The organism is Mesorhizobium argentiipisi (SeqCode) (assembly GCF_037179585.1).
Taxonomy (GTDB): Bacteria; Pseudomonadota; Alphaproteobacteria; order Rhizobiales; family Rhizobiaceae; genus Mesorhizobium; species Mesorhizobium argentiipisi.
On record NZ_JAPYKO010000011.1, the window covers coordinates 1 to 106,340 of the forward strand.

General features: G+C 63.6%; 123 protein-coding genes, 2 tRNA genes, 3 pseudogenes and 1 riboswitch. Of the genes and pseudogenes, 72 read left to right on the forward strand and 56 right to left on the reverse strand.

Annotated elements, in window-relative coordinates; all coding sequences use genetic code 11:
* Positions 1-368: 368 nt before the first annotated feature.
* The 12 genes from O7A05_RS16420 (at position 369) to O7A05_RS16475 (ending at position 9,108) form a co-directional block, all read left to right on the forward strand.
* Positions 369-572, forward strand: coding sequence for a hypothetical protein (locus O7A05_RS16420; RefSeq protein WP_337094096.1), 204 nt, complete (start codon positions 369-371; stop codon positions 570-572).
* 424 nt (positions 573-996) lie between these two features.
* Positions 997-1,224 carry a hypothetical protein gene (locus O7A05_RS16425; RefSeq protein ID WP_337094097.1) on the forward strand — a complete coding sequence of 76 codons (228 nt, stop codon included), beginning with the start codon at positions 997-999 and terminating at the stop codon, positions 1,222-1,224.
* Positions 1,225-1,409: 185 nt separating this feature from the next.
* Positions 1,410-1,712, forward strand: a complete 303-nt coding sequence (locus O7A05_RS16430) for a DUF982 domain-containing protein (protein WP_337094098.1) — start codon at positions 1,410-1,412, stop codon at positions 1,710-1,712.
* 23 nt (positions 1,713-1,735) lie between these two features.
* Entirely contained in the window at positions 1,736-2,020 is a 285-nt protein-coding gene (locus O7A05_RS16435; RefSeq protein ID WP_337094099.1) for a DUF982 domain-containing protein, read from the forward strand.
* Positions 2,021-2,183: 163 nt separating this feature from the next.
* Positions 2,184-3,182, forward strand: coding sequence for a L,D-transpeptidase family protein (locus O7A05_RS16440; protein WP_337094100.1), 999 nt, complete (start codon positions 2,184-2,186; stop codon positions 3,180-3,182).
* A gap of 145 nt (positions 3,183-3,327) precedes the next feature.
* Positions 3,328-5,766 carry a GcvT family protein gene (locus O7A05_RS16445; RefSeq protein ID WP_337094101.1) on the forward strand — a complete coding sequence of 813 codons (2,439 nt, stop codon included), beginning with the start codon at positions 3,328-3,330 and terminating at the stop codon, positions 5,764-5,766.
* 5 nt (positions 5,767-5,771) lie between these two features.
* Entirely contained in the window at positions 5,772-6,881 is a 1,110-nt protein-coding gene (locus tag O7A05_RS16450) for a mandelate racemase/muconate lactonizing enzyme family protein (protein WP_337094102.1), read from the forward strand.
* Positions 6,882-6,997: 116 nt separating this feature from the next.
* Positions 6,998-7,321: a DUF2934 domain-containing protein gene (locus O7A05_RS16455; protein ID WP_337094103.1), complete on the forward strand. Its 324-nt coding sequence runs from the start codon at positions 6,998-7,000 to the stop codon at positions 7,319-7,321.
* 139 nt (positions 7,322-7,460) lie between these two features.
* Positions 7,461-7,778: an ArsR/SmtB family transcription factor gene (locus O7A05_RS16460; RefSeq protein ID WP_337094104.1), complete on the forward strand. Its 318-nt coding sequence runs from the start codon at positions 7,461-7,463 to the stop codon at positions 7,776-7,778.
* On the forward strand, positions 7,775-8,260 hold the full coding sequence (locus tag O7A05_RS16465; protein WP_337094105.1) for an SRPBCC family protein: 486 nt from the start codon (positions 7,775-7,777) through the stop codon (positions 8,258-8,260). Before O7A05_RS16460 ends, O7A05_RS16465 begins: the two co-directional genes overlap by 4 nt.
* Positions 8,261-8,328: 68 nt before the next feature.
* The gene (locus tag O7A05_RS16470) at positions 8,329-8,742 is read left to right on the forward strand and encodes an MAPEG family protein (RefSeq protein ID WP_337094106.1); all 414 of its coding nucleotides are present in this window, start codon (positions 8,329-8,331) and stop codon (positions 8,740-8,742) included.
* An 81-nt stretch (positions 8,743-8,823) separates the two neighbouring features.
* The gene (locus O7A05_RS16475) at positions 8,824-9,108 is read left to right on the forward strand and encodes a hypothetical protein (protein ID WP_040980340.1); all 285 of its coding nucleotides are present in this window, start codon (positions 8,824-8,826) and stop codon (positions 9,106-9,108) included.
* A 197-nt stretch (positions 9,109-9,305) separates the two neighbouring features.
* Here the strand turns inward: O7A05_RS16475 and O7A05_RS16480 are convergent, their stop codons facing one another.
* The 5 genes from O7A05_RS16480 to O7A05_RS16500 form a co-directional block, all read right to left on the reverse strand.
* A complete protein-coding gene (locus tag O7A05_RS16480; protein ID WP_337094107.1) occupies positions 9,306-9,527 on the reverse strand; it encodes a hypothetical protein in 222 nt (73 codons plus the stop codon).
* A gap of 162 nt (positions 9,528-9,689) precedes the next feature.
* Positions 9,690-10,877, reverse strand: a complete 1,188-nt coding sequence (locus O7A05_RS16485) for an MFS transporter (protein ID WP_337094108.1) — start codon at positions 10,875-10,877, stop codon at positions 9,690-9,692.
* Positions 10,878-11,291 (reverse strand): arsenate reductase (glutaredoxin), encoded by a 414-nt coding sequence (gene arsC / locus O7A05_RS16490; protein WP_337094109.1) that lies wholly within the window; start codon positions 11,289-11,291, stop codon positions 10,878-10,880.
* Positions 11,288-11,986: an MIP/aquaporin family protein gene (locus tag O7A05_RS16495; protein WP_337094110.1), complete on the reverse strand. Its 699-nt coding sequence runs from the start codon at positions 11,984-11,986 to the stop codon at positions 11,288-11,290. Before O7A05_RS16495 ends, arsC begins: the two co-directional genes overlap by 4 nt.
* Before the next feature lie 34 nt (positions 11,987-12,020).
* A complete protein-coding gene (locus O7A05_RS16500; RefSeq protein WP_337094111.1) occupies positions 12,021-12,371 on the reverse strand; it encodes an ArsR/SmtB family transcription factor in 351 nt (116 codons plus the stop codon).
* Positions 12,372-12,413: 42 nt separating this feature from the next.
* On the opposite strand from O7A05_RS16500, the gene O7A05_RS16505 reads away from it, so the two are divergent.
* The gene (locus O7A05_RS16505; protein WP_337094112.1) at positions 12,414-12,935 is read left to right on the forward strand and encodes a DUF6428 family protein; all 522 of its coding nucleotides are present in this window, start codon (positions 12,414-12,416) and stop codon (positions 12,933-12,935) included.
* A 240-nt stretch (positions 12,936-13,175) separates the two neighbouring features.
* Here O7A05_RS16505 and O7A05_RS16510 read toward each other — a convergent pair whose 3' ends face one another.
* Positions 13,176-13,448, reverse strand: coding sequence for a PilZ domain-containing protein (locus O7A05_RS16510; RefSeq protein ID WP_337094113.1), 273 nt, complete (start codon positions 13,446-13,448; stop codon positions 13,176-13,178).
* A gap of 134 nt (positions 13,449-13,582) precedes the next feature.
* Entirely contained in the window at positions 13,583-14,158 is a 576-nt protein-coding gene (locus tag O7A05_RS16515) for a histidine phosphatase family protein (protein ID WP_337094114.1), read from the reverse strand.
* Between the two features lie 85 nt (positions 14,159-14,243).
* A riboswitch (adenosylcobalamin (AdoCbl) riboswitch) is annotated at positions 14,244-14,387 on the forward strand.
* On the opposite strand from O7A05_RS16515, the gene O7A05_RS16520 reads away from it, so the two are divergent.
* From O7A05_RS16520 to O7A05_RS16540, 5 genes are all read left to right on the forward strand, one after another.
* Positions 14,388-14,597, forward strand: a complete 210-nt coding sequence (locus O7A05_RS16520; protein WP_337094115.1) for a CbtB domain-containing protein — start codon at positions 14,388-14,390, stop codon at positions 14,595-14,597.
* 159 nt (positions 14,598-14,756) lie between these two features.
* Complete coding sequence (locus tag O7A05_RS16525; protein WP_337094116.1) at positions 14,757-15,497, forward strand: CbtA family protein; 741 nt, start codon at positions 14,757-14,759, stop codon at positions 15,495-15,497.
* A gap of 150 nt (positions 15,498-15,647) precedes the next feature.
* Positions 15,648-16,223, forward strand: a complete 576-nt coding sequence (locus tag O7A05_RS16530) for a hypothetical protein (protein ID WP_337094117.1) — start codon at positions 15,648-15,650, stop codon at positions 16,221-16,223.
* A 117-nt stretch (positions 16,224-16,340) separates the two neighbouring features.
* Entirely contained in the window at positions 16,341-17,240 is a 900-nt protein-coding gene (locus tag O7A05_RS16535; protein ID WP_337094118.1) for a DUF1259 domain-containing protein, read from the forward strand.
* A gap of 38 nt (positions 17,241-17,278) precedes the next feature.
* Positions 17,279-18,511: an MFS transporter gene (locus O7A05_RS16540; protein ID WP_415927019.1), complete on the forward strand. Its 1,233-nt coding sequence runs from the start codon at positions 17,279-17,281 to the stop codon at positions 18,509-18,511.
* A 177-nt stretch (positions 18,512-18,688) separates the two neighbouring features.
* Here O7A05_RS16540 and O7A05_RS34430 read toward each other — a convergent pair.
* The 3 genes and pseudogenes from O7A05_RS34430 to ku form a co-directional block, all read right to left on the reverse strand.
* A pseudogene (locus O7A05_RS34430) lies at positions 18,689-20,027 on the reverse strand (cation diffusion facilitator family transporter).
* An 8-nt stretch (positions 20,028-20,035) separates the two neighbouring features.
* Positions 20,036-20,266 (reverse strand): metal-sensing transcriptional repressor, encoded by a 231-nt coding sequence (locus O7A05_RS16555; protein ID WP_337094282.1) that lies wholly within the window; start codon positions 20,264-20,266, stop codon positions 20,036-20,038.
* 6 nt (positions 20,267-20,272) lie between these two features.
* Complete coding sequence (gene ku, locus O7A05_RS16560) at positions 20,273-21,097, reverse strand: non-homologous end joining protein Ku (RefSeq protein WP_337094121.1); 825 nt, start codon at positions 21,095-21,097, stop codon at positions 20,273-20,275.
* Here ku and O7A05_RS16565 point away from each other — a divergent pair.
* Positions 21,096-21,470, forward strand: coding sequence for a hypothetical protein (locus tag O7A05_RS16565; protein ID WP_337094122.1), 375 nt, complete (start codon positions 21,096-21,098; stop codon positions 21,468-21,470). The genes ku and O7A05_RS16565 overlap by 2 nt on opposite strands.
* Positions 21,451-21,786: a hypothetical protein gene (locus O7A05_RS16570; protein ID WP_337094123.1), complete on the forward strand. Its 336-nt coding sequence runs from the start codon at positions 21,451-21,453 to the stop codon at positions 21,784-21,786. The genes O7A05_RS16565 and O7A05_RS16570 overlap by 20 nt, the downstream gene beginning before the upstream one ends.
* A 57-nt stretch (positions 21,787-21,843) precedes the next feature.
* Here the strand turns inward: O7A05_RS16570 and O7A05_RS16575 are convergent, their stop codons facing one another.
* Positions 21,844-21,969, reverse strand: coding sequence for a hypothetical protein (locus tag O7A05_RS16575; protein ID WP_337094124.1), 126 nt, complete (start codon positions 21,967-21,969; stop codon positions 21,844-21,846).
* 245 nt (positions 21,970-22,214) lie between these two features.
* Here O7A05_RS16575 and O7A05_RS16580 point away from each other — a divergent pair, with 245 nt between their 5' ends.
* From O7A05_RS16580 to O7A05_RS16590, 3 genes are all read left to right on the forward strand, one after another.
* A complete protein-coding gene (locus tag O7A05_RS16580; RefSeq protein WP_224513262.1) occupies positions 22,215-22,397 on the forward strand; it encodes a hypothetical protein in 183 nt (60 codons plus the stop codon).
* A 59-nt stretch (positions 22,398-22,456) separates the two neighbouring features.
* Positions 22,457-22,837, forward strand: a complete 381-nt coding sequence (locus O7A05_RS16585) for a YkvA family protein (RefSeq protein WP_337094125.1) — start codon at positions 22,457-22,459, stop codon at positions 22,835-22,837.
* Between the two features lie 88 nt (positions 22,838-22,925).
* Positions 22,926-23,144, forward strand: coding sequence for a hypothetical protein (locus O7A05_RS16590; RefSeq protein ID WP_337094126.1), 219 nt, complete (start codon positions 22,926-22,928; stop codon positions 23,142-23,144).
* A gap of 19 nt (positions 23,145-23,163) precedes the next feature.
* Here O7A05_RS16590 and O7A05_RS16595 read toward each other — a convergent pair whose 3' ends face one another.
* Together O7A05_RS16595 and O7A05_RS16600 are read right to left on the reverse strand one after the other, a co-directional pair.
* Positions 23,164-23,316, reverse strand: a complete 153-nt coding sequence (locus O7A05_RS16595; protein WP_337094127.1) for a hypothetical protein — start codon at positions 23,314-23,316, stop codon at positions 23,164-23,166.
* A gap of 492 nt (positions 23,317-23,808) precedes the next feature.
* Positions 23,809-23,994 carry a hypothetical protein gene (locus tag O7A05_RS16600; protein ID WP_337094128.1) on the reverse strand — a complete coding sequence of 62 codons (186 nt, stop codon included), beginning with the start codon at positions 23,992-23,994 and terminating at the stop codon, positions 23,809-23,811.
* Positions 23,995-24,537: 543 nt separating this feature from the next.
* On the opposite strand from O7A05_RS16600, the gene O7A05_RS16605 reads away from it, so the two are divergent.
* Positions 24,538-25,935 (forward strand): sensor histidine kinase, encoded by a 1,398-nt coding sequence (locus tag O7A05_RS16605; protein ID WP_337094129.1) that lies wholly within the window; start codon positions 24,538-24,540, stop codon positions 25,933-25,935.
* Positions 25,932-26,588: a response regulator transcription factor gene (locus O7A05_RS16610; protein WP_337094130.1), complete on the forward strand. Its 657-nt coding sequence runs from the start codon at positions 25,932-25,934 to the stop codon at positions 26,586-26,588. The genes O7A05_RS16605 and O7A05_RS16610 overlap by 4 nt, the downstream gene beginning before the upstream one ends.
* 143 nt (positions 26,589-26,731) lie before the next feature.
* Here the strand turns inward: O7A05_RS16610 and O7A05_RS16615 are convergent, their stop codons facing one another.
* The 6 genes from O7A05_RS16615 to minC form a co-directional block, all read right to left on the reverse strand.
* Complete coding sequence (locus O7A05_RS16615; protein WP_337094131.1) at positions 26,732-27,253, reverse strand: hypothetical protein; 522 nt, start codon at positions 27,251-27,253, stop codon at positions 26,732-26,734.
* A 371-nt stretch (positions 27,254-27,624) separates the two neighbouring features.
* Positions 27,625-28,212, reverse strand: coding sequence for a hypothetical protein (locus O7A05_RS16620; RefSeq protein ID WP_337094132.1), 588 nt, complete (start codon positions 28,210-28,212; stop codon positions 27,625-27,627).
* Positions 28,213-28,478: 266 nt separating this feature from the next.
* Positions 28,479-29,366: an EamA family transporter gene (locus tag O7A05_RS16625; protein ID WP_337094133.1), complete on the reverse strand. Its 888-nt coding sequence runs from the start codon at positions 29,364-29,366 to the stop codon at positions 28,479-28,481.
* Between the two features lie 211 nt (positions 29,367-29,577).
* Positions 29,578-29,850 (reverse strand): cell division topological specificity factor MinE, encoded by a 273-nt coding sequence (gene minE, locus O7A05_RS16630; RefSeq protein ID WP_042638296.1) that lies wholly within the window; start codon positions 29,848-29,850, stop codon positions 29,578-29,580.
* Entirely contained in the window at positions 29,847-30,662 is an 816-nt protein-coding gene (gene minD, locus O7A05_RS16635; RefSeq protein ID WP_140757287.1) for a septum site-determining protein MinD, read from the reverse strand. Before minD ends, minE begins: the two co-directional genes overlap by 4 nt.
* 164 nt (positions 30,663-30,826) lie before the next feature.
* On the reverse strand, positions 30,827-31,744 hold the full coding sequence (minC, locus tag O7A05_RS16640; protein ID WP_337094134.1) for a septum site-determining protein MinC: 918 nt from the start codon (positions 31,742-31,744) through the stop codon (positions 30,827-30,829).
* A 183-nt stretch (positions 31,745-31,927) separates the two neighbouring features.
* On the opposite strand from minC, the gene O7A05_RS16645 reads away from it, so the two are divergent.
* On the forward strand, positions 31,928-32,356 hold the full coding sequence (locus O7A05_RS16645) for an SgcJ/EcaC family oxidoreductase (protein ID WP_337094135.1): 429 nt from the start codon (positions 31,928-31,930) through the stop codon (positions 32,354-32,356).
* A 153-nt stretch (positions 32,357-32,509) separates the two neighbouring features.
* Here O7A05_RS16645 and O7A05_RS16650 read toward each other — a convergent pair whose 3' ends face one another.
* Positions 32,510-34,090, reverse strand: coding sequence for an FAD-dependent oxidoreductase (locus tag O7A05_RS16650; protein ID WP_415927018.1), 1,581 nt, complete (start codon positions 34,088-34,090; stop codon positions 32,510-32,512).
* A 91-nt stretch (positions 34,091-34,181) separates the two neighbouring features.
* A complete protein-coding gene (locus tag O7A05_RS16655; protein WP_337094283.1) occupies positions 34,182-35,054 on the reverse strand; it encodes a ferritin-like domain-containing protein in 873 nt (290 codons plus the stop codon).
* 200 nt (positions 35,055-35,254) lie between these two features.
* Between O7A05_RS16655 and O7A05_RS16660 the strand changes: the two genes are divergently transcribed.
* Positions 35,255-36,637 (forward strand): FAD-binding oxidoreductase, encoded by a 1,383-nt coding sequence (locus O7A05_RS16660; RefSeq protein ID WP_337094137.1) that lies wholly within the window; start codon positions 35,255-35,257, stop codon positions 36,635-36,637.
* Between the two features lie 94 nt (positions 36,638-36,731).
* Here O7A05_RS16660 and O7A05_RS16665 read toward each other — a convergent pair whose 3' ends face one another.
* Together O7A05_RS16665 and O7A05_RS16670 are read right to left on the reverse strand one after the other, a co-directional pair.
* Positions 36,732-37,592 (reverse strand): BA14K family protein, encoded by an 861-nt coding sequence (locus tag O7A05_RS16665; protein WP_337094138.1) that lies wholly within the window; start codon positions 37,590-37,592, stop codon positions 36,732-36,734.
* Between the two features lie 398 nt (positions 37,593-37,990).
* On the reverse strand, positions 37,991-39,115 hold the full coding sequence (locus tag O7A05_RS16670) for a KamA family radical SAM protein (RefSeq protein WP_337094284.1): 1,125 nt from the start codon (positions 39,113-39,115) through the stop codon (positions 37,991-37,993).
* Positions 39,116-39,392: 277 nt separating this feature from the next.
* Between O7A05_RS16670 and O7A05_RS16675 the strand changes: the two genes are divergently transcribed.
* Together O7A05_RS16675 and O7A05_RS16680 are read left to right on the forward strand one after the other, a co-directional pair.
* Complete coding sequence (locus O7A05_RS16675) at positions 39,393-40,331, forward strand: hypothetical protein (RefSeq protein WP_337094139.1); 939 nt, start codon at positions 39,393-39,395, stop codon at positions 40,329-40,331.
* 43 nt (positions 40,332-40,374) lie between these two features.
* The gene (locus O7A05_RS16680) at positions 40,375-40,917 is read left to right on the forward strand and encodes a hypothetical protein (RefSeq protein ID WP_337094140.1); all 543 of its coding nucleotides are present in this window, start codon (positions 40,375-40,377) and stop codon (positions 40,915-40,917) included.
* 43 nt (positions 40,918-40,960) lie between these two features.
* On the opposite strand, the gene O7A05_RS16685 is transcribed toward O7A05_RS16680, so the two are convergent.
* Both O7A05_RS16685 and O7A05_RS16690 read right to left on the reverse strand, forming a co-directional pair.
* On the reverse strand, positions 40,961-42,514 hold the full coding sequence (locus O7A05_RS16685) for a serine hydrolase (RefSeq protein ID WP_337094141.1): 1,554 nt from the start codon (positions 42,512-42,514) through the stop codon (positions 40,961-40,963).
* A 91-nt stretch (positions 42,515-42,605) separates the two neighbouring features.
* Positions 42,606-43,010 carry a VOC family protein gene (locus O7A05_RS16690; RefSeq protein WP_337094142.1) on the reverse strand — a complete coding sequence of 135 codons (405 nt, stop codon included), beginning with the start codon at positions 43,008-43,010 and terminating at the stop codon, positions 42,606-42,608.
* A 163-nt stretch (positions 43,011-43,173) separates the two neighbouring features.
* Between O7A05_RS16690 and O7A05_RS16695 the strand changes: the two genes are divergently transcribed.
* Complete coding sequence (locus tag O7A05_RS16695) at positions 43,174-43,878, forward strand: helix-turn-helix transcriptional regulator (RefSeq protein ID WP_337094143.1); 705 nt, start codon at positions 43,174-43,176, stop codon at positions 43,876-43,878.
* On the opposite strand, the gene O7A05_RS16700 is transcribed toward O7A05_RS16695, so the two are convergent.
* Positions 43,875-44,264 carry a VOC family protein gene (locus O7A05_RS16700; RefSeq protein WP_337094144.1) on the reverse strand — a complete coding sequence of 130 codons (390 nt, stop codon included), beginning with the start codon at positions 44,262-44,264 and terminating at the stop codon, positions 43,875-43,877. The two genes, O7A05_RS16695 and O7A05_RS16700, sit on opposite strands and share 4 nt — an antisense overlap.
* Before the next feature lie 135 nt (positions 44,265-44,399).
* On the opposite strand from O7A05_RS16700, the gene O7A05_RS16705 reads away from it, so the two are divergent.
* From O7A05_RS16705 to O7A05_RS16715, 3 genes and pseudogenes are all read left to right on the forward strand, one after another.
* The gene (locus O7A05_RS16705; RefSeq protein WP_337094145.1) at positions 44,400-45,206 is read left to right on the forward strand and encodes a helix-turn-helix transcriptional regulator; all 807 of its coding nucleotides are present in this window, start codon (positions 44,400-44,402) and stop codon (positions 45,204-45,206) included.
* A gap of 234 nt (positions 45,207-45,440) precedes the next feature.
* Positions 45,441-47,101 (forward strand): annotated as a pseudogene (locus tag O7A05_RS16710) (acyl-CoA synthetase).
* A 92-nt stretch (positions 47,102-47,193) separates the two neighbouring features.
* A complete protein-coding gene (locus tag O7A05_RS16715; RefSeq protein ID WP_337094146.1) occupies positions 47,194-48,087 on the forward strand; it encodes a hypothetical protein in 894 nt (297 codons plus the stop codon).
* A gap of 40 nt (positions 48,088-48,127) precedes the next feature.
* On the opposite strand, the gene O7A05_RS16720 is transcribed toward O7A05_RS16715, so the two are convergent.
* The 5 genes from O7A05_RS16720 to O7A05_RS16740 all read right to left on the reverse strand — a co-directional run bounded on the left by O7A05_RS16720 (position 48,128) and on the right by O7A05_RS16740 (position 51,945).
* On the reverse strand, positions 48,128-49,555 hold the full coding sequence (locus O7A05_RS16720; protein WP_337094147.1) for a coiled-coil domain-containing protein: 1,428 nt from the start codon (positions 49,553-49,555) through the stop codon (positions 48,128-48,130).
* 433 nt (positions 49,556-49,988) lie between these two features.
* Positions 49,989-50,498 (reverse strand): Hsp20/alpha crystallin family protein, encoded by a 510-nt coding sequence (locus tag O7A05_RS16725; protein ID WP_337094148.1) that lies wholly within the window; start codon positions 50,496-50,498, stop codon positions 49,989-49,991.
* A 91-nt stretch (positions 50,499-50,589) separates the two neighbouring features.
* Positions 50,590-51,066: an Hsp20 family protein gene (locus O7A05_RS16730; RefSeq protein ID WP_337094149.1), complete on the reverse strand. Its 477-nt coding sequence runs from the start codon at positions 51,064-51,066 to the stop codon at positions 50,590-50,592.
* Positions 51,067-51,305: 239 nt separating this feature from the next.
* Positions 51,306-51,584, reverse strand: a complete 279-nt coding sequence (locus O7A05_RS16735; RefSeq protein WP_337094150.1) for an usg protein — start codon at positions 51,582-51,584, stop codon at positions 51,306-51,308.
* 13 nt (positions 51,585-51,597) lie between these two features.
* Positions 51,598-51,945: a hypothetical protein gene (locus tag O7A05_RS16740; protein WP_337094151.1), complete on the reverse strand. Its 348-nt coding sequence runs from the start codon at positions 51,943-51,945 to the stop codon at positions 51,598-51,600.
* 331 nt (positions 51,946-52,276) lie between these two features.
* Between O7A05_RS16740 and groES the strand changes: the two genes are divergently transcribed.
* From groES to O7A05_RS16775, 7 genes are all read left to right on the forward strand, one after another.
* The gene (gene groES / locus O7A05_RS16745) at positions 52,277-52,591 is read left to right on the forward strand and encodes a co-chaperone GroES (RefSeq protein WP_337094152.1); all 315 of its coding nucleotides are present in this window, start codon (positions 52,277-52,279) and stop codon (positions 52,589-52,591) included.
* A 61-nt stretch (positions 52,592-52,652) separates the two neighbouring features.
* Positions 52,653-54,281, forward strand: coding sequence for a chaperonin GroEL (gene groL, locus O7A05_RS16750; protein WP_224513211.1), 1,629 nt, complete (start codon positions 52,653-52,655; stop codon positions 54,279-54,281).
* A 68-nt stretch (positions 54,282-54,349) separates the two neighbouring features.
* Entirely contained in the window at positions 54,350-54,571 is a 222-nt protein-coding gene (locus O7A05_RS16755) for a hypothetical protein (RefSeq protein ID WP_224585424.1), read from the forward strand.
* A 62-nt stretch (positions 54,572-54,633) separates the two neighbouring features.
* On the forward strand, positions 54,634-55,032 hold the full coding sequence (locus O7A05_RS16760; RefSeq protein ID WP_337094153.1) for a helix-turn-helix transcriptional regulator: 399 nt from the start codon (positions 54,634-54,636) through the stop codon (positions 55,030-55,032).
* Positions 55,013-55,315, forward strand: coding sequence for a DUF982 domain-containing protein (locus O7A05_RS16765; protein ID WP_337094154.1), 303 nt, complete (start codon positions 55,013-55,015; stop codon positions 55,313-55,315). The genes O7A05_RS16760 and O7A05_RS16765 overlap by 20 nt, the downstream gene beginning before the upstream one ends.
* Before the next feature lie 61 nt (positions 55,316-55,376).
* A complete protein-coding gene (gene htpG, locus O7A05_RS16770; protein ID WP_337094155.1) occupies positions 55,377-57,269 on the forward strand; it encodes a molecular chaperone HtpG in 1,893 nt (630 codons plus the stop codon).
* Positions 57,270-57,388: 119 nt separating this feature from the next.
* The gene (locus O7A05_RS16775; RefSeq protein ID WP_337094156.1) at positions 57,389-58,003 is read left to right on the forward strand and encodes a glutamine amidotransferase-related protein; all 615 of its coding nucleotides are present in this window, start codon (positions 57,389-57,391) and stop codon (positions 58,001-58,003) included.
* Positions 58,004-58,078: 75 nt separating this feature from the next.
* Here the strand turns inward: O7A05_RS16775 and O7A05_RS16780 are convergent, their stop codons facing one another.
* Complete coding sequence (locus O7A05_RS16780; RefSeq protein ID WP_337094157.1) at positions 58,079-59,701, reverse strand: ABC-F family ATP-binding cassette domain-containing protein; 1,623 nt, start codon at positions 59,699-59,701, stop codon at positions 58,079-58,081.
* Between the two features lie 211 nt (positions 59,702-59,912).
* Between O7A05_RS16780 and O7A05_RS16785 the strand changes: the two genes are divergently transcribed.
* Positions 59,913-60,239, forward strand: a complete 327-nt coding sequence (locus O7A05_RS16785) for a GYD domain-containing protein (protein ID WP_337094158.1) — start codon at positions 59,913-59,915, stop codon at positions 60,237-60,239.
* Between the two features lie 28 nt (positions 60,240-60,267).
* Here the strand turns inward: O7A05_RS16785 and O7A05_RS16790 are convergent, their stop codons facing one another.
* The 3 genes and pseudogenes from O7A05_RS16790 to O7A05_RS16800 all read right to left on the reverse strand — a co-directional run bounded on the left by O7A05_RS16790 (position 60,268) and on the right by O7A05_RS16800 (position 62,087).
* Complete coding sequence (locus O7A05_RS16790; protein ID WP_337094159.1) at positions 60,268-61,011, reverse strand: 2OG-Fe(II) oxygenase; 744 nt, start codon at positions 61,009-61,011, stop codon at positions 60,268-60,270.
* A gap of 123 nt (positions 61,012-61,134) precedes the next feature.
* A pseudogene (locus tag O7A05_RS16795) lies at positions 61,135-61,659 on the reverse strand (carboxymuconolactone decarboxylase family protein).
* A gap of 5 nt (positions 61,660-61,664) precedes the next feature.
* Positions 61,665-62,087: an OsmC family protein gene (locus O7A05_RS16800; RefSeq protein WP_337094160.1), complete on the reverse strand. Its 423-nt coding sequence runs from the start codon at positions 62,085-62,087 to the stop codon at positions 61,665-61,667.
* A 354-nt stretch (positions 62,088-62,441) separates the two neighbouring features.
* Between O7A05_RS16800 and O7A05_RS16805 the strand changes: the two genes are divergently transcribed.
* Positions 62,442-63,686, forward strand: a complete 1,245-nt coding sequence (locus O7A05_RS16805; RefSeq protein WP_337094161.1) for a cytochrome-c peroxidase — start codon at positions 62,442-62,444, stop codon at positions 63,684-63,686.
* 158 nt (positions 63,687-63,844) lie between these two features.
* A complete protein-coding gene (locus O7A05_RS16810) occupies positions 63,845-64,081 on the forward strand; it encodes a hypothetical protein (RefSeq protein WP_337094162.1) in 237 nt (78 codons plus the stop codon).
* Between the two features lie 83 nt (positions 64,082-64,164).
* Here O7A05_RS16810 and O7A05_RS16815 read toward each other — a convergent pair whose 3' ends face one another.
* A complete protein-coding gene (locus tag O7A05_RS16815) occupies positions 64,165-64,752 on the reverse strand; it encodes a dihydrofolate reductase family protein (protein ID WP_337094163.1) in 588 nt (195 codons plus the stop codon).
* 96 nt (positions 64,753-64,848) lie between these two features.
* Between O7A05_RS16815 and O7A05_RS16820 the strand changes: the two genes are divergently transcribed.
* Positions 64,849-65,313: a winged helix-turn-helix transcriptional regulator gene (locus O7A05_RS16820; protein WP_337094164.1), complete on the forward strand. Its 465-nt coding sequence runs from the start codon at positions 64,849-64,851 to the stop codon at positions 65,311-65,313.
* On the opposite strand, the gene O7A05_RS16825 is transcribed toward O7A05_RS16820, so the two are convergent.
* From O7A05_RS16825 to O7A05_RS16835, 3 genes are all read right to left on the reverse strand, one after another.
* Positions 65,310-65,525: a hypothetical protein gene (locus O7A05_RS16825; RefSeq protein WP_337094165.1), complete on the reverse strand. Its 216-nt coding sequence runs from the start codon at positions 65,523-65,525 to the stop codon at positions 65,310-65,312. The two genes, O7A05_RS16820 and O7A05_RS16825, sit on opposite strands and share 4 nt — an antisense overlap.
* 536 nt (positions 65,526-66,061) lie before the next feature.
* Positions 66,062-66,208, reverse strand: coding sequence for a hypothetical protein (locus tag O7A05_RS16830; RefSeq protein WP_337094166.1), 147 nt, complete (start codon positions 66,206-66,208; stop codon positions 66,062-66,064).
* 98 nt (positions 66,209-66,306) lie between these two features.
* Positions 66,307-66,540 carry a hypothetical protein gene (locus tag O7A05_RS16835; protein WP_337094167.1) on the reverse strand — a complete coding sequence of 78 codons (234 nt, stop codon included), beginning with the start codon at positions 66,538-66,540 and terminating at the stop codon, positions 66,307-66,309.
* A 209-nt stretch (positions 66,541-66,749) separates the two neighbouring features.
* Here O7A05_RS16835 and O7A05_RS16840 point away from each other — a divergent pair, with 209 nt between their 5' ends.
* The 5 genes from O7A05_RS16840 to O7A05_RS16860 all read left to right on the forward strand — a co-directional run bounded on the left by O7A05_RS16840 (position 66,750) and on the right by O7A05_RS16860 (position 70,772).
* Positions 66,750-66,908, forward strand: coding sequence for a hypothetical protein (locus O7A05_RS16840; protein ID WP_337094168.1), 159 nt, complete (start codon positions 66,750-66,752; stop codon positions 66,906-66,908).
* A gap of 225 nt (positions 66,909-67,133) precedes the next feature.
* A complete protein-coding gene (locus O7A05_RS16845) occupies positions 67,134-68,201 on the forward strand; it encodes a type III polyketide synthase (RefSeq protein WP_337094169.1) in 1,068 nt (355 codons plus the stop codon).
* On the forward strand, positions 68,198-68,920 hold the full coding sequence (locus O7A05_RS16850) for a methyltransferase domain-containing protein (RefSeq protein WP_337094170.1): 723 nt from the start codon (positions 68,198-68,200) through the stop codon (positions 68,918-68,920). The genes O7A05_RS16845 and O7A05_RS16850 overlap by 4 nt, the downstream gene beginning before the upstream one ends.
* The gene (locus O7A05_RS16855) at positions 68,917-70,152 is read left to right on the forward strand and encodes an NAD(P)/FAD-dependent oxidoreductase (RefSeq protein ID WP_337094171.1); all 1,236 of its coding nucleotides are present in this window, start codon (positions 68,917-68,919) and stop codon (positions 70,150-70,152) included. The genes O7A05_RS16850 and O7A05_RS16855 overlap by 4 nt, the downstream gene beginning before the upstream one ends.
* Before the next feature lie 140 nt (positions 70,153-70,292).
* Complete coding sequence (locus O7A05_RS16860; RefSeq protein ID WP_337094172.1) at positions 70,293-70,772, forward strand: DUF2231 domain-containing protein; 480 nt, start codon at positions 70,293-70,295, stop codon at positions 70,770-70,772.
* A gap of 364 nt (positions 70,773-71,136) precedes the next feature.
* Here O7A05_RS16860 and O7A05_RS16865 read toward each other — a convergent pair whose 3' ends face one another.
* Positions 71,137-71,559 carry a hypothetical protein gene (locus O7A05_RS16865; protein ID WP_337094173.1) on the reverse strand — a complete coding sequence of 141 codons (423 nt, stop codon included), beginning with the start codon at positions 71,557-71,559 and terminating at the stop codon, positions 71,137-71,139.
* A 1,009-nt stretch (positions 71,560-72,568) separates the two neighbouring features.
* Here O7A05_RS16865 and O7A05_RS16870 point away from each other — a divergent pair.
* From O7A05_RS16870 to O7A05_RS16885, 4 genes are all read left to right on the forward strand, one after another.
* Positions 72,569-74,074, forward strand: a complete 1,506-nt coding sequence (locus O7A05_RS16870) for a tlde1 domain-containing protein (RefSeq protein WP_337094174.1) — start codon at positions 72,569-72,571, stop codon at positions 74,072-74,074.
* Between the two features lie 245 nt (positions 74,075-74,319).
* Complete coding sequence (locus O7A05_RS16875; RefSeq protein WP_337094175.1) at positions 74,320-75,555, forward strand: glycosyltransferase; 1,236 nt, start codon at positions 74,320-74,322, stop codon at positions 75,553-75,555.
* 160 nt (positions 75,556-75,715) lie between these two features.
* Complete coding sequence (locus tag O7A05_RS16880; protein ID WP_337094176.1) at positions 75,716-76,501, forward strand: ThuA domain-containing protein; 786 nt, start codon at positions 75,716-75,718, stop codon at positions 76,499-76,501.
* Between the two features lie 99 nt (positions 76,502-76,600).
* On the forward strand, positions 76,601-77,659 hold the full coding sequence (locus O7A05_RS16885; protein WP_337094177.1) for a Gfo/Idh/MocA family protein: 1,059 nt from the start codon (positions 76,601-76,603) through the stop codon (positions 77,657-77,659).
* 139 nt (positions 77,660-77,798) lie between these two features.
* Here the strand turns inward: O7A05_RS16885 and O7A05_RS16890 are convergent, their stop codons facing one another.
* From O7A05_RS16890 to O7A05_RS16900, 3 genes are all read right to left on the reverse strand, one after another.
* Positions 77,799-78,521, reverse strand: coding sequence for a 3-keto-5-aminohexanoate cleavage protein (locus O7A05_RS16890; RefSeq protein ID WP_337094178.1), 723 nt, complete (start codon positions 78,519-78,521; stop codon positions 77,799-77,801).
* 170 nt (positions 78,522-78,691) lie between these two features.
* Complete coding sequence (locus tag O7A05_RS16895) at positions 78,692-79,624, reverse strand: dimethylarginine dimethylaminohydrolase family protein (protein WP_337094179.1); 933 nt, start codon at positions 79,622-79,624, stop codon at positions 78,692-78,694.
* A 36-nt stretch (positions 79,625-79,660) separates the two neighbouring features.
* Positions 79,661-81,256 (reverse strand): zinc-binding metallopeptidase family protein, encoded by a 1,596-nt coding sequence (locus tag O7A05_RS16900; protein ID WP_337094180.1) that lies wholly within the window; start codon positions 81,254-81,256, stop codon positions 79,661-79,663.
* Positions 81,257-81,338: 82 nt separating this feature from the next.
* On the opposite strand from O7A05_RS16900, the gene O7A05_RS16905 reads away from it, so the two are divergent.
* From O7A05_RS16905 to O7A05_RS16925, 5 genes are all read left to right on the forward strand, one after another.
* Positions 81,339-82,235, forward strand: a complete 897-nt coding sequence (locus O7A05_RS16905; RefSeq protein WP_337094181.1) for a LysR substrate-binding domain-containing protein — start codon at positions 81,339-81,341, stop codon at positions 82,233-82,235.
* Positions 82,236-82,531: 296 nt separating this feature from the next.
* Complete coding sequence (locus tag O7A05_RS16910; protein ID WP_337094182.1) at positions 82,532-83,626, forward strand: ABC transporter ATP-binding protein; 1,095 nt, start codon at positions 82,532-82,534, stop codon at positions 83,624-83,626.
* A 72-nt stretch (positions 83,627-83,698) separates the two neighbouring features.
* On the forward strand, positions 83,699-84,811 hold the full coding sequence (locus tag O7A05_RS16915) for an ABC transporter substrate-binding protein (protein ID WP_337094183.1): 1,113 nt from the start codon (positions 83,699-83,701) through the stop codon (positions 84,809-84,811).
* A 22-nt stretch (positions 84,812-84,833) separates the two neighbouring features.
* On the forward strand, positions 84,834-85,667 hold the full coding sequence (locus O7A05_RS16920; RefSeq protein ID WP_337094184.1) for an ABC transporter permease: 834 nt from the start codon (positions 84,834-84,836) through the stop codon (positions 85,665-85,667).
* A gap of 4 nt (positions 85,668-85,671) precedes the next feature.
* Entirely contained in the window at positions 85,672-86,481 is an 810-nt protein-coding gene (locus O7A05_RS16925; protein ID WP_337094185.1) for an ABC transporter permease, read from the forward strand.
* A 569-nt stretch (positions 86,482-87,050) separates the two neighbouring features.
* On the opposite strand, the gene O7A05_RS16930 is transcribed toward O7A05_RS16925, so the two are convergent.
* Positions 87,051-87,410 carry an ArsR/SmtB family transcription factor gene (locus tag O7A05_RS16930; RefSeq protein WP_337094186.1) on the reverse strand — a complete coding sequence of 120 codons (360 nt, stop codon included), beginning with the start codon at positions 87,408-87,410 and terminating at the stop codon, positions 87,051-87,053.
* Positions 87,411-87,839: 429 nt separating this feature from the next.
* On the opposite strand from O7A05_RS16930, the gene O7A05_RS16935 reads away from it, so the two are divergent.
* The 3 genes from O7A05_RS16935 (at position 87,840) to O7A05_RS16945 (ending at position 88,970) form a co-directional block, all read left to right on the forward strand.
* A complete protein-coding gene (locus O7A05_RS16935) occupies positions 87,840-88,034 on the forward strand; it encodes a hypothetical protein (RefSeq protein ID WP_224589130.1) in 195 nt (64 codons plus the stop codon).
* A gap of 105 nt (positions 88,035-88,139) precedes the next feature.
* Positions 88,140-88,385 carry a DUF982 domain-containing protein gene (locus O7A05_RS16940; RefSeq protein WP_337094187.1) on the forward strand — a complete coding sequence of 82 codons (246 nt, stop codon included), beginning with the start codon at positions 88,140-88,142 and terminating at the stop codon, positions 88,383-88,385.
* A gap of 342 nt (positions 88,386-88,727) precedes the next feature.
* On the forward strand, positions 88,728-88,970 hold the full coding sequence (locus O7A05_RS16945; protein WP_224513134.1) for a DUF982 domain-containing protein: 243 nt from the start codon (positions 88,728-88,730) through the stop codon (positions 88,968-88,970).
* 289 nt (positions 88,971-89,259) lie between these two features.
* Here the strand turns inward: O7A05_RS16945 and O7A05_RS16950 are convergent, their stop codons facing one another.
* Positions 89,260-90,219, reverse strand: a complete 960-nt coding sequence (locus tag O7A05_RS16950; protein WP_337094188.1) for a glycosyltransferase family 8 protein — start codon at positions 90,217-90,219, stop codon at positions 89,260-89,262.
* A gap of 14 nt (positions 90,220-90,233) precedes the next feature.
* Positions 90,234-90,815, reverse strand: coding sequence for a CatB-related O-acetyltransferase (locus O7A05_RS16955; protein ID WP_337094189.1), 582 nt, complete (start codon positions 90,813-90,815; stop codon positions 90,234-90,236).
* 193 nt (positions 90,816-91,008) lie between these two features.
* On the opposite strand from O7A05_RS16955, the gene O7A05_RS16960 reads away from it, so the two are divergent.
* Both O7A05_RS16960 and O7A05_RS16965 read left to right on the forward strand, forming a co-directional pair.
* Complete coding sequence (locus O7A05_RS16960; protein ID WP_337094190.1) at positions 91,009-91,794, forward strand: hypothetical protein; 786 nt, start codon at positions 91,009-91,011, stop codon at positions 91,792-91,794.
* Positions 91,795-91,970: 176 nt separating this feature from the next.
* Positions 91,971-92,897 (forward strand): hypothetical protein, encoded by a 927-nt coding sequence (locus O7A05_RS16965; RefSeq protein WP_337094191.1) that lies wholly within the window; start codon positions 91,971-91,973, stop codon positions 92,895-92,897.
* A 46-nt stretch (positions 92,898-92,943) separates the two neighbouring features.
* On the opposite strand, the gene O7A05_RS16970 is transcribed toward O7A05_RS16965, so the two are convergent.
* A complete protein-coding gene (locus tag O7A05_RS16970; RefSeq protein WP_337094192.1) occupies positions 92,944-93,813 on the reverse strand; it encodes an NmrA family NAD(P)-binding protein in 870 nt (289 codons plus the stop codon).
* 156 nt (positions 93,814-93,969) lie between these two features.
* On the opposite strand from O7A05_RS16970, the gene O7A05_RS16975 reads away from it, so the two are divergent.
* On the forward strand, positions 93,970-94,875 hold the full coding sequence (locus O7A05_RS16975; RefSeq protein WP_337094193.1) for a LysR family transcriptional regulator: 906 nt from the start codon (positions 93,970-93,972) through the stop codon (positions 94,873-94,875).
* 39 nt (positions 94,876-94,914) lie between these two features.
* Here the strand turns inward: O7A05_RS16975 and O7A05_RS16980 are convergent.
* Positions 94,915-94,991 (reverse strand) — tRNA-Arg (locus O7A05_RS16980).
* A 54-nt stretch (positions 94,992-95,045) separates the two neighbouring features.
* On the reverse strand, positions 95,046-95,351 hold the full coding sequence (locus tag O7A05_RS16985) for an ETC complex I subunit (protein ID WP_224513119.1): 306 nt from the start codon (positions 95,349-95,351) through the stop codon (positions 95,046-95,048).
* Between the two features lie 251 nt (positions 95,352-95,602).
* Between O7A05_RS16985 and O7A05_RS34605 the strand changes: the two genes are divergently transcribed.
* From O7A05_RS34605 to O7A05_RS17010, 5 genes are all read left to right on the forward strand, one after another.
* Positions 95,603-96,571, forward strand: a complete 969-nt coding sequence (locus O7A05_RS34605) for an NAD(P)H-dependent oxidoreductase (protein WP_337094194.1) — start codon at positions 95,603-95,605, stop codon at positions 96,569-96,571.
* A gap of 136 nt (positions 96,572-96,707) precedes the next feature.
* Positions 96,708-97,889 carry a flavin-containing monooxygenase gene (locus tag O7A05_RS16995; protein ID WP_337094285.1) on the forward strand — a complete coding sequence of 394 codons (1,182 nt, stop codon included), beginning with the start codon at positions 96,708-96,710 and terminating at the stop codon, positions 97,887-97,889.
* A gap of 217 nt (positions 97,890-98,106) precedes the next feature.
* Positions 98,107-98,183: transfer RNA gene (locus tag O7A05_RS17000), tRNA-Pro, on the forward strand.
* A gap of 63 nt (positions 98,184-98,246) precedes the next feature.
* Positions 98,247-98,969, forward strand: coding sequence for an LCP family protein (locus O7A05_RS17005; RefSeq protein WP_337094195.1), 723 nt, complete (start codon positions 98,247-98,249; stop codon positions 98,967-98,969).
* Positions 98,970-99,308: 339 nt separating this feature from the next.
* A complete protein-coding gene (locus O7A05_RS17010; protein ID WP_337094196.1) occupies positions 99,309-99,572 on the forward strand; it encodes a hypothetical protein in 264 nt (87 codons plus the stop codon).
* Positions 99,573-99,593: 21 nt separating this feature from the next.
* On the opposite strand, the gene hdaA is transcribed toward O7A05_RS17010, so the two are convergent.
* From hdaA to O7A05_RS17025, 3 genes are read right to left on the reverse strand one after another with little or no spacing between them, the layout of a single operon-like run.
* Complete coding sequence (gene hdaA, locus O7A05_RS17015) at positions 99,594-100,298, reverse strand: DnaA regulatory inactivator HdaA (protein WP_337094197.1); 705 nt, start codon at positions 100,296-100,298, stop codon at positions 99,594-99,596.
* A 1-nt stretch (position 100,299) separates the two neighbouring features.
* Complete coding sequence (locus O7A05_RS17020) at positions 100,300-101,547, reverse strand: AI-2E family transporter (protein WP_337094198.1); 1,248 nt, start codon at positions 101,545-101,547, stop codon at positions 100,300-100,302.
* Positions 101,459-102,076: a CDP-alcohol phosphatidyltransferase family protein gene (locus O7A05_RS17025; RefSeq protein ID WP_337094199.1), complete on the reverse strand. Its 618-nt coding sequence runs from the start codon at positions 102,074-102,076 to the stop codon at positions 101,459-101,461. The genes O7A05_RS17020 and O7A05_RS17025 overlap by 89 nt, the downstream gene beginning before the upstream one ends.
* Before the next feature lie 382 nt (positions 102,077-102,458).
* On the opposite strand from O7A05_RS17025, the gene purM reads away from it, so the two are divergent.
* The 3 genes from purM (at position 102,459) to O7A05_RS17040 (ending at position 104,950) form a co-directional block, all read left to right on the forward strand.
* The gene (purM, locus tag O7A05_RS17030; protein WP_337094286.1) at positions 102,459-103,538 is read left to right on the forward strand and encodes a phosphoribosylformylglycinamidine cyclo-ligase; all 1,080 of its coding nucleotides are present in this window, start codon (positions 102,459-102,461) and stop codon (positions 103,536-103,538) included.
* Positions 103,535-104,242 carry a phosphoribosylglycinamide formyltransferase gene (purN, locus tag O7A05_RS17035; RefSeq protein WP_337094200.1) on the forward strand — a complete coding sequence of 236 codons (708 nt, stop codon included), beginning with the start codon at positions 103,535-103,537 and terminating at the stop codon, positions 104,240-104,242. Before purM ends, purN begins: the two co-directional genes overlap by 4 nt.
* A gap of 198 nt (positions 104,243-104,440) precedes the next feature.
* Positions 104,441-104,950 carry a SixA phosphatase family protein gene (locus tag O7A05_RS17040; RefSeq protein WP_337094201.1) on the forward strand — a complete coding sequence of 170 codons (510 nt, stop codon included), beginning with the start codon at positions 104,441-104,443 and terminating at the stop codon, positions 104,948-104,950.
* A 70-nt stretch (positions 104,951-105,020) separates the two neighbouring features.
* On the opposite strand, the gene O7A05_RS17045 is transcribed toward O7A05_RS17040, so the two are convergent.
* From O7A05_RS17045 to O7A05_RS17060, 4 genes are all read right to left on the reverse strand, one after another.
* On the reverse strand, positions 105,021-105,269 hold the full coding sequence (locus tag O7A05_RS17045) for a DUF680 domain-containing protein (RefSeq protein ID WP_337094202.1): 249 nt from the start codon (positions 105,267-105,269) through the stop codon (positions 105,021-105,023).
* Positions 105,270-105,550: 281 nt separating this feature from the next.
* A complete protein-coding gene (locus tag O7A05_RS17050; RefSeq protein WP_337094203.1) occupies positions 105,551-105,757 on the reverse strand; it encodes a DUF680 domain-containing protein in 207 nt (68 codons plus the stop codon).
* Between the two features lie 54 nt (positions 105,758-105,811).
* Positions 105,812-106,018 carry a DUF680 domain-containing protein gene (locus O7A05_RS17055; RefSeq protein ID WP_337094204.1) on the reverse strand — a complete coding sequence of 69 codons (207 nt, stop codon included), beginning with the start codon at positions 106,016-106,018 and terminating at the stop codon, positions 105,812-105,814.
* 57 nt (positions 106,019-106,075) lie between these two features.
* A complete protein-coding gene (locus tag O7A05_RS17060) occupies positions 106,076-106,315 on the reverse strand; it encodes a DUF680 domain-containing protein (RefSeq protein WP_337094205.1) in 240 nt (79 codons plus the stop codon).
* Positions 106,316-106,340 lie beyond the last annotated feature (25 nt).

Sequence of the window (106,340 nt, forward strand, 5' to 3'; positions counted from 1 at the left end):
AGCCAGCCTCAATGTCTACGGCAAGGATTTTGCGCAGACGCAAATCGACTTGTTCAACGAGGACTTGAAGCGGTCGAGGCAGATCAGCTTGGCGGAGTGGCAGGCGCGCCCGATGAGCGAGAAGGTTACCGAGTGGCTGGCCAGCAGGCTTCACATGCAGTTATAGCGTATCGTTGGTGGAAGGGGGTGGCGGACGTCTGACAGCTACCTTCCGTCAGCTCGATTCACAAAGGTTAATGCGGATCATCTACAAACATGCAGGATGGCCGCGCCAATGTTGAGATTGGTCAAGCCCGGCCTTCGGTCGCTGTGTCACGAACATGTCCGCTGGCCGAGTTTCCTTTGGGTTTAGGGCGACGGAGGCGGCAATGCCGATCACAAGACTGTCGAAAGGTGCGTTCACGCCCGATGAGGTGAGCTTTCTCGGTCGCGTCCTTGAGCTCAGCGCGGGCGCCAATGAAACCGAGGAGCAGCGCGAACGGCGGGCCTTGCGCATCATCGCCAACTACATGGCGGGAATTACTGACGAGCGGGAGCTGGCCGAGCTTTCGCGAAGACCGCTGGGCAGATAATGCCGCGGAGCGCCTAGCCAAGCAAAACCGAGTTGAAACTTTCGACGGCCCTTCTAGTTCGGTTGGAAGGAGGATCTTTGATATGACTGAACCCGGTGAAGGCAGTTCCCACGGTCGAATTGACGACAAGCAGCTCGTCATTCTGCTGAAAGAGAAAACCGGCATCTCGGAGGCTCAAGCCAGGAGGCTGATAAAGGCCGTCGGGCGCGACCGACCGTCGCTTCTGCGAGAAGCACGGATCATAAGGGCGCGCGTCCAGACGTCCACTTCAAGCCGCGTGTGACCGGCTGAATGCGGCGGATGCCCGCCGGATCTCGTGGCGGCGTTTCGCGACCGGCTGCTTCGAAGATCGAGCCGGCTGAAGCAAAGCTCGTCGGAAATTCCCTGCTTGCGAAGACGCGCTTGTTGCGCGATGCTCCGCAAAATGGCTGGCGAATATCTGGACCACAAACTGGAATGCCCGTTTTGCGGCACCATCCGTCTGCAGATCCCGGCCGATGCCCAGCCCGCAACACCGATCCATTGCGCCGAGTGCGGCGCATATCTCGGCACATGGGACGAGCTTCAAACCGACTTCGAGCAGCAAGGCGGTACGGACGGCGTGTTCCGGCTGGATCAGGGGCGTATCCAGAAGCTCAATTCCAGTCGCTGACAAGGCCGCCGCCGCCGGCTTGGGCCGAGCAGCGGACAGAAGGATTGGACTTGTACAAATTGGACATGACCGCATCCGCCAAGTCCTTGACGGCTCAAATTCGTAAACCCATATCGCATCCAGGCGCGGACCGCTGATCCCCGCCCGTCCCAAACTCAAATTGTTCGTTCGATTTGGAGGATCTTATGAACGATCGGATGTTCGACAGCCCTGTTTTCGTCAAGAGCGGAAACAGCCTCATCCAGGAAATCGCCTGCCTCGAAGACGCCCTGGAATTTCTCTATGAATGGCCCAAGAACCGGCGTGGGCCGATCTATGAAACGGCACTGCGCGCCTGCCAGCGGGCATTCGACAGCGGCTTTCCGCTGACGGCCGCCAGAGAGGCATTTTGCGGTTTTGCGAAGTCCGCCAGAATCCAGGAAGACGTGAGCACCACCTTGCCCTGGATGATCAGCAAAGGCGGCAAGGGCGGCGGGCTGACCGCCTAATCGCGGATCGAGGAGGGTTCGCGATGCTCGCCAAACCGTTCGAAAAGCCAATCCATGTCTGGGTAGGACTGGGATTTCCGCGTCAATTGAACACCGTGGCGGACGCCTATCAATTCGTCATCGACTGGTGCGGCAACAGCCCCGAGCAGAAGGCCGCGATCCGCGCCTGCAGAGCCGCCCTGGCTGGGGATGTGGATGCGGAAACAGCGAGGGGTGTTTTCGTCGCCTTTGCTCGCAAGAAGGATATCCTCATCGAGGATGGTGCCATTCCCCCCATCCCGCGAAGCGCTCAGCCGAAACATGTCTGACGTGTTTGAGGCGGCGGCCAGCGCCGCCTCAATCGTCTTCAGCCGCGATCGCCGGTAGCGAAGCACTTTCGACGATCTTCACTCCGCCCGTCCCCGACAGGAACCAGATCGGGGCTGCCGCGTCATAGAGGCAGGTCCTTGTCGCGGTTCCGGAGTGATGTCGATGATCAGGCTCGTTGTTGTCGTCGCGGTGGCGCTCGCGCTTGCATGCGGCGTCGCGCAGGCAGCGAGGCTGGAGCCCGATGCCGTCAATCAGGCGCAATTCAGCGAGGGCGAACCGAACGGCGTCAGCCCCATGCTGCTCAAGGCGCAGGTGCTTCTGGATCGCGCCCGCTTCTCCCCCGGCCTGATCGACGGCCGCGTTTCGGAGAACTTCACGAAGGCCGTCGCGGCCTTCCAGGCGGCGAACGGGTTGCCCTCCGACGGCAAGCTTACGCGGGAGACCTGGGACAAGCTCGCGGCAACTTTTGCCGGCCCTGTGCTGACAACATACGAAGTCACGGCCAAGGATGTGCGCGGCCCCTTCACCAAGCGCATTCCGGCCCGCATGGAGAGCATGGCGCATCTCAAGCGCCTCGGCTACCGCAACGCACGGGAGAAGCTGGCGGAGCGGTTTCACGTCAGTGAGCAATTGCTGAGGATGCTTAACCTCCGCGCGGGATTCAGCAAGGCCGGCACGACCCTGGCGGTGCCCGATGTCGGCCGAGGCGATCCTCCTTCACAGATTGCCAGCGTCGAGGTCGACAAGGCATCCCGCCAGGTGCGCGCCCTCGATGCGTCGGGCAAGGCGATTGCAGTCTATCCGGCCTCGATCGGCAGCGAGGAAAAGCCGGCGCCGAGCGGCACGGCCGAGGTCAAGCGCGTGGTGCACAATCCGACCTATCGCTACAATCCGAAATTCGCCTTCAAGGGGGTGAAGACCAGGCATCCCTTCACCATCGCCAAGGGGCCCAACAATCCCGTCGGATCGGTGTGGATCGACCTCTCGATCGAAAGCTACGGCATCCACGGCACGCCCGACCCGGGCAAGATCGGCACCACCTTCTCGCATGGCTGCATCCGTATGACCAACTGGGACGCCGAGGACCTCGCCGCCATGGTCAAGCCGGGCACGAAGGTCGACTTCAAGGACGAGGCCGCCCAAGAGGGGCAAACCAGGTGAGTACCGCAGGCCCGAGCCATGCCGCGCATACCTCTGCATAAGCCCAATTTATCATGACCCCTCATTTTTGAAGACGTTACACCGCCAATCACCAACTGTAGCTTTCAGCGGCACTTTGCTCTGAACGGTCGAAATTGGTGATTTGATGCAGACACATGCGCGGGTGGTGGTCGTCGGCGGAGGATGCGTCGGCGCGGGTATTCTTTACGGCCTGGCCAAGCGCGGCTGGACCGATGTCACGCTGCTGGAGCGCACGCAGCTCACGGCCGGCTCGACCTGGCACGCGGCGGGGCTCATCCCCTCCTATGCCCGCAACATCAATGTCGGGCGAATGATCAACAAGACGATCGAGATCTATGAGGGGCTGGAGGCCGAGACCGGGCAGCCGGTGGGCTGGCACAAATGCGGGCAGCTGCGCATCGCCAACTCCAGGGACCGGCTCGACGAATTCAAAAGCTATATGAGCGTCGCCGAGGTGCAGGGCATGCGGGCGCAATTGCTCACACCCGACGAGGCGCACAAGCTCTGGCCGCTGCTCGACAACAAACAGATGCTGGGCGCGCTCTACCATCCCGATGACGGGCATATCGCGCCGGCCGACGTCACGCATGCCATGGCCAAGGGCGCGCGGGATCTCGGCGCCAAGGTCTATCTCAACACCGAGGTCACCGGGTTCAACCGGACGCCCAGCGGCGAGTGGCTCGTCCAGACCAATAACGGTGATATCACCTGCGAGCATGTGATTTGCGCCACCGGCAATTACGCGCGCCAGACCGGGGCGCTGCTCGGCCTCGACATCCCGGCGATCCCGATCCTGCACCAGTACTGGATCACCGAAGCGGTGCCGGAAGTCGTAGAGCGCAAGCGCGCTGGGCGGCCCGAAATGCCGATCCTGCGCGACGAGGGTTTTGAAGGATATCTGCGCGAAGAAGGCGACGGGTTGATGTTCGGGCCTTACGAACGCACCGAAAACCTGAAGCTGTTCGCCGAGGACGGCGTGCCTGCCTGGTTCGGCGCCGATCTGCTGGAAGAGGATTTCGAGGCGGTTTCATGGAACTGGGAACAGGCGCTGCATCTGGTCCCGGCGCTCGGGCGTGTCGGCATCAAGGCCAATGTGCGCGGACCCTTCCAGATGACGGCAGACGAGCTGCCTTTGATGGGACCGGCGTGGGGCCTGCCCAATATATGGCTGGCCGAAGGCGTGCCGGGCGGCATCCTATGGGGCGGCACGATCGGCTATTATCTCTCGGAGCGGATCGTCGAGGGCGGCAACAGCCTCGACATCTCCGATCTCGATCCGCGCCGTTTCGGCGATTACGCCAACAAGGCCTGGACGCGCGAGAAGGTGCGCGAGGCCTGGGGCACGCATGCCGAACAGAAGTATCCGGGACAGGACATGCCCGCCGCCCGGCCGCAGAAGACCGCGCCGTCCTATGACCGGCTGACGGAACTGGGAGCGGTCTGGGGCGTGCTCAATGGCTGGGAGATGCCCAACTGGTTCGCACGCGATGGGGTCGAGGCCAAGGACCAGTATAGCTGGCGCTGGACACCCAAGGGGAACCTCGTCGGCGAGGAAGTGCTGGCGGTGCGCAACGCCGTCGGCCTCGTCGAGATGACGCCGATGACGAAGTTCGAAGTGTCCGGCTCAAATGCGCATGCCTGGCTGGACAGGATCGTCGCCAACCGACTGCCGGCCGTCGGCAAGGTGACGCTGGCGCATCATCTCACCGCCGGTGGTGGCGTGCAGGCGGAATATATGGTGGCGCGGCTTGGCGAGGACCTGTTCTACCTGATCTCGACGCCGCGTGCCGAACGCTGGAATTTCGACGATCTTTCCAGACTGCTTCCCGCCGACGGCAGCGTGAGCCTGAAGAACGTCACCAACGACCGCGGCTGCTTTACGGTCGTCGGACCCAAGGCGCGCGAGGTGCTGCAGCCGCTGACCGAGATCGACCTTTCTAACGAAAGTTTTCCGTGGTTCGGCGTGAAGACCGGCAGCGTCGCCTTGGCAAGCGACGTGCGGCTGCTGCGGGTGAACTATGAAGGCGAGCTCGGCTGGGAGCTCTACCACCCCCTGCCCTACCAGCGGCAATTGCTCGACGCGATCCTCAAGGAAGGCGAGAAGCACGGCATGCGGCTGGTCGGACTGCATGCGCTGGAGTCGCTCAGGCTCGAGAAATCCTATCGCGCCATGTATCGCGACATGAACCCGGAGCTCAACGCGCTGGAGAGCGGGCTGGAGCGCTTCATCCGCCTCGACAAGGGCGACTTCATCGGGCGCGACGCGGTTCTGAAATACAAGGGGCGCAACGACCGGAGGCGATCCGTGACGCTCAGGATCGACACCGATGGCGCAAGCACGCTTGCCAATGAAGGGCTCTATAGCGACGGCGCGCTGGTCGGGCGCATCACGTCGGGCGGCTATGGCTATGCGCTTGGGCATGACGTGGCGCTGGCGCTGCTGCCCGAGCGGTTTTCGAAGCCAGGTACCAAGCTCAACGTCGCGGTCCTGGGCGACTGGAAGATCGCCGAGGTGATCGCGGATTCGCCTTACGATCCGACCTCGGCCAGGGCGCGGATGTAACCGGCATGCGCATCGATCGGATCAACGTCTATTCGGCGCAATTGCCGGTCAAAGGCGGCGTCTACCGGATGGCCAGCGCCGATGTGGAGGCTCTGGACTCGACGCTTGTCGAGATCGTCACCGATGACGGTTTTGCCGGATGGGGCGAGACCTGCCCGATCGGCCCGGTCTACCAGGCGCATCATGCGCTGGGCGCCCGCGCCGCGATCGCCGAGATCGCGCCGGGGCTGATCGGCGCAGAGATTGCCTCGATCAGGGCGCTCGCCAAGCAGATGGACGAGCGCCTCAACGGGCACGGCTACGCCAAGGCTGCTTTCGACACGGCCTTTCTCGACCTGCTCGGCCAAAAACTCGGCGTGCCGGTCTCGACGCTTTTGGGCGGGGCGCTGACGGACCGCGTGCCGGCCTATTATTCGCTGATCGTCGGCGCCCCTGACGAGACGGCGAGGATCGCCGCCGACAAGGTGAAGGCCGGCTATCCGCGACTGCAGGTGAAGATCGGCGGGCGCAATCTCGAAGAAGACGTAGAGGTCGTCCACAAGGTCTGGGAAGCGGTCGGCTACAAGGCGAGCATCGCGGTCGACGGCAACCGGGGCCTGACGGTGGCCGCCGCGATCCATCTCGACCGGCTCTGCCAGCAAATCCCCTTCATCTTCGAGCAGCCCTGCAACACGATGGACGAGATCGCGACGCTGAAAGGCCGCGTCACGCATCCCGTCTATCTCGACGAAAGCACCGAAGACCAGAACGCGGTGCTGAGGGCGATCTCGCTGGGGATTGCCGATGGCTTCGGCTTCAAGGTGACACGTCTGGGTGGCCTGACGAAGATGACGACGGTGCGCGATCTCTGCACCATCCGCTCCCTGCCGCACAGTTGCGACGACGCCTGGGGCGGCGACATCATCGCGGCGGCCTGCGTGCATCTGGCCGCCACAGTCGAGCCGCGCCGCATGGAAGGCACCTGGATCGCCCAGGAATACATCAAAGGCCATTTCGACCAGAAGCACCCGGTCGTCATCAAGCAAGGTCACATCGCCGTGCCGCAGCGGCCGGGGCTCGGCGTGAAACCCGAGCCCGGCATGTTCGGCAAAGCAGTGGCGATATACGGGCCGTAACTCTAGGCACAAGCCTGCGCGGTGAAGGCCCGGAATTGTGCCGGCGATCACTTCGCGAACGACGCGGATCGTTCCGCCCTGTCCCGCGTTCTTGTGACACGCAAGGAGGAACGGCGATGGACGACGATCGGACCGAGAAGATCAGGCAGCGTGCCTATGAAATCTTTCAACGCGAGGGCGGCATCCTCGGCAATCATGAACGGCACTGGCATCAGGCCGAAATGGAGATCGACCGCGAAGCGGCCCTGCCGATGACGGCGAACGACGCGCTGCCCGAAACGCGCGAGATCGACAGCGCGGACGTGCTGACGGTGGAGGCGCTTGCGGTGCGCACCGGCATTTCGGGCGAGGAGGCACAGGAGCTGCTCGACAGGCTGGGCAACGATCGCGCGGCGATCGAGGAGGCGGCACGGAGTCTCAAGGCGAAGCGGCACAGCTGACGAGCCAGCAATCGACCTATCTGCGCTCGGCGGAAGAAGCACGGGCATACCCCAAAGCACGTCCCTCGGCGCCTGCGCTCGGCGTGCGCACTCTCCATCCGGGTTGACAGGAAAGACGCACGACCCTAATTTCGCGTTAGTGGCCACTAACGCGAAATACTGGACAGCGCTCGGCGATCCGACGCGACGCACGATCTTCGAACTGCTGGTCGACCGACCCAGTTCGGTGAGCGGGCTCGCCAATGTGTTGCCGGTCACGAGGCCGGCGGTCTCGCAGCACTTGAAGGTGCTCAAGGATGCCGGGCTGGTGGCCGACACGCGTTCGGGCAAGGAACGCATTTACCGCATCGATCCGGATGGCCTCACGGCCTTTCGGGCTGAGATCGACCAGTTCTGGGTGAAGACGCTTGCCGCCTACGCGCAAATTGTCGAGCAACCGACAGAGGACGAAACATGATCAAGCAACCGGCCCCTGCTCCCGTAAGGCATTCGGTCGTGGTCGCCGCGCCGATCGCGCGCGCCTTCAAGGTGTTCACCGAGGATTTCGGCAATTTCAAACCGCGCGAGCACAATCTGCTCGCCGTGCCGATCGCGGAAACGATCTTCGAGCCGCGGGTCGGCGGCCACGTCTACGATCGCGGCGTCGACGGCTCGGAATGCCGCTTCGCCCGTGTGCTCGCCTACGAGCCGCCGAACCGGCTGCTCTTAAGCTGGGACATCAACCCGCGCTGGCAGATCGAAACTGATCTCGCCCGCACAAGCGAGTGGGAAGTCCGCTTCACGGCCGAGGCGGAAAACCGGACCCGGGTCGAAATCGAGCATCGCCATATCGAACGGCATGGCCAGGGCTGGGAAAGCGTGCGCGGCGGCGTCGAGGGCGATCAGGGCTGGCCGCTTTATCTGCAGCGGTACCAGGAGCTTTTTGCCCGGGCGGCCTGATAGCAGCGCCCCGCATCGGCGGACGGCCGCGGCCGATATGGCCACTGCGATGAGGAGGAGAGCAGACCATGGAACCCTATTGGTTGAGCATTCTGGGCGTGCTTGCGCTCTGTCTCCTGTCGGTGGCGCTGGCGATCTATTCCGGCTCGTCCAAGGGATTTGCGGGCAAGCTTGCGGGTCCGGTCATCCCGGCGGACGACAATAATCCGCTCTACCGGATCGACCGCGTCCACATGAACTCGGTCGAGGCACACGCGCCCTTTGTTGTGCCCGCTGGGTTGGCGATGATGGCCGGTGTCGGACCGGTGACGCTGGCCGTGCTCGTGTGGATCCATCTGGCGATACGCCTCATGCACATGGTGATCTACCTGCGAGGCGGAAAAGCCGCCAAGGGCGGCAGCGTCAGGACAATCCTCTATGTCTCGGGCGCGCTGGTCACGCTTGTCCTCATCCTCGTGACGGGATGGGCGGCGCTTCGCTGAGCAGCGCTCCTTTTCGCTCCGTCGGCGGAACCCTCGCCCCGATCGGAGGTTCATCCCCTGTACAACCACAGGAGATGCGCCATGGACCATACCAGCCACGTAAGACTGACCAATGCCGAGCTCACGCCGGACATCCTCGAAGGCGCGACCATCTACGGCCCCGATGACGAGAAGATCGGCTCGGTCGACCATCTGCACGGCAGCCAGGTCGTCATCGATGTTGGCGGCTTTCTCGGCATCGGCGCGAAGCCGGTGGCCGTCACCGCCAGCCAGCTCGATTTCATGCGCGACGAGGACGGCGACGTGCATGCCGTCACCAGTTGGACGAAGGACCAGCTGAAGGCGATGCCCGAGCATCGCGACTGAAGCGCTTCGAGCAGCTCGCGCTCGGAGGCCTGCATCTGGCCGCCGTGCTCAACGAGACGCCGGCGGTCGACAAATAATAAGAGGCGGTGCCGCCCTGGCCGGCGGTTCGCTCCACGCCGTTTCCCGAAGGCAGTCCCGGCGAAGAAAAAAGCCCGCTCCGGCATGCCGAAGCGGGCGCAAATTTCAGGACAGCAAATTTACTTGCAGTCTTTCAGCATCTTCAGCGCCTTTTCGGCATTGGCCTGGGACGTGTAAGCCTTCGTCCCGGCATCGGTCAGTTTCTTGCCGTCCGGCTTCGTGGAAACCACGGAGCATTTCTTGGTGGTGGCGTCCTTTGCCACCCAATACTGCGTGGCCGCAAATGCCGGCATGCTGAAAAGCGAAACAACCGAAACTGTAACCAGAACTTTGCGAATCATAGCTTTCTCCCAAGTTGAATTCGGCTCGGCCCATTCATCCGGAAGTGCCCATCACGCGGATAGCCGAGCCGAACCGCTGGCGAGCCGTATCGCGAATTAATCGCTGAGGGCAATTTACAAAAATGTAAAGTTCGGCCGGGCCTGCAAGGCCGTGAGACGAAGCTATCGGCGCACCGCCGCTATGAGACAGGCGCAGAGCCCCACATTGACCGTGGCGGCGACCGCGAGCGTGGCCAGGACGAGATTGCCGCCGCCCACGGCAAGAAGCAGCGCTCCTATGGAAGGAGCCGCCGCCTGGACGATGAGGCTGGGCGTCGCGAGCTTGCCCATCAGCGCTGCATATTGCCGCGGGTCGAACAGCACCAGCGGCAGCGCGCCGCGCGCGATCGTGTGGATGCCGTTGCCGGCGCCGTAAAGGATCAAAGCAAGCGCAACGAAGGTCTGGCTCGCCAGGAGCAGCCAGATCCCGGCCGCGAGCAGCGATACGGATGTCAGCATCGTCCAGATCGGATGGTGCCGGTTGCGGCCGATCAGCAGCTCCGCCACCCTCGCGCCGACCTGTGACGGGCCGACCAATGCGCCAAGGCCGACGGCGGCCGCCAGGCCCACGCCGCGCAATTGCAGCAGCGTCAGCAGGTGGACGGAGAGCATGGATGCGATCATCGCGGCCAATGTCAGGATCGACGCCAGCAGAATGAAGCGTGCCCGCATCCTGCCCGTGGCCGACGCCTCCTTCGACCTGTCCTTCACCGGCGCGGGCGCCATGGGCGGCGGTGGCGGGATCACCCAAAGATGGAGCGGCAGACAGATCGCCAGATGGATCGCGGCGTAGCAAAGACAGGCGATGCGCCACCCGCCATGCTCGACAAGGAAGGCGCTGAGCGGCCAGCAGACCGTGCTGGCGAAACCACCGAAGAGCGTCAGGTTGGTGATGGCGCTTCGCGCACCCTGCCCATAGAGGCGGCCGAGCGTGGCGAAACCGGCATCGTAGAGGCCGCTCGACATGCCCAGGCCCATGAGCAGCCAGGCAATCAGGTAAAGGGGATAGGCGGTTGCGGTCGCCAGCAGCGAATGGGCAGCGGCCAACAGCAACGAGCTCGCGGCAAGCACAGGCCGGCCGCCATGGCGCTGGATCAGCCGTCCGGTGACGGGCGAGACCAGCCCGGCAAGCAGCAGCCCGCAGGACAGCCCGGCGACGACCGAGGCGAGCGACCAGCCGGTATCCTCGGCAATCGGCGCGGCAAGCACGGCGGGCAGATAATAGGACGATCCCCAGGCGAGGATCTGCGTGACGCCGAGAGCCGAAACGAGGACGTGGCGATTGCGAGCGATGGGCGCGGCGGCGTCCAATCAGGCTTGCCCCGCCGTGTAAGCGACTTTCTCGCCGTCCTCCTTGACGAACTCGCGCACTGGATTGTCGAGCAGCGGCAGTACCGCTTCCGAGGGCCGGCAGAGTTTTGTTCCTTTGAGCGTCTCGACGATAGGCCGGTTGATCAGGATCGGATGAGCGAGCATGAAATCGATCAGCTCGTCATCGCTCCATTTCGGGTCGGAGAGACCAAGGTCGGCGTAGGGGGTCCCTTTCTCCCGCAACAAATCGCGCGCAGAGATCCCCATTGCCGCGATCAGTTCGAGCAGCCGCTGGCGGCTCGGCGGCGTCCTCAGATATTCGACCACAACCGGCTCCTCGCCGCTGGCGCGGATCATGGCGAGCGTGTTGCGCGAGGTGCCGCAAGCGGGATTGTGATAGATCGTGACCGTCATGGCTCTGCTTTCCGTGGCTGATATTGCTGAACGGTTTCGGGCTTGAGCAGCCAGCCCATCAGCGCCAGCGCGATCAAGGCGCCGAGCAGTTCGGCGACGATGAAGCCCGGCAGATCGACCGGCCTGATGCCGGAGAAGGTGTTGGTAAGCGAGCGCGCCACGGCGACGGCGGGATTGGCGAAAGACGTGGACGCCGTGAACCAATAGGCGGCCGTGATATAGAGCCCGACCAGCCACGGCACGGCCGGCCGTTCGAAACGGAGGCCGGCAAGGATGACGGCGACAAGGCCGAATGTTGCGACCGCTTCCGAGAACCACTGCGCCGGCCCGGCACGCAGCTTCGTCGCAACCTCCAGCATCGGCAGGGCGAACATGAGATGCGCCGCCATCGTGCCGGCAATGCCGCCGGCGACCTGCGCGGCGAGATAGGCAACAAGATCACGGGTTGGCAGCGACCGCTTGAGGCAGAACACCAGCGAAACGGCTGGATTGAAATGCGCGCCGGAGATCGGCCCGAGGATGGTGATCAACACCACTAGCATGGCACCGGTTGCAAGCGTGTTACCAAGCAGCGCCAGCGCGATGTCATACGTCAGCGTCTCGGCCATGATACCGGAGCCGACGACGGTCGCCACCAGCAGACCGGTGCCCAAAGCTTCAGCCGCGAACCGTCGCGGCAAATCGAAAGTGTTCATCGTAAGGTCTCGGGTTCGGCGACGAGCGAAATGGTCATTGCCGGGTCACCTCGCCCGGCTCGCAGCAAGGTGCTGTGAGCGCCGGCACGCAGATTTCGGGGCGGCCCGAGCAGCAATCCTCCATCAGGAAGCGGATCAGCCCGGACAGCGCGTCGTATTCGGCGCTGTAGACGATCGAGCGGGCATCACGCCTCGCGGTCACGAGGCCAGACCGTTCCAATTCCTTGAGATGGAAGCTGACATTGGACGGCGAGACCTCGACTTGTTCGGCGAGCGAACCGGCGGCGATGCCATCCGGCCCGGCAACGACCAGCAACCGTAGCAGGCGCAGGCGTGTTTCCTGCGACAGCGCGCCAAAGGCGATCAGGGCTTGACGTTCATCCACGTTTCAATAATCCTTGAAATATTGAAATGAGGAATAGCCGACATGCTCTCTTCTGACAACCGGAAAAATGTCGTCCCGATCGACCCCTCCGACTTGACCATCGGCGATCTGCTGGGCGCGCTTGCCGATCACAAGGATAGACCGCTGATGTTCCGCTATGACGGGCGACCGGTAAAGCCGGGCTACCACGTCACCGAGGTGAAGGCAGGACAGTTCGCGGCGCTGGATTGCGAAGCAAATCCGGAATCCTGGTCGGAGATATTCGTCCAGCTGTGGGACGTGGACGAAGGCGGCCCCGTCCATATGCCAGCCGGCAAATTCGCCGCGATCATCCGCAAGGTTTCGGACCATGTCGGTCTCGACCAGGCGGCGAAGCTGACCTTCGAGGTCAGCGACGGCGTCCGCCCAATCGAATTGTACCGGGCGGCTCAGCCAAGCGTCGTTGACGGTGTCATCGAGGTCGAGTTGACGCCACGGCCGGCAAGCTGCAAGCCGCGCGACCGCTGGCTAAAGGAACAGAAAGCGGCAAGCCAGCCATGCTGCGGAGCGAGCCGCTGCTGCTGACCTTGCGAATCGTGGCGAGCGGCGCCGCTGCTTTAGAACCGGATTATGCCGTTGGCCTGCAGCAGATAGAGAGCCACGAGAACGATGGCGATCAGCGCCACCCAAACGGCTGTCCTGCCCATGCGCGAATTTCCTGTTGATCGGCAGCGATGAACGGGCTCGCGGCGGTTGCGTTCCATGCGTGCCGGGTTGCACGTGCGGGCCAGGATCAAGTGACGAATTGGTTAGACGTCCGACGCGTCAGTCCTTCGGCGCGTTGCTGTAGAGCGCCACGCCGACGCGGTCGTTGCGCCGCCACCGCACCAAAGCGCGATAGGCCGTGTCGTCGGCTGGAACCTCGAGCAGGAAGCGTTCGGGGATGCCCATATCGGCGGCCACGCGCAATTCCGCACCCTGCTCGTGCTGGTTTCTGACCGAGCAGCGGATCCGGACGCCGTTGGCAATGATCGTGGCTTCCTTGAGCACGAATTCGCGCACATGAAGACGGCGCTCGGTCTCGGGATATTCGGCCATGGGCAGCGGACTCCTCGGGCAAGGCTCTCCTCGCCACGGGGCCGCACCATAGCAGCGAGGCGTTTCCGTTCCGTTAGCGATTGCTGAAACGGCGAGGCTCGCCCGCTCGTCGGCAGGTGAGTGGTTCTCCGGCGTTATATTGCGCCGGCGACCACGCCGCTCGCATGCAACACCCAGCGGCGGCCGTCGCTGCGGAATTCGGTGAGCGACAGCGGCTCGATGTCGATCTTCCAGACCGAGGAGAGCGGCGCGCCCAGCACATGCACGATGGCGGCGCGGATCGGCACGGCGTGGGTGAGCGCGATGGTGTGGCCGCTCTCGGCGGCAAGGCGCTCCAGCAGTGCCGCGCCGCGCCGGGCCACAGCGGTAAGCGACTCGCCGTCATGGGGTGCGGCATCCGGGTCGGAAAGCCATGCCGCCATGCCTTCCGGATCCTCCGCCTGCACCTCCTCGAAACTTTTGCCGGCCCAGCGCCCGAAATCCTGCTCGGCAAGCAGCGGCTCGACCGTCGGATCAAGGCCGAGCACCTCGGCCGTCTGCCGCGCGGCCAGCTCCGGGCTCGTCCAGACGCGGTCGGCACGGCGCAGCGAAATGGCCAGCGCGCCGGCACGCTCGAAGGACCGCGGCTCCAGCGCCTCGTCAGTCGGAAAACGACCCTTGCGCGTGGCCTGCGTCGCGCCGGTTGCGATCATCGTCAGGCGGGCGAGCATCCCAAAACTCCGTGGTCCAGTGAAATTTCGGCCGCGCGAAGCCGTATTGGCCATTACATGTCGTTGACAGGCGAACGAAGTGCTGACAAGTGTTTTAGCGCTATACGGGATTGGAAGCCGGTGCGAGTCCGGCACGGTCGCGCCACTGTGATCGGCACCAGCCGAAAGTCAGGCCTTATTCCGCAGCATTGTTCGATCAACGGGACGCAGTATCCCACGGGAGGTCAATATGTCCGACACCACCTTCGCCCCCAGCTACGGTCCGGTTGCGATACCGGTTCGCGAGCTTCTGCCGTGGGCCATCTTCGCCGGCCTGATGCTGATGATGGCGATCTATTTCGTCGGTGCGGAAGAAGGCGCGACGTCGCTGATCCGTGGCAGCTATGTGCACGAATTCGTGCATGATGGCCGCCACCTGCTCGGCTTCCCCTGCCACTAAAGCGGTTCAGCATCGCTGAACCCTTTCGATTCTGATCTAACGCAATTCCGGACGGAAACCGCTACGCACTTTTCCTGGAATTGCTTGGTTGGCTTAACGCAATTCCGGACGGAAAACCGCTACGCACTTTTCCTGGAATTGCTCAGAAGGATTAGTGACATGGTCGGAAAACTTTTGCTGCGCGGCATGCTTGTCGGGCTGGTTGCGGGGATTCTGGCATTCGCCTTCGCGCGCGTCTATGGCGAGCCGCAGGTCCACAAGGCGATCGCCTTCGAGGACCAGCAGGCCCAGGCCGCCGGGGCGGCGCCGGAGCCCGAGATGGTCAGTCGCACCACGCAGGCCGGCATCGGTCTCGCAACCGGCGTACTGGTCTATGGCGCCGCCCTTGGCGGGCTGTTCTCGCTGGTCTTCGCCTATGCCCATGGCCGTCTGGGCTCGCTCGGTCCGCGCGGCACCTCGGCGCTGATCGCGCTGCTCGGCTTCCTTGCCGCGATCGTTGTTCCGAGCCTCAAATACCCAGCGAATCCGCCGGCGGTAGGCAATGCCGAGACCATCGGCTACCGCACCGAGCTGTTCTTCATCATGATCGTCGTCTCGATCGCGGCGATGGTGGCGGCGGTCGGCCTGGCGCAACGGCTGTGGAACCGGCTCGGCGCCTGGAACGCCTCGATCGTCGCGGGCCTCGCTTTCCTCGTCGTCTTCGCGCTGGTGAAGGCGGCGCTGCCCGACATCAATGAAGTGCCGGAGAACTTCTCGGCGACCGTGCTGTGGCAGTTCCGCATCGCCTCGCTCGGCATCCAGCTGGTGCTGTGGACCGTCGTCGGGCTCGGCTTCGGCGCGGCTGCCGAGCGCGTCGTCGCGGTGCGCGACCAGCGCAGCCCGGCACGCCGCTACGCCTGAAATCCGATGCGTTGGCTGCCACGGTTTCGCGCCCTGGCGGCCAAAGTGGCTCAACGGTCGGTACGACCGCCGAGCCACTTTGGTCCTTTGTTTTCTCGCAATTCCGGACGGAAAACCGCAGCACACTTTTCCTGGAATTGCTCGGTTTCGGTGCTGCTCGCACTTCTGGCCGCCACATCCGCGCAAGCGCATGGCGGCTCGTCGGACCCGCCTCCCCCCGGCATCCAGATCCCCAGCCTCACCCACGGCCAGATGGCGGTGATTGCGCGCTACCGAGGCGATATCCTGGACCTTGCCCAACGCCAGACCGTGACCGACCCGACTTTCCGGCGGCTCTACAATCACGGCAATCTGCAATTCACCTACTGCCTCTGGGGCCTGATGCCGGGAAGTCTTGGCGACGAAGAGAGCCCGTTCAACGAATGCAGCCACGCCTATCTCGCCACCGCCAAAGCGCTGCTCACCTATATGGCCACGATGCCCTCCGCCGAACGCAACGCGAAGGCGCTGATCTCCGACATCGATGCCGACATGGTGCGCAGCGGCGCGTCGTGGATCCTGTGCCAGTATAGCGGCGAGGCCTTCAGCACCGGCGCGGTCGTGAAGCCACGCTGGCGGGACATCTTCTTCCACCTACCGAGCCTCGCGGTGCTGCTTGCCGCGGCCACTGCGCTCACCGCCGCCGCATGGTCGATTATCGGCGCGCCGGGTAGCCGCACGGCCTAGGGGCGTTTCACCGTTTCACCGAAACCGGGCGCGCATCACAATTCCGAGAGCGCGATGTCATCTCGGAACGGCAGACGTTTTCCATTTGGGCACCTGGGCTGAACACAGGAGCAAATCATGCATGGAAAAATCATAGCTGGCCTCGCGTTAGCAGCCTCCCTTGGAATTGCCCAACCCTCCCTTGCCGCACCCGACTGGAAGGCGGTAGCGCAGGCGCTCGGGAAATCCGGCACAGAAGCGCTAGGGGGAGTCTACCGCGTCGGGCTGCCTCGTTCCGATCTGAAAGTCACTCTCGACGGCGTGGAACTCAAACCGGCCTTGGCGCTCGGCTCGTGGCTCGCATTCAAACCCCTGGGCGATCACGATGCCATGGTAATGGGCGATCTCGTGTTGACCGTGCCCGAGATCGACCTGGTGATGATGAAACTGATTGAAAGCGGCATCGAGGTCACGGCCCTCCACAATCACCTGCAGAGGGCCCAGCCGGAGACGATGTATATGCACGTCCTTGGGCACGGCGATCCGGAGAAGCTGGCTGCGGCGCTGCATTTGGCGTTGCAGCAGAGTGGAACGCCGCTTTCGGACGCACCGGCGAGCGCCGCCGCTGCTTCGAAAGCGATCGATCTTGATACGCAAACCATTGACCAGGCGCTTGGACACAAAGGCAAGGTCACCGGCGGTGTCTACCAGGTCAGCATCGCGCGCGCAGAAACCATCAAGGACGATGGCATGGAGGTGCCTGACGCAATGGGCTCCGCGATTGCCATCAACTTCCAGCCGACCGGAAGTGGCAAGGCCGCGATCACCGGCGATTTCGTCCTGATCGCCTCTGAAGTGAATCCGGTGCTACGAGCCCTGCGGGAAAGCGGGATAGAGGTCACCGCTGTGCACAACCACATGCTCGACGATCAACCCCGGCTGTTCTTCATGCATTTTTGGGCAAATGACGATGTCGGGACGTTGGCCAAAGGGCTGAAGCTGGCGCTCGATCAGGTGCACCTTAGGACGGGTAGCTGACTTTGCCGCAGTCCCGGCCAAATTCGGAAGGCGGCGGCATTGGCCCGGCCGGCGCCGAACAGCCGGGCCACCAGCCAGAAGGAGGCCGCGCTGCGGACATCTACGCGGCGCGCGCCCTTCGGGATTTTGGGGACGGCTTAGCCGCAGTGCTCCTACCGGTATATCTAGCGTCGATCGGGCTTGGGCCGCTGGAGATCGGTGTCGTGGCTACCGCCGCACTCCTTGGTTCGGCATTGTTGACGCTCGGCATCGGCTTCCTGGCTGTGCGCGCAGACCGGCGCACCCTGCTTCTGGCTGCGTCCGGCCTGATGATCGCAACCGGGTTGGCCTATACGCAGTCAAGCACCTATGCACTTCTTCTGCTCGTGGCCTTCCTGGGCACCATCAATCCTTCGTCGGGAAGCGTAAGCATCTTCGTTCCGCTGGAGCATGCAGTCCTGTCGCGGCTCGTCGCCGACGCGGACCGCACCAGGGCGTTCGCGCGTTACAGCCTGCTGGGGGCGCTAGCGGCAGCGTTTGGCGCCCTTGCCGCAACCAGCCCGGACTTTCTGGTGACGATCGGGATGTCGCGATTAACGGCGCTGAAGGCGATGTTCGTCCTCTATGCATGTCTCGGCCTGGCGGGAGGCTTGGTATACGCGCGCATTCCAGTCGGTCCCAAAACCTCGCCCAAGGACCGGCCGGCAGCGGCGCTTGGGCCGTCGCGCGGCATTGTTTACAAGTTGGCGGCCCTGTTCAGCATCGATGCGTTCGCCGGCGGGTTTGCGGTGCAGTCGCTCATGGCTTTGTGGTTGTTCAGCAAGTTTGGGCTTTCACTGTCGACTGCCGGGGTGTTCTTTTTCTGGTCGGGTGTTTTATCGGCTGTCTCATTTCCGGTCGCCGCATGGCTGTCGAACCGCATCGGGCTTGTGAACACGATGGTGTTCACTCACATCCCGTCAAGCATCTGCTTGATCCTGGCCGCCCTGGTGCCGAATCTTCATGCCTCCCTGGCATTTCTTCTTGTACGCGCAGCACTGTCCCAGATGGACGTGCCCACCCGCTCCTCATATGTGATGGCAGTCGTCACGCCGCCGGAGCGGCCTGCGGCGGCGAGCGTCACGTCGGTTCCACGCAGTCTCGCGGCAGCGGCGAGCCCGGCCATTGCCGGGGCGCTGTTTGCTGCAGGGTTCGAAGCCTGGCCGCTGGTGATCTGCGGTGTCCTCAAGATCCTCTATGATCTGGCTTTGCTTTGGGCTTTCCGCCACGTCAAGCCGCCTGAGGAGCTATGAGGCTACGCCTCTGCAAGAAGGGCAATCAACCCGATTTCGGCCTGCGCAGCACAGAGTTCAGCCATCTCTGAATTGCAAAAAAACCAGCGATTTCAAGCAACCAAGACCTGGCGCAAAGCCGCGCCGAACAGGAACAACCCAGTGCCGATCTCCAACAGCGTCCAGATGCAGGCGGCATTAGAGCCAAACCGGTCCATTCACGTGCTCATGGTGATGGCCTTCCGGCTCGGCCATGGCGAAGGGGAGATCCTCGCTGTCGGGACCTGCAGCCAGTTGCAGCCTGGCGCTGAACTCGTGCGGCTCGGCCGGGGCGACCAGGCTTGCAGATAATGGTGATCTCCGCCGACCGGAGACAGCGGCAGGCTTTCGACCGCACCGTCCGCCCTTTCGATGGCGACGTTCGCCCGCAGGCCCTCGGCGTGACGCGACAGGCGCAGCCGCATGCGCTCGCCCTGCGGCGTGTCGACGATCTCGAGTAACCCGCTGGCGAGCTTGCCCGAGACCAGGAACGGATCGGGCGCATGATGGTGGCCGCCTTCGGTCCGTGGCTCGGCAAAGCGCACCGTGGCGACGTCGAGCGCGGGAATGTGCGCGAAGAGCTCGGCCTTGAGCAATGCGGCGATGTTGTTCGCGGCGGCAAGCAGCAGCCCGTCATTGACTGCAATCTCCACATCGACATGCAGCTTGTGGCCTAGCCAGCGGGCCTTGGCGTCAACCACCTTTTCGATCCCGACGACATGTTCGGCGGCGTGGTGAATCTCATCAACGAGGCCGGGCCCGACGCCGTCCAGCATGCGCGTCAGCACCGAGCGCGCCGATTGCCAGACGATGCCGAAGATGGCGACCGTGATGAGCAGGCCTATGATCGGATCGGCCAATGGGTAACTAAGCCAGACGCCGACCGCGCCGGCAATGACGGCGAGGCTGGTGAGGCCGTCGGTGCGGGCGTGATAGCCATCGGCGATCAAGGCCGCGCTGTTGATCTGGCGACCGACGCGGATGCGGAAGACCGCCACCGCCTCGTTGCCGAGGAAGCCGATCACGCCGGCCGCGGCGAGCCAGCCCAGGAATAGGACAGGGCGCGGATTGACAAGCGGTTGACAGCTTCATACCCGGCCACGAGCGCGCTCGCCAGGATGATGAGCACGATGATGATGCCGGCCAGGTCCTCGACCCGGCCGAGGCCGTAGGTGAACCTGCGGGTCGGCTTGCGCCGCACCAGCACGAAAGCGATCCACAGCGGTATGGCCGTCGTCGCGTCAGCGATGTTGTGGATGGTATCGGCAAGCAGTGCCACGCTGCCCGAAGCCATGACGACGACGATTTGCAAGGCGGCGGTGATCGCCAGGATCGCGAACGACCACTTGATCGCCCAGATGCCGCGATCGGTGGTGGCGATGGTGGCGTCGATCACGCCATGCGTGTGGCCGTGCGGTCCGTGTTGGCCGTGGCCATGCCCGCCATGATCATCTCCGTGCGCGCCGAAGCCGAACCAGTCCAGAGCTTTTTCCCACATCGAACGTCTCACAGATATTTGGTGAGCTGCTTGAGCTCCTTGAGCGTGCCCCTGGTCGATTCGCCGCCTTCGACGAGACAATGCTCGATATGGTCGTGGATCAGCTCGCGCTTGGCGTTGCCGACGGCGCTTTCGACGGCGTGGAGCTGTTGCGCGAGATCGAGACAGGAGCGCCCCTGCTCGAACATAGCGAGGACGGCGGCGAGATGGCCGTGCGCGCGCCTGAGCCTGGCGATGATATCAGATCAAGCCGACTTGCGGGCAGGCCTCCCCGTCGACGGCGCCTTGATCCCTTCCTTGGCAAGGCTCTTCCTCAGCACCGCAGCCAGATCGATGACGTTTTCCTTCGGCTTGGGCGCCGCCTTCGGCAGCTTCTTGCCCTTGCGCTTGGCATCGATCATCGCAATCAGCGCATCCTCATAAGTGTCTTCGAATTTCGATGGGTCGAACTTGGTCACCTTCTTGTCGATCAGGAGTTCGGCGATCTCCAGGAGATCCTTGTCGTATTTCGGCGACTTCAGACCCTCGAAGACGCTTTTTTCCGATACCATCTCGTTGCGCGTGCGCAGCTCGGTGAGCAGCATGCCCTTGCCGAAGGGCTGGATCACGACCTCGCGGCCACGCTGGTAGAGCACCACGCAGGACCTTGCGGCGACACGCTTCTTCTTCATCGCCTCACGCAATACGCTGAAAGCCTCAAGCGCGGCACCATCGGCGGGGACGAGGTAATAAGGCTTTTCCAGATAGCGCGTGTCGATGTCATCCAGGGCGACGAACTCGTCGACCTCCAGCGTGTGCGCCGAGGTGAGTTTCAGCTTCTTGATCTCGTCCGGCTCGATCTCGATGTAATCGTTCTCTTCCAGTTCGAAGCCCTTGGTCTGATCCTCGGTCTCGACGACATCGCCGGTCTGCTCGTCGACATAGGCGCTTTTCACCGGCAAGCCATCCTTGCGGTTCAGTATCTTGAAATGCACCTTGCCGGCCTCGCTTGTGGCGCCGACCAGCTTGATGCCGCAAGACACAGAGCCGACCTTCAGAAAACCCTTCCAAACCGCGCGTGGCGCAACCATGTGGCATCCCCATTGTCGTTGCGAGCAACAGGAACATCTGTCGACCCGCGGGGTTCCGTTCGCCAAGCTCCAGCAGTCGAGCAGCCAAGACGGCATATGCGACGCGCCGCTCGGCCTTGTGGTCAATCAAAGGCATGCGCATCACCTTCGCGATGCCGTTGATGGCGTCTCCCGTTTATGGCGATTGGACACAGTACCTGCCGCGAAATCCTGGCTTCATGTGATCGGCGGAGGCAGCGCAGAGGCAACCAAACGCTTGTTTTCCCGTTTATTTCAGCAGCTGGCGGCACCGGGCGTGTCGTCAGCCAATTGGCTCCAGGGCGACATTCGCGCGGAGCAGAAGGGAGGCCGCAATGACACGGCCCGTTGTTGAAATAGGGGATAGGGTGGCGGTGCTCGTGACGGTGACCGAGCGCGTCAAAGACCGCGTCATGCTGGCGCTCGACGGCGACAGCCATAATTATTCGATGGTCGAGCCCAACGCCAAGGCCGGCGACAAGCTCAGGCTCGAAGGCGAAGTCGTCCATGTCGACGAGGATCTCGGACGCACGACCGTACAGGTGCTGGGGCGCGTGACCGTCGACACCAAGTCGGTCGAGATGGTGACGCGCCGTTGCGACCTCGACCATATCGGCTCCAACGTGCCTGGCCACCCTCGCCCGCGCACCCCGTCGCGACCACATGGGTGAAGAGCGGATCACGGCCCTTCTTCGCGCGTCCTTGCGCTGAATCAACCGTGAAGCTGCCTAATGGCGCTTGAAATACTGCACTTCGCGTTCGTGCTTTTCGGCGGCTTCCCGCGACTTGAAGGTCCTGGGATCGGTCTTGCGCGAATAGAGCCGGTATTCGCCGGATTTCAGCTTGCGGATCATCGCTGTCTCCTTGTGAACCAAGACTCTAACCCAACTGAGGCCGTCGCGGTTCCAAGCAGGCCATCCCGCCCGCTTGCGGCCCGGCAGCAAAAAAAGTGCTGCTGTCGGTGAACCATTTCACGGACGCAAACGACCCAATGTCGGAATCCACACCGCAACGACACGATTTGGTCGGATTATTTGCATTCAAATGACTTTCGCGACGTTACGGATGTCGCTGAAGTGCCGGATCTGAGGAGGGCGAGATGGTTACGGCGAAGCTTCATGGCGTTGAACTCGTCAGGGGCCAGAAGTGGACGGTCCGCGTCACCGCCTACGGCACCACGCTCGTCTTCCCCTTCGAAGCCGAGCAGCATGCGCGCTCCTATGCCGACGGCCAAGCCTTCCGCCTCGGCGTCGACGTTGTGGAATTGAAGGATTGCGCCTGAGCGACCAAGCCGTCGACCGCCAAATGGCCCGAAGACCCGCGCACCCTTATATAAGCGGCATGTCTATGCTCGATGCGGCAAAGCAGTGGGCGCGCAAGATCAAGCGCGATGTGGTGGCGCTCTGGATTGCCGCCCGTGATCCGCGCGTGCCCTGGTACGCAAAAGCGGCCGCAGGCGCCGTCGCGGCCTATGCGCTGAGCCCTGTCGATCTAATTCCGGACTTCATCCCGATCATCGGCTACCTGGACGACCTGCTGATCGTGCCTGTCGGCATCATGCTCGCCGTGAAGCTGGTTCCGGCCGATCTGATGCGGGAATTCCGCGAAGATGCCATGCGACGCGAGAAGCCGGTGAGCAAGGCCGGTCTCGCCTTCATGATCGCGCTCTGGGCGCTGGCGGCGCTGGGGCTCACCTGGTTGTTCTGGCCGAAGCCGGCCTAAATGCTTCGGCGCGCGTGGCCGCGCATGCAAGAGCATCTCACCCAGCAGGTAAATTAGCTATCACTTGTAATTCATGCAAATCAGGGCCATGCTCTCCAAGCTCGTGAAACGACGGGCGCAATGGGTGGGTCAACAAGGGTCAGGCGTGATGGAGTTCGCAGTGTGCTATGACCACAGCGGGTTCGATCTGGTGCGGTCCGTCTTCCTCGATGCCACGGCATTCTTCGCGCTGATGGTGCCATGGGCGATCGCCCGGCTGGTCGAGATATCGCGCGAAGATGGCGCGGCCCGACTGCAGGCTGCCTGAGCCTGAAAGCCGCAAAGATCTAGTCGTCGCGGACGACCTTTCGGATGGGCAGGTCGCCGAGCAGCGCCGAGCAATCGATCTCCTCCTGGAAGTGCGCCTGCGGATCGAGCACCAGCCACGAAGCGTGGGTGCGAAGGTCCTTCAGCCTGGCGTTCTTTTGTGCGCGCGCCAAGCGCTCGGCCTCGGCAACCGAGGCCTGAAAAGGCCTTTCGACCTTGTGATGATGAGAGATCCTCGACATCGCGGCGGACAACGCACTTGCCCGCTTTTCGTTCCGTCGAACGAGGACGACCGGACGCCTGCCATCCCAGCGCGTCTCCTGTCGCCGTCTCTGGGCGATATGGAACATGGGAGGACGCCGGATCGGCAGTTTGGGTAGCCCGGCTTGCCTTGGCGGCAAAGAGTACGGCTCTTTGACAGGCAAGCCGGGCTAAAGCGCCGACATTGGGTTTCCTTGGGGGGAGCCGGCGCAGGGTCAGAGTGTTCGTTTCCCATTGTGCCCGCAATTGTTGCTGAGGTCCTATGCGCCAGCGCAATGGTCCGACCGTGTGGCGCTGACGAATCACCCATCACCGGAGCGCTTCCCTGACGCAATTCCGGAAGCTATGAAGGCGCTGGGCTCAACCGCTCACATTTCCCTGGCAACGCTTTGCGTCCGAACGCTCTAAGCCCGCGTGACGCGACCGACGTTTTGCAGCGCTCTCTTGACGAACAGCTCGGCGTGCCGCGCCCATTCCGCTTCCGCGACGTCGTTCTCGCGAACAGACTGCCTGAAAGCTTCCCGCAGCGCCTCGAGCTCAAAGATCGACAACGGCTGATTTCTTTTTTGCTTTTTTGTACCGGCGTCCATAACGTGTTGCCAAGAACCGCAAGGTTTTAACCCATTATGCGGTGGTTGTTCGAGCCATCAACAGCTTGGCCCTGACTTCTTTTGGGGGCAATTTGCGGCGACTCCAGCGGCTTATGTCAGCCGGTAGAACGCGGGGCTACGAGCGGGGCCATTCAAGAGCCAGCCGCTATATGTTTTCATCCATAACGAACGGCGGGAGACCGCGAGCGGCTGGCATCGGCCGCCCTGTAGCGCTGTATCCGCCGAAGCATATGTCTTTAGATGTGGACCTCGGGCTCTATTGGTGATTGTCTCGGCAATGCAGAGCCGCAAGAGATGATCCAAATCCAGGTGGCAACCGGCCCGCGTCTTCCCCGTCAATAGGAATGGCGCGGGCTTTTGCCATGGGGAAGCATGAGCAGCCTTCCCTGGCTGCGAATCGGAGGTGGTACGGGCCTGCAAACCGCCTCGCCATTAACCTTCCCGACGGGCACGGACCAAGGTCGGTGTCGCAATTGCCTCCCCTGGCCTATACTCTGGCGAACGGGTGGGTGAGCGGTGCCGATGTTTGGGAGGTATTTGAAACGACCTGCACGAATCTGGAGCGGTCTGTCGCTGGCCTGGCAGTTCGTGATCGCGGGCGGCATCGGCCTTCTGGCGGTGATGCTCGTGGTCGGGCTGTGGGTGACATCGCAGATCCGTGACGGCGTCTTGCACAATTCCGCCGCGACCACCGCGCTCTATGTCGACAGCGTAATCGCGCCGCTGCTGCCCGACATGCGCAAGAGCCAGGAACTCGACGACACGGTCAAGCGGGCGCTGGACGAGACGCTCGGCCAGGGCGCACTCGGCAAAAGGCTGGTGTCGTTCAAGCTTTGGCGGCGCGACGGCACAATCCTCTATTCAAAGGACGCAAGCCTGATCGGGAGGCAGATCAAGCCCAACGCCAACCTCATCGCCGCTTTTGCCGGCAACGTCATGGTCAAATACAACAGGCTCGAGGACGAGGAAGACGACAAGGAGCGGTCGATGGGCGCTCCGCTGCTGGAAATCTACAATCCGGTGCGCGAGCCCTGGTCGGGAGAGGTCGTGGCCGTGACCGAATTCTACGAATTGTCCGGCGACTTCGAGGAATCGCTCCACTCGGCCCTGCTGTGGACATGGCTGGTGGTGGCGGCCGCCACCGCCGCGGCGCTCGCCCTGCTCTCCGGTATCGTTTTCCGTGGCAGCCGCACCATCGTCACCCAACAGGCTGCGCTCGAGGCCAAGGTTTCGGAATTGCAGGCGGCGCTGGCGCAGAATTCGTCGCTGCGCCAGCGCGTGCAGCGCGCCTCGCGCCGCGCCACCGCCATCAATGAACGGTATCTGAGGCGTATCGGCGCCGATCTGCATGACGGGCCGGCGCAACTGGTAGCGCTCGCAGCGCTCAGGATGGACAGCCCGGTGCTGGTCGATCCGACAACATCGAGCACGCTGCGCGAGGCCGAGATCGCCGGCATCCACAAGACGCTCGGCGAAGCGATGCGCGAAATACGCGGCATCTGCAACGGGCTGGTGCTGCCGCAGATCGAGACGCAGGCCATCGCCGACATTTTGCGGCTCGCGGTGGCCGAGCATGAGCGGCGCACCAGCACCAAAGTGTTGCTAACCCTGCCCGATCGCTTGCCGGAACTTGGCACCTCGGAAAAGATCAGCATCTATCGCTTCGTGCAGGAAGGCCTGAACAACGCCTTCCGGCACGGCAAGGGCAAGGGCCAGCAGGTCAGAACCACGACGAAAGGCGGCAAGCTCCTCGTCGAGGTTGTGGACACCGGCCCCGGGTTCGACCCGGCCCGAAGCGAGGGCCTTGGGCTTGCGGGCCTGAGGGAGCGTATCGAAAGCATCGGCGGGCAGTTCGAAACGCTGTCTGGCCCGGGAGGAACAAGACTGGTGATCACCCTGTCTGTCGAGGAGCAACCGTGAGCGCATCCATCCGCATCGCAATAGTCGACGACCATCCCCTGTTTCGCGAGGGCGTGGCGCGCAGCCTCGGCGAAATGGGGGGCTTCGAACTGGTGGGCGAAGGCGCCAGCGCCGAGGACGCCGAAAGGCTGGCGCGCGCCAGCACGCCCGATATCCTCCTGCTCGACATCAGCATGCCGGGCGGCGGCCTCAACGCGCTCGCCGGCATCCTTGCAGCGATGCCCGAGCAGAAGATCGTCATGCTCACCGTGTCGGAGACCAATGCCGATGTCGCCCAGGCGCTGAAGGCAGGCGCACGCGGCTATGTGCTGAAAGGCGTCGGCTCCAAGGCGCTGGCCGAGATCCTGCGCGATGTCGCCAATGGCCAGAGCTACGTATCGCCGAGCCTCTCGGCCAGGCTGCTTTCCGACCTTCTGCAGCCCACAGGCGGCAAGCCCGATCCGCTGAGCCAACTCACCGGCCGCGAGGCCGAGATCCTGAAACTGGTCGCAGAGGGGCTGAGCAACAAGGAGGTCGCCGCCCGGCTGTCGCTGCAGGAGAAGACGGTCAAGCATCACATGACCAGGGTGCTCGCCAAGCTCAACGTGCGCAATCGCACCGAGGCGGCGCTGCTGATGCATGAGGCGAGGGAAAGGCAGCAAGTTAGGCAGTAGGCAGGTAGGCAGTGGCGAAGATGACATTCTACTGCCTACTGCCTACTGCCTACTGCCTACTGCCTAAAAGCAATCACCCCGGCCTCCATGGACAGGGGGTGACATGCGAGGGTGCGGGAGAAGGGATAGCTCTTCCAGAACCCTCACAGGTTCAGCAGGCGCGACAGGTCCTCCTCCGTCGCCTGCCGCTCGATTATGGTGCGGCCTTGCGCGTCCGTCATCTCGAAACGGCCGTTCTGGACTTGCTCCTTCATGCCGTTGCGATGAATGACAGTAACCTTATTGCCGTCGATCGAGAGCGTGTCGCCCGTTGCGGCGTTGGTGTAGCTGTTCTTGCCGCCGGGATTGGTATTGCCCTTGCCGCTGTTGTTACCGGGCCCGGCATTGGGGTTGCCGCCACCGGCATTGCTGTTGCCGTTGTCGCCCTGGCCGTTGCTGTTGCCGTTGTTGCCGCCATTGCCGGAATTCGAGCCGCCGCCGGAACCCGAATTGCCGCCACTGCCATTGCCGCCGTTCCCGCCTCCATTGCCATTGCCGGCATAGGCTGCGGATACGAGCTTGGTCATGTAGCCCGGCTTCACCAGACAGGGCGCGACGACAATCGCCAGCGCGACAACGACGCGCAGCACAAGGTAGGCTGGCCTTTTGCAGGCGGGTTGGTGCATTCCGTCCTTTCCTGCGGGTCCGTCTCGGCATGGCCGAAGTTCCGCTCACGGGACAGGCGCGACGGAACAGTGTCTTGACCCTGCAAGAATCCATATTCCGGCGGTCCGACGAAAGTGGCCCACGACCCATGCCCTGGCCAATCGGACCATTTCCGCCAGCATGACTGACCAATGTCGCAAGCGGCGGACATCGCCGAATTTGAAAAAATTACCCCCGCACGGAGGCGGGGGTAAGGTGAGTAGCCAAGTTCTACCGCAAGACGATCAGGACCGCAGAGACGAAGCAAAAGGTGGCAACCTGGTTTTGCAGCGCTGACCTTCGGTCCCTTAAGATCTAATCCCGATAAAACCTCGCTCTCACAAACTCTGTCTCACAAACTCTTCAGGCGATTGAGATCGGCCATGGTGGCTTTTCGGTCGACGATGGTGCGTCCGTATTTGTCTTCCATCCTGAACCGGCCGTTCTCGATCGTCTCCTTCATTCCGTTGCGGTGCGTGACCTCGATTTTGGTGCGGGTGGCCTCAACCTTGTCGCCCGTCAGGGCGTTCACATGATCGTCGACATCGGCGGTGCTTGCCGCGCCGGCGCTGCTGCTCTTGCCGTTGTTGCCGTTGTCGCTGTTCCCGTTTCCGTTGTTGCCGTTTCCGTTGTTGCTGCCGCCGCTATTACCGTTTCCGCTGTTGCCGCCATTGCCGGAATTCGAGCCGCCAGCCGAACCGGAATTGGAGCCGCCGGCCGAGCCGGAATTGCCGCCATTCCCGTTGCCGTTGTTCCCGCTATTGCCGCCCCCGTTACCGCTTCCACCACCCTTGCCGCCGTTTCCGCCGCCGCCGCCTTTGCCGGCATAGGCTTTGGTCACGACCAAACCATCAACGGAGAGACTGAAAGGCGCGACAACCAGCGCCACCGCAGTCAGCGCTTGCAAGACCAGCCTGCAGACCCTGCGCGATCCGCGCATTCCGCTCTCCCCATGCCAGCCCTTCAGCTTGTCGGCTGAGATACCCCACCGGCAATGTCGCAGCATAAGCATCCCCAATCAGCAGGTCATAAGGAAGTGGCCCACGACCCTTGTCTTGTCCACTCGGACCTAATGTGTTTTGCCGTAGGACCTAAGTCTTATTTCAACCACCGGATGTGGTCGGGCACTATCGTCGTGGGATCAATTTCCAGGCCGAGCAAAGCCGTTAACGAGATTCGCGCTCGCGACATGTTCGCAAGACGCGCTCAGGCCGGCAATGATACCGGCCGCCGCGCCGCAACCGCCGTGCCGAAGGCGGCAGCAATGACGGCGGCAACGCCCACGCATTGCAAAAGATTGAGCTTCTCATGCAAAAACAGGAAGCCGGTCAGCGCGCCGCCAGCCGGCTCCAGGCAGACCAGCATGCCGTAGACCTTGGCCGGCATGCGGGCCAGCACCAGCATTTCCAGATAGAAGGGCAGCGCGCTGGAGAACAGGCCGACCGCCGCCGCGCCCGCCATAATGTGCGGGTCGGTGAGATAGGGTTGAGCAGCGCTGAAGCCGAAAGGCAGCGCCAGCACGGCGGCGATCGCCATGCCATAGGCGGAGGTGCGCACACCGAGCTCGGCGCCGGCCTTCTGGGCGAAGATGATGTAAAGCCCCCAGCAGGCGCCCGCCGCGAGCGCCAGCGCCACGCCCAGCGGATCGAGCCCGCGACTGACACCGGCAAAGGGCGACAGCAGCACGATGCCGACGACAGCCAGCGCCACCCAGACAAGGTCAAGCAGGCGCCTGGAGCCGAGCGTGGCGACGAACAGCGGCCCGGTAAATTCGAGCGCCACGCAGATGCCGAGCGGAATGCGCTGGAGCGCCGCATAGAACAGCATGTTCATGGCGCAGACGGTGATGCCATAGGCGGCAAGCCAGGGCAGGTTTTTCCGCGAGGGCAGTACCTTCCAGGGCCTCAGCACCACCGCCAGCATCAGCGCGCCGATGGCGAGCCTCAGCATGGTCGTGCCTTCCGGCCCCAGCACCGGGAACAGGCCCTTGGCAAAGGCAGCGCCCACCTGCACCGACAGCATTGCGCCAAGCAGGCCAAGCACGGGCATGGCGCCGACGTGCCTCTCTTGGTCAGCGGCCTGTGCTGTGGTCAATCCCGGCTCCATCCCTGGTTCGGGAATGGAGATAGGGCGCGCCGGTTGCGATGTCGTGAGGCAGCGGGCGGGGATGGATGGGACAAGGATTAATTAGGTGGAACGCCCGAAAGGCAGGCAGGACAGCACCCCCTCTGCCCTGCCGGACAGAGGGGTGGTGTGCGGGAACGAGGCCTTGCCCGATGCACGCCCGGCGCCTTCCCGAAATACTTCACCCCGCCATGGCAAGCGGCGCGGCGCTCTTGTTGGGGATCTGGATGTCGATCTCCAGCGTCGACATGGTCGCGCCGCGATCCATCGAGACCTGGAGGTAGTCCTGGTCGATCTGCACGTGTTTGGCGATGACCGCCATGATCTCCTCGCGCAGGATGGAGACGAGATCCGGCTGGCCGCGGCTCTGGCGCTCATAGGCGAGCAGCAGCTGCAGCCGCTCGCGCGCTACCGGCGCGCTGGTGCGCCGTTTGAAGAGATCGAGGATGCTCATGCGGCCCTCCTTCCGAGCAGCCGGTCGAGGAAGCCTTTGCGTTCGAAGGGGACGACCACCGGCAGGTCCTCGCCTTCCAGACGTCTTGCCGCTTCGAGGTAAGCTTTTGCGGCACCATTGAGCGGTTCCGAGAGCGTGACGGGCGAGCCCAGGTTCGAGGCCCGCAGCACATCCTGGCTTTCCGGGATGATGCCCAAGAGCGGCGTCGACAGGATCTCGAGCACGTCGTCGATCGACAGCATCTCGCCGCGCGCGGCGCGCGCCGCGTCGTAGCGCGTGACCAGCACGTGTTTCTGGACCAGCTCGCCCTGCTCCGCCTTCATGGTGCGGGCGTCGAGCAGGCCGATGATGCGGTCGGAGTCGCGCACCGACGACACTTCCGGGTTGGTGACAATGACCGCCTCGTCGGCGAAGCGCATGGCAAGCTGGGCGCCGCGCTCGATGCCGGCCGGGCTGTCGCAGAAGACGTAGTCGAACACCGAACGCAGCCGCGCGATGACTTCAGCCACGCCCTCTTCCGTCAGCGCATCCTTGTCGCGGGTCTGCGAGGCGGGCAGCAGATAGAGCGTCTCCAGCCGCTTGTCGCGGATCAGCGCCTGCGACAGCTTCGCCGAACCCTGGATGACGTTGACGAGGTCGAACACCACGCGACGCTCGGCGCCCATGATGAGGTCGAGGTTCCTGAGGCCCACGTCGAAATCGACCAGAGCCACCTTCTTGCCGGTCTTGGCCACGGCGGCGCCGAGCGCGGCCGTCGAGGTTGTCTTGCCGACACCCCCCTTGCCCGAAGTGACCACGACTACCTTGCCCATATATCCAGCCTCCATTGGCGGTTTTTATTCTCTGGCCGTGCCGGGCACGGCGAACTCGTTCATTTCTTGGTGCATGTCGTTCTCCCAAAACCGCTGGGCACTTTTGGGCGACATGCACTCATAACTCTGGCACGCGAAACCGGTCCGAAGCTTGCGTTGCCGGACTAGCCGAGCGGCACCACGCACAGCGCATCATTATCGAGGAAGGCCTGCACGGCCTTGCCGCGCGAGGTGCCTTCCATCTCCTCGGCCGTGGTGTACCAGCCGTCGACGGCGAGCAGCTCGGCCTCGTTCTTGCGGCAAAAGATGCGCGCCGAAACATTGCCTTCGGAGCCGGCGATCGCGCGCCCGCGCAGCGTGCCATAGACATGGATCGAGCCGCCGGCGACGATTTCCGAGCCGGACGCGACCGAGCCCAGCACGATGACGTCGCCATGCGGATGGAAAACCGACTGTCCCGAGCGGATCGGCGCCTTGATCATCAGCGTGCCGGCGGCGGCCGACATCTCCGCCGCGCCCTGCCCTGCATTCGCAGACCTGGATTGGGCCGCATCGCTCTGCGCCGGCTCGATACGGACCGCTTCGAGTCTTGCCAGCTCGGGATCCACCGGCTCATCGCCGGAGATCTCTATGGAGGAAATTTCTGCCTTTGCGGCCTCGGCGGCCAGATCGGCCACTTGGGTCGCATGGACCCGCTCCCCGGCGGCGGCTTCCAACTCCTCGGCTCGCGCCTTGCGCGCGGCTCGGCCCAGCAATCCCTCGGCCGTCGCCTCCTTGGCGCCGGCGAGCAACGGCGGCAGCTCAGGCCCGAGCTCGGCGCCTTCGAGCTCGATGGCATAGACGCGGATGCCGCGCGAGCCGAGCACACCCACCAGTGCGCCGATCTCCTCCGGTCCCGGCTGCAGGACGTTCAGATCCAGCACCACCGGGCGCCCGTTGAAATAGCCCGGCGAGTTGGCGATCCAGTGATCCAACCCCTCTAGCCAGTCGGCGATCGGCGCTTCCGGCGTCAGCGTGAAAGCGACGAAGGAGCGGGCGCGAAAGCGGATCGATTTGTTGTGCAGAGGGGCGGCGAAGGTCACGTCCGGGCGAATCCTTACTCAATGGTTAAAGGGTGCCGGGCGAATGGTTAACAAAAGGTTAATTTCGGGGATCGGAGCCGTTAACAGCTGACGCGGCTAACTTCTGTGGCCGGGCGGTGACAGGTGCCGCCGATGCCGCTATCGTCTCACCCCCAGCCGGCGGAAAGCAAGGGAGGTCATGTCATGGCGCTGGAAGTCAACAGGCCCGAGGATGCCGCGACTGCCTTTGCCGATGCCTGGAACAGGCATGATATCGATGACTTCGCGGCGCTGTTTTCCGAGGATGCCAATTTCGTCAATGTCGTGGGCATGTGGTGGAAAAACCGTGCCGACATCGAAGCGGCGCACCGCGCGACTCATGAGACCATGTTTCGCGACAGCCGATTGCAGGGTGTCGTCTCGCCAGTCGTCGAGTTATCTCCGGGCGTTGCATCGGTGCACTACAGATGGACCCTCACCGGTGCGTCCGCTCCGGACGGCTCCCCCGCCGGAACGCGGGAAGGCATTCTGCTTCTGGTGGTGAAGAAGGAGCAGTCCGGCTGGCGGATAAAGGTGGCCCAAAACACCGACATTGTTCCAGGGGCGATCGCTCCCCCTTCCAAGACCAGATAGCTGCATCGCGGCAGTTCGCAGTCGATGGCCCGGCGAAGCGAGGCGCACGAGCATCCCTGGCCCGGGACTTTCCTTCGAGAGGGCGGGAAAGCCACACGCTCTGCGCGGCGGCCGCAACTGAGCACCCGAGGCGGTTGCCCTAAACGTGAACCGCTATAAGTTACTCCCCCCGGACGCCACCTTGGACTCCGCGCGAGACCCGCGATCCTCCAACCGGGCCAAGCCGCGGATGGCCGGGCCGTTGAGGACAGCTCCGTCCGGCGCGAACTGCGAGCCGTGGCAGGGGCAATCCCAGCATTGCTCGGTCGAATTCCAGTGCACGATGCAGCCGAGATGCGTGCAACTGGCCGAATGCCGGTGCAACTTGCCGTCGCGGTCGCGGCACACGGCGAACTTGCTCAAGCCGTCCTGAAGGATGCCGCCTTCGCCAGGCTTGAGGTCGCCGGCCGACTTGACCTCACCGGGCAGCAAGTAACCGGCAAGGTTCTTCACGGTTGTAAGGTTCTCATTGAGGTAGTGCGTGAGCGCGGCGGGCGGCTTCCGGTCGGGGGCGTAGACGGCTTCCCACGGGTTCGATCCGTCCACGATCAGATCGCGGATCAGCAGTCCGGCCAATGCACCATGCGTCATGCCCTGGCCCGAATCGCCGGTGGCCATGAAGACGTTGCCGCTGCCGGGGCTTCGGCCGATGAAGCCGCAATAATCAATCGTATCGAGGACCTGACCAGACCAGCGTGCTCTTTCTCCGCCAAGATCGGGCACCAATGCCCTGATCCAGGCTTCGAGCGCGGCAAAGCGTGCCTCGCCGTCATCCGCTTCGCCCGATTTGTGATCACGGCCGCCGGCAATGAGAAAGTCCGTCTTGCCGGGGCCGGGATTGAGGCGGACATAATAATAGGGATCGTCCATGTCCCAGTAGAGCGCATCCGGAAGGGTTCCCCTGGCGATGTCGAAAGCCATCGCATAGGTGCGGTAAGGCGCCATCTTGCTATGGATCTTGACCCATGTGTTGATCGGGGAATTGGTGGCGAACACCGCGTTCGAAGCCGTGACGGTGGAGCCGCCGTCGCATTTCAGGCGAATCTGCTCCCCCTCCTCGATCTCGACGACGGCGCTGTCGGCGAATGCCTTGCCACCTCGCTTCTCGAAATCAGCCAGCAGGGCACGCAAATATTTCAGCGGGTGGAAGGTGGCCTGTTCGGGATAGCGCAGGATGGGTGCAGATTCATGACCCTTGAGCGGCACGCCTTTGCCATGCTCAGCCTCCGCGCCGATCTTTGCCGCAGCCGCATACTCCTTATTGCATTCTCTGGCGGCCTGCTTCTCGTCCATCCATGCGGCCGGGAAAAGGAAGCCGTCCAGCCGTCGGAAATCGCAGTCGATCTCCAGGCTGGCAACGTGCCGTTCGATGCGGTCGACGGCGGCTTGCTGGCTCTCCTGAAATCCGCGCGCCAGAGCCTCGCCGCGCATGTCGATCAGCGCGCTCAAGCCATCGTCGCAGATCGGCGCCAGATGGGCGGTCGTGCGCGATGTCATGCCCCCGAGCAACGGGCCGCGATCCACGAGCACCACCTTGCGCCCTGCTAGCGCCAGTTCATAGGCAATCGAAACCCCGGCGATGCCGGCTCCAACGACGGCCACGTCGCAATGCTCGTCTTGCTCGAGGCGGGGAGCGCCGGGCAAGCTGGCGTCGAGCATCCAAAATGATCTGGTCGCTTCGCTGCTGACGTTCATCGCGCGCCCCGTCGAGACGATATTGGACGGCCAGCGACCAATGCTGCGCAGTGCGGGTTGTAGGTCATCGTGACCGGCTCCATCCTCGCGGCTAGGTGCTCTTGAGCGTTCCGTTCATCCCGTTCGGGTAAAAGCCGCCCTTGCTCACACCCGATTGGTCGGTCAGATAAACAATGCGCAGCACCTCCTGCGGCGTCCTTGTGAAGGCAATCGCATCCGGCGTCGAAGGAACGAAGTTGGCCTTGCCGTCGACGCGAATGCCCTGGTCCTTGTCATCGGGCCCGTCGATCTTGTCGCGTGCGTCGGAAACCGCATTCGCCGCCTTCCAGGCCTTCTCGCCCATCCGATAGAGCGACGACCGCGCCATCCCCATGTGGTATGCCTCGACCGCGAGAATTCCAGCCGCGGCAGCCAGGAATTCCTTGTTCTTCAGGACGGTTGCCGCACCGGCGTAGGCGGTGACACCGACATCCTCGAACAGCATGCCGCCAAGCACGAAGTTCATCTGGTTGCCGAAGGGATCGAAGTCGGCACCGAGCCCGGCCGCCTTGGCGACCGCGGCAAAGCCGGCATCAAAATCGATCGCAGGCCGGTCCACCGCATTCGACGCGAGTGTCTTGCGGTAGAACCTGACATGGGCAAGCTCATTTTCCGCGACTTCCCGCAAAAATTCAGCCAGTGCGGGCGTTTCGAAAGGAACCTTCTTGCCGCCGACGACGTCGCCGGGCTTGGAACCGGCATCTGAATCCTCGATGCCTTTTCCTGTGGTGCCCCGGAGGTAGTATTCTGCCTCCATATATTCCAGGTTCAGCGCGAACCGGAAAATGTCTTCGTCCTTTATGTCATCCTGTGCGAAAGCAGGCGAAACGGGGACGACGCCGGTCGCTGAAGCGAGCGTCGCTCCAAGACCAATTTGCAATGCGCCGCGGCGAGAAACACGAAGTGAAGGCGTGGCAGGGATCATAGCTTCCTCCCGAAGCCCGCCATGAACCGGTGTGGCCTCAAACGAGCGGGCCGTTCCGCCAAACTCCGCTAAATGCGGAATGTTCCTGAACCGAGCCGGTACGGTTGTGGACCCGGGGGAGTCCATTGGCGTGCCGACGTGACTCCCGGGCTGCGGTTCCTCTATAGGACGAGCTTCTTGTCCGCCGCCGGATCCCATTCATGACCCTCCTCCCCGCCTTCCGCACCCTTCTCCCTACCGCCATCATCTGGGACGCCGCCGAGCTCGCCTCGCGCGATCCTGGCTTCGACACCCGCAATTTCGGCGCCTCGGCACTGGTGCGGCCGCGCGATGTCGAGGGTGTCGCGGCGCTGGTGAAATTCTGCGCGGAGCATGGCATCAGCCTTGTCGCGCAGGGTGGGCGCACCGGGCTGGCGGGCGGGGCTGCGACTTCCCAAGGGCAGGTGATTTGCGATCTCGGCGGGCTTACCCAAATTGAGGAGATCGATGCGTTCGCGCGCGTGGCGATTGTCCAGGCGGGCGTGACGCTGGGCGCGCTGCAGGAGGCGGCGGGCGTGCATGGGCTCGATCCGGGCATCGACCTTGCCGCGCGCGGCAGCGCCACGATCGGCGGCATGGTTTCCACCAATGCCGGCGGCATCATGGCCTTTCGCAACGGCACGATGCGCCACCGCGTGCTCGGTCTCGAGGCCGTGCTGCCGGACGGGCGGGTGTTTCGCGACCTCACCCGAGTGCTGAAGACAAGTGCCGGCTACGACCTGAAGCATCTCTTCATCGGCGCGGAAGGCACGCTCGGCATCGTCACCCGCGTGGCGCTGCGGCTCGACCCGGTGGCCGGGGCGAGTGCCACCGCGCTTGTCGGCGTGCCGGATGCAGCCAGCGCCCAGCGCATCGTGCGGCATTTCCTGGCCTCTACCAGCGCCCGGCTCACCGCCGCGGAGATTCTATGGCGCAATTTTGCTTCACTCATGCAACGAGCGCTGAACTATGCGCCCGGGCAATTGCCGCTCGATGCACCGTGCCTGCTGGTGCTGGGGATCGGCGCCGATTCGATCGAGGCAGCGAGAAGCGCGCTGGAGGACGGGCTGGCGGCGATCTGGGAAGAGGCCGGCATCATCGATGGGCTAGTCGCAAGCTCCGACGGTCAGGCCGCGCAGATGTGGCGGCTGCGCGAGGAGACCGTTGAGATCGAGCGCGCGCATCCCATGGCGCCGTCCTTCGATGTGTCCGTGCCGGGCGGCGCACTGGACGCCTATGTGACGCGCATCGAGGCTGGGTTGAAGAAGATCGACGCCTCATACGCGCCCTACGTCTACGGCCATCTCGCCGATGGCAATCTGCACATCTCCATCAATTGCGAAGGGCCGGTCCCACATGAGCGGCATGAGGCGATCGAGGACGTGCTCTATGAGGGGCTGCGCGACGCCGGCGGTTCGTTCTCGGCTGAGCATGGGGTGGGGCTGGAAAAGCGCGAGGCCTATGGGCGGCATGCGGATCCGGTGAAGCGGGATTTGGCGAAGGCGATCAAGGAGTTGATCGATCCGGGTAACGTGATGAATCCGGGAAAAGTGGTGAAGCTCTGAGGCGTAGCGCGGGCCCGCCAGCATCGCAGGCCCGTTTCCGATTCGCGGCCACCTCACCCTCGCCGCTGGCGGGGCGAGGAAAAGCGTCGGCGCGCTACTCGCATTGGCGACGCGGGCCGCCATCGAAGGGCTGGTAGGTGTTGTCCTGCGGATCGTAGGAGCGGTAGCGGCTGAAGCAATCGTCGACATGGGCGGCCGAGAGCTGCCGGCCCTGTGCCCGCACGGCCCCAGCCTCGGGCGAGATCTCTTCCGGCGGGCCGCCATAGGTGGTGACGTAGCCGCCGCCCGACGGGACGTAGCCTTCCATCTCGGCCTGGTCGTCGCTCGTCTGATCATCGGCCGCGGCGGTTTGCCGATCATTCGCTGCGGCTTGACCACCCTGGCCTTGGCGATCGTTCGAGCCGGTCGAGGCGGTGCGGTCGCCCATCGGGTCGTAATAGGGTGAGATGCAGGGGCGGAGCTCGCCACTGTAGGAGCGGTAGCTGTTTTCGGCCGGACGGTAGCTGCGATAGCGGGCGGCGCACCATTGCAGATGGGCCACAGGCAATTGCTGCTCGGCCTGCTGATCGGCCGGAGCCGGCTGGGAAGACTGGGTCGCGTCAGGCTCGGCCGCGGGCTGGTTCGGGCCAGAAACGTCGGGCAATGGCTGTAGTCGCGGCGCAGCTGGCGGCGCCGGCGCGACCACCGCCGCGGTCTGCGTGCCGCTATCGGCCTCGGGCGGTTCGCCGGCTTTGGCAGGTGCCACCGCCGCCTGCTGGGCGGGAATGCGCTGAAGATTCTGCTTCCCCGGATCGACCGGTTGGGCGTCCTTCGTCCAAAGTTCGGAAACGCCGATCGTCGGGGTCGCCTGGCGCACCGGCTTGGCGGCTAGCAGCCAGGTGGCGAAGGCGAGCCCGCTGGCAAACACCGCGAGGGTCAGCACGAAGCCGCCAACGATTCCCAACAAAGCCTTCATGCCGAACTCCTTTAGTCCCCGCTGATAGAATGCGAGGCGCGGAATCCGGTTCCCATAGCAAGAGGGCGATGTTGCGACCCGGCGGCAACAAACGAAGGACCCCGCGTGCTCCGGGGAGGAGCACGCGGGGCTTCGAGGATCGCTAGGTGAACCCAGCTGGGGACTAGGCAGCTAAGGACTTTACGATGATCCAAGAGGATCGATGACAGTGTCGCTCCTTTGTCAGGACGCCGCATCGTGCAAACAGAGGAGTAAACGCAGGTCGTTCACATGGTGCACAACGCCTCGGACCGATGTTTGTCGCAGCTGCGGCCACAAACTCCCGCCGGTCAGGCCGGTAACCGGCAGATTGCCCCCAAACGAGGCGGCCGGGCCGCGCTTGAGCGGCATGCGGGCGCTCAGCAGTCCGCCACAACCTCGCTGTAGCTCCTTGCCTTCCCGTCCTGGCCGCGAATGCGCCAGGTTCCGTCCTCGCGGCCCTCGATATGGCTCGCCGCCAGCGGCACCTTGCCGCCGCCCTCCGGCAGGTCGATGACGTAGGTCGGGTTGCAGATGCCGGAGAGCCGCCGGCGCAACTCGGCCACCAGCGCCTGGCTTTCGGCAATCGTGGTGCGGCGATGCGCCATGCCGCGCGCGAGGTCGCCGTGATGCAGGTAATAGGGTTTTACGCCCAACCGATACATCAGCTCACGGCAAAGCTCTTCCAGCACCTCGATGCGGTCGTTGACGCCTTTCAGCAGAACGCTCTGATTGAGCAGCACGAAACCGGCCTGCCGCATCGCGCTGCAAGCCGCCTCGGCCGCCTGCGTGAGCTCGCGCGGGTGGTTGAAGTGAGTGACCACCGTCACCATCAGCCGGCCCTGCAGCGCCTCGATCATGCCGGACGTTATGCGCAACGGCAGCGCCACCGGCACGCGGGTGTGGATGCGCAGAAGCCTGAGATGCGGGATCGCCTCCAGGCGGCCGCGGATTTCGGCCAGCGCGGCGTCGGGCAGCGACAGCGGATCGCCGCCGGTCAGGATCACCTCGCGGATTTCAGGATGTCCGGCGATATAGGCCAGCGCCGGCTCCAGCGCTTCGCGCGTATAGCCGCGGCCGATCGATGTCAGCGACTCTTTCCTGAAGCAGAAGCGGCAATAGACGGCGCACTGATAGGTGGGGAACAGAAGCACTCGGTCGGCATGGCGGTGCGTCAGCCTAGGCACGGGGCTGAAGGCATGGTCGCCGATCGGATCGCCGAGCTCGCCCTCGACGGCGATCAGCTCGTCCGGCGACGGGATCACCTGGGCGCGGATCGGATCGTTCGGGTCGTTCCAATCGATCAGGTCGAGATAGGGTTTGGGCACGCGCACCTTGTGCGCGGCGGCGGCTTGCTGCGCGGCTTCGCGCTCGGCGGGCGAGAGTGGCAGAGATGCGAGGTCGCGGACATGGCGCACGCCGGCGCGGATATCGGCTTGCCAGGCGGCGTCGGGTGCGGCCAAAAGGACGTTCCGATCATCGGCCGATTTGCAGCTCGCCTCCATCGGTTCGTCGCTCGTCCTGGCGCGATCATTGAAGATCATAGAAGACTCCTTGAACTCGAAGTGCCTGATACAGCATCCGTGCCAAGGCGCAAAAGCCTTCGAACTCCTCCTTCGGGCATCACGCCAATTGCTGCCGTCATAGCGGGATCGACGGCCGGAATTGTGATCGCAGCCAAGTCATTTTGGAGAGAAAATTCAAACTGACTTGGCGTCAAAGCGAATGTGTTGAATCAAAAATGGTATTAATCTGCACAGCCGCGGGTTTCGGGGCGAACCGATGGATTTCAAAGCGGGCCATGGCTACCTCCTGATCGGCGGGCTCATCCTGGTCGGTGCCGGGCTGCTGATCCTCTCGCTGATTGTCAATCTGCATGTGGCGCACAGTGTGCGCGATGACGTGCGCCATCGCGAAAAGCTGCTGGAATATTACCGCAACATCTTTTCGCAGCTGGGCGTGATCCTCATCGGCATCGGCGTTTCGCTGTTCATCTTCTTCTTCCAGCAGAACTATCAGGACCAGCGCAAGCGCGAGACCGAGCTGCAGCTGGTCTTGGCCAAGCTCGCGGCGCGTGTTGCCCGCGGCGCCCCCGTCATCGAAACGCTCGGCGAGTTCGACGAGGTGCTGGACCAGGGCGGCGCCTATGTCAGCCCCGAACTCGGCGGAAACAGCGCCGCCATCAGCGCCAAGGGAGCCGACCTCGCCAAGCAGGTCGAAAAGATCCAATTGGTCGAGCGCGATGTCGATGTCCGCGACTTCGATATCCTGAACCTGTCGCGCGACCTCGAAAACACCTTCGTCGTCAACGAGCTCGATCCGGCACTGTGGTTCAACATCGTGCGCGACGAAAACGAGATCAAATACGCCATGACGCAGCTGAGCCTCGACTACAAGGACCTGCATGACGCGATCGGCGACGAGCCGGTCGGGGCGGCGGTCGCCAACCTCGACAAAGAACAGAAGATCAAGCGCGAGGTGCTCGACATCTTCTATGACGCCGATCTGCTGCGCCAGCGCAGCAGGCGGTTCCTCGCCCGCGCCTGCTGGCTTTTCAGCAAGGGCAAGAGTTTCGTCGCGCTTCCACCGGCCGACGCGATCGAGGCAGACACTAAGTCGCAGCAGCTATGGATCGACCGTGCGAAACCGGTGCTGACGCAGACGAAGTCGGGCAGCGGCGACTGCTTCAAATTGCTCCACTACAGAGGAATTTCCAAATAATCCCAGCGGTGCAGCTCAGGCCCCATAAATTGAAGTTGAGGTAATGCGAAACGCGACGGTGGCGGCACTCATATACGAGTTTCTTTTCGACGTTTACCGGCTACTCGACGCCGAGCGAGAATATAACTGCTGGCTGCCGGACGAACATGGCGTGCCGCGCGAAGCCTTCAATCACTGGTACACTAGCTGCTGGGAGTGGAGTACCTCCGTACTGGAGGAAGCCGGCGCCACCAAAGCCTTAGTCAGCAAACGAGAGACGAAGAGCGATATTCGCGGCCCGTTCAGCTATCCCGTGATGACGTTGGATGAATGTCACCGTGCCGACTTCTCGGATTTTGAGACCTTCGATAATTATTGCTACGCAATGTTCGCCTTTCAGCAATTGATCGATCAAACATCAGGGCGTGAGGTAAATCTAGACGTCCGGTCTGACCGGTTCCTGGAGGAGGTTGCATCCAAGGACGACATATTTCTGATCGAGAGCATTCATTGCGTTCGATTCAAAAGCAATCGCTTCGAGGAAAAGGTTTTGACGCGTTGGCGCGAGATAGACGTTCGTGTTTTTCGACGTAAGGACTGCGTGTAAGGGTGGCAGGAGGCAGCACTCTGGGTTGGGTCGCGTCTATTTGTTAGTCGCCCACGCGCGGCAGCGTGCCCAGATGATTGTCGTCGAGGAACCCGATGGTCACGGCCGATGCTTTGCCGTCCGGGCCGACGACAAAGCTCACGCCTACCGGCCTGTCCGGGGTCTCGGCGTCGGGATAGGTCAAGAACAGGTCGCCGTCGTAATGCGTCAAGGAATAGGACCGTGCTCCGGCCGGCCCGACCTTGAGCATAAGACCGTCTCCCGCCCGCGATACGACCGCATCGCCGATGAAGTCGTTGGCATAGTGGCCGGCATAGGCGTTGGCCGGCGCCGCCGGCCGAGCCGCTGACGGCGGCGCGGCAAATCTGGCCTTGGCCGTCTCGACAACCGGACCGAACATGCCGGCGTAGATCGCATCCCACGCCTCGATCCAGTCCTTCTCGACCTTGCCTTCAAAGACGAGATCGGCAAAGCTGTCAAAAAGTCCTTCCGGCACGCCTGTCGGGAAGGCATTGGCAAGGATGACGATGCCGAGTTTGTCCTTCGGGAAGATCGTCACCAGGGTGCGCGCACCGACGCTGAAGGCGCCCGCATGGCCCCAGCTCAGGCCGTGCCGGCCGAATTCGATGTTCCAGCCGAGGCCGTAGAAGGATTCGCCCCCGGAGACGGGGTTCTTGCCGCGCGTCATCAGCGGCATATGCGTCTGGTCCAAGGCATCGGCGGCGATCAACGTCTTGCCGGCATAGACGCCGTCGCCCAGCAGCAGGCGCACCCATTCCGCGAGATCGCGCGCGGTGGAGCTGACGCCGCCGGCAGGCGCCTGCGCGTCCGGATCGCGCTTGATCTTGGCGGCCCAGGCGCCGTCCACCTTGACGTGAAGCGCGGCACGGTTTGCGTGCTTGATGAAATCGGCGTTCCGGGAACTGGTCGAAGCCATGCCTAGCGGACGATAGAGCTTTTCATCGGCGACCTCTTCCCAGGATTTTCCCGTCGGCCTGGCGGCCGCGACTGCGCCCTCGGTCAGCCCGAAATTGCTGTAGGAGTAGCCGGCGCGAAAGCTCGACAATGGCGGCACGAAGCGCAAGCGGTGAAGGATCGTGGCGCGATCGTAGCCTATGTCCTCGAGATCGTCTCCGGCGGTGCCTGGGAGCCCGCTTCGATGCGAAAACAAGTCGCGGATGGTGAGCTCGCTCGTTGGATAGGGATCGGCGAGCCGGAAGCTCGGATCGAGGTCGGCGATCTTGGAATTCCAGGACACGACGCCGTCGCTGACCAGCGCCGCCACGACCGTGGCGGAAACCGGCTTGGAAAGCGAGGCGATCTGGAACACGGTATCGGCGTCGACGGTCTCAGGCTTGCCGGCCTCGCGATGGCCGAACCCCTTGAGGAAGACCACCTCGTCATTGTGCACGACCGCGATGGCGAGACCGGGCACCGCGCCATCGGCGACAGCGCCTTGCGCCAGTGCCTCGAGCTTCGGCAGGGCGACGGTGATCTGTTCGGGCGTGACGGGGTCGGCCGATGCCGCGTTGGACCAAAGCGCCATTGCGATAAAAGCCGCAATCGTCAAATGGCAGAGATTCTGACCAAGCCGCATCACGCGCTTCCCTCCCTTCCCTGCATTCAGCCTACGATTGTACAGGTCGGCGCTGTCGCGGCCAAGCCTTCGCCCCGGGGGGCAGGCCGCCTCACCTCTCCAATTTCCTGATCGCCTCGGCGGTTACCGGCGTGAAGAAGTTGATGAGGTTGCCGTCGGGATCGCGGAAAAGCAGCGAGCGGTTACCCCAAGGCATGGTGATCGGCGCCTGCACCAGTGAGCCCGCAAGGCGATCGGCGAGCCGTCGGTACTCGGCGTCGACATCGGCGATACGAAACTCGATGATCGCCGTTCGGTTGGCGGCGGGCTGAGCGACATGGTCGCCACCGAAGAGCTGCAATGTGCGCGTGCTGCCGATGGCGAGCGTGCCCGCCTCGGTGATCAGCTCGGCGAAATCCTCGGTGTAAAGCGTGAGCTTCGAGCCGGTCACCTCCTCGTAGAAGCCGACCAGCCGCCTGATGTCGGCGGTGATGAGACGGGTCGAAACGAAATTCATGATTCTTCTCCGTTGTTTAGCTGCGGAGCTTCTCCGTCGGCGGCTGCGGAGCTTCTCCGTCGGCGGCCGCGGAGCCTTCTCCGTCGGCGGAGCACCGTCGAGACGCCCTGCCCGACTTGTGGACCGGTCCTGCTGCCAGCATAGTGGCAACAGGAGACACGCCTTGCGCCGCGCCGACAGACTGTTCCAGATCATCCAGATCCTGCGGCGCTCGAGCCGGCCGATCACCGCCAGCCAGATCGCCGAAGAGCTGGAAATCTCACGCCGCTCGGTCTATCGCGACATCGCCGACCTCATCGGACAGCGCGTGCCGATCCAAGGCGAGGCCGGCCTCGGCTATGTGCTCGACCGCGACTACGACATGACGCCGCTGATGCTGACGCCGGACGAGTTGGAGGCGGCTGTGCTCGGCGCCCAATGGGTGGCCGACAAGGGCGATGCGGCGCTGGCGGGCGCCGCGCGCGACCTGATCGCCAAGATCGCTACGGTCGTGCCCGAGGGGCTGCGCCCTTTCGTCAGCAATCCGACCGTCGGCGCGCCGCTCAGCCGCGCAAGCCTGCCGGATGGGTTGGATATCGCGCGGGCGCGGGCCTCGATCCGCAAGGGCCACAAGATCCGGATCCGCTACCGCAACGAACAGGGCGACGAGAGCGAGCGCGTCATCTGGCCGACCATGATCGGCTATGCCGAGACGGTGCGGCTCATCGCCGCCTGGTGCGAGATGCGCCAGGATTTCCGCCATTTCCGCACCGATCGGATATCCTGCGCGACCTTTCTCGACGAGCGCATCGGCTGCAGGCCCGGCGAACTGCGCAACCGCTGGAAGCGGCACATGGAGGCGCAAGGGATTGAACTGCCGCAAGGTTAGATATCCGCGTAAATCTCCAGCACATTGCCATCGGGATCGCGAAAGAACAGCGTGCGGTGGCCCCAGGGCCGGTCGGTCGGCCCGCTTTCGATCGCCACGCCCTTCTCACACAACGTCTCGGCACATTGGTCAACCTGGCCCGGCGTCACACGGAAGGCGAGCTGCACGGAGAGCGCGCCTGCAGGCGTCGGCGCGTCATTGAACATCACGCCACGCTCGGTGAGCGCCAGGAGGCACGAGCCGACCTGGTAGGCGATCCAGCCCTCGCCCAGGCTGGAATGGACGTGAAAGCCCATCACGTCCTCATAGAAACGCCGCATCTCCTTCATGTCGCGGGCGAAGATGACGGTGTAGTCGATATTCCTGATGTTTTTCAGCGCATTCATCTGCAGAATCCTCTGTCTGGCGCCGCATTCCGGCGCGGTGTGGTTGTGCGATGCGCTGCCTCATTATACTTGTAGTAAGGTGGTACAAGATGAGTGGCGCTGCTGGTAGTGCCGCTATCCCTTCGAGGCACAACGATGCTGGAACGGACCGCCGAGATCGACAGGCGTAAGGAACTTGGCCGCTTCCTGCGCGCCATGCGCGAACGGGTCGAGCCGTCACGGCATGGCATCCGCACCGGCACGCGACGTCGCGCGAATGGGCTGTTGCGCGAGGAAGTCGCGTTGCTCGCAGGGATCAGCGCCACCTGGTATACGTGGCTGGAACAGGGACGCGAGGCCAATCCTTCCGCCCGGGTGCTCACTGCGCTGGCCGACGTGCTGGACCTCCTGCCCGTGGAACGCCAGCACCTGTTCAAGCTCGCAAAGCCGGAATGGCTGCCCGAGGCGATGCGGCTCGAAGGCCCCTCGCCCGATCCGCGCATTGTCGGATTGCTCGCCACGCTCTCGCCCAACCCCGCCTATGCGCTCAACCGCGCCTGGGACTTCATTGCCTGGAACGACGAGGCGGCGGATTTGTTCGGCCGCTTCGATGGGGAGGATCCCGCAAGGCGCAACCTGCTGGCGCGACTGTTCCTCGATCCGGCCTGGCGCGCGCTGTTCGCCGACTGGGAGGTTGTGGCTCGCTCGGCGATCGCGCAGTTTCGCGCCACGACCGTCGAATACGCGTCGGCTGCCGACATCCGCGCCGTGCTCGACCCGCTCAAGGGGCTGAGCCCCGACTTCGGGCGCCAATGGGCCGAGATGCGGGTCGAGGAAGCGCCGATCTGGTCGAAGCGGATGGTCGGTCCGAACGGCCAGGTGACGACCTATGATTACTTCATGCTGGCGCCAGCGGGGGTGGGCAAGCAGATGACCATCACTCTCTATCGGAAGCGTGGATAGGTAGCTCAGACGCCGATTCAGGAACGGATGCCAACTTGCTGGTTGGAAAGGGCTTTGAACGACAAAAGCTGCGCTCCGTCGCGCCCCCTTTGTCCGGCGGGTCTGGGGGCCGCCGTGGAGCGCGACCTCGGTCGCTTGCTCGACTCTCGCCGCAATCGACCCGCGCCGTCTTTTCAGGCAATCTCCTGCCAACGGCGATCATGAGGAGCTGATCCGCCGGCGAGGGAGGATGCTATAACCGAGACGCAGGCGCTGCCGCGCTATGAGGATGCCGTTGCGCAATTCCGCATCGAGGACGAGATCGCGCGCCTCCACGGCGATCCGGCGACCGGCATCAACGCCTATGTGGAATGCTGCGGCCGCTATACCGGCGAAAATCGGCTGGCGCTGCGCGCGATCTCGGCCGCCGATGAATTGCGCGAATACTCCTTCGACGATCTGGCCGATATGGCGGGCCGCGTCGGCACCCTGCTCAAAAGTCTCGGCGTGCGCCCCGGCGACCTCGTGGCCGGCATGCTGCCGCGCATTCCCGAACTGGTGGCGCTGATCCTCGGCACGTGGCGGGTCGGCGCGGTCTACCAGCCTTTGTTCACTGCTTTCGGACCGAAGGCTATCGAGCATCGCCTCAGTTACAGCAGGGCGAAGCTGGTGGTGACCAACCCCGCAAACCGCGCCAAGCTCGACGATGTGGAAAACCACCCGCGCATCGCCACAATTCTTGGGACCCGGCGATGCCCTTGCGGCAGGCGACATCGATTTCCGCGCGGCGCTCGAGGTCGCCTCCCCCGACTGCGCGCCGGTGATGCGCAAGGGCTCGGACCTGTTCATGATGATGTCGACCTCGGGCACGACAAGGACATCCGAAGGGCGTGCCGGTGCCGCTCAGCGCGCTGCTTGCCTTCGGCGCCTATATGCGCGACGCGATCGGGCTACGGCCCGACGACATCTTCTGGAACATCGCCGATCCCGGCTGGGCCTATGGGCTTTACTACGCCATCACCGGGCCCTTGCAACTCGGCATTGCCACCACCTTCTACGAAGGCGCCTTCAACGCCAAATCGACCTACGACATTATCGAGCGTCTGGGCGTCACCAGCCTTGCCGGCTCGCCGACGGCCTATCGCCTGCTGATGGCGGAAGGGCCGGAGGCGGCCGCCCGGGTCAAGGGCAGGCTGCGCGTGGTAAGCAGCGCCGGCGAGCCGCTCAACCCGGAAGTGATCCGCTGGTTCGACGCTAACCTCGCCGCCCCGATCCACGACCATTACGGCCAGACCGAGAATGGCATGATGGTCAACAACCATCATGGGCTGGCGCATAGCGTGCGCGCGGGCTCCGCCGGATTTGCCATGCCGGGCTACCGCATGGTGGTGCTGGACGATCAAGGCAACGAACTCGGCCCTAACCAGCCCGGCGTGCTGGCGGTCGATATCGCGAACTCACCGCTGCGCTGGTTCGACGGCTACCACGAGGCGGAAACGCCGGCGATCGCAGGCGGCTATTACCGCACCGGCGACATGGTGGAATATGAGCCGGACGGCTCCGTCTCCTTCATCGGGCGGGGCGACGACGTCATCACCTCGTCCGGCTACCGCATCGGGCCGTTCGATGTCGAAAGCGCGCTGATCGAGCATCCGGCGGTCAACGAGGCGGCGGTGGTCGGCGTGCCCGATCCGCAGCGCATCGAGATCGTCAAGGCGTTCGTGGTGCTGGCGCCCGCCTTCCAGGGCAGCGAAGCACTGGCGGAGGAACTCGTCCAGCATGTGAAGCAGCGGCTTTCGGCGCACTCCTATCCGCGCGAGGTCGAGTTCGTCAGCGAGCTGCCGAAGACGCCGAGCGGCAAGATCCAGCGCTTCTTGCTGAGGAAGGCCGAGGTCGAGAAGCGCAAGGCGGAATAAAGATTGCCGCTGCCCCAATTTCCGCCACGCAAAAGCCGCCAAGTCGGGCGATGGCTCGCAAGGGCTCTTGATCGCTAATTTGGGGTTGCAGCATGCGGTTGGTTTTAACGCTTCTCTTCGCACTGGCGGGCAGCACGGCACTCGCTGGCTCGCCGGAGGACGATTATATCGCGGCGCGCGACAAGGCGATTGCCGACATAGCGGCACAGGCAAACGCCAACACCGCCATCGAAACCATCGATGCGCAGAACGAGAAGGCGCTGGCCGATCTGCAGCAGCGTCTCGCCGCCATTCTCGGCCCGCTTTCGGTGAAGGGTTTCCCGGCGACGGGCACCATCAATATTCAAAGCCTCAGCGCTTCCGATATCGGCTATGGCATGCTGGATGGGTTGCGGTATGCCCAAAGCGAAGACGGTCCGAGCATCGTCGCCTCGACGCGCGGGCTAACGGAGCGCTGGCTGAAATCCAAATCGAGCGAGGCGGAAGCGGATTTCAAGCTGCCCACGGACATCGGCGCGGCATTGAAGCTCGATAGTTTCTACACCCAGGCCATCGGTAGCGACGCAGCATTCTCCGGCACGCTCGACTTTCCGCTGAAGAAGCCCGACGGCGCCGACATGGCGATCGCGCGGCTCGGCGGCTGGACGCAGGATGTCGGTCCGATCTATGACCAGCATGTCGTGGTGACGGTCGTCAAAGGCGACCGCGTGCTGATCGCCGAGGCGCCAGCCTCGCCCACCGTGCCCAAGATTGCCGCCTGCGATTCAATCTGGGCAGCCGCCGACGCCGCGGCGCAGAAAGCCCAGCAGGCCGATCAAGGCTCGGATCAGGACGACGCGCAGGCTTCCGATCCCGCCAACGCCGCCTGGGAAAAGGGCGACGCCGACTACCGCGCCTGCATGGCCCAGCGCCTGCCTGGCGGCCCGTCCTTCCCGGCGCTGCTCAAGCAGGCGCAGGACCTCGCCGACGGCATGGCGGGCAAATAGCCCGCGAAGCCTATTCCAGAAAAGTACGCGGCGGTCTTTGTCAGCCCGCGTTCGCCCGCATGTTGCGCCGAGAAACGCGCCGCGCGACGGGACGCGCCGCTTCCGCGATGATCCCGTTGGTTTGAGGCGCGGCATCCTTGCGCGACCTTGCGTCGGTCACCCGATGCAGGCGCTCGTAAGGCAGCAATTCCCGGATGCGGGCGTTGAGCGCTTCGACTTCGGCGCGCAAATCCTCGCATTCCTGCTTCTGGATATCGAGCTGGATCTGTTCGGACGCCTGTTGCAGCGAAAGCCGTGAGAGATTGGTGCTGACCTCGGACAGGTTCTTCTTGTCGGCTTCGCTCTCGTCCTTGAGAACGGCAAGCCTTTTCTCCGCAATCTGGCGTTCGGTGACGGCGTCGTTCAACTGCGTCTTGAGCCTGGTGATCTCCGCCGTGGCTTCCCCATTGTCGGTCGAGGCCTTATCCAGACGCGACTGCAGTTCCTGGATCTCGGCACGCAAACCGCGCATTTCTGCCTGGCTGCGCGCCAATTCGGCGGTGCTGTCGCTCTCGGCGATCCGCGCCGCCTCGACGGTTTCGGCAAGCTTGGCTTGCGTCGCCTCCAGGGCTTTCTGCAGCCGAGTCTCTTCCTTTTCATGATTGCCGAGTTGGGCCATCAGCTCGGCAATATGAGCGGTTTCGCTGGCGTGGGTCGCCGCGAACTCATCGAATTTGTGCCTGGCCTCCGCTTCGCGCTTTTGCGCCTGCTCCAGATCGACCGAAAGGCCGACCTGCTTTTCACGCAGCAGCTTGTTCTCGGCGCCGCGCCTGTCGACTTCGACGGTCTTGGCGGTCAGGGCTTTGACGATCTCGCCGAACTCCGTCTCGCGCCTGGCGGCCTCATTGCCCATCTCCACCAGTTCCAGGCGCACGGCCGCCAGTGCCGAGCGCAGTTGCTCCCGGTCCTGGACGAGACTCGCCTCGCGCTGTTGCCAGGCCTCGGCCGCGCCGTCACGTTCCCGCTGCTTGCGGGCGGCATCGAGCAGTTGTTCGGAGAGCGCCTTGCGCTCGGTGGTGAGAGCGAGGTTTGCCAGCTCCAGCTCGTTGGAGCGCAAAACGTCGCGATGGAAGACGTTGAGGACCTCACGCGTCATATGATGCGCGGTGGCGATCTCCGCCAGCTTCGCCTCGATCTCCTGCAGATGCCCCTGCCCGTCGCGGAAAAGCCCGGCCACAGCCTCCAGCGCGGCGAGCCGTGTCTGGGTATGCGGCGTCAGCCGCGACGAAGCTGCGTCGGGATGCTCTTCGGGCGGCGGCGGATTCTCGTCGCTTGCCACCAGTTCCTGGCCGGCAACGGTATCCTCCTCCGACGGCGGCCGTTCATCATCTTTAAGAACGTCCTCGAATGCTTCCGCCAGATCCGATTGGAGTTCCTGAAATTCCTTGTCGACGTCCTCGGCCCGCTTAATCAGAGACTTGAAATTCATCACGGCACATCCCTTACGCTCGACGACACATCTTTTACGCTCGCCCCCGGGCGTACTTAACGAATTGCTAATCTATCCCCTTACCTTCCGTTCGGGAAGCCTCTGCAAAGGAAACCAAAATTAACGTTATCGTCGGTCCCATCTTGAGGGGACCGGCCGCCAGATGATTCCTCTTCGGCTCCTAAAACACGCTGGTTTTCTCTCGAGGTAGGCTCTGAAAGCATGCGCCAAAAAAGGGAAAGACAGCGAGCTGCTTGTCATCATTCACATGAGCGATGCAAAAACTTCAGGACGGAAAAGTGGAGCTCCCGTCGCATAATTTTCTCTATTGTCAGCCGATCGCGAAGAGCTGCGCTGCGCGGGCATCCGGTCGCCGTGGCTCTCATGGATTGCGACGCGGGAGGCGTATCGGCCGACCTCCCGCGTCGATGCATCAACTCTTGATGTCGATGCGCTTGACCTGCGACTGCGCCTTCTCGCTCTTCGGCAAGGTGACGGTCAGCACGCCGTTCTTGAAGCGGGCATCCACCTCGTCTTCCTTGACCTCATAGCCGACCGGGATGCGGCGCTCGAAGCGGCCGTAATAGCGCTCGGAGAACTGCCTGTCCTTGTCCTCCGTCTCGGAGCGCTTCTCGCCTCTCAGCGTCAGCACGCCGTCGTCGAGCAGGACCTCGATGTCTTTCTGTTCGAGGCCCGGCACCTCGGCCATCACCTTGATCTCCTTCTCGCCGTTGGAGATCTCGACGCTCGGCCAACCGGCGCCCAGGGCGGAAACACCGCCAAAAGACGGCGACCGGCTGTCGAAGCCGCGGAAAACGTCGTCAAACAAGCGGTTCACCTCGCGATGCAGCGACAGGAACGGATCGCGCTCACCGTCGCGGAATATGCTTGGAAGCTGGTTGCTGTTGCTCCGGCCCCAGGGAATCAGATCACGGACACTCATGGTTTCGCTCCTTTCTGTTCATCGGCTTGAAAGGCTCCTACGGGCCGGGCAGTGCCCGGCGCGTAGCTCGGATGCGCTCACAGGACGGCCGTCAGGCGGCGTGCTTCTCGGCTTCGATCTTCTTTGTCGTGCCTTTGAGCGTGGCGCTGTCGGCTGCGATGTCGATCCGCCGCGGTTTCATCTCTTCCGGGATCTCGCGCTTCAGATCGATCGTCAGCAGCCCATTGACCAAGCTGGCGCCAACGACCTTGACGTGGTCGGCAAGCTCGAAGCGTCGCTGGAATGCGCGGCCGGCGATGCCACGATGCAGGTACTCACCCTTGTCCTCGCCGGCTTTCTGGCCCGAGACCATAAGCATGTTCTGCTCCTGGGTAATGGCCAGTTCATCCTGCGAGAATCCGGCCACCGCCATGGTGATGCGGTAGTCGTCTTCCGCGGTCTTGGCGATGTCGTAGGGTGGCCAATTGTCGACGGTTTCGATCCGGCTCGCCGTTTCGAGCGCGTTCAGCATTCGATCGAAGCCTATGCTCGACCGGAACAGGGGACTGAAGTCAAACGTGGTTCTCATAGCTACATCCTCCATTGAGCAACATAGATACGAGGGGCGCCAAGGAAGCTGTGCCCCTTGACCTGCCGGTCTCTCTCAAGCACCGGCACAATCGATCTGGGAATTCGACGCGGGCACGTCAAGACCCCGCCCGAAGCGCCTTCAAGGCCGTGAAAAAGTCAGCCTCTTCGTCTGCATGCAGGCAGGCAAATCATGAATTGAAGGCGGCCGTACAAAACGACCGCCTTGAGGAGCTGATTTCAATGGATCGCGATGATCCCGTCGACGACCCGCCATTCCGATGCCCTGATGAGCCGATGGTGGGCGACGCGGACAGAATGCAAGGCGCCAGCCAGCTCGCGCTCCCAAAAGCCCAGAAAGCCCCTCAGCACGGGGAAATCCGGGGCAAGATCATAGTCCTGCCAGACGTAAAGCTGGAGCAGGCTGGGATGGTCGGGCAGATGATAATGGATCTCGGCAGTGGTCAAGCCATAGCCATTCATCTGCAAGCGGAATTCCCTGCTGACCGCTCTCGCCATCGCCTTCGGGCCCTCACGCGCTCAGCCGGTCGACCAGCTGCCGGTGGTCGTCACCGGCAGGGCCGCCAGGCGGCGGGGCTAGCGCATCAAGCCGACGCAGCGCATCCATGATGTCGTCGAAGGAGACCGGCCGCTCGGTGCCCGGCGGCTGGCGCAGCGCCGGCATCGATTCCACGGCGCAAGCGTCGGATGCCCAGGACGAAAGGATCGCCCGTTTTTCCCATATGTCGAGCGAGCTGTCCTCCAGCACATCCCGCGGATGCTGAAAATGGCTGGCCGGCGAGAGCAGCCGGTCGAGCGAAAGGTCTGATATTTCGGGAGCTAGGGAAGGAATGATCGGCGAAAGCGTCTGTCGGTCCATTTCTGTCCTCCGTCTCCAAAAAACTCCTTGTTTCGGGTTCCAGTTTCTCAACGGTCCCGGCGCTGCCGGGCGCCGATAATCTTGTTCAACTCAATCGCGAATTCAAGCCTCTCCGTTATCGGAACGGTCCAATTTACCGCATGTTTTCAGCGCGCTAGCACTCAAGGGTCGAGAGTGCCAAAAAATTTTCGGCACCCCCTTGAAAGTAGAAGAAGGCAAAATTAGTTCGACATGCGCGCGATGCCGAAAGGGTCGCGCGAGCCCCGCTCCGGTCCTACCGGTCCGGAGCGGAGGGACCTCTCGCAATCTGTTTGTCCTGAAGGAGAACGATATGACGTTCCGTCCACTGCATGACCGCGTGCTCGTGCGCCGCGTCGAGGCCGAAGAGAAGACGGCCGGCGGTATCATCATCCCCGACACTGCCAAGGAAAAGCCGCAGGAAGGCGAAGTCATCGCCGTCGGCCCGGGAGCCCGCGACGAGAGCGGCAAGCTCGTGCCCCTCGACGTGAAGGTCGGCGACCGCATCCTGTTCGGCAAGTGGTCCGGCACCGAGATCAAGCTCAACGGCGAGGATCTGCTCATCATGAAGGAAAGCGATGTGATGGGCGTGATCGAGCAGGCCGCGACGCTGAAGAAAGCCGCCTGACCGGGGCTTCGATCGAACCGCAACCCAGTCAATGAAAGCTGCCTAAACAAGGAGTGATCCAATGGCTGCCAAGGAAGTCAAATTCCATTCCGACGCCCGCGAGCGCATGCTGCGCGGCGTCAACATCCTCGCCGACGCGGTGAAGGTGACCCTCGGCCCGAAGGGCCGCAATGTCGTGATCGATAAGTCGTTCGGCGCCCCGCGCATCACCAAGGACGGCGTCACCGTCGCCAAGGAGATCGAGCTTGAGGACAAGTTCGAGAACATGGGCGCGCAGATGGTCCGCGAGGTCGCGTCGAAGACCAGCGACATCGCCGGCGACGGCACCACAACGGCCACCGTGCTTGCTCAGGCGATCGTTCGCGAAGGGGCCAAGGCCGTTGCCTCGGGTATGAACCCGATGGATCTGAAACGCGGCATCGACAAGGCGGTGGATGCGGTCGTCGCCGAGCTCAAGGTCAACGCCCGCAAGATCACCAGCAACGACGAGATCGCGCAGGTCGGCACCATCTCGGCCAATGGCGATGCCGAGATCGGCCGCTTCCTGGCCGAGGCTATGGAAAAAGTCGGCAACGAAGGCGTCATCACCGTCGAGGAGGCCAAGACGGCCGAGACCGAGCTGGAAGTCGTGGAAGGCATGCAGTTCGACCGCGGCTATCTCTCGCCCTATTTCATCACCAATCAGGACAAGATGCGCGTCGAGCTCGAAGAGCCCTATGTGCTGATCCACGAGAAGAAGCTCAGCAATCTTCAGGCCCTGCTTCCCGTGCTCGAAGCCGTGGTCCAGTCCGGCAAGCCGCTCCTGATCATCGCCGAGGATGTCGAGGGCGAGGCTTTGGCCACGCTGGTGGTCAACAAGCTGCGCGGCGGGCTGAAAGTCGCCGCCGTCAAGGCGCCGGGCTTCGGTGACCGGCGCAAGGCCATGCTGGAGGACATCGCCATCCTCACCGGCGGCACGGCCATCAGCGAGGATCTCGGCATCAAGCTGGAGAACGTCACGCTAGAGATGCTCGGCCGCGCCAAGAAGGTCGCGATCGAGAAGGAAAACACCACCATCGTCGACGGCGCCGGCAAGAAGGAGGAGATCCAGGGCCGCATCACGCAAATCAAGGCCCAGATCGAGGAGACTACCTCCGACTATGATCGCGAAAAACTGCAGGAGCGGCTCGCCAAGCTCGCCGGCGGCGTTGCCGTGATCCGCGTCGGCGGCGCGACGGAAGTCGAGGTCAAGGAGAAGAAGGACCGCGTCGACGACGCGCTGCACGCCACGCGCGCCGCGGTAGAGGAAGGCATCCTGCCCGGCGGCGGCGTTGCCCTGCTCAGGGCGGCCAAGGCGCTCGACGCGGTCGCCGTCGACAACCCAGACCAGAGATATGGGGTCGATATCGTGCGGCGCGCGATCGAGGCTCCGGCGCGCCAGATCGCCGAGAACAGCGGGTCGGAAGGCTCGATCATCGTCGGCAAGCTGCGCGAGAAGACCGAATTCGCCTATGGCTGGAACGCCCAGACCGGCGAATATGGCGACCTCTACAAGCAGGGCGTGATCGACCCCGCCAAGGTCGTGCGCACTGCGCTGCAGGACGCCGCTTCGGTCGCCGGTCTGCTCGTCACCACCGAGGCGATGGTGGCCGAGAAGCCGAAGAAGGAAGCCGCTCCGGCCATGCCGGCCGGTGCCGGCATGGACTTCTGAGACGCCGACGGGAGCCCGCTTCCGGCAACGGGAGCGGGCGTTTCGAAACGCACGATGGGAGGCCCCTTATGGATATGATGAGCGGGGATGGCTCGGTTCCCGCGCCGACGCATCCGGCAAGCGAATTCCTCGCCTATGAAGCCGAATGCCGGAGCGCGCTGAAGCCGCTGCTGACACGCTTGCTCGACACGGCCGAATCCGCTGGATGGAACCGGCGGACGGTCGCCTCGACGCTGATGTTCCTCGCCGCACAGCAGGTATCGGCGGCGGAGACATCCGCACGCGGCTGAGCCAAATCGGGCACCGCTTCCAAGGCGGGGTCCATACGATCGCGGAACGGACGAGGATTGCCATGATTGCGGGACGATTGCGGGAATGCCTGAGAACCTTGCGATGGGACGCCGCCGCCCTCGCGCAGGAGCTTGGCTGCGCCAGAAACGACGTGGCGCGCTGGATCGAGGGGCGCGCGCCGGTACCGCTGGCGGTCGCCGCCTGGATCGAGGCCCTGGCCAAGGCGCATAGCGCGCTGCCGCCGCCGCGCCTGAACCAGCAGAGTCCAGCGGCCCTCACCACTCCGGCGGGCCCGGTGGTTGTGCAGGCCTTCACCGGCATCGGCCAGCGGCCGCACGGCATCGTCCTGCAAGCCCCCTACCCGCGCCGGCATGTGCTCGCCGGGACCGTCGGCCTTCGCCCCGGCGCGATGGGCATCCATCCGAAAGAGGGTCCAGACCATGAACCACGACCGCTTTGAAGAGCCTGTCACTGTCCTCGTCGGCATGGGCTTGCCGGTGCGGCTGGAGACGGTGGCGGAAGCCTATGCCCTGCTGCAAGATTGGCCCGCGGCGAGCAGGAGCAGCGCATATGCGATCGCGCTCAACGCCTGCAGAGCCGGCATTGCCGGCGAGATCGACGCGGAAACGGTGCGGGCAACCCTTGTTGCCTTCGCCCGCCGCCACGATATTCTGGCGCCGGACATGGTTTCGCTGGCGCCCGCAGCGCTGGCAGGGCGCGCGTCCACAAGCAATAATGGCTGAAGATTTGAAACCCGGCGCGTGCTGGCGCGGCGGACAAAATAACCTAACCCAGGAATTCTGAATGACGACGGACACCAAGGCGAAGGAAACCAGGACATTCGAGGCGGACGTCTCGCGGCTGCTGCATATGATGGTGCATTCGGTCTATTCGGACCGCGATGTCTTCCTGCGCGAGCTGATCTCCAACGCGGCGGATGCCTGCGAGAGGCTGCGCTTCGAGGCGGTGAGCCGGCCAGAGCTTCTGGGCGACGATGCCAAGCCGCGCATTACAATTGCCGCCAATCCGGACAACAAGGAGCTTTCGGTCGAAGACAACGGCATCGGCATGAGCCGCGACGAGATGGCCGAGGCGCTTGGTACGATCGCGCGCTCCGGCACGCGCGCCTTCATGGAGCGCGTCGAGGCGGGTAAGGCGGCGGAAGACACGCAACTCATCGGCCAATTCGGCGTCGGTTTTTACTCGGCCTTCATGGTCGCCGACCGTGTCGACGTCATCAGCTGTCAGGCCGGCAGCGACGAGGCCTTCCGCTGGTCATCCGACGGCAAGGGCACCTATGAAATCGCGCCGGTGCCGCTCGAGGCAGCGCCCAAACGCGGCACGCGCGTCGTGTTGCATCTGATGGAAGACGCCTCTTCCTACGCCACGCCCTATCGGCTCGAGGGGCTGGCGAAGTCGCAGTCGGGCCATGTGCCGGTGCCGATCACGCTCGTTGAGAAACCCGGCGCCGAACCGCGCGACATCGCCGACGGGACGGCGCTTTGGGTGCGGCAAAAGAGCGGGATCAAGCCGGAGGAATATACCGACTTCTACCGCAGCATCGCCGGCCAGTATGACGAGCCAGCCTCGACGATCCATTTCCGCGCCGAGGGCCGGCAGGAATACAGTGTGCTCGCCTTCGTGCCAGGATCGCGGCCGTTCGACCTGTTCGACCAGGACCGCAAGGGCCGCATTAAGCTCTATGTGCGCCGCGTCTTCATCACCGACGATGCCGATCTCCTGCCGCGCTACCTGCGCTTCGTGCGCGGCCTGGTCGATTCCGCCGACCTGCCGCTCAACGTCTCGCGCGAGATGATCCAGGAAAGCCCGCTGCTCGCAGCGATCCGCAAGGGCGTGACCAACCGCGTTCTCGGCGACCTCGTCAAAACGGCCGAAAACGATGCCGAAGCCTACGCCAAAATCTGGGAGAATTTCGGCGTCGTCCTCAAGGAAGGCCTCTATGAGGATTACGAGCGGCGCGAGCAGTTGCTGAAGCTTGCCCGCTTCCGTTCGACAACTTCAGGCGACGGCTGGCGCAGCCTTGCCGACTATGTCGGAGCGATGAAGAAAGGCCAGAAAGCGATCTTCTTTATGGCCGGCGACGATCGCACCCGGCTCGAAGCCTCGCCGCAGCTCGAAGGTTTTCGCGCGCGCGGCATCGAGGTGCTGTTGCTGACCGACCCGGTCGACAGTTTCTGGGTGACGATGGCGCCGGAATTCGACGGCAAGCCGTTCAAATCGGTGACGCAAGGCGCGGCAGAACTTGCCGATATCGCGCTCCCGGAGGATGCGGCGAAGCCCGACGCCGAGAGGTCATCGGATATCGCCGCCTTCCTGGCTTTCGTGAAGACGACGCTTGGCGAAGAGGTGTCGGACGTGAAGGCCTCCGACAGGCTGACGGAAAGCGCCGTCTGCCTCGTCGCGCCGGAGCATGGCCCGGACCGTCAGTTCGAGCGCCTGCTCAATGCCGCCGGCCGGCTCGACAAGGCGGCCAAGCCGATCCTCGAGATCAACCCGCGCCACGAGCGCGTGGCGGCGCTGGCGAAACTCGGCGACGAAGACAAGGCGTTCAAGGAAGACGCCGCGCACCTGCTTTACGACGAAGCGCGCGTGCTCGACGGCGACAAGCCGGCCGACGCCAAGGCGTTCTCGGCGCGGCTTGCGCGGCTGATCGATCGCGGGTTGGCAAAGGGGTAAGTGCCGGCGCTGCGCTTGAATGGCTTGCCAGCGTCCAGCCGTAACTGGACGCTGGCACATTCGCAGCAGGCCTCCAGGCTTTATCGTGTTCCTCGCGAAATGAGCGGCAGGAGCCTCCGATGAAGCGTATCGTTCTGGTCAGGCACTCGGAAGAACCAGGCGACGATCACGTCCAGACGACTCTGGAGGCCAATGGCCATGCAATCGCGACCGCGATGCCGTTCAAGGGCGAACCGATCGATCTCGACACTGCCGACGGTGCAGTGATCTATGGCGGTCCGTTCAACGTCTTCGACACCGACAAGCATCCGTTCCTGGACGACGAAGCCGCGCTGATCGAGCATTGCCTGGATAACGACCTGCCGCTGCTCGGCATCTGCCAGGGCGCGCAGCAGATCGCCTGGCATCTGGGCGCCGATGTCGGGCCGGTGGAAAGCGGCATCAGGGAATTCGGCTATTTCGAGATCACGCCGACGGCCGAGGCCGGCGACTTTCTCGACCGGCCGCTCTTTCTGCCGCAAAACCATTTTCATACGTTCGCCCTGCCGGAAGGCGCCGTGCATCTCGCCTCGAGTGAGATGTTCCCCAATCAGGCGTTCCGGATCGGCGAGAAAACCTACGCGCTGCAATTCCATGCGGAGCAGGGTCCGGCCGGCTTTCGGCGCTGGCATGAACGGCAAGGCGCGCCCTACGGAACGCTCGGAGCGCAGGACCGGGATAGCAGGACCGGCTGATGGAAGCCCACCACGCGGCACAGCATGCCTGGTTCAGCGGCTTCGTAACGAAACTTTTCGGCTGAAAAGCGGTCCCTACCCCCTCAGCCCCGGCGCCTCCTGGCCGGTGCGGGCGACATATTCCGTATAGCCACCGCCATAGGTGTGGATGCCTTCGGGCGTCAGCTCCAGCACGCGGTTCGACAGCGCGGCGAGGAAATGGCGGTCATGCGAGACGAAGAGCATGGTGCCTTCATATTGCGACAGCGCCTCGATCAGCATCTGCTTGGTGGTGATGTCGAGGTGGTTGGTCGGTTCGTCGAGCACCAGCAGATTGGGCGGATCGAACAGCATCAGCGCCATCACCAGCCGCGCCTTCTCGCCGCCGGAAAGCACGCGGCACTTCTTTTCGATCTCGTCGCCGGAAAAGCCGAAGCAGCCGGCCAAAGCGCGCAGCGGCGCCTGGCCCGCCTGCGGGAAATTGTCCTCTAGCGTCTGGAAGACGGTGCGCTCACCATCGAGCAGTTCCATCGCATGCTGGGCGAAATAGCCCATCTTGACGCTCGGGCCGCGCGCAACCGAACCCTCGTCCGGTTCGGAGGCACCGGCCACCAGCTTCAAAAGCGTCGACTTGCCGGCGCCGTTGACGCCCATCACGCACCAGCGCTCGCGGCGGCGGATCTGGAAGTCGAGGCCTGAATAGATCGAGCGGCTGCCATAGGATTTGTGGATGCCCTTCAGCGTCGCCACGTCCTCGCCGCAGCGCGGCGCCGGCTGGAATTCGAAGGCCACCGTCTGGCGGCGCTTCGGCGGCTCGACGCGGTCGATCTTGTCGAGCTTCTTCACCCGGCTCTGCACCTGCGCCGCATGGGAGGCGCGCGCCTTGAAGCGCTCGATGAAGGCGATCTCCTTGGCCAGCATTGCCTGTTGGCGCTCGAACTGCGCCTGCAGCTGCTTGTCGGCCAGCGCACGCTGCTCCTGGTAGAATTCGTAATTGCCGGAATAGGAGGTGAGCGCGCCGGCATCGATCTCGATGATCTTGGTGACGATACGGTTCATGAACTCGCGGTCGTGCGAGGTCATCAGCAACGCGCCATCATAATCCTTGAGGAATTTCTCCAGCCAGATCAGGCTTTCGAGGTCGAGATGGTTCGACGGTTCATCGAGCAGCATGACGTCGGGGCGCATCAACAGGATACGGGCGAGCGCGACGCGCATCTTCCAGCCGCCGGAAAGTTTTGAAAGGTCGCCGTCCATCATCTCCTGGGAAAAGCCGAGGCCGTCCAGCACCTCGCGCGCGCGGCCGTCGAGCGCATAGCCGTCGAGCTCCTCGAAACGGTGCTGTAACTCGCCATAGCGCTCGATGATCTCATCCATCTCGTCGGCGCGGCCGGGATCGCCCATCGCATGCTCGAGCTCGCGCATTTCGGCAGCGACCGCGCTTACCGGCCCGGCGCCTTCCATGACCTCGGCGACGGCGCTCAGGCCGCCCATGTCGCCGACATCCTGGCTGAAATAGCCGATGGTTACGCCGCGATCGACGGAGACCTGTCCCTCGTCCGGCTGCTCCTCACCGATGATCATGCGGAACAATGTCGTCTTGCCGGCGCCGTTCGGACCAACGAGCCCAACTTTCTCGCCCTTCTGCAAGGCGGCCGAGGCTTCGATGAAGACAATCTGTCGGCCGTTCTGCTTGCCGATATTTTCGAGACGGATCATGGGGCGGGAAACTGCGCTGAGATGGCGGGATTTGCCCCGGGGCATACGCGAATGAGGGTGCGGAGGGAAGAGGCAGAAGCGCCGCATACCGCGCTCGGCTATTCCTTCGAGGCAGAGCCCAGCCGCGGTAAAATTGATTCGCGTCGCCGACAGATCGAGCGCTTAGTGCTGGAGCCAACCACTTGATGGCTCTGGCAAGGGAGGTCCAACTATGGCCATGTACCTGACGCGCTTCAGCTACACGCCCGAGACATGGGCGCGAATGATCGAAAACCCGGAGGATCGCCGCAGAGCAGCCAGCTCATATATAGAATCGGTGGGCGGAAAGCTGCACGGGTTCTGGTACGCGTTCGGCGAACACGACGGCTGGAACCTGTGGGAGGCGCCGGACAATGTTTCGATGGCGTCCGTCGTGCTCGCCATCGGTGCCGGAGGGGCACTCAGTTCCTGCGAGACCACCGTCCTCCTCAGCGTCGAGGACACGATGGACGCGCTGGGCAGGGCGAAATCGATTCGTTATCGGCGGCCGGGAGCGTAGCGGCGAAAAAACGCCGCCTCGGGGAGTGTCACCTCGCGTCATGGAAGATGATGCCGAGCGTATGTCGCCTGCCCGAGCGCAGCCGGCTGACGCCGTGGCGCAGGTTGACGCGATAGTAACCTCGCGTGCCCTCCACCGGCCGGTTGTGCACGGCGAAGATCACCGCATCGCCGCGCTTGAGCGGCACCACCTCTGCGCGACTCTGCATGCGCGGGCGCTGCTCGGTGAGCACGAATTCGCCACCGGTGAAATCCTCCCCGGGTTCGGACAAGAGGATCGCCACCTGCAGCGGAAAGGCCAGAGCGCCGTAGAGGTCCTGATGCAGGCAGTTGAAGTCGCCAGGGCCGTATTGCAACAGAAGCGGAGTCGGTCTCGTCTGGCCTTCGCCGTGGCAGCGCTTCAGGAAGGCGGCGTGGTCGGCAGGATAGCGCTGGGCAACCCTCATCTTCTCGTTCCAGTCATTGGCGACCGTGGCGAGGCGTGGATAGAGGGCTGAGCGCAGGCCTTCGATCAGGTCAGGCAGCGGATATTTGAAGTAGCGATATTCGCCCTTGCCGAAGCCATGACGCGCCATCACGACCTGGCTGCGGAAATGCTCTTCATGCGGATAGAGGGCGGCGATATCGGCGCATTCGTCCGCCGACAGCAGGCCGGACATGACCGCGCAGCCATGGGCATTGAGGTCTGACACCAGCGCGCGCCAATCCTGCGCCGCGACGCGGGATTCAGCGGAGCGGCTGGCGCGCCTGGTGTTGAGGGAATGGATGGTCATGCGTTGGCTCCATCGCTTGCTTGTCCCGAAGATGGGGCGCGCAGCCGGAGCGAACCACCCGTTTCATGACAAGGTGGGGAGGCGCTGGAGCGCTAATCTCCCTTGCGGGGGAGATCAGCAGCTTCACCGCTTGCGATATGCCTCCAGCTCCGGATCGAGATCCACCTTGACCGCATTGGTGAACACACAGGTCGCCACCATGATGCCGGCGAAGGCGGTGAGGTTGACCAGCAGCGTCTCGTCATAGCGTGCTTTGAGCGCGGCTCAGGTTTCGTCTGGAACGGCGTTGGCATCGGCGGCGACCAACTTGCCGAAGCCAATCAGCAGCGCCTCGTCGGCGGTAGGCTCGATCGCTTCGGGGTCGAGCCCGCTGTCGATCAACGCGCGGCGGAAGAAGGTCACGGGGATCTCGGCGCGCATCGTCCCGGCGATCGCCTTCGAGAACAGCCAGATGGCGCGGTCGTCGAGCGTGGGCTTGAGAAGGTCGCGCAGCGTGAACCATTCGGCGTAGATGCGATGCGCGGCCGGCGAGTGAAGCAGGATGCGTTTCATATTGGTCATGCGGCCGCGCAACGCGAGCTCTCGGTCGTGCTCGGCGCGGATGTCGTCCGAGGCGGTCGCGTAGTCGATGGGGGATAGATACGCCATCGCGCTCACCCCAATGTCGCGTGCAGCGCCGGCGCGCCGCGCAGCGTGTTGGAGACGGTGCAGATGTCTTCCGCGTCCGCCAGGATCCGCTCTTTCATTGCGGCATCGAGGTCGCCGGTGATCTCCAATCTGACGATGAATGTTTCGACCCGCGACGGCTCATCCTTCGCCTTGTCGCCGCTCACATCCGCCCTTACCTCGCCGAGCCGGTCGGCGACGCCAAGGCGGGTGGCGGCGATGCGGGCGCTGAGCACCATGCAGGCGGCCAAAGAGGCATAGAGCAGGTCGAGCGGGCTGAAGCCGGGCGCGCTGACCTGCGTGACCACATCGACGGTGCCGCCGGTCGGCGTCGTGACCGCTGGCAGGCCGCCCGGCGGCAGGACGGCAAGCGCGCTGGCGTTGCGGGTGCGTAGCTTCAGGTCAGTCATTGCGTTCCTCGTCAGATCGACGACCATCATTAGCGGACGATGAGTGAGAAGGACAATCGCCACGGGCCGGCGCTGCCCCTCATTGTCCTGCCGGACATTTCTCCCCGTATAGTCAGGGAGAAATGGCTTGTCGCGCGCGGCGGCCCTTGCCTTCTCCCCGTTCGCGGGGAGAAGGTGCCCGAAGGGCGGATGAGGGGCGGCGCGGCGTTGGCCAGTTGGCGCCTTGTCACCCATGTGAGTTCCGCCCCGGCCGAACACCGTTTCGTGAGCGAGAAGACCGGTCATCAATCCGTTGCACTCGATCCCTACGTCGCGGATGATCGGGCAAAAGAAATCAGGGATGCCGCCCATACGATGAAAAATCATGCGGTCGCCCTTCTGGCGGCCTTGATAGTCGGCTTTACCGCGCCTGCCAACACCGCGGAGCCGTCCAGCGTTCATCCAGGCCCCATGTCGCGCCAGGAGGCGTTTGCGCGCGCCGAGGCGCTGACGGCGCTGGGGCGGCAGATGTTTTTCGATCCGTCTCTCTCTGCATCGGGCAAACAGGCCTGCTCGTCCTGCCATGATCCCAACCATGCTTTCGGCCCGGCCTCGGCCTCGCCGGTTGAAATGGGCGGAGCCAATCTCGACCAGCCCGGCGTTCGCGCCGTGCCGTCGCTGCGCTACCTGCAGGCGGCGCCGGCCTTCACCGAGCATTTCTACGATTCCGAGGACGAAGGCGACGAGAGCGTCGACAATGGCCCGACCGGCGGCCTGACCTGGGATGGCCGCGCCGACCATGGCAAGGACCAGGCAAGGATCCCGCTGCTCTCGCCCTTCGAGATGGGCAACAAGAACGCGGCCCAGGTGGTCGCCAGCCTGCGCCAGGCGCCTTATGCCGACGCCTTCAAGGCGGCCTTCGGGGCCGATGTCTTCGATCATCCGCAGGACGCCTTCGACGCCGCGGTCGAAGCGCTCGGCACGTTCGAGCAGAGCAGCGCCGATTTCTATCCTTATTCCAGCCGCTACGACGCCTTCCTCGCCGGTAAGGCGCAGCTCTCCGCGCAGGAATTGCGCGGCCGCATGCTGTTCGAGGATGAGGCGAAGGGCAATTGCGCGAGCTGCCATCTCAGCGAACCGGCCAATGACGGCGAGCCGCCGCAATTCACCGATTATGGCCTGATCGCCATCGCCGTTCCGCGTAACCCGGCGATTCCCGCCAATGCCGATCCCAACTATTTCGACCTTGGCCTGTGCGGCCCGCTGCGCGCCGACTTCAAGGGCCGCGCCGAATATTGTGGCCTATTCAAGACGCCGACATTGCGCAACGTGGCGCTCCGGAAAAGCTTTTTCCACAATGGCTATTTCCACACGCTGCGCGAGGCGGTGGCCTTCTATGCCAGCCGCGACAGCGACCCCGGGCGCTGGTACCCAAAGAAGGCCGATGGCACCGTCAACAAATTCGACGACCTGCCAAAGGCTTACTGGGGAAACCTCAACACCGACCCGCCCTTCAACGGCAGAAAGCCCGCCGACAAGCCGGCGCTGACCGACGCCGAGATCGACGACATCGTCGCCTTCCTCCGCACGTTGACGGATGCGGATCAGACGGGACAGTAGTCCAAACTGCCAGGACACATCGTTGGGACGCAACATGCGGCGATCCCAGTCGGCGCCCGGCTATCCACCTCAATTGTGTGCCAATGTGAGCCACATCATAGCAACGTCATTCCTCGTCTGCTATATGTCAGCCACCCTTCACGGGACGGGGGTCTCGAATGAGGTTCATCGCGGTGCAGGAGCCGCCCGGCAACAGCTGGGCGGTGTTCGATGCGGGCAATGGGGCGCCGGCCGAATATGCCGGCCGGGTGCTGATCGGCCTGACATCCCGTGAAGCCCGCTGGTTCGCCACCATGGGCAACGACCACACAGCCCTGCCGCAATACAGCGGGCCGGTCGCGTACCTGCGACTGGTCCGCACGACCCAGGAAAGGTCCGGTCAAACAGGCAATTAAGAGGCCGTGCTGCCAGATTGATTCAGGCAGGGCTGCTCGAGCAGGTTTGCCGTTTCCCTGGAACGGCGGGCCGCTCCGGTTGCTCATTGCGCCGGCGCGTAGCGGCTCACCACCATGCCGCTGGCATAGGGCTTCGAGCCGAGGAGCTTCAGCCTGCCAAATCCGCCCTTGTCGAAGATGCGGCGGCCGCTGCCCAGAACCGCCGGATTGATGAAGAGCTGGTACTCGTCGACAAGGGCAGCGGCAATCAGCGCCGAGGCGAAGCCGGCGCCCCCGAACACGGCGATGTTGCCGCCCTCGCCTTGCTTCAGCCTGTGCACCTCGCTCGGCAGGTCGCCGCTCACGACACGCGTGCGCTCCCAGCGCGAAGCCTCGAGCTTGTCGCTCGCCACCACCTTGTCAGCCTCAACGATGCGCCGCGCGAAGGCATAGAAAGGGTCCTTCGGATACTTCTTTGCCGCGTTGCCCCAGTGGGTCAGATAGCCCTCCTCAACCATCTTGCGGCTCAACAGGATGGTGTCGATGGTCTCGAAAATGGCGTTGAAATCCTGCTTGAGTTCCTCGTCCCAGGCGCTGTCGTCGCCCCATTCCCAGAGCTGCCACCGACGATCCTCACCTGCGCCGACGAAACCGTCGACCGACATTTGCATCTGCAGGATGAGCTTTCTCATTTCGGTCTCCTCTCAAATTGATTTACTTTTGGAACCATTTGACGCGACACGACAATGATGTCAATAGTAAAGCGATTTAAAAATGGAACTGTACCGATGTCGACCAAGGGACGATCCGGCTGCCCGATCAACCTCTCGCTCGAACTGCTCGGCGACCGTTGGACTCTGCTCATTATCCGCGACCTGGTCTTCGCTGGGAAAAAGCATTTTCGCGAATTCCTGCAATCCGACGAAGGCATCTCGTCGCGCACACTCGCCGAGCGGCTGCAGACGCTGGTCGACGAAGGCATCCTCACGCGCAGCGACGACCCTACGCACGGGCTGAAGGCGATCTACCGGCTGACAGATGCCGGCATCGACCTTTTACCGGTGCTGGCGATCCTGGGCGCCTGGGGCAGCAAACATCGCAGCGCCGACGACAAGCTCGCGCAGATCGCGGATGAACTCGCGGCCGGCGGGGAGCCGGCGCTGGAGCGGATGAAGCGGAAGCTGAGAACCGAGCATCTGGGCCAACGGGACGCCGCAGCTGCCCGTCTCCCCCTCATGGGCGAGACAGGCTAGGGAACCCGTCCGCGTCGCAGCGGCCCAACCGGCTCCCCGGCCGGCGGCTCTCCGGGCAGCCCCAATCGCAGCCGCTCCTCCTCGGCGAAGATCTCGGCCTGCGCCTGAATATCGAACACCTGCTGCGTCAGCCTGCCGCCATCGACGACGCGCACGATCCACTGGCCATTGACGGCTTTTACACGGACACTGTCTGGCTCGCTTGTTACCATATACAGCTCCTGCTCTTCGTTCGAAGAACTGCCTAACTCCAACCCAACATGATCTAGCGCGCCTGGAGTTGGCGAAAAGCGGGACTTATTGATCTTTAGTGCAAAGCGGCTCGCCGTTATTCAGCACGTTTGCGGAGCCTCGCGAATAAAAGTGAACATGTCGGAGCGGCGTGCCGTTGCACCCTGGGGCAGCGGAATTCCACTTTGCTACGACGTTCGGCCTGCGAGGCTACGCGACAGCGGATTTCGAAAGCGTTCGGATGGAACTGGGAATCGCGCAGCCCTGCCCTTGGCCGTGCATGAGCGCGGACGAATTCGTCACACGGCGGCGGCCCGGCAGCCTTGGGGGGTGATACTGGGTTCGGCGGCCGGGCCTAACCGGAGTTTGCGAGGCCGCCGGCTGTCACAAACATGCGCTTGGGCCCGGCCAAGGACAAGAACGACCTAGGCCCTACGACCAAAGCTGCAAGGATATGCCCACACGACCAGTTGCGCTTCGACCGGCTGGGAAGAAAACGTGCCGAACGCCGGCCGCATCAAAAGCCGAAAAAATGCCGGCCGACGAGATAGCCGAGCGCCGCGACGATCAGCGGAAACAGCGCCGGCGCGGCCTTGCTGAACAGCGAGGGGTTTACCTCCTTGGCGGGAGCGCTGGGTTTGGCATTGCCGAGGTTTTTGGTCATGAGCTCGTTACCGGTTGGGGCTAGCTGCCGGCTGAGACATTAAATTAGAAGTTGCTTATTAAATTTCCCAGAAGGCCGCCGCTACAATTCGCGGCAATTTATTCCGACTGCTGGGTACGCTCGGCAAGCGCGAAGGCCTGGAGATTGCGCGACTTGCCGGGATCCTGGTCGGCATTGGCGATGATGGCGTGGAAGGCCGCGCGGGCGATATCCTTCTTCTTGGCATCCGGATGCAGTTTTCGCACCGCCCTGAGCAGGTCTTTTGGCTTCATATCGGGGGTGACGACGCGCATCAGCGTATCACCTATGGCCTGCAATTCGCCGGCATCCATAATGATGAACCCTGTTTTGGTGGCATCAGCCTAACATATAGGCGGGCGAGCGCGTCACTTTTGTGATGCGCCGTCCATCATTCTGTTTCGTGAAACCGCAGCCGTCACATGACCGTGCCAGAGCGCTCGGCATTCGCTTGTCCGACGAACCCGCGTTGGGTTCGGAACCCTTGCCGTTCTCGCAGGGTTGATATGCGAGGCGAAGCGCCATGGAAGACAAACCGCCTGCCGAAAACCCGGGAAGGATCCTCGCCACCGTGCTGGCGATCTGCCTCATCATCATCGCCTTATTCTTTATCGGCTTCGAATATTCGGAGCGCGATCAGGGAGCCTTGATCGTGCCCGGAGCGGCGCAGGGCAGTAAGTGATCGGCTCGAAGGCCCGCCAGATGTGGAAAGGGCTGTAACACTTTGATTTTGCCTGTCATCCCCGCAAATCTTTTAGGTTCGAGATCGCACGCCGGGAAGAAACAGGTTTTCCGAAACGTTATCCAACAGGCAGTGCTCAGCGCCTTGCGCCTGACAAGGCGCTCATGAGCGAGGAACCCTTCCGGCAACGGCGCGTAACCGCGCCCGAGCCCAGGGAGACAGAACATGTCCATCAACGCCTATATCAACCGGATCGCGACAGCGGTTCCGGAGCATGAGGTTCACCAGTTCTATCTAGCCTACGCGGCCTCGATGCTCGCCGCCGATCGCAGGAGGATATTCGAACGCATGGCCGGCCTTGCCGGCATCGAGCACCGCTTTTCATGCTTTGCGCCTGCTCTCGACCCCGAAGGGCCAGCGGCCGATCTTGCCGGAGCCTTCAAGCGCGGCGCGTTTCCCGGAACGGCTGCCAGAATGGCGATGTTCGCTCAAGCGGCACCCGTCCTGGCGCAAAGGGCGGTCGACGGACTGGGGCTTGGCGACGAGGCATCGCGCATCACCCATCTCATCGTCACCACCTGCACCGGCTTCTCCGCGCCGGGCATCGACCTCGACCTTGCCGCGCGATGCGGCCTGTCGGACGGTATCGAACGCACGATGATCGGGTTCATGGGCTGCTACGCTGCGGTCAATGCCCTCAAGCTTGCCCGCCACATCGTCCGCTCCGACGCGCGGGCCAGAGTCCTCCTGGTCAACATCGAGATCTGCACCCTGCATCTGAGGGAAACCACCGAGCTGGAAAAGCTGCTGTCCTTCTGCCTTTGGGGCGACGGTTGCGCGGCGACGCTCGTCACCGCCGAGCCGTCCAGTATCGAGCTCGACTCCTTCCGCTGCACCGTCGCCGAGGAGCGGCGGGAGCTGATGACCTGGCATATCCGCGACCACGGCTTTGACATGTTTCTCTCGGGCAAGGTGCCTGCGGCGGTCCAGGAAACGTTGCGAAACAACCAGGACGCTATCCTGGGTGGCCGGCCACCGGAGGCGATCGACCTCTGGGCCGTACATCCCGGTGGGCGCAGTATTCTCGATGCCGTCGAGAAGGCGTTCGACCTCGCGCCGGCCGCGCTCGGGCCGTCGCGCGACGTGCTGCGCCGATACGGCAACATGTCGTCGGCGACGGTGATGTTTGTAATGGAAAAGATGCTGAAGGCGCCGGGCGGCCAGCTTGGCTGCGGCATGTCGTTCGGACCCGGGCTGACGGCCGAGACCATGTTGTTCCGGACCGCCTCATGAATGCGCTCGATCAACGGACACTTGTCCCGGAAATCCTCGATCGCCTCGCCGCGGACGATCCGCGGGCGCTCCACTCGCGGTGCGATCTGCGCCGGATCAACGCGCTGATGTTCCAGGCGCCGATCATGGCGTCGCTCATGAGAAAATTCATGGCCAAGGCGCCCGGCCGCATCCTTGAGATCGGCGCCGGCGACGGCACCTTCATGCTGAAAGTGGCCCGGCGCATGACAAGAGACTGGCCGAAGGTGGAGCTGACGATGCTCGATCGCGTCGGCCTCGTCACGCCCGAGCTGACGGCGGATTTCGCCGGTCTGGGATGGAAGCTCGAAACCTTCACCGCCGATGTCTTCGACTGGGCGCAGAAGGCGGATGGCGGGACATTCGATGTGATCACGGTCAACCTGTTTCTGCATCATTTCGACGACGCCGGACTGCTACGTCTGTTTTCGCTGCTGGTTCGCAGGGCGCCGTTGCTCGTGGCGACGGAACCGCTGAGGGCAGGCTTGGCGCTCGCGACGACCCGCCTTCTGCCGGCGATCGGCGCCAATGACGTCACCAGGCATGACGCCGCTCAGAGCGTGCGCGCCGGCTTTCGCGGCAGCGAACTTTCCGATCTTTGGAGCGCTGCCGGCGGCCGGCCGCTCGAGGAGCGGCGTGCCGGCCCCTTCTCCCATGTCTTTGCTGGCGCCACGTCGATGCCTGCCAAAGATGTGCCATGAGATCGGCATCGACCCACGATGCAATCGTCATCGGTGCCGGCCCGGCAGGCACGTCAGCGGCGCTGGCGTTGGCCCGGCGCGGCTGGACCGTGGCGATCGTGGAAAAGAGCATGTTTCCGCGTCGCAAGGTGTGCGGCGAATATATCTCGGCAAGCAATCTGGCGCTCCTCGAGCGACTGGAGATCGTCGATGCGTGGCGGGCCGAGGCAGGTCCCGAAATTCACCGGGTCGGCTTCTTTTCCGGCGATACCATCGTCGAGGCGCCGATGCCGCGTGCGAAGTCCGTGCCCGCGGCAGGAGACGGTTTCGGCCGAGCGCTCGGCCGCGATATACTGGACTCCCTGCTGTTGGATGCGGCCCGATCGGCCGGCGCGGACGTCTTCCAGCCCTGCCGCGCCATCGCCATCGAACGTGATGGCGCCTGCCAAGCGGTGTGGATCCAGGCGGGAGCCGGGAATTCCCGCGACGAGGCGACGATCCTGCGGGCACCAGTGATTGTCGCCGCGCATGGCTCGTGGGAACCGGGACCGTTGCCGAGTCAGCTCGAGAAGAAAGGCCGTCCCTCGGATCTGCTCGGCTTCAAGGCGCATTTTTCAGGATCGACGTTGCCGCCCGATCTGATGCCGCTGCTGACGTTTCCCGGCGGCTATGGCGGCATGGTGCTCGCAGACCATGGCCGCCTGTCCATCTCCTGCTGCATAAGGCGCGATGTGCTCGCCGAGTTGCGCGCCAGCCATGCCCGCGAGCACGGCGGCAAGGTCTCGGCGGCCGAAACCGTCGAGCATCATCTCAGGACGACGTGCCGGGGGGGGCGAAACGCACTCGAGGAAGCCCGCCTCGAGGGTCCGTGGCTTGCCGCCGGCCCGATCCGGCCGGGCATCCGCGCCGGCTACGAAAGCGACATCTTTCGCGTCGGCAACGTCGCCGGCGAGTCGCATCCGATCATCGCCGAGGGCATATCCATGGCGCTTCAGTCCGGGTGGCTCCTTGCCCTGCAACTCGGCGCGGCGGCAAGTGGGGAGAAGGAGCGCGAAGCGGCCGGTAGACGCTACGAGGCGGCCTGGAGAGAATTGTTCTCGACCCGGGTCCTTGCTGCCGAAGCCATTGCGCGAATCGCTCTCGGCCATGGCGGCGCCGCCACAATGAGAGCAGTCGTTCGCAATTTTCCGCAGGCGCTGACCGTGGGAGCGAGGCTCAGCGGCAAGACGAGAGCGGCGCCGGGTTTTGGCTGACGGGACGCGTGGCTCGATGAGCGCGCCTCGGGTTATGGAACATTCCGGGACGACCGGAGTTTGGTATGCGATCCGGTTCTACCGCGGAGCCTGTGTCGCGACGGCAAGAGGCGGCGCTCGCCACGCCGGGAGGCATTACCATGGCCCAGCATACGATCCCTCACAATCCGCACAGCACCGCGAGCATTGCCGGCCATCCTATCCATGCAATGCTGATACCATTCCCGATCGCCTTCTTCGTCGCGACCTTCGTTTGCGACCTCATCTTCTGGCGAACCGGCAATCCTGGCTGGGTCACCGCATCGCTTTGGCTTCTCGGCGCAGGCCTGATCATGGCCGCGCTGGCCGCCCTTGCCGGGCTGACGGACGTTTTGGGTGATGCCCAGATCCGCAATCTTGGCGACGCATGGCTTCACGCCGGCGGCAATGTGATTGTCGTCCTGATCGAACTTTACAATTGGTATTCGCGATATGCTCACGCGGAGGCGGCCGTTGTGCCGGTCGGCCTGGTTCTGTCGCTGATCGTTGTTCTCATTCTTCTGTTCACCGGCTGGAAAGGCTGGGGAATGGTCTATCGGCATCATGTCGGTGTCGCCGATGGAACGGACGACACGGGTTGAGAGCCGCCAGCACGTTGCCACCACCTGGCCAGGAGCAAGTGAAATTCCGCCTGCCCCGGCGACCTCGGCAACACGTTGTTTCCACTCTTCATGTCGCCTCCGCCCTCCGGCGGAGGTGATTTTTTGGGGTGTGGTCAGGCGTTGCGATGTTTTTCGTCGGCTTTGCCGGCTGGCGCCGCCTTGATGGAGGCGGCGCTCCGCAACGTCCCGCAAGCGCTGACCTGGGGCGCACAACTCAGCGGCAAGACGAGGTTGGTCCCTGGTTTGGCTAAGGCGCGCCTCGCGCATCGTTTTCGGCGCGAATTGTCTCAAGCCTCGGCTGGACTGGCGATGGCAACCGATCGTCCGGCCGTATGCCGGCCTCCTAGGCAGGTATCAAGACGGCGATGCGATGCACGCCCACCTCCTTGCTTGTATTCGTCGCCTCGTCGGTCTTGCCCTTGGAACAGGTGTACATGTCGCCTTCCTTGAGCTTGAATTCCTTGTCCTTTTTCTTGATCGTGAAAGCGCCCGACGTAATCGTGCATACCATGTCGTTGTCCATCACCGTTGCGGGCGCGTGCGCTCCGGGCTGGAAGACCACGTCGACAATTGAAATGCTCTTGTAGGCGGGAATGTCGGAATTGCCGGCGCCGACCTCAACCACTCTGACGCCGGGCGCTATCTCCTTGCCATCCTTCGGACCGTATTTCTTGGTCTTTGCGGATGCCACCAAGGTGAACAAAGGCGTGACCGCGGCGGCCGTCATGCTGAGAGCAATTGCAGACCTGCGATTCATGGTTTTCATCGCATCCTCCCAATATGTTGGCTACGCACGAAAGTGCGTAATCACTATATATTAGCACAGACGCAAATAGGCTGCCGGGAATTCGGAAGCGGCAGGCTCGCACCGTATTAGTTTGAACATTCCGCTAAAAGCCGCGTCCTGACGTGGTTTCGGCAAGTCGGTTGCCGGTGCGGCGTTGGCAACCCCTGCATTGAGTTAGGGTCCGAGGCGAATTGCCATGGAAGACAGACCGCCAGCCGAAAACCCGGGGATGATCCATCACAATGCCGGCCATCTGCACCCTCATCATCGCCCTGTTTTTACCGGTTTCAAACATTCGGGGCCCGACCAGGGCGCTCTGATCATGCCCGGGGCGGCGCAGCAAGGTACTAAGTAAACGGCGTTGGCCGACGCCACAGGGCTTTGGGAACAAGCAGGGCGTAAGCGACAAAGTTCGGTTACCTCCGTCAGTCGGCGGGCTGACTTTCTCCGGGGGCAATCCTGCTGATATGCGCCGGCTCGGTCTTCCGCGGCTTGCTGGCTGGCCCGCAACTTTCCCTATCGCCTGTTTCAGCACGTGCCGCGTGGCCGCATTTTGACCCTAATCGCTCGATAGGCGGCCAGGATCGCTGCGGTTCCAGTGTTCACGGTTTCTTGACAGATGCCGGAAAAACGGGCAGCAAAGCGGGTGAGGGAGAGCATTTTTACCGTGGCGGAGACCATGGAGGGCTCTTTTTTCGTATGGACCGTCGCCAAATCGGCGATTGGTGGAGGGATTGGTTAACCATCTTTGTCCATCTTTTGAATCAATCGGCAACAGACGCGTGAAGGTGCAGGGGGCACCGGCGAACTGTGATCGTGACGGGTGCCAGGTCCGCAAACCGGCATGCCGATTGAGAGTGGTCGTATGGCGTTTTTGCGTTTGAAGTACCGGGGTGACACTCCTGATGAGGGGGTAACTTCGAAGAAATCTGGCGGTCATCGTTGGGTCGTGGTGCCTGCTGTCGCCGGCGCCCTTGCCCTTTGGTCCATGGCTACCTTGGCCGGGCTCCATTCGGTAAGCACCTCGCTGACCGCCGCTTCCAACGGATTGCCGCACGGCCTGCTTTCGCCGCGCAACATCGCGCTTGGCGACCAGCGCCGCCAGATCGCCAACGCTTGGGCGCCGCGTCTTGCTACCAAAGGCGGCTACGAGGCAGGCTCGCTCACCGGCGGCTGCGATGCCCGCTGCATCAGCCTCGCAATGAGCTTCAGCCATGACGGCCAAGCTTCTGAAAAACTGATAAATAAAGGCCTCAACGGCAAAGCGGCGCGCCTTAAACTGCCGTCGCCCGACAGCGTCGCGCAGGAAAAGGTCGTGGTGGTGGCTTCGGCCGCCGGAGCCGCCGACCGTTTCGACGGCGTGGTGAAGCGCGCCGCGCTTTCGCCGCAAAAGCTTGCCGATGCCTTTGCCCGCGCCGAGAAGGCGCCGTTCGTGCTGGCCAGCCTACCTTCGGCGAGCCGCTTCGGCGGCGCGCTGCCGGGCGCCCCGGCGGAAGCCCGGTTCGGTTCGCCGCCGGCCGAAATCGCCGGCGCTTCCGAGCTGGCGCTTGCGCTCGCCAACATATCGCCGGAGGAGACGTCCGACGTTCCGACCGCCGCTGCGCTGCAAAACAGCGACGGGCCCGATGTCGCCGACAAGCCGGACAATGGCCCGAACAATGGCCAGGACGGCGCGTACCAGGTCGCCTCGCTGCCGCCGCAAGACGATTTGCCCGACACGATTGCCGTGCCCGGCCTTCGCCCGCGGACCACGCTCGAGCGCGCCACCGAGGCGCCCGAGCAGAACGCGTCCAAACCGCAGAAACCCGAGGCCGCGAAGCCGCAGGCCGCCAGGGCCAAGCCACAGCCAACGGCCGCCTACATCGCGCAAAGCGGCCCGACGGCGGCCTCGCCGAGAAGCGGCGACCAGACCCTGCCTGGCGTTGCGGGCTCGAAGCCGGTCGTGGCCGACTCCAAACCTGGCAGGCGCAAGGCGCAGGCATCCGAGATGCTCGCCTATGCCAAGCCCGACACCCCGGAAAGCGGCGGCCTCGGCAGCGCGTTCCGCAACCTTTTCAATGGGCCTTCCACGGGCAATGGCGTCGCCGTCTACGATATTTCGGCGAGAACCGTCTACATGCCGGACGGCTCGAAGCTGGAGGCGCATTCGGGCCTGGGTTCGATGGTCGACCAGCCGCGCTTCGTCGACCGTAAGAATGTCGGTCCGACGCCGCCCGACACCTACAATCTGTCGATACGTGAATCGCGCTTCCATGGTGTCGAGGCGATCCGCCTGACACCGGCCAGTGGCCGGAACAAATACGGCCGCGACGGCCTGCTCGCGCACACTTATATGCTGCGCGGCGGCCGCGCCGAGTCCAATGGCTGCGTCGTCTTCAAGGATTATCACCGCTTCCTTGCCGCCTACAAAAAGGGCAAGATCAAGCGCCTCGTCGTCGTCCCGCGGCTCACAAGGTCCCCTACCCAGCTTGCCCAGGAAGGCCGCCAGGGTTAAACCCTACCAGAGCCGGCGCACCGGTGGCCGGCTGTTATCGATCCCCACTTGCTGATCCGAAGGGCCTGGCGCCAAACGCGCCCGGGTGTTTGCCGTCGCCGCGTCGACGCATGACGATCGCAACCTCACCTCAAGAAACGATTACGACCCTTCCCAGAAGGTAGATATGGCGCAGCCCGGGCTTGCGGCAAGCCCCCGACCATGGCGTATCAACGCTGCTCCGCAGAACCACGATGGAGCATGTGATGCGAATCTTGTTATCGACTTACGGGTCGCGCGGCGACGTCGAACCATTGGCGGCGCTGGGCGCGGCTTTGCAGGCGCATGGCGTCGCCGCCAGGGTGAGCGCGCCGGCTGACGCGGAATTTGCCGCTCTTCTGGCCCGCGCCGGCGTGCCGCTGGCGCCGGCCTTCGCGCCGGTGCGCGAATGGGCGAAGGAAATGATCAACCGGTCGCGATCGGCCTCGCCTGATGACCGGGCCCGGCTGATTTCCGGCCAGGCGGCTGAGATCGTCGCCAGACAATATGAGGCGCTGAGCGCTGCCGCCGAAGGCTGCGACGCCGTGGTGGCGTTCGGCCTCTTCCCGTCCTGCGCCGCCGCGCGGCTGGTCGCGGAACAACGCGGCATGCGTTACATGCTCGGCACGTTCTGCCCCATCTGGCTGCCCTCGCCGCACAACCGGCCGCATGAATATCCAAGCCATCCGATGCCGGCCGGCGTGACCGACAACCGGCTCTTGTGGGAGATGGACATCCGGACCAAGAACGCGCTCTTCGGCGAGGCGGTCAACGGCCATCGCGCATCGCTCGGGCTGCCCCCGGTGCAAAACGTCCGGGACTATGTCTACGGCAAAAGAGTCCTGCTCGCCTGCGATCCGACGCTGGGACCGTGGTTGCCCTCGGACCTGATCGACGCCGTGCAGACCGGCGCCTTCATCCTGCCGGATGAGCGGCCCCTCCCCGGCGGGCTGGAAGCCTTCCTTGGTGGCGGCTCGCCGCCGGTCTATGTTGGCTTCGGCTCCATATCGGTCGCGAGCGAAGCCGGCCGCGCGGCCATCGAGGCGATCCGCGCCAAGGAACTCCGTACGGTGCTCGCGCATGGCTGGGCCGAGCTCGGCCTCGTCGACGATGGCGACGATTGCTTCGCCATCGGCGAGGTCAACGAGCAGGCGCTGTTCGGCCGCGTCGCCGCCGTCATCCACCATGGCGGCGCCGGCACCACCGTCGCCGCCGCGCGGATAGGAGCGCCGCAGGTGATCGTGCCGCAGATCGGAGACCAGCCCTATTGGGCGCGGCGGGTGGCCGAGCTCGGCATCGGCGCCGCGCATGACGGCCCGGTGCCGACGGCGGAGTCGCTATCGGCGGCGCTGGAAGTGGCGCTGGCGCCGAAGGTCCGGCTTCATGCTCACAAGGTGGCCGGCGAGATCCACGCCGATGGGGCGGACGCAGCAGCGAGATGGCTGGTGGAGAAGATGAGGTGAAGAGAACTGAGAGTTGGGCGGGTATGGTGTTGTGCCGCTCTCTTCAGCCCTTTCTTCACGCCGCACTAAAGAAACCAAGCTCTCTAAAACCGCTTTCAATACCGGGCGAAGGCGCTATCTATGGCGCGGGGCGGGCTCCCAATCACTTACGAGGCAATCCATGACAATTCGCGCTGTCGTCTGGGGCGAGAACATCCATGAGCGGACCAACGAGGTGGTGGCCTCCATCTATCCGGAAGGCATGCACGCGACCATTGCCAAGGCGCTCTCCGCCGACAAGGCAATCTCCGCCTCGACCGCAACGCTGGAGCAACCGGAGCACGGCCTGCCGGAATCCCGCCTCGCGGAAACCGACGTGCTGGTCTGGTGGGGCCACAAGGACCATGGCGCGGTGGCCGACGAAGTGGTCGAACGCGTTGCGAAGCGCGTCTTCCAAGGCATGGGCCTGATCATCCTTCATTCCGGCCATTTCTCGAAAATCTTCAAGCGGCTGATGGGCACGCCCTGCACGCTGAAATGGCGCGAGGCCGGCGAGCGCGAGCGACTCTGGGTGACGAGCCCCAGCCACCCGATCGCCGAAGGCGTCGGCGAATATTTCGAGCTGGAGAACGAGGAGATGTATGGCGAGCAGTTCGCCGTGCCCGAGCCGATCGAGACCGTCTTCATATCCTGGTTCCAGGGCGGCGAGGTGTTCCGCTCGGGCCTGACCTACCGGCGCGGCGCCGGCAATGTCTTCTACTTCCGCCCCGGACACGAAACCTATCCGACCTATCACGACGCTACCGTGCAGAAGGTGCTGCGCAACGCGGTGAGATGGGCGCACAACCCGCAAGGGTCGAAGTCCGCAATCCTCGATGCGCCAAACGTGCCGGTCGAGAAGGCGCTGGAGCCGATCGAGGAGCGCGGGCCCAAGCTGCATCAGCATGGCGAGGCCGGCTTCCGCTAAAAAGCGTCTCTCCGCTTCGCTTGGGATTGCGCGGAAACAGCGCCTGGGTCACATTCGCTCACATTATTGAATCGAACCAAATCGCTCGGAGGAGCAGAAATGCGGCTTTTGATACTGGGGACCGGCTGGATGGCGCAGGAACATGCCCGCCGCTTTGGCGCCATCGAGGGCGTCGACATCGTCGGCGCGGTCGATGTCGATCCGGCCCGCGTCGGCGAATATGCCGATGCCTACAAGATCCCGAAGCGTTTCACCTCGCTGGAGGCGGCGCTCGACTGGGGCGATTTCGACGCGGTCGCCAATGTCACGCCGGACCGCATCCATCATCCGACCACCATGGCGCTGGTCGCCGCCGGCAAGTCGGTTCTGTGCGAGAAGCCGCTGGCGGAAAATTTCGGCAAAGCCAACGAAATGGCCGATGCCGCGGAAGCCGCCGGCATCGTCAACATGGTCAACCTCACCTATCGCAATGTCGCCGCGCTGCAGAAGGCGCGCCGGATGGTGCAGGCCGGCGAGATCGGCACTGTGCGCCATGTCGAGGCTTCCTACCTGCAGAGCTGGCTGGTGTCGAAATTCTGGGGCGACTGGCGCACCGATCCGAAATGGCTGTGGCGGCTGTCGCGCGGCCACGGCTCCAACGGCGTGCTCGGCGATGTCGGCATCCACATCCTCGATTTCGCCAGCTATGGCGCGGCGCTCGAAATCGACCATGTCTTCTGCCGGCTGCGTGCCTTTGACAAGGCGCCGGGCGACCGCGTCGGCGACTACCAGCTCGATGCCAATGACAGCTTCGCCATGACGCTCGATTTTTCCAACGGCGCCTTCGGCGTAGTGCATGCCAGCCGCTGGGCCACGGGCCATCTCAACGAGCTTCGGCTGCGCATCTATGGCGAGAAGGGCGGCATCGAGGTGGTGCACAATCTCGAAGGCTCGATGTTGAAGGCCTGCGTTGGCGAAAATGTCGAGAACGCCAAGTGGGAAGAGCTCGACGCCGGCACCGTGCCGACCAACTACCAGCGCTTCGTGGAGGCGGTGCGGAGCGGCGCGCAGACCGAGCCGAGTTTCCGCCACGCGGCGGGCCTGCAGAAGGTGCTGGACCTTGCCGTGGTGTCGGACGAGAAGCGGGCGGAGTTGAGGGCGCACTCGGATACGCAGTAGCGCTTTCCTCCCCCCGCCAAAGGCGGGGGAGAGGTGTCCGCGAAGCGGACGGAGAGGGGGTCTTCGTAGGGCGCTCCCCCTCTCCGTCTCGGCTTCGCCGAGCCACCTCTCCCCCACTTCGTGGAGGCGAGGAACAAGATCACCGAGCGCGATAAATCGCCACCGCCGCAGCCACCAGCGCGGCGTTGCCGCCCGCCACGTTTGCGTCTGGCAATTCCTTGCCGTCCTCCAGCCCGACCCGCGTCGAAAGCTTCCGCGCAGCCGCCCTTTCCACGAACGGCCATACCGTCGCGTTCTCGCCATGCAGCAGAATTGAGCGGCGGATGTCGGCGCGCTCCAGCACCGTCTCGATGCCGTCCGCCACGGCAAATGCCTGATCAATCGCCTGCTCGGAAACCTCGATCAGCACGCGCAGCACCCGCCCGCCATGGTCGAGGCCGACCAGGCGCTCGGCGTCGGCAGTAGAGGCCAACCCCGCCTCGATGCCGATGCCGCGCTGGCGCAGGCTTTCCATGACGACGGGCGCCGCCGTTTCACTGAGATTGACCGAGGCATAGTCGGGCAGTTCGCGCCAGCCGGAGATGGCGACCAGCGTGCGCAAATCGTCCTTCTCGATCCAGGCGCCGGTGGAGACGCCGATCAGCGTGCCCGGACAGGCGCGGCGGATTGCTGCGACCGTCCTGTCCATCGCCTCCGGCGCCAGGGTCTCCCGGCCGTCGGCGCCGCGCGCATGGACATGCAGCTCGGCCGCGCCCGCCGCGATCGAGGCCGCGGCGTCGCGCGCCATTGCCTCGGGATCGAGCGGCGATGCGGAGTGGAAGTCAGCGGGTCGGGCGCCGTTGATGCAGGCCTGGACGATCATCGTTGCGGCAATCCTGTTTCGGCTGGCCGGAGCCTAGCGCAGGGCCAGAATGATCGGAACGGGTATGGCGAAGTCTCCTGACAGGCCGCGCCTACAAAGAGAAATACCCCTGACCCGACGGCCAGGGGGATAAGCTTTCATCGCCGGCAATTGCCGAGCTTCGAAATCCGTTATGCAGGCACGCGCTTCAAGGCCTGGGCCATGCAGTGGATGCCGCCGCCGGTCTTGGAGATTTCGCTCATGTCGACAGCGGCGACCTCAAAGCCGCGCGCCTTCAGCTGGCCGATCAGCGTTTTGCTCGACGTCGGCGCGATGACCCTGTCCTTGCCGAGCGACATGAAGTTGCAACCGAGCGCCATCGTGTCCTGGAAGGGCACGTCGATGATCTCGTGGCCCTTGCCCTTCAGCCAGTCGACGATGCCTGGCTCGGTGCAGGCGAGGCAGACGGCGGTGAGCTTTTCGGCGATCGGCACCACCATCAGGTCGATATGGACGTAATATTCGTCGATGAAGGCGAGCCGCGTCTCCCAGCCTTCCTTGTCGAACCAGGCCTGCACCTGGCGCGCGCCCTCCTCCTGCGTGCGGGCGCCGCCGCAGCCGATCAGCACCACGCCCTCCTCGATGACGTTGAAGTCGCCGCCCTCGAAAGTGCCGGCGGTAACCATGTCGTAGATCGGGATGCCGAGCTTCTCATAGGTTCGGATGGCGGCATAATTCTCGCCGCGCCGCCACCAGTTGGCCATGGCGGTGATGAAGGCGCCGTAGGGAGTCATCACGCTGGAATCGCGCGAATAGACCTGCATCGGCAGTTCCGGTGTCGGCTCGTGCCTGTGGATGTTGACGCCGAAATGCTCGTAGGCCGCGACAAGGTCCTTGTGCTGCGCCTGCGCGATCTGGATGTTGCAGGGCGCTTCGCGCAGGTGCTTGCGAGACAGCGAGCTGGTCGACAGGTGACGCAGGAAGTTCGGCGAGCCGAGCAGCACGTCGGTCAGCACGTCGGTCTCGTTGGCGAAGCCCCAGGTGGTCAGCGGCTTGGTGCCGCCATTGGGATTGCGGCGCTGCAGCGAGAACGGCTCGGCGACGATGCGGTCATGGACGGTCATGGTGTTCTCCTCGAGCTTAAGATTGTCGTTGGTCGGTCATGCGGTGAAGGCGGCCGGGATCCACCAGTCGCGCCCGCGCGGCGTGGTGACATATTCAGGCCAGCGGAAGTTGATCGGCGGTTCGTAGTCGCAGAGCGGCGCGATCCAGTTCGAGCCGCCGACGCCGCCGCCGGTTCGCTTGACGAATTCGTCCATCGCGGCGTCGCGCGCGGTCTTGTCCTCGAGCAAGCGCAGGGCGGTGAGCGCAACCGTTTTCGCGGCGCAGGTGACCATCGGGTCGATGGTCGCCGGAATGCCGCCCAGCGCGTTCATCACCCAGGCCGGATAAGCATGACCCTTGGCCGCGCGCAGCGCCGGACGGGCGACATAGAAGCGCGATGTCGGCGCATGCCAGCTCATGTCGGTGTAATCGTCGGAGGTGGAGTTCACCTGCGAGGGCGGCAGGTCGCGGCGCAGGATCGCCTCGGCCTCTTGCGGCGAAATCAGCCGCTCCAGTTCGTCGATGAACGGGTTATCCGTCGCCTCGCCGCCGGCATTGACCTGGACCTCGCGCGCGATCGCCCTCGCCTCTTCATTCCAGCGCGGCGCGCCGACGGTCGAAAGCGCCTGATAGGTGATGTCGGCCATGGCGTGATTGGCCAGCCCCGGGCGCGACTTCGACACCCAGTGGCGCTCGTAGCGGCAGCCGCTCATCTTGGCAGCCGCCTCCGCGTTGCGGTCGAGCACGGCCGTCACCTGCTCGGCCATGGCAATGGTCGGCACGCGGATCATGTACTGGATCTCGGCTAATCCCGCCGGCAGGTTGTCTGCGGTCGCCTGCCCCGCCGTCAGGATCGCCTCGCTGATCGACCAGCCGCCCTGATGCGTCAGCATGGAATCGCGCAGCGCCTTGGAGGCCATGTACATCATCACCAGCGCGTCGTTGGCGCCGGGCGCCCGGACCGCCGAATGCGCTTGCGGGATGGGTGCTGCGTCGCTTGCCGCGCGCCCCCAATTTTCGGGCTCGCCGCAGATGAAGCGGTAGATCATCGCGTACGCCGCGCCGCAATGCGTGTCCCAGCGCGCGGTGTTGCAGAGCGGCAGCATGTAGAAGGGATGGAAGGAGATCATGCCGGCGAGGCCGTCATAATAGCCCTTGGCCGCATGGATCGGCTTCGACCCCCTCACCTTCTCCGCCGGCTCGCCGGTGAAGCGCAGCGTGCCCTTGATGCCGTGCTCCAGCATCGCCGCCTTGGTGGCCAGAAGCCCGCCGAGGCTGCCGATGCCAAGGCCCGAATGCGGATCGGTGTGGCCGCCCGCCTCAACACCGAGACCCGGCCGCGCCCGCTTCATTGTCGCGGCATCCTGGCAGTTACCGGGCACGGCGTCGTACTCGCCATACATGCCGATCGTGGGTCCGTCCCCATTCGTCCAATGGGCGCAGAAGGCCGTCGGCATGCCGCCGGAACCTTCCTCGACCGAAAAGCCTTCGCGCTTCAGCCGATCCACATACCACGCCGCCGACTGGTACTCGCGCCAGGCGGTTTCGCCAAAGTCGAAGATGGTGCGCGTCCAGGCCGAGAGCAGCGGCTGGATGCTGTCGATGCAGGCTAAAGCAGTTTCTTGCGCCGAGGTCGTCACCGGTTTGTCCATGCCTCAAAGAAAGCAGTGAAGCGGCTCATCAAAAAGTGATATGTTTTTCCGGCTCGTGCAAATTCGGTTCACCTGAGGCCTCTTGCGAATACCGTCCACGCAGGCGCTGCGCGCCCTCGACAGCTTCGCCCGTCACGGCAGCGTCTGGCGCGCCGCCGACGAACTCCACCTCACCCGCAGCGCGGTTTCGCATCAGCTGAGGCTGCTCGAACGCGACCTCGGCTTCGATCTCCTGCAGCGCATCGGCAAGGGCGTGGCGCTGACGCCGCGCGGCCAGCGCTACGCGGCCGATGTCAGGAAGGCGCTGACAGTGCTCGGCGATGCGAGGACCCAGAACAGCGGCGCCGGCGTCGGCGGCTCCTTCGCCATCTCCTGCCCGCCGGGCTTCGCCTCGATGTTTTTGTGCACGCATATCGGCGAGTTCCAGCAGATGTATCCGGACGTGACGCTCTCGGTGCTCACGCCGCGGCGGCTCGACGATGTCAGCAATCCGGATGCCGACGCCTTCATCGCCTTCGGCGTCGGCAACTGGCCGAACCGGGCCGTGGAACTGCTGTGCGAAGTCTCCTTCACGCCGCTCTGCAGCCCGAGACTGCTCAACAAGGTCGGCGGTTTTTCCAAACCCGCCGACGTGCTGCGCGCCAACCTCCTGCATCTTTCCGACACCGAGGACTGGGCACGCTGGCTGGCGCTGTCCAAGGTGGAAAATCCCGATACCGAAGGCGGCATCTTCTTTTCCGATATGAATCTCGTCTTCTCGGCGGCAATCGCCGGCCAGGGAATTGCGCTCGGCGACGAGCTGACCGGCCGCCAGGCGCTGAGCGAAGGCCGGCTGGTCAAGCCGTTCGAGGCGTCGGTGCCCTCGCCGCGATCGTATTTCCTGGTCTTCGAGCACGCCAAGGCCGGACACCCGGTGCTCAATGCCTTCAGCGACTGGCTGAGGGCGAAGCTGTCGGAGAGCAGTCTTGCGAAGTATTGATGCGAGGCTAATCTCCCCACTTGAGGGGGAGATGTCGCCGTAGGCGACAGAAGGCGTCGCCCCGCACAGAACGCCACCGCCTTGCGCAAAGAAGTACGGCGCAGGCGATCTACGTGAGACGACCCCCTCTGACCGCTTCGCGGCCATCTCCCCCTCAACAAGGGGGGAGATTAGCGCTCCGCCTTCCCCAACCTCGCCACACGTGAATCAAATTTGCCGATCAGACGAAAACTATTCGGTTGCGGTGAGCCGCAGCCGTGCCTACGATTTGGCTTGACCGTGAGGATAGAGGCAGGATGCAGCAACCCGGCCGGGCCGCAGAGATCAGGGCGAACGGGATCGGCAAGAGCTTCGGCTCGTTCCGGGCGCTCGATAATCTCACGCTCGATATCGGCCGCGGCGAATTCCTCACGCTGCTCGGACCATCCGGCTCCGGCAAGACCACCTTCCTGATGATCCTGGCCGGCTTCGTGCAGCCGAGCGAAGGCAAGCTTTTCAGCGACGGCGTCGACATCACCAACCGGCCGGCCGAGCAGCGCGCCGCCGGCATGGTGTTCCAGGGTTATGCTTTGTTCCCGCATATGAGCGTGGAACAGAACATCGCCTTCCCGCTCAAGGTGCGCAAGAAATCCGCCGCAGAGATCAAAAGCCGTGTCGGCGAGATGATCGAACGTGTCGGGCTGAAGGGCCACGAGAAGAAGCTGCCGGCGCAGCTTTCCGGCGGCCAGCAGCAACGCGTGGCGCTGGCCCGCGCGCTGGTGTTCGAACCCGGGGTGCTCTTGCTCGACGAGCCGTTCTCGGCACTGGACAAGAGCCTGCGCGGCCAGATGCAGGCCGAGATGAAGCGGCTGCATCAGGAGACCGGCACCACCTTCGTCTTCGTCACCCACGACCAGAGCGAGGCGCTGGCGCTGTCGTCGCGCGTCGCCATCTTCAATCACGGCAAGCTCCTGCAGGTCGGCAGGCCCGACGAGGTCTATGACCGGCCCGCCAACCGCTTCGTCGCCGAATTCCTCGGCGAGATCAACATGCTGCCGGTGAAGGGCGTGCGCCCCGCCGACAATGGCGCGACCGGCCTTTGCGAGGACCGCGCGGTCAACATGCGCTGCAAGGCCGAGGCGATCAAAGGCGACGCGATCCTCGCCATCCGCCCCGAGGACATGTCGATCGCGCCGGAAGCGTCGGTCAACGAGAACGGCATCGCCGCGACCGCTGTCGCCTCGACCTATCTCGGTGCGGCGACCAAGCTCGACCTCACCACCCGCCAAGGCGCCAAGGTCACCGTCTCGGTGCCGAACGAGGTCGCCGCCGCGGCACTGAGCAAAGGCAATTCCGTCTGGCTGACCTGGCCGGCGGAGAAGGGTTTCCTCCTTCCGGACGGAGGACAATAAGCACGCGCCGCCGCGGCCCGAAATCGCCGCGCCGGCTTCCGGTTCAAATCAACGACAACAAGGGGAAGTGACATGAACGATACCAAGAAACAGACGATCGAATCCCTCGCCGAGCGGACCAAGCGCGGCGAGATCTCGCGCCGGCAGTTCGCGCAACTCGCGGGCCTTGTGCTCGCCGGCACGCCGATGCTTTTGCGCTCGACCGGCGCTTTCGCCGAGACCAAGGGGCTGGTGCTGGTGAACTGGGGGGGCGACGCCATCACGGCTTACGACGCCGCTTACGGCCAGGCCTTCACCAAGGAAACAGGCATCCCGGTCAAGATGGACGGCTCGGGCCCGACCGAAGGCGCGATCGCCGCGCAATTCAAGAGCGGCGCGCCGACCTGGGATCTGGTCGACGTCGATCCGTTCTCGGCCATCACGCTCGGCGGCCAAGGCATGCTCGAGCCGATCGACTACAAGATCGTCGACAAGAAGAAGATGCGCGAAGGCTTCGGCTGGGAATATGCGGCGTCCACCTATTTCTTCTCCTATGTGATCGCCTACGACTCGCAGAAATTCGGCTCCAACGCGCCGACCGGCATGGCCGACTTCTTCGACGTGAAGAAGTTCCCCGGCAAGCGCTCGCTCTACAAATGGGGCGTGTCGAGTTGGGAAGCGGCGCTTCTGGCCGACGGCGTCGCGCCCGCCTCGCTCTACCCGCTCGACCTGAAGCGCGCGCATGACAAGATCGCCGCCTTCAAGGAAAACGTCGTCTCTTATTGGGGCGGCGGCGCCGAGAGCCAGAGCGTGCTGCTCAACGGCGAGGCCTCGATGGCGATCGTGTGGTCGACCCGCGCCTCGCTGATCGAGAAGGACTCCGGCGGTCAGATCAAGTTCATCTGGGACCAGGGCCTGATCTCGCCCGGCGCGCTCGCCGTGCTGAAGAACAACCCCGGCGGCAAGGACGCGGCGATGAAGTTCATCGCCAGCACCCAGGATCCGCAGAAGGAGTTGGTGATGTTCGAGAAGCTCGGCCAGGGCCCGGCAAACCCGGCGGCCGACGCGCTGATCCCGGCCGACAAAAAGCGCATCAACCCGGTCGACCCGGCGAACATGGCGAAGCAGATCCCGCTCGACATGGAGTGGTACGCCAAGAATTACGGCGCAGCACTCGACGAATACACCAAGATCATCTCGGCCTGATCGGGCCGAGCGCTACTTGGCGATGAGAGGCACCCTCTCCGACAGGACGGGCGCGGCGCTGTTGATGGCGCCGCTGCTCCTGTTCCTCGTGCTTGCCTATGCTTGGCCCTTCCTCGGCGTGGTGAAGTGGAGTTTTACGCTCCCCACCCCCGGGCTCGGCCAGTACCACGCCTTGCTAACCGACGACCTGGTGCAGTCGGTGTTCATCCGTACACTGCGCATCGCGGCGATCGTCACCGTGGTCTCGGTCACCGCAGCCTATGCCATCACCGTGGTGTGGGTGCGCGGCAGCCCGGTGCAGCGTGTGCTTGCCGAATTCTGCATCCTGGTGCCATTCTGGATCTCGGTGCTGACGCGCGCCTTCGGCTGGGTGGCGCTGCTCTCCAATCGCGGCCTGATCAACACCTGGCTGCAATCGATCGGCTTCATTTCAGAGCCGCTGACTTTGGTGCGCAACGAGTTCGGCGTCATCGTCGGCATGTCGCATTTTTTGATCCCCTTCGCGGTGTTCCCGCTGGCTTCCGCCATGCGCAGCCTCGACGAGCGCGTGCTGCTCGCGGCGCGCGGGCTTGGCTCCAGCCGCATGCGCACCTTCTGGACGGTGTTCGTGCCGATGACGCGCTCCGGCATCATCGGCTCGGCGCTGATCACCTTCGTCTTCTCGCTCGGCTTCTTCGTCACGCCGGCAATCCTCGGCGGCGGCCGCAGCGTGATGATCGCGGAGCTCATCTACCTGCGCATCTTCCAGAGCCCCGACTGGGGGCTCGGCGCAGCGATCAGCGTCGTGCTGGTGGTGTTCGTCGGCGCGCTGATGGCGCTTGTGTTCCGCCACGTCAAACCCAAGCAATTGGTGTAGCGCTATGCCGACCTATCGTCCCGGCCCCGTCTCGCTCATCCTCGCCGTGCTGGTGGCGCTGTTCCTGCTGATGCCGCTGCTTGCCGTCATCCCGGTGTCGCTGACACCGAGCCGCATGCTGACGATGCCGACGGGAGAACTGTCGCTGCGCCACTACCGCTCGCTGATCGAGGATCCGCGCTGGCTGGAGTCCATCCTGCTGTCGCTCAGGATCGGCATTGTCAGCAGCATTCTCTCGACGGCACTGGCGCTGACCTTCAGCCTCGGCGTGTGGATGTTCCAGCCGCGCTTCACCGCTGCGCTCGTCGGCTTCGTGCTGTTGCCGATGGTGGTGCCTCCGGTGGTCTCGGCGGTGACGCTCTATTTCCTGCTCACCTCGGTCTCCGGCCTCACCTCCTTCTTCGGCTACGACACCTGGCTGGGTGTGGCCATGGCGCATTCGGTGATGACTGTGCCTTTCGCCACGGTGCTGATCCTGGTGTCGCTCAGCCAGCTCGACCGGCGCATCGACCTTGCCGCGCGCGGGCTCGGCGCCAGCGTGTGGGAGCGCGCGACGCGCGTCATCATCCCCAACATCAAGTTCGGCATCGTCACCGCGGCGCTGCTGTCCTTCGTGCTCTCCTGGGAGGAGATCGGCGTGACGCTGTTCATCACTTCGGTCAACGCCATCACCCTGCCCCGGCTGATGTGGATGGGCCTGCGCGACAACATCGACCCGGCGATCGCGGCCCTCTCGGTGATCCTGATCATCATCACCGTACTGGTGCTTGCGGTGCGCAGCGTCATCACAAGGCAGCGCCCCGCGAAGCCCTGATCAGACAAACCTGACCGAGACGGGGCCGAACCTGCCCGGACCACCGATGACTTCATCGCCGGGCTCGACTTCTACCGGCTAACGCAGGTGCCGGTTGTCACCACCTACCCCGCCGGACAGGAGCTTCCCGACGACACCAAGCCGGTGACGCCCGCGGTGAACGTGGCAAGGCATGCAATCCAAAACGAAAGAGGCCCGCCGGGAGCGGCGAGCCTCTTACGGAGCCGAAGTGGAAGCTCGGCGCCGTCATGATCCGGGGGTGTGGATCGACTCGGAATTTAGCCAACAGCGCCCGGCCAGGCGACTTACAAATCTGTAATCTTCGGCTGAGCCGCGCACCCAGTCACACGAGAAGCCACTTGCTATCAGCGACTTGCAGCGAATATCTGGCTTCGAAGCATCGCCTCTCAAACAAACGTGATGAACCGCCCGGCGAGCGGCATGGCAAGAGCGGCGGTTCAAGGAACCTGGGGCGGCGTCGCGATGCGGCCCGCTTATACTCAGTCTGCGCCGTCGAGGCGCCGCGCCGGACGAAGGCCCCCCGGCCTCGTCCGTGCGTGGCAAGCAGTTCAGGCAGCCTGCGGCCGCCGCATCCTCTCGACCAAGGCCTGCCTTGCCGGTCCGGCAAGCGGCTTGTCCATCGTCAGCAGGCCATCGAGCAGTGTCAGAAGCTCGCGCGCTGCCGAAGACTTGCAGGAATAATAAACCATCTGACGATCGCGGCGGGTTTCGACCAGGCCAAACCTGCGCAGTTTGGCCAGGTGTTGCGACAGCGCTGACTGGCTGAGTTCGACCTTGTCGGCGAGCACGCCGACAGAGAGTTCGCCCTCGGCGAGGTAGTTCATGATGAGCAAACGCTTCTCGTTGCCCATCACCGCAAGAAAGGCTGCCGCGCTTTCTGCGTTGGCGGTAAGTTTCTTGGTCACCATCGATTTCCCCGTGGTTCATGCTCTTCCGAAGGCCATGGGGGCAATGGCTTCAGAGTTCCAGAGCGTTGATGAGCCTGCCCCGGTTTGGATGCGGGGCCTGCCCTGCTTCTTTTTCGACCAGAACCCTTTCGTAACCCGGTTGCCACCACGTCGGGGTTGCTGGTCTCGGACAGAACGCGCGGCGCTTTTCTGGGCTCAAGTCAATGCAGACTCAGAAAAATTCCGCGCTGCTAATGCGTATCAGCGCAGCGCTCGTTCGGCAAGAATATAACGAGGCCGGCAAAACAGCGGCCAGCCGCAAGCAAGGAAGCACAGCAACCGGCGTGCCCGGCCAAGAGACCTCGGCCACGATGTTGCCGCGACTCACTCCCAATCTCGAAGCGTGCTATTATTAGCCGGGCAAGAGGGGCCGGGCTGGAGGAGGAAGCCATGTCCGTTGTACGCAACACATTCAACCCCGACGAGACGGCCATGCTTGGCCGTGTCTACCAAAACGGCAATTTCGAAGGCGAGACTGCCGAGCAGAAGGAAGCGCGCGCCTCGCGCATCATCGCCAATTACATGGCGGGTATCACCGACGAGGCGGAACTGATCGAGCTTTCACGGAGGCCGCTTGGAAGATGAGCAACCTACGCCGCCTTCGTGAAACGCCGTCACGTAAGTTGACGTTTCGCGAAGCAACTCTACGATAATATATCGTATTCCGATATACTTCGGGAGGTTTTAGCGATGATGCAGGGATGGTTTTCCAGGCCGGTCGAAGTCGCCGTCGGGCTGTCCGGCTCGATCCGCCACATATCCAACGCCGAGCAGGCCGTCGAACTGCTGACCGGCCAATGGCGCGATGCCGGCAGCGTGCTGCATGGCGCGGCGCTGCGCGCTTGCCGCCGGGCGATTCGTGGCGACGTTTCGGCGGACAACGCCAGGGAGGCCTTCATCATGGCCGCGCGCGAGGCGCATGTGCTGGTGGAATAGAGCATGGCGGGGCCTGGCGCTCCACAGGCCTGCCTATCGTTAGTAAGGGCATTTTTTGCATTCGCTGAACCTTCGGTTCGGGATCATGCTCTAGCGCGCCCGCGAGTGCGGCAGTGACTTTGGTCACGCGATTTTTCGCTATCCGCAATCGCCGGATGGCCGCCTTTGGGTCCGTTTGGACGCAACCGCTCACGCCTTTTCTAGAATTGCCTTAGCCTTAAAATTCTTCGGAACCTAACGCGCGGTGATTGGTTAACGCGCGGGTCCGCAATCGCGGAACCATCGGGCGTCGTCCGGCGCCGATTGCTTGCTCAAAAGACGATCATAAAAACGGAGGAAGTGATGAACGATGTCTGGTTTTCCGAGCCGGTCGTGATCGATTTCCAGCCAAACGGCCAGCGCAAGGTTTCGAGTTGCTTCGAGGCGATGGAATGCCTGGACCAGCGCTGGCCCAGACAGGCGCGCGGCGGCGCCTGGCGCTCGGCGAGCCGCGTCTGCCGCGACGCGCTCGACGGTCTGCGCAGCCCGGTGGAAGCCCGCAAGACGCTGCGCAAGGCTGCCAAGGTCGCCGGCCTGCTGGCGTAGCCTCGATTTTCCCACGGCGCCCTGTGAGGGGCGTCACCAAGCCCGTCGCGGCTTCCCATTGCCGCGGCGGGCTTGTGTTTTCATGCAGCGAAGTGGCGGCCGACGCATACTTGGAACGCGTTCAAGCACGCGTCCCGCTGGATACATGAAAACGCCGGCCGCTCGGCTTCGGGGTTGCCTGACGGGTTCAGGCCGCTCCATTTCGGCGAGTCGGCCGGCAGGCCGCAACGCGAGCACCGGGACGTGGTAAACGGGCGGTTACTATCCACAGGCCGTGGCGGCGGATGGTTCAGCCAAAGCCGCCAAGCACTTCCGGGAACTGGACGGCCAGTGCGCCTTCTTCCGCCTGCCGGGCGTAGATTTGGTGCATCTTCGCGCCGTCATATCTGGCGCGGCGGCGCTGGACATCGTTTCCGAAAAGACCGGCAACAGCGTCGAAACGGCGCAAGAAGCGCTTCATCACGCCGCGCTCGAAGGGTATGCGCTGCTCGAACGGCTTGCGCCAGGGCGTGTCCTTCGCCAGGTCACGCCAGATGCTCAGCGCTTCCAGCTCGACCCCGACCTGATTGCCCCACGGCTTGCCGCCGGCGAAATGCCTGGCCCAAGCCTGGCAGAAGCGGAACCGCCTTGTCCCCAGCGATTGCAGGTTCCAGTTTGGATGCATCGTCTGCCATTTGCCCTCGAAGGTGACGTTGAGGGCATTCTGGTCGTTCATCTTGCCTTGAATGGCGGTCTTGCGGGTGCGCTCCAGCAGTCCGTCCGTCCGGACAGCGCCCATGTCGAAAACCACGACACCGGAGTTGAAGTAGGGCGCGCCCGGCTTCAGCCCGAGCTTTTGTCTGTAGGACGGCCGAAAATACATGTAGTCGTCATGCGCCGCGAGCATGGGCGCATGCAGCTGCTGCCCGGCAAGGTCGTTGATATCCCTGTTGAAGAGAACATCGCAGTCCGTGTAGGCGACGCGATCATACGGTCCAAAAACCGGAAGCTGGTCGGCGAAAAGACGAGTGTAGGCGGCGATGCTGTATGTTCCGAAGCGGAAGCCGCAGCTGGTCATGAAATCCGCGACGTCGACCAGCTCGACCTTGCCTTTCAGCAGATAGCGACCGGCTTCGAGATCTGGTTCGCTGGCGCCGGTATAGAGCAGGTAGCCGTCGATCGGCGCGGAGACGTCAACGATCCGACGCGCCGCCAGGCTGGCATACGGAAAATATTCAGCATCCGCCGCCAGAAAGAAACACTTCGTCATTCGCACCGCGACCCTTATCTTGCTGCGGTGCCTGCCACAAAATGCTTCTCGACGAAAGCCTCGATCGGGCCGGTGAGCGAGGCCGCCTCGCGCTTGACCTTATCGTCGTCCCAGCGCCACCACTGGATCGCCAGCAGCTTCGCTATGATCTCCTCGGGGAATCGATATCTGATCAGCCGGGCTGGAGAGCCGCCGACGATCGCATAGGGGGGCACGTGTTTGGTGACCACGGCACCGGCGCCGACGACCGCGCCGTCGCCGATCTCCACGCCCGGCAGGATCATTGCGCCATTGCCGATCCAGACGTCATTGCCAACAGTGATGCCGGCTGGCTTGCCGCCTTTTGCGGTTGGCTCCGGCTGATTCAGCAACCGGCTGTAGATTGGAAACGAGGTTGCGCTCTCGGTTGGATGCTGGCCAGAGCAGATGAAAACCACCCGACCGGCAACCGAGCAGAAGGCGCCGACTTGCAATGGAGCATCCTTCAAGGGGGCCAAGACTTTTCGCCATGTCACGCCATAGGTGTGGCGGCCAACGGTCACATGTTCCGGCGATCCGGAGCGCATGTCCCTCAGCCATTTGGAAAGCGCCGACATCCAGATACCTCCCCAATACTTCTGCGACATAGCCTCGGACCGGCCGAACCATCAACCGGGAAACTTGGCCGGCGCAAGGGAGCGATCCACCGAAAACCTGATATCCGCACACCGACATTGGGTAAAATTCGAGTGGATTGCGGTTGCCTGTGTTGGTAGTGGGAGCGTCTCAGACACATCTCCCATAGATCGAATGAACGACTTTTTTGGCTATATCGCCTATGGCGATAACGAGGTTTATCACTTTGGCGCGCTGCTCAGCGCGCTTAAGCTTTTGCACAATTGCCCAGGCGCCAAAATAATCGTTGCAACCGACCGGCCTGAGCTTTTTCGCCCATACCCCGTAGAGACGATCGCTATAACCGCCGACCAGAAAGAGTTGATGTCTTTCGGCTGGCGCTATCATTTCGGCATCAAGGCTGCGTTCCTGATCGAGATCCTGAAGCGAGCGGACCGCCTGATCTTCATGGACTCGGACCACTATCCTTATGTCGATCCATCCAGAGGGTTTCGCCAGATTTCGCCGACGCGTTCCTTCATGCGTAAGTGTGAGGGTGAGCATCGGCTTTACCCGGTTCTTACAGGCAAAGGCGTCAAAATCGGAGACTACACCCTGACTGGGCACGAACCGATGTGGCAAAGCGGAATCCTTGGCATTCATCGAGCCAATGTTCGTGCATTAAACGAAGCCTATTCCGCGATGTTGGCTGTACGCGAATTGACCAATACAGATGCGCCGGAGCAGTTTTGCATCGGGGTCGCGCTCTCTCGAAATGGCCTGACTCTCAGCCGACACCACCTTCCGGTCAGCGACTACAACACACGTGGCAAAAAGGCTTTCGCCAGCCCGCGCGTGCTGCAGTTCTTCAAGATGTACGGCGACGCTCCGATAGCCGAGCAGGTAAGGAGAGCCGGGTGGTATCGCTTGTGGCGAGCTCCCATGGACCTATTGCGGCAGCGGGATAGGTGGTCGCTTTAAGTTGGCCGTGAGAACTCACGACAGAAGAAGAATGTCTCGCTGACCGAGCACGTCGCCGATATCCATTTCCTTTTCGGTTTTGCCGCTGGAGACGCCTTCGATGTCTATTCCATACCAGAACCGAGGGATTGAAAGGCGGACTTCCGTTTCTCCTAGCGTCACGTTATGCAGGCGAAATGGGTCTGAAGATTGTCGATATCATAACGAGAGCGCCGGCAATCATCGCGGCGAAGGAAGCCAGAAATGGCTTGGTATACAAGGCCTTCGAGCACAGGGGCCGAACTGCTGGGCGCGCTTTTGCAGACCGCCTGAAAGCCACTGGTGCATCGCGTGTCTGTTTTACAGTGGCGTTCAACACGCCTTGGGTCATAGATGCGCTGACCAAGGCATGGCAAATGCACCCGCCGGGAATGACCCTGGCAGTTGTCGACAATTCGACCGGTCAAGCATCGAGAGAAGCAATAGAAAGCATCTGCAAGGTAAGAGGCGTGCCTTATTTGGCGCTTCCGATGCGGGTGGAAAACCATCTGTCCAGGTCGCACGGAACCGCGATAAGCTGGACCTATCATAATATCATACGGTACCTGGAGCCTGAATTATTCGGCTTCATCGATCATGACTGTTTCCCGGTAGTGCCGTTTGACATCCCGGCCAAGATGGAAGGCAAGGCCGTCTACGGCAAGCTGTTCCTTCCAGGTCGAAATCATATCCACGAGCCGAAGCCGACCGATCGACACTGGAATTTATGGGCAGGCTTCTGCTTCTATCGCTTCTCCGCCACGGCGGGACGAAAGCTGAACTTCGAACCCCGCTTGAACCTGGGGCTTGATACTGGCGGCGCAAACTGGAACGTCCTTTACTCGCATTTGGACAGGGCAAGTGACGTTGCCGTAGCCATCGCTCGGGAAAACCCGATGACGATGGCCGGGGCGGTCGGACACCATGAGATCATCGAGGAAGCATTCTTCCATGTTGCCGGGGTATCCTACCCTGACCGTCCCAGTTATCACCGCAGAACAACCGACCATCGAAAACTGATCCGCGACTATGTCTGGAATACATATCTTGGCGGCGCGAGCGGCAGGGTAGCTCAAGATTTCTAAGTGCTGCGTTACCCATCCGCGTCAAAGCCAGTTCCGCGGAGCCCGCTTACCGCCCGGCCTCGCCGACGAGCCTGGCAATCGCCTCGTCGATCCCAATCCTTCCTTGGCGTCTTAGGGCATTGGGATCGCGGAAATCGATCCAGCCTTCGTTGAAGCCGTCGAGCATGCGCATGCGCATTTCTGGATGTCGCATGCCCTGATCGCGGAAGATCGTCTCCCAGCGCTCGCGCGGGACGATACGCGTCTCGACCTTGCGACCGAGGGCCTTGGCGAAGGCGACGGCGATTTGGTTCGGCGACACCCTGTGTTGTGCTTCCAGTTCGATCACCCGGTGGCCGCTCCAATCCTCCAGCAGAAGTTCCGCGGCTGTCCTGCCGACATCGGCGGCCGCGACCATCGCGATCTTGCGATCGAGCGGCTGCAGGTAACTGTCGATTACGCCGTTGTCGCGCGCCGACGCGATGTCCCACTGGGCATTTTCCATGAACCAGGCGGCGCGCAGGAACGTCACCGCCACGGGCAGATCGGCGAGCGCCTCTTCCAACAGGCGCAACACGTTGAGCAGGTTGGGCTCCGCGGCATCCGCGCCAATCGTCGACAACACAACGACCTTGGGCGGCAGCGCCCTGTGCAGCGCCTCGCGGATGACGGCGATCTTCGGCAGCACGTCCGGGAATCCGGATTCGGCATCATAGACCGGCGGCAACAGAATGAATGCGCCCTCGAGGCCCGAAAGCGCCGCAGCGAGCGGCCCGGCATCGCCGAGATCGGCAACCGCGATCTCGCAGCCCCTGGCAAACCAGGGCGCGGCCTTGGCTTGGTCACGCAGAACCGCGCGAATCTTATGGCCGGATTTGAGCAGCGTTTCGGCTACGGCGCCGCCGACGCGGCCGGTGATTGCTGTGACAGCGAACATGATCATGCCTTTCGGTTTGCGCAGTTTGATCGCAACCGGTCGGCTCGATACGCCGCCGGCTGAATTGGATCGGTGGCCGGCCTTCTCCCACCCTTTGCTTGCTGATCCCAGCGCCGATATGTCATCATAATCCGGACTGAAGGTTGGGAATGTCGCATGCCTAATGACGGAAGATTGCTGTCCGGCGTGACGGTGCTGATGGCGGTGGTCGAAGCCGGGTCGATGGCGCGGGCTGCTGACACGCTCGGCATGACCGCCTCAGGCGTCGGCCGCGCCATCCAGCGGCTGGAGGCCCGTATCGGGGTGCGGCTGCTCGAGCGCACGACGCGGACCATGCACCTGACCGACGAAGGACGGCGCTTTTACGAGCAGGTCGGTCCTCATCTCGACGGCATCGCGGAGGCGGCGACCGAGGCCACCGGCGCAGCATCGGTGGTTCGCGGCCGGCTGCGCGTCAATGTCGACCCGTTTTTCTCGCAACTGGTGCTGGCCGAGCATGCGGGCCAGTTCCTGTCGCTGTATCCGGACTTGCGCCTGGAGCTCATCATGCGCGACGCGGTGGGCGACCTGGTGGCCGACGGGTTCGATCTCGCCTTGCGCTTCGGCGATCCGCCGGCTGGCTCTTTCACCGCCCGGAAATTATTCGAGACGCGGATACTCACCGTTGCGGCCCCCGCCTATATCGAGCGCCGGGGGCGGCCAAAGCATCCTCGGGACATGTCCGGCCACGATGCCATCGACTTCTGGGACGCCGCGCATGGCCGCGCCTATGAGTGGGAATTTCGCCGGGGCAACGAAGTGCTGCCGGTCAGCGTCCAGACCAGGCTGATGACCTCAGACGCGCCGACCATGCTCAGCGCCTGCCTTGCTGGCGCCGGCATCGCACAGGTCTTGGAATTCGCCACGCGCGAGCAGGTGCGCGATGGACGGCTGGTCCAACTTTTCCCCGACTGGCAGGACGAACTCTTCCCGCTCCACGCGATCTACCCTTCGCGACAATACCGCACCGCAAAGGTGCGGGTGTTCGTGGATTTCGTGGCGGAGCTGCTGGCGGAGGTTTAGATCCAGAGTCATCCAAGTCTCATAAATCATTGAATAGATTGGCGATCCCGGCAGGATTCGAACCTGCGACCATCGGCTTAGAAGGCCGGTGCTCTATCCAGCTGAGCTACGGGACCGTCGGCCGGGCGGGCCGGCTGGTCTATCATGCCGCGCGACGAAAGACTCGAAAGTCAGTGCGTCCAGGGCGTCCTGCGGTCATAGCGGAAATTGTCCGAATAGGAAATCTGCCGGCGCTTGGCTTCCTTCGGCTCTTCAACCCGGTAGGCGATCTTTTCCTTCTCGGCATAGGCGATCGCCTCTTCCTTCGTATCGAAGGTGAGCTTCACCTGGCTCAGCATGTCGCCCGAGGAGGTGTAGCCCATCAGCGGGTCGATCTTCTTGCGCTGGGCGGGCTCGAATTCGAGCACCCAATGTCCGGTCTTGGCCTTGCCGGACTGCATCGCGGTTTTGGCTGGACTGAAAATGCGCGCGGACATGACCACCTCGTTGCCGCCCGGAGACCGGGCACTGTTGTTCAGCGCTATTTCCAGGATCCCATGGGGAGCCTGAAACCTTGCGCCAATCCGTCATTACTGTGCAATGGCCGCTGCGGCAAGGCCGCAAGCGCGGCCCCGGCGCACGCCATGGCGCAGGGAACCTCGCTGCGCTGCCGACATTATCGAAACGTCGGGCAGGCCGAGCCTTGCCGGCCTTCCCTGTGAGCCACCACCAAAACGGACGTTTCGCCATGACCGATGCACCCGAACACGCCGTCCTCCAACTCGCCGTGCTTGTCGGCAGCCTGCGCGCCCAGTCCTTCAGCCGCAAGATCGCCAAGGCCCTGGCCGCCCGCGCGCCGGATTCGGTGCGCTGCCGCTTCGTCGAGATCGGCGAGTTGCCGCTCTACAACGAGGATCTGGACGGCGACAGCCCGCCGGCGACGTGGGCGACCTTCCGCGCGGCGATACGCGAATGCGACGCGGTGCTGTTCGTCACCCCGGAATACAACCGCTCGATCCCGGGCTGCCTGAAGAATGCGCTCGATGTCGGCTCGCGTCCGTCGGGGAAGAGCGTGTTCAAGGGCCTGCCCGCCGGGGTCGTCAGCGTCAGCCCGGGCAAGATCGGCGCCTTCGGCTCCAACCAGGCGCTTCGGCAGACCTTCGTCTTCCTCGACATGCCGGTGATGCAGCAGCCGGAGGCCTATATCGGCAGTGTCGCGGAGCTGCTCGACGATAAGGGCGCCGTTACCAATGCCGATACCGCCGCCTTCCTCGAGAATTTCATGGCCGGCCTGGAAAGCTGGATCAGGAGGGTGCATCCCGGCGGCTCGTCCTTCGATGCCTTCATGAAGCAGCGCGAGAAGATCGCCGAGGACTATGTCAACGGCGATCCCACCTCGCTGAAGGCGATCGTCACCCATGCCGGGCCGGCGACGTTCTTTTCACCGCGCGGCGACCATCTGGAAGGCGCCGAGGCAGTTGCGGGCCGCTACGAACGCGACGCGGCGAGCTTCCACAGGGGCGGCAGCACCGACCTCGAGGTGCTGCAGGCTTCGGCAAGCGGCGATCTGGCCTTCTGGACCGGCTTGCAGCATGCCAAGACGCGCATGGGCAGGAACGGCGAGGCGACCGAGATGACCTTGCGGGTTACCGAAGTGTTTCGGCTGGAGGACGGCGGGTTCAAGCTGGTGCATCGCCACGCCGACCCGGTTCATTAGCCGGCGCTCGTACCAATCCGCGACACAATGCCGGAGGTTTTCGCAACAGCCACCTATTCCTTTTGGTGGGTGGGCGGCATATGTCAGATACATGTTCATGCCACTTGAAGGCATGATGACGGCGATAAAGACACGAATGGGCGCGGAAGCGAAAGCCTTGCCGTTGGGGGTCGGCGAGCCAGCGATACTGGACGGAGCGATTGTCATCGGCGCGGGCGCCGCAGGGCTTGCCGCCGCGCATGCGCTGGCCAGGGCCGGCGTGACGGTGCAGATCCTGGAACGCGAGCGGCGGCTGGCCGAGTCCTGGCATCGCCGCCACGACAATCTGCATCTCAACACGCATCGCGACCTCTCCTCATTGCCCGGTGTTTCCTATCCGGCAGGGACGCCGGCTTTTCCGCATCGCAGCGCCGTCATCCGTCATCTCAACGATTTCGCCGAAACGCACCGGCTGCCGATCGTCTTCGACGTCAAGGTCGACGAGATCGAATTCCGTGGCGCCCACTGGCTGCTGCGGACAAGCGCGGGGCTGAAGGCGGCACGGCATGTGGTGATCGCCACCGGACGCGACCGGCAACCCTTCATTCCGGCCTGGAAGGGCATGGAGGATTTTTCGGGGTCGGTCATCCACTCGGCCGAGTTCGGCAAGGCGAGCGACTATGCCGGCAAGAAGGTGCTGGTGGTCGGCGCCGGCAATTCCGGCTTCGACGCGCTCAACCATCTTTCCCGTGTCGACACGGGCCAGATGTGGCTTGCGGCACGCAACGGACCTTCGCTGCTGCCCAAGCGCATCGGCAAGATCGCCGTGCACCGCGTATCGCCGCTCATGGCCAGCCTGCCGACAGGGCTCGCGGACGCGGTGATGGCGGCAACGCAGCGCCTGGTGTTCGGCGATCTGACGAAATACGGCCTGCCCCCTGCCCCGGCGGGCGGCGCCAGCCGGCTCGGCTCCGACTATACGGCGATCGCCGCCGACGACGGCGCGGTCGACGCCATCAAGGCCGGGCGCATCATCGTGGTGCCGCAACTGCGCGAATTCAGGCGCGAAGGCGTCGTGCTGGACGATGGCCAGACGGTCGAGCCCGACATCGTCATTGCCGCCACCGGCTACCGTACCGGGCTGGAGACGATGCTGGGCCGACTCGGCGTGCTCGACGCCAAGGGCGTGCCGCTGTTCAATGGCGCCGCGAACGATCCGAATTTGCCCGGACTCTGGTTCACCGGCATGCGCCCGAGCATTCGCGGCTGCTTTGCCAATGCAAGAATCCAGGGCATGGCGATCGCCGGGAAAATCGCCGGCCAGAAGCGCCAGACCTGATCGGTCATTTTTGCATGAAGGCCGCGAGGGCATCGGCGGAGGCGGCAAGGTCTTCAAGCGCCGCTTGCAGCCACGCCTTGCGGGTCACCGTGGCGATCCGGGCACCGTCGTCGAAACCGAGGGCTGGCGCTCTTCAACACTGCGGCATCGATCCGGGTCCGGCCCGCCGTTTTTGTGTTGCCTTCCAGGCGTCCGCCCCCTATACGCCGCGGGACGTCGGAGTGTAGCGCAGCCTGGTAGCGCACCTGATTTGGGATCAGGGGGTCGCGTGTTCGAATCACGCCACTCCGACCATCATTTCCTTCCCGGGAAGAACCACGCCGGTCCCCCCGGCATCTGGCCAGAGGGGGCTCTCATTTGGCAGCCGTGGTCGTGGCGATCCTCGACAGGGACAATTGGGACGCCAACACAGACATCATCGTCGTCGTGGATGTCGCCAGGCGGCGGCTGACATGGGTGCCGCGCGACTTGTGGTCTCCCCTCATAAGCGACCGCATCAACGCGGCTTTCGCCATTGGTGGCGGAAGCTTGCTGCTCGATGCGCTTGCGGGACTGGGATTTACGGCACAGAGCGCAATCTGCCTCCGGCGCGGCGCGAGCGAGGCCGCGCTTGCCGAAGCCAGCGTCAGAGTGCCGATCTCCGTGCCGCTCGATTTCTGGTATCCGCTGACGCCGACCAGCCGCATCGAGGACGGGCGCCAACAGGTTTCCTTCCGGCCGCCCGCCGAAACACTCATGGGCGCACGTCTCCACCAGTGGATCGGCGCCCGCACGATGGTCAACGGACAGGGAAGCGACTTCCACCGCATGCGGCGCCAGATCGTGTTCCTGCGCGCCTTGATCGCCCAGGGTTTCGATTTCCGCCTCGTGCTGAAAGATCCGGCGCTGGTGCGGATCGCGGGCGAGGATCCGTTGCCGCTGCTTGCTAGCATCTCGGCCAGTTGGCGCATGCAGGTGCACGACTGGGTGGATGACGCCGTCATCGATGGCAAGATGGTCCTGGTCCCGCGCAAGCCGAAGCCGTACTGGCGGCGGCAATTGCGCTGGCTGCGAGACAGGCTCAGAGGGAACCAGACCTAGCCATTTCCGGATCGCTCAAATCGCGCCCTCGACATCGGTCTTGGAGAAATCGTCGCCGACATAGAGCAGCCGGCAGACCCGGAGGAACGGTAAACCCGCCGGGCGAGAACCCCAACACCTCGAGCCCGGCGAGCCTACAACCCGATCTGGAACGCGATCGGGACCGGGATCAACCGGCGACGGCTGCGTTGCAAAAGTGATGCCTGAAAGATTGTTCCGAAACGGGACGGCTAAGGAGCATGGTCCACGATTGAACAGGTAAACGCCTGCCGTGGCTCCAATAATCCCTCGCTTCCAACTTTGCCGCCGGTCTAAACTTTGAACAAAGGGGGAATTTCCATGCCTGTTGTCGAGGCGGTGCTGTCGCTGATCGGCCCAGCCTATTTAGCCTATTACGGCTTCGCGGTTCCGGTCATGGTGGCCTGGGCAGTTCTGTGTGCTGCCCTGTGGGACTGGAACAATCGGCCGAGCAAGAGACAGGGCGGCGTCGCGCGGTCGCGGCCCGCCGGGCTGATGTTCTTCTGCCTTGTCGCCGCCTGCTACGTCTCGGCGCACACGGGAGTCTATCTTTTGGCCCGCCATCTTGCCGAGCTTTGGGCGTAACCGCCTAACCCCTCTCGATGGCTAGATATCGAATTCGCCCTGCCCTTCGTCCATGGCGCTGACGGTCTCGGCGGCCAAAGCACGGGTGATCGGCGTCTTGCGTTCGAGCGCGGCGCGGTCGAGGCGTTCGACGACGCGCATGGCAGTTCCGAGCGAGCGCTCGATGCGACGGACCAGATATTGCACCACATGCGGCTCGACCTCTACCTGACGGTCGGCGAAGAGCTTTGTGAGGACGCCGGCGAGCAGCAGGTCGTCGGGCTCGTGGATCTCGATCGTCGCCGCCGCCTTCAATCGCGAAACGAGGTCCGGCAGCGCAACGCGCCAGGCCGAAGGGAAACGCCGCGCGGTGAGCAGCAGCGTCGAGCCCGCGCCGTGCACGGCGTTGATCAGGTGGAACAGGCCCGGCTCGTCGATCGCCGCCTTGTCGATGTCGTCGACGAGCACCGGCCTGCTGCCGAGACCGGCAATGTGCTCGCCGATCCGACCGGGATCAACGGTGACGGCGTGCGCCCTATCCTGCCAGATGCGGGCGAGATGCGTCTTGCCGGAGCCGGGCGGCCCGGCCAGCACGACCACCGGCGACGGCCAGTCCGGCCAGCGGTCGATCAGCGATGCCGCTTGCGCATTGGTACCCGAGACGACGAGTTCGTCGCGCGAATAGCCGGTGCCGTGGCCGAGATCGAGCGGCAGTTGGCGCGGCGTATCTGCAGGCTGGGCAGCCATTTCAGCCCCGAGTCGAGCGGTGGCCGCCGCCCCGATCGGCCGGCAATGGTGGCGCGGGCTGAGTGCCGTTGCCCTTGTAGAGCGGCGATTCGAGATAGCGGCCGATGGCGAAGCGCACCAGCACGGCGATCGCTGCCGAGGCCGGCACGGCAATCAAAAGGCCGACGAAACCGAACAGCGCGCCGAAGGCAAACAGCGCGAACATCAGCCATACCGGGTGCAGGCCGACGCTCTTTCCGACCAGCCGGGGCTGCAGGATGTTGCCCTCGATGAACTGGCCGACGAAGAACACGCAGGCCACAAGCAAGATCATCGTCCAGTCCGGCCAGAACTGGACGAAGGCGACGCCGACGGCGAGCACCAGCCCGGTCAGCGAGCCGACATAGGGAATGAAGGAGATCAGCCCGGCGAAGAAGCCGATGAGGATGGCGAAGTTCAAGCCGGTCAGCGTCAGTCCCGTGGCGTACATGGCGCCGAGCACCAGGCAGAGCGTGCCCTGCCCGCGCACGAAGCCGGCGGTGGCGGTGTTGATCTCGCGGGCGAGCGCTCTGACCGTCTCGACATAGTCGCGCGGCACCCAGCTGTCGACAACGGCCACCATGCGGTCCCAGTCGAGCAGCATGTAGAAGGCGACGACCGGGGTGACGACGAACAGGCTGACCACCGAAACCAGCGCCACGCCCGAGCTCCAGATCGAGGTGAAGACGGTGGTAAGCAGCCCGAAGCCGGTGGTCAGCAGCGAATTCAGCCCGTCGCGCAATCCTGCGGCGTTGACGCCAAAGCGCTGCTCCAGCCATTTCGGGTCGAAGCTGGTAATGAGCGATTGGAGGCGGGTGAGATATTCCGGCAGCTTGCGGGCGAAATCGGCCATCTGCGTGGCCAGCACCGGCACCAGGATGACGAAGGCCAGCACCACGACGACGATGAAGGCGATCAGGATCACCACCGTCGCCATCAGGCGCGACAGGCCGAGGCGCTGCAGCCAGTCGGCGACCGGGTCGAGGAAATAGGCGAGCACCATGCCGGCCACGAACGGCAGGAGGATGCCTGAGAAGACATAGAGGAACAGCGCCAGCAGGACCGCCGTCGCCACCCAGAAGAAGACCTGGCGGCGAAGCCCGCCCGAGCCATCGTCAGCGGCGATCACCGCGCCGTCATTGTCAGGCGTCCGTGCTGGAGCCGCTCGACTTGCCGATGCCCGACTTGATGTCGCTTGTCTGGGAGTTGCTCGTCCGGGAGCCTTCGCCATAGCCGCTCATATGCCTTAGCCAAGCCACGAGATAGGCTGCGGCCGAAGCCACGGTCAAGACCCCGGTCAGCAATATGAGCGCGGTCCGCAGCGGGCCCAGCTGCACCGAAAAGGCGAGTTCGCCCAGCACAAGTGCCGCCAGCACGATCTGCGCCGCGGTGTTGGCCTTCGATACGAGAAGCGGCTTCACCTCGACCGGATGGCTCATCACGCTGGACAAGAGCACGGCGCAGACGATCAGCCCGTCGCGGGAGACCATGGTTACCACCAGCCAGAGCGGCAGTTCGCCGGCAAAGCCCATGACGACGAAGACCGAGACCAGCAGGAGCTTGTCGGCGACCGGATCGAGATAGGCGCCGAGGCGGGAGGACTGGTTCCAGCGACGCGCGATGAAGCCGTCGACACCATCGGAAATGCCGGCGACAAGGAATCCGGCGAAGGCCCAACCCCAAAGCGACTGCAGCATGGCCAGCACCACGGCAGGCACGAGCAGCAGCCGCATGATCGTAATCATGTTGGGAAGGGTCACGTGATGTCCCGTCGTGTTTTTGTTGGAGAATAGATGATGGAGATACGTAAATTGGGCAAGGGAGAAGCGGCGACGAAGCTGCCGATCTCCCCCTTGCGGAGGAGATGCCTGGCAAGGCAGAGGGGTGCTGTCCTTCGGCATCTCGGAGTTTTTCTTTCGCCGTATCGGCAGAGCCATTATCGACGCTGGTATTCCTTCACACCCCCCTCTGTCCTGCCGCACATTTCCCCGCAAGGGGAGATTGGCCACTGTCTCGGCCTTCGCCAATCGCCTATGTTGGTGCCCACTTTCCACGGTTTTGTCCGCCTCGACGACCGTCATCCTTGCTCACCGAAACCATTCATGCGAAGAGCCCGCAATGACAAACAGGGACGAGCCGACGATGAGCAAGGGCGACAAGGCCAAGCGCAAGAACGGGCTCACCTATGCCGAGGCTGGCGTCGACATCGATGCCGGCAATCTGATGGTCGAGAAGATCAAACCGCTGGTGCGCGCCACGCGCCGGCCAGGCGCCGATGGCGAGATCGGCGGCTTCGGCGGGCTGTTCGACCTGAAGGCCGCCGGCTTCACTGATCCCGTGCTGGTCGCCGCCAATGACGGCGTCGGCACCAAGCTCAAGATCGCCATCGATGCCGGCAAGCACGATACGATCGGCATCGATCTCGTCGCCATGTGCGTCAACGACATCGTCGTGCAGGGTGCGGAGCCTTTGTTCTTCCTCGACTATTTCGCCACAGGCAAGCTCGACCCCGAGCAGGGCGCGTCGATCGTCGGCGGTATCGCGCAGGGCTGCCGGCAGGCCGGCTGCGCGCTGATCGGCGGCGAGACCGCCGAGATGCCCGGCATGTATCACCACAAGGATTATGACCTTGCGGGCTTCGCGGTGGGCGCGGCCGAGCGCGGGCAACTGCTGCCGACCGACGACATTGTCGAGGGCGACGTGCTGCTCGGCCTCGCCTCGTCCGGCCTGCATTCCAACGGCTTTTCGCTGGTGCGCCGGATCGTCGCCGCGAGCGGCCTCGGCTGGAGCGATCCAGCGCCATTCAACGAGGAGTTCAGCCTCGCCGAGGCGCTGCTCGAGCCGACGCGCATCTATGTGAAGTCGATCCTCAAGGCGATCCGCAACACGCATGGCATCAAGGCGCTGGCCCACATCACCGGCGGCGGTTTTCCGGAAAACATTCCGCGTGTGCTGCCCAAGGATTTTTCGGCCGAGCTCGACCTGGAGGCGATCGACGTGCCGCCGGTGTTCTCGTGGCTGGCCAAGACCGGCGGGGTCGCGCCGGAAGAGATGATGCGCACCTTCAACTGCGGCATCGGCATGATCCTCGCAGTCGCCTCCGGCCAGGCGGCGCAGGTCGCGGCGGTGCTGCAGGAGGCCGGCGAGACGGTGACGCCAATCGGCCGCATAGTGCCGCGCCGCGACGCCGGCGTCATCTACAGGGGCTCGATCGGCCTATGAGCAGAAAACGCACGGTCGTCCTGATCTCGGGACGTGGCTCCAACATGACAGCGCTGATCGCGGCCGCCACCGATCCAAGCTATCCGGCGGAAATCGTCGGCGTCATTTCCGACCGCGCCAACGCAGCCGGCCTCGGTATTGCCCAGTCGCGCGGCATCGCCACCAAGGTCATCCAGCGCGCCGACCATCCGAGCAAGGATGCCTATGACGCCGCGATCGACACCGCGCTTGCCGGCTTCGGCGCCGACATCGTCGCCTTGGCCGGCTATATGCGCATTCTCGGCCGCGGCCTCGTCGAAAAATGGCAGGGACGCATGGTCAACATCCACCCTGCCCTGCTGCCGGCCTTCAAGGGCCTGGACACGCATGCGCGCGTAATCCGTGCCGGCGTTCGCATTCATGGCTGCTCGGTGCATTTCGTCACGCCTGAGATGGATGACGGCCCGGTGATCGCCCAGGCCGCCGTGCCGGTGATGGTCGGTGACAATGAGGACACGCTTGCGGCTCGCGTGCTGAAGGTGGAGCATCGGCTCTACCCGCTGGCGCTGGGTCTGGTCGCCGAAGGCAAGGCGCGCATGGAAAAGGGCCACACCGTGTTTGCCCATTTCGCCGACGATGCCGAAAACGCCACCTCGGTGGTGATGGCGCCGGACCCGTTGCGCGAGGAGACCGACCTCGAACAGCTGGCGCGGATCACGCCGTAGGGGCATTAGCCGGAAGTAGCAGCATGGCGGTTACCCGAAATTGCTGGACCAACCCCTGAACCAAACCGAAACAGATCGGCTGCGTAAAGCTTGGATGGACGGGCTGGCGAGCGGCCCATTCGTTGATTTTGACATCGAAGCAACCAAGGAGAAGGCTCGCGCTCTCCCCGGTAGTTCCCCTGGTCCTGAACAATGCCGATGAGACAATTGCTTCTGCTTCGCCACGCCAAGTCGAGCCGGGACGATCCCAAACTTGAGGATTTCGACCGGCCACTGGGCCCGCGCGGCTTGAAGACGGCTCCGTTGATGGGGCGAGAGCTTGCGCGACGCGGCTGGATGCCGGATCTGGCGCTGGTCTCGCCGGCGCTGCGCACACGCGATACGTGGAGGCTGGTCGCTCAGGAACTGCCGAAGCATGTGCAGGCGGAGTTCGCGGAGGAGCTCTACGAGGCGACGCCGGCCACCATCCTGGCGCGCGTGCGCCAGGTCAAAGCTACGAGTGTGCTGGTGATCGGCCATAATCCCGGCCTGCAGCATTTTGCGCTGCGGCTGGCGGGCGCCGGATCGGATCAGGGCGTGTTCAAGAAGATCGAAGCGAAGTTTCCGACGGCGGCACTTGCCCGGCTCACGCTGGACGAGCATTGGGCAAATCTCGACTTCCACGGTGCGCGGCTGACGCATTGCGTGAGGCCGAAGGATTTGACGTAGAGCCAAGCCTGCCAGTCCATAAGCAAGGCGGCGAGCAAGCCCGCCGCCTTCAATATTTTCAAAGACGGGGTCAATTGCCCCAATTGTCCGATGGAGGACCTGGCCAATCCGCAGCGCCGGTCGTACCAGTCTTCATCTCGGTATCGACCTTCGGCGCCGGCTTGACTGTCTTGTGCTTCGGGATCGAAGCCGTGACGCTGGTGTCGGAGCCAACGACGGCTTGGTTCACGCCATCAGCGCCGTAGTGATCGCTGCCGGCCGATGCGGTGCCCATGGCGGCGGCAAGTATGGCGACCGCGACGAATGCAATCCTGGTCATGTTCGATTTCCTTGTTTCGTGTCGTTTCATCGGCGGTGGCCTTGGGAGGATGGCCCCGCTGCCGAAAAGACCCGCGGCGGCCGGGATTTATTCCCGTCGGGTCGCCTTTTCAGCGGCCACAATGCGTCGACCAAGACCTTGCCGGAAAAAAGACCAACGATTACAATTGGTTGTGATACAAACACTTGTGAAGGCGGCTTGATATTGCCGCTAGCCGGCTGCACAAAAGCAGAGCGGCGGGACAAGCCCGCCGCTTTGAGGTCTGTCGAGGACAGAACCGCTTAGTGGTTGCCGAACAGGTCGTGATTGGTACCCTGGACGACCGGCTTCTGGGCATCGGCATCCGACTTCTTGACCGAAGCGGTGAGCGAGGTGTCGACCGAAGCGGCCGGCTGGTTGGCATTGGCCGAACCGTAGTTGTCCGAGCCGGCGAAGGCGGCACCAGTGGCAACGAGAAGGGCAGCGGCGGTAAGAGCGATCTTGGTCATTTGAGTTACTCCAAATTTAAGTTTGTTGGTTCGAAGGTTCGCCACACGAACCGATTAGCGGTTGCCGAACAAGTTGTGGTCAGCGCCCGTGACGACCGGCTTCTGTATGTCCGCGTCCGAGTTGTTCGTGGAAGCGGTGATCGAGTTGTCGACCGAAGCGGCCGGCTGGTTGGCATTGGCCGAGCCGTAGTTGTCCGAGCCGGCAAAAGCGGCACCGGTGGCAACGAGAAGAGCAGCCGCGGCAAGAGCGATCTTGGTCATTTGAGGTACTCCAGAATTGGAGGTTGTTGGTCGAAGCGGGTTAGGAGGGGCGCCGGATTAACGGCCCCAGATGCCCTGGCCCGACTGCGGCTGGTTCTGGTCAGGCGTGATGTGGAGGTCGCGCTGTTCGAACTTGCTGAACTTGCGGATCGAGCCGGTGATGGTGTTGTCGACATGGCCCGCGGGAGCGGTCACGGCCGGCTGGTTGACGTTGTCGGAACCGTAATGGTCGCTGCTGGCGAAGGCGCTGCCCGTCGCAATGAGGAAAGCAGCGGCGGCAAAAGCAATCTTGTTCATTTTAGATACTCCAGATTTCAAAGTC

What these genes read in the sequence shown, in the direction of transcription:
- O7A05_RS16425 (WP_337094097.1), top strand. Translation starts at nt 997, where the DNA reads ATGGCTGGCGAATATCTGGACCACAAACTGGAATGCCCGTTTTGCGGC.
- O7A05_RS16470 (WP_337094106.1), top strand. Translation starts at nt 8,329, where the DNA reads ATGGAACCCTATTGGTTGAGCATTCTGGGCGTGCTTGCGCTCTGTCTC.
- O7A05_RS17055 (WP_337094204.1), bottom strand. Translation starts at nt 106,018, where the DNA reads ATGACCAAGATCGCTCTTGCCGCGGCTGCTCTTCTCGTTGCCACCGGT.
- O7A05_RS16735 (WP_337094150.1), bottom strand. Translation starts at nt 51,584, where the DNA reads ATGGCGAGAGCGGTCAGCAGGGAATTCCGCTTGCAGATGAATGGCTAT.
- O7A05_RS16720 (WP_337094147.1), bottom strand. Translation starts at nt 49,555, where the DNA reads ATGAATTTCAAGTCTCTGATTAAGCGGGCCGAGGACGTCGACAAGGAA.
- O7A05_RS16965 (WP_337094191.1), top strand. Translation starts at nt 91,971, where the DNA reads ATGGGTCTGAAGATTGTCGATATCATAACGAGAGCGCCGGCAATCATC.
- O7A05_RS16785 (WP_337094158.1), top strand. Translation starts at nt 59,913, where the DNA reads ATGGCCATGTACCTGACGCGCTTCAGCTACACGCCCGAGACATGGGCG.
- O7A05_RS16440 (WP_337094100.1), top strand. Translation starts at nt 2,184, where the DNA reads ATGATCAGGCTCGTTGTTGTCGTCGCGGTGGCGCTCGCGCTTGCATGC.
- O7A05_RS16985 (WP_224513119.1), bottom strand. Translation starts at nt 95,351, where the DNA reads ATGTCCGCGCGCATTTTCAGTCCAGCCAAAACCGCGATGCAGTCCGGC.
- O7A05_RS16435 (WP_337094099.1), top strand. Translation starts at nt 1,736, where the DNA reads ATGCTCGCCAAACCGTTCGAAAAGCCAATCCATGTCTGGGTAGGACTG.
- O7A05_RS16520 (WP_337094115.1), top strand. Translation starts at nt 14,388, where the DNA reads ATGTCCGACACCACCTTCGCCCCCAGCTACGGTCCGGTTGCGATACCG.
- O7A05_RS16455 (WP_337094103.1), top strand. Translation starts at nt 6,998, where the DNA reads ATGGACGACGATCGGACCGAGAAGATCAGGCAGCGTGCCTATGAAATC.
- O7A05_RS16875 (WP_337094175.1), top strand. Translation starts at nt 74,320, where the DNA reads ATGCGAATCTTGTTATCGACTTACGGGTCGCGCGGCGACGTCGAACCA.
- O7A05_RS16775 (WP_337094156.1), top strand. Translation starts at nt 57,389, where the DNA reads ATGAAGCGTATCGTTCTGGTCAGGCACTCGGAAGAACCAGGCGACGAT.
- O7A05_RS16670 (WP_337094284.1), bottom strand. Translation starts at nt 39,115, where the DNA reads ATGGAGGCGAGCTGCAAATCGGCCGATGATCGGAACGTCCTTTTGGCC.
- O7A05_RS16975 (WP_337094193.1), top strand. Translation starts at nt 93,970, where the DNA reads ATGCCTAATGACGGAAGATTGCTGTCCGGCGTGACGGTGCTGATGGCG.
- O7A05_RS16665 (WP_337094138.1), bottom strand. Translation starts at nt 37,592, where the DNA reads ATGAAGGCTTTGTTGGGAATCGTTGGCGGCTTCGTGCTGACCCTCGCG.
- O7A05_RS16475 (WP_040980340.1), top strand. Translation starts at nt 8,824, where the DNA reads ATGGACCATACCAGCCACGTAAGACTGACCAATGCCGAGCTCACGCCG.
- hdaA (WP_337094197.1), bottom strand. Translation starts at nt 100,298, where the DNA reads ATGGCTGCCCAGCCTGCAGATACGCCGCGCCAACTGCCGCTCGATCTC.
- O7A05_RS17010 (WP_337094196.1), top strand. Translation starts at nt 99,309, where the DNA reads ATGCCTGTTGTCGAGGCGGTGCTGTCGCTGATCGGCCCAGCCTATTTA.
- O7A05_RS16680 (WP_337094140.1), top strand. Translation starts at nt 40,375, where the DNA reads ATGCGAAACGCGACGGTGGCGGCACTCATATACGAGTTTCTTTTCGAC.
- O7A05_RS16805 (WP_337094161.1), top strand. Translation starts at nt 62,442, where the DNA reads ATGAAAAATCATGCGGTCGCCCTTCTGGCGGCCTTGATAGTCGGCTTT.
- O7A05_RS16870 (WP_337094174.1), top strand. Translation starts at nt 72,569, where the DNA reads ATGGCTACCTTGGCCGGGCTCCATTCGGTAAGCACCTCGCTGACCGCC.
- O7A05_RS16920 (WP_337094184.1), top strand. Translation starts at nt 84,834, where the DNA reads ATGAGAGGCACCCTCTCCGACAGGACGGGCGCGGCGCTGTTGATGGCG.
- O7A05_RS17045 (WP_337094202.1), bottom strand. Translation starts at nt 105,269, where the DNA reads ATGACCAGGATTGCATTCGTCGCGGTCGCCATACTTGCCGCCGCCATG.
- O7A05_RS16575 (WP_337094124.1), bottom strand. Translation starts at nt 21,969, where the DNA reads ATGATCCGCAAGCTGAAATCCGGCGAATACCGGCTCTATTCGCGCAAG.
- O7A05_RS17060 (WP_337094205.1), bottom strand. Translation starts at nt 106,315, where the DNA reads ATGAACAAGATTGCTTTTGCCGCCGCTGCTTTCCTCATTGCGACGGGC.
- O7A05_RS16855 (WP_337094171.1), top strand. Translation starts at nt 68,917, where the DNA reads ATGAGATCGGCATCGACCCACGATGCAATCGTCATCGGTGCCGGCCCG.
- O7A05_RS16615 (WP_337094131.1), bottom strand. Translation starts at nt 27,253, where the DNA reads ATGCACCAACCCGCCTGCAAAAGGCCAGCCTACCTTGTGCTGCGCGTC.
- O7A05_RS16765 (WP_337094154.1), top strand. Translation starts at nt 55,013, where the DNA reads ATGAACCACGACCGCTTTGAAGAGCCTGTCACTGTCCTCGTCGGCATG.
- O7A05_RS16495 (WP_337094110.1), bottom strand. Translation starts at nt 11,986, where the DNA reads ATGAACACTTTCGATTTGCCGCGACGGTTCGCGGCTGAAGCTTTGGGC.
- O7A05_RS16880 (WP_337094176.1), top strand. Translation starts at nt 75,716, where the DNA reads ATGACAATTCGCGCTGTCGTCTGGGGCGAGAACATCCATGAGCGGACC.
- O7A05_RS16930 (WP_337094186.1), bottom strand. Translation starts at nt 87,410, where the DNA reads ATGGTGACCAAGAAACTTACCGCCAACGCAGAAAGCGCGGCAGCCTTT.
- O7A05_RS16810 (WP_337094162.1), top strand. Translation starts at nt 63,845, where the DNA reads ATGAGGTTCATCGCGGTGCAGGAGCCGCCCGGCAACAGCTGGGCGGTG.
- O7A05_RS16510 (WP_337094113.1), bottom strand. Translation starts at nt 13,448, where the DNA reads ATGGCCGAATATCCCGAGACCGAGCGCCGTCTTCATGTGCGCGAATTC.
- O7A05_RS16755 (WP_224585424.1), top strand. Translation starts at nt 54,350, where the DNA reads ATGGATATGATGAGCGGGGATGGCTCGGTTCCCGCGCCGACGCATCCG.
- O7A05_RS16660 (WP_337094137.1), top strand. Translation starts at nt 35,255, where the DNA reads ATGACCCTCCTCCCCGCCTTCCGCACCCTTCTCCCTACCGCCATCATC.
- O7A05_RS16885 (WP_337094177.1), top strand. Translation starts at nt 76,601, where the DNA reads ATGCGGCTTTTGATACTGGGGACCGGCTGGATGGCGCAGGAACATGCC.
- O7A05_RS16815 (WP_337094163.1), bottom strand. Translation starts at nt 64,752, where the DNA reads ATGAGAAAGCTCATCCTGCAGATGCAAATGTCGGTCGACGGTTTCGTC.
- purN (WP_337094200.1), top strand. Translation starts at nt 103,535, where the DNA reads ATGAGCAGAAAACGCACGGTCGTCCTGATCTCGGGACGTGGCTCCAAC.
- O7A05_RS16970 (WP_337094192.1), bottom strand. Translation starts at nt 93,813, where the DNA reads ATGTTCGCTGTCACAGCAATCACCGGCCGCGTCGGCGGCGCCGTAGCC.
- O7A05_RS16565 (WP_337094122.1), top strand. Translation starts at nt 21,096, where the DNA reads ATGTGGCATCCCCATTGTCGTTGCGAGCAACAGGAACATCTGTCGACC.
- O7A05_RS16705 (WP_337094145.1), top strand. Translation starts at nt 44,400, where the DNA reads ATGCTGGAACGGACCGCCGAGATCGACAGGCGTAAGGAACTTGGCCGC.
- O7A05_RS16730 (WP_337094149.1), bottom strand. Translation starts at nt 51,066, where the DNA reads ATGAGAACCACGTTTGACTTCAGTCCCCTGTTCCGGTCGAGCATAGGC.
- O7A05_RS16675 (WP_337094139.1), top strand. Translation starts at nt 39,393, where the DNA reads ATGGATTTCAAAGCGGGCCATGGCTACCTCCTGATCGGCGGGCTCATC.
- O7A05_RS16910 (WP_337094182.1), top strand. Translation starts at nt 82,532, where the DNA reads ATGCAGCAACCCGGCCGGGCCGCAGAGATCAGGGCGAACGGGATCGGC.
- O7A05_RS16515 (WP_337094114.1), bottom strand. Translation starts at nt 14,158, where the DNA reads ATGCTCGCCCGCCTGACGATGATCGCAACCGGCGCGACGCAGGCCACG.
- O7A05_RS16590 (WP_337094126.1), top strand. Translation starts at nt 22,926, where the DNA reads ATGCTCTCCAAGCTCGTGAAACGACGGGCGCAATGGGTGGGTCAACAA.
- O7A05_RS16940 (WP_337094187.1), top strand. Translation starts at nt 88,140, where the DNA reads ATGATGCAGGGATGGTTTTCCAGGCCGGTCGAAGTCGCCGTCGGGCTG.
- O7A05_RS16860 (WP_337094172.1), top strand. Translation starts at nt 70,293, where the DNA reads ATGGCCCAGCATACGATCCCTCACAATCCGCACAGCACCGCGAGCATT.
- O7A05_RS16420 (WP_337094096.1), top strand. Translation starts at nt 369, where the DNA reads ATGCCGATCACAAGACTGTCGAAAGGTGCGTTCACGCCCGATGAGGTG.
- O7A05_RS16820 (WP_337094164.1), top strand. Translation starts at nt 64,849, where the DNA reads ATGTCGACCAAGGGACGATCCGGCTGCCCGATCAACCTCTCGCTCGAA.
- O7A05_RS16945 (WP_224513134.1), top strand. Translation starts at nt 88,728, where the DNA reads ATGAACGATGTCTGGTTTTCCGAGCCGGTCGTGATCGATTTCCAGCCA.
- O7A05_RS16580 (WP_224513262.1), top strand. Translation starts at nt 22,215, where the DNA reads ATGGTTACGGCGAAGCTTCATGGCGTTGAACTCGTCAGGGGCCAGAAG.
- O7A05_RS16725 (WP_337094148.1), bottom strand. Translation starts at nt 50,498, where the DNA reads ATGAGTGTCCGTGATCTGATTCCCTGGGGCCGGAGCAACAGCAACCAG.
- O7A05_RS16790 (WP_337094159.1), bottom strand. Translation starts at nt 61,011, where the DNA reads ATGACCATCCATTCCCTCAACACCAGGCGCGCCAGCCGCTCCGCTGAA.
- O7A05_RS16740 (WP_337094151.1), bottom strand. Translation starts at nt 51,945, where the DNA reads ATGGACCGACAGACGCTTTCGCCGATCATTCCTTCCCTAGCTCCCGAA.
- O7A05_RS17040 (WP_337094201.1), top strand. Translation starts at nt 104,441, where the DNA reads ATGAGACAATTGCTTCTGCTTCGCCACGCCAAGTCGAGCCGGGACGAT.
- O7A05_RS16850 (WP_337094170.1), top strand. Translation starts at nt 68,198, where the DNA reads ATGAATGCGCTCGATCAACGGACACTTGTCCCGGAAATCCTCGATCGC.
- O7A05_RS16605 (WP_337094129.1), top strand. Translation starts at nt 24,538, where the DNA reads ATGTTTGGGAGGTATTTGAAACGACCTGCACGAATCTGGAGCGGTCTG.
- O7A05_RS17020 (WP_337094198.1), bottom strand. Translation starts at nt 101,547, where the DNA reads ATGGCGAAGGCTCCCGGACGAGCAACTCCCAGACAAGCGACATCAAGT.
- O7A05_RS16830 (WP_337094166.1), bottom strand. Translation starts at nt 66,208, where the DNA reads ATGACCAAAAACCTCGGCAATGCCAAACCCAGCGCTCCCGCCAAGGAG.
- O7A05_RS16450 (WP_337094102.1), top strand. Translation starts at nt 5,772, where the DNA reads ATGCGCATCGATCGGATCAACGTCTATTCGGCGCAATTGCCGGTCAAA.
- O7A05_RS16935 (WP_224589130.1), top strand. Translation starts at nt 87,840, where the DNA reads ATGTCCGTTGTACGCAACACATTCAACCCCGACGAGACGGCCATGCTT.
- O7A05_RS16685 (WP_337094141.1), bottom strand. Translation starts at nt 42,514, where the DNA reads ATGCGGCTTGGTCAGAATCTCTGCCATTTGACGATTGCGGCTTTTATC.
- O7A05_RS16845 (WP_337094169.1), top strand. Translation starts at nt 67,134, where the DNA reads ATGTCCATCAACGCCTATATCAACCGGATCGCGACAGCGGTTCCGGAG.
- O7A05_RS16800 (WP_337094160.1), bottom strand. Translation starts at nt 62,087, where the DNA reads ATGACTGACCTGAAGCTACGCACCCGCAACGCCAGCGCGCTTGCCGTC.
- groL (WP_224513211.1), top strand. Translation starts at nt 52,653, where the DNA reads ATGGCTGCCAAGGAAGTCAAATTCCATTCCGACGCCCGCGAGCGCATG.
- minE (WP_042638296.1), bottom strand. Translation starts at nt 29,850, where the DNA reads ATGAGCATCCTCGATCTCTTCAAACGGCGCACCAGCGCGCCGGTAGCG.
- O7A05_RS16890 (WP_337094178.1), bottom strand. Translation starts at nt 78,521, where the DNA reads ATGATCGTCCAGGCCTGCATCAACGGCGCCCGACCCGCTGACTTCCAC.
- arsC (WP_337094109.1), bottom strand. Translation starts at nt 11,291, where the DNA reads ATGACGGTCACGATCTATCACAATCCCGCTTGCGGCACCTCGCGCAAC.
- O7A05_RS16865 (WP_337094173.1), bottom strand. Translation starts at nt 71,559, where the DNA reads ATGAAAACCATGAATCGCAGGTCTGCAATTGCTCTCAGCATGACGGCC.
- O7A05_RS16950 (WP_337094188.1), bottom strand. Translation starts at nt 90,219, where the DNA reads ATGACGAAGTGTTTCTTTCTGGCGGCGGATGCTGAATATTTTCCGTAT.
- O7A05_RS16825 (WP_337094165.1), bottom strand. Translation starts at nt 65,525, where the DNA reads ATGGTAACAAGCGAGCCAGACAGTGTCCGTGTAAAAGCCGTCAATGGC.
- minD (WP_140757287.1), bottom strand. Translation starts at nt 30,662, where the DNA reads ATGGGCAAGGTAGTCGTGGTCACTTCGGGCAAGGGGGGTGTCGGCAAG.
- O7A05_RS16465 (WP_337094105.1), top strand. Translation starts at nt 7,775, where the DNA reads ATGATCAAGCAACCGGCCCCTGCTCCCGTAAGGCATTCGGTCGTGGTC.
- O7A05_RS17050 (WP_337094203.1), bottom strand. Translation starts at nt 105,757, where the DNA reads ATGACCAAGATCGCTCTTACCGCCGCTGCCCTTCTCGTTGCCACTGGT.
- O7A05_RS16600 (WP_337094128.1), bottom strand. Translation starts at nt 23,994, where the DNA reads ATGGACGCCGGTACAAAAAAGCAAAAAAGAAATCAGCCGTTGTCGATC.
- O7A05_RS16840 (WP_337094168.1), top strand. Translation starts at nt 66,750, where the DNA reads ATGGAAGACAAACCGCCTGCCGAAAACCCGGGAAGGATCCTCGCCACC.
- O7A05_RS16715 (WP_337094146.1), top strand. Translation starts at nt 47,194, where the DNA reads ATGCGGTTGGTTTTAACGCTTCTCTTCGCACTGGCGGGCAGCACGGCA.
- groES (WP_337094152.1), top strand. Translation starts at nt 52,277, where the DNA reads ATGACGTTCCGTCCACTGCATGACCGCGTGCTCGTGCGCCGCGTCGAG.
- O7A05_RS16690 (WP_337094142.1), bottom strand. Translation starts at nt 43,010, where the DNA reads ATGAATTTCGTTTCGACCCGTCTCATCACCGCCGACATCAGGCGGCTG.
- O7A05_RS16995 (WP_337094285.1), top strand. Translation starts at nt 96,708, where the DNA reads ATGGGCGCGGAAGCGAAAGCCTTGCCGTTGGGGGTCGGCGAGCCAGCG.
- O7A05_RS16505 (WP_337094112.1), top strand. Translation starts at nt 12,414, where the DNA reads ATGCTCTCTTCTGACAACCGGAAAAATGTCGTCCCGATCGACCCCTCC.
- O7A05_RS34605 (WP_337094194.1), top strand. Translation starts at nt 95,603, where the DNA reads ATGACCGATGCACCCGAACACGCCGTCCTCCAACTCGCCGTGCTTGTC.
- O7A05_RS16650 (WP_415927018.1), bottom strand. Translation starts at nt 34,090, where the DNA reads ATGAACGTCAGCAGCGAAGCGACCAGATCATTTTGGATGCTCGACGCC.
- O7A05_RS16445 (WP_337094101.1), top strand. Translation starts at nt 3,328, where the DNA reads ATGCAGACACATGCGCGGGTGGTGGTCGTCGGCGGAGGATGCGTCGGC.
- O7A05_RS16480 (WP_337094107.1), bottom strand. Translation starts at nt 9,527, where the DNA reads ATGATTCGCAAAGTTCTGGTTACAGTTTCGGTTGTTTCGCTTTTCAGC.
- O7A05_RS16960 (WP_337094190.1), top strand. Translation starts at nt 91,009, where the DNA reads ATGAACGACTTTTTTGGCTATATCGCCTATGGCGATAACGAGGTTTAT.
- O7A05_RS16535 (WP_337094118.1), top strand. Translation starts at nt 16,341, where the DNA reads ATGCATGGAAAAATCATAGCTGGCCTCGCGTTAGCAGCCTCCCTTGGA.
- O7A05_RS16585 (WP_337094125.1), top strand. Translation starts at nt 22,457, where the DNA reads ATGTCTATGCTCGATGCGGCAAAGCAGTGGGCGCGCAAGATCAAGCGC.
- O7A05_RS16760 (WP_337094153.1), top strand. Translation starts at nt 54,634, where the DNA reads ATGATTGCGGGACGATTGCGGGAATGCCTGAGAACCTTGCGATGGGAC.
- O7A05_RS16780 (WP_337094157.1), bottom strand. Translation starts at nt 59,701, where the DNA reads ATGATCCGTCTCGAAAATATCGGCAAGCAGAACGGCCGACAGATTGTC.
- ku (WP_337094121.1), bottom strand. Translation starts at nt 21,097, where the DNA reads ATGGTTGCGCCACGCGCGGTTTGGAAGGGTTTTCTGAAGGTCGGCTCT.
- O7A05_RS16925 (WP_337094185.1), top strand. Translation starts at nt 85,672, where the DNA reads ATGCCGACCTATCGTCCCGGCCCCGTCTCGCTCATCCTCGCCGTGCTG.
- O7A05_RS16645 (WP_337094135.1), top strand. Translation starts at nt 31,928, where the DNA reads ATGGCGCTGGAAGTCAACAGGCCCGAGGATGCCGCGACTGCCTTTGCC.
- purM (WP_337094286.1), top strand. Translation starts at nt 102,459, where the DNA reads ATGAGCAAGGGCGACAAGGCCAAGCGCAAGAACGGGCTCACCTATGCC.
- O7A05_RS16955 (WP_337094189.1), bottom strand. Translation starts at nt 90,815, where the DNA reads ATGTCGGCGCTTTCCAAATGGCTGAGGGACATGCGCTCCGGATCGCCG.
- O7A05_RS16915 (WP_337094183.1), top strand. Translation starts at nt 83,699, where the DNA reads ATGAACGATACCAAGAAACAGACGATCGAATCCCTCGCCGAGCGGACC.
- O7A05_RS16570 (WP_337094123.1), top strand. Translation starts at nt 21,451, where the DNA reads ATGACACGGCCCGTTGTTGAAATAGGGGATAGGGTGGCGGTGCTCGTG.
- O7A05_RS16895 (WP_337094179.1), bottom strand. Translation starts at nt 79,624, where the DNA reads ATGACCGTCCATGACCGCATCGTCGCCGAGCCGTTCTCGCTGCAGCGC.
- O7A05_RS16525 (WP_337094116.1), top strand. Translation starts at nt 14,757, where the DNA reads ATGGTCGGAAAACTTTTGCTGCGCGGCATGCTTGTCGGGCTGGTTGCG.
- O7A05_RS16430 (WP_337094098.1), top strand. Translation starts at nt 1,410, where the DNA reads ATGAACGATCGGATGTTCGACAGCCCTGTTTTCGTCAAGAGCGGAAAC.
- O7A05_RS16700 (WP_337094144.1), bottom strand. Translation starts at nt 44,264, where the DNA reads ATGAATGCGCTGAAAAACATCAGGAATATCGACTACACCGTCATCTTC.
- O7A05_RS16655 (WP_337094283.1), bottom strand. Translation starts at nt 35,054, where the DNA reads ATGATCCCTGCCACGCCTTCACTTCGTGTTTCTCGCCGCGGCGCATTG.
- htpG (WP_337094155.1), top strand. Translation starts at nt 55,377, where the DNA reads ATGACGACGGACACCAAGGCGAAGGAAACCAGGACATTCGAGGCGGAC.
- O7A05_RS16835 (WP_337094167.1), bottom strand. Translation starts at nt 66,540, where the DNA reads ATGGATGCCGGCGAATTGCAGGCCATAGGTGATACGCTGATGCGCGTC.
- O7A05_RS16900 (WP_337094180.1), bottom strand. Translation starts at nt 81,256, where the DNA reads ATGGACAAACCGGTGACGACCTCGGCGCAAGAAACTGCTTTAGCCTGC.
- O7A05_RS16620 (WP_337094132.1), bottom strand. Translation starts at nt 28,212, where the DNA reads ATGCGCGGATCGCGCAGGGTCTGCAGGCTGGTCTTGCAAGCGCTGACT.